The organism is Methylosinus sp. KRF6 (assembly GCF_018887255.1).
Taxonomy (GTDB): Bacteria; Pseudomonadota; Alphaproteobacteria; order Rhizobiales; family Beijerinckiaceae; genus Methylosinus; species Methylosinus sporium.
The window spans coordinates 771,389-882,740 of the sequence record NZ_JAHLJF010000001.1 but is presented as its reverse complement, the minus strand read 5'-3'; the positions used below and the strand labels follow the sequence as shown (position 1 = coordinate 882,740).

The 111,352-nt window shown below is 65.9% G+C and carries 111 protein-coding genes and 2 pseudogenes (2 of these 113 cut by a window edge); 64 read left to right on the top strand and 49 right to left on the bottom strand.

All coding sequences use genetic code 11. The annotated features are described in order from the left end of the window. On the top strand, nt 1-1,705 hold the 3' portion of the coding sequence (locus KP010_RS04240; protein ID WP_142863552.1) for a transporter substrate-binding protein. 611 nt of this gene lie to the left of the window's left edge; the window shows 1,705 of its 2,316 coding nt (coding positions 612-2,316); the start codon falls outside the window, past its left edge; it ends in the stop codon at nt 1,703-1,705. Nucleotides 1,706-1,804: 99 nt separating this feature from the next. On the opposite strand, the gene KP010_RS04235 is transcribed toward KP010_RS04240, so the two are convergent. After that, nucleotides 1,805-2,194, bottom strand: a complete 390-nt coding sequence (locus KP010_RS04235; RefSeq protein ID WP_018264162.1) for an HU family DNA-binding protein — start codon at nt 2,192-2,194, stop codon at nt 1,805-1,807. Nucleotides 2,195-2,329: 135 nt separating this feature from the next. Then, a complete protein-coding gene (fae, locus tag KP010_RS04230; protein ID WP_108916208.1) occupies nt 2,330-2,869 on the bottom strand; it encodes a formaldehyde-activating enzyme in 540 nt (179 codons plus the stop codon). Nucleotides 2,870-3,037: 168 nt separating this feature from the next. Here fae and KP010_RS04225 point away from each other — a divergent pair, with 168 nt between their 5' ends. The 3 genes from KP010_RS04225 (at nt 3,038) to KP010_RS04215 (ending at nt 6,212) form a co-directional block, all read left to right on the top strand. Then, entirely contained in the window at nt 3,038-4,414 is a 1,377-nt protein-coding gene (locus KP010_RS04225) for a sorbosone dehydrogenase family protein (protein WP_142863551.1), read from the top strand. A 138-nt stretch (nt 4,415-4,552) separates the two neighbouring features. Beyond that, the gene (locus KP010_RS04220; RefSeq protein WP_216280456.1) at nt 4,553-6,019 is read left to right on the top strand and encodes a carbon starvation protein A; all 1,467 of its coding nucleotides are present in this window, start codon (nt 4,553-4,555) and stop codon (nt 6,017-6,019) included. Further along, nucleotides 5,985-6,212 carry a YbdD/YjiX family protein gene (locus KP010_RS04215; RefSeq protein WP_142863549.1) on the top strand — a complete coding sequence of 76 codons (228 nt, stop codon included), beginning with the start codon at nt 5,985-5,987 and terminating at the stop codon, nt 6,210-6,212. Before KP010_RS04220 ends, KP010_RS04215 begins: the two co-directional genes overlap by 35 nt. Here KP010_RS04215 and KP010_RS04210 read toward each other — a convergent pair. Next, nucleotides 6,198-6,503 (bottom strand): hypothetical protein, encoded by a 306-nt coding sequence (locus KP010_RS04210; protein WP_142863548.1) that lies wholly within the window; start codon nt 6,501-6,503, stop codon nt 6,198-6,200. The two genes, KP010_RS04215 and KP010_RS04210, sit on opposite strands and share 15 nt — an antisense overlap. 318 nt (nt 6,504-6,821) lie before the next feature. Between KP010_RS04210 and KP010_RS04205 the strand changes: the two genes are divergently transcribed. Continuing rightward, nucleotides 6,822-7,649: a uracil-DNA glycosylase family protein gene (locus tag KP010_RS04205; protein ID WP_142863547.1), complete on the top strand. Its 828-nt coding sequence runs from the start codon at nt 6,822-6,824 to the stop codon at nt 7,647-7,649. On the opposite strand, the gene ispG is transcribed toward KP010_RS04205, so the two are convergent. The 6 genes from ispG to KP010_RS04175 form a co-directional block, all read right to left on the bottom strand. Continuing rightward, nucleotides 7,650-8,942: a flavodoxin-dependent (E)-4-hydroxy-3-methylbut-2-enyl-diphosphate synthase gene (gene ispG / locus KP010_RS04200; RefSeq protein ID WP_142863546.1), complete on the bottom strand. Its 1,293-nt coding sequence runs from the start codon at nt 8,940-8,942 to the stop codon at nt 7,650-7,652. A gap of 233 nt (nt 8,943-9,175) precedes the next feature. Next, nucleotides 9,176-10,045: an SDR family oxidoreductase gene (locus KP010_RS04195; RefSeq protein ID WP_216280455.1), complete on the bottom strand. Its 870-nt coding sequence runs from the start codon at nt 10,043-10,045 to the stop codon at nt 9,176-9,178. After that, the gene (locus tag KP010_RS04190; protein ID WP_142863544.1) at nt 10,042-10,782 is read right to left on the bottom strand and encodes an N-acetylmuramoyl-L-alanine amidase; all 741 of its coding nucleotides are present in this window, start codon (nt 10,780-10,782) and stop codon (nt 10,042-10,044) included. Before KP010_RS04190 ends, KP010_RS04195 begins: the two co-directional genes overlap by 4 nt. A 93-nt stretch (nt 10,783-10,875) precedes the next feature. Beyond that, the gene (locus KP010_RS04185) at nt 10,876-12,258 is read right to left on the bottom strand and encodes a M20/M25/M40 family metallo-hydrolase (RefSeq protein ID WP_216280454.1); all 1,383 of its coding nucleotides are present in this window, start codon (nt 12,256-12,258) and stop codon (nt 10,876-10,878) included. Nucleotides 12,259-12,378: 120 nt separating this feature from the next. Continuing rightward, nucleotides 12,379-12,816: a hypothetical protein gene (locus KP010_RS04180; protein ID WP_216280453.1), complete on the bottom strand. Its 438-nt coding sequence runs from the start codon at nt 12,814-12,816 to the stop codon at nt 12,379-12,381. Nucleotides 12,817-12,821: 5 nt separating this feature from the next. Further along, a complete protein-coding gene (locus KP010_RS04175) occupies nt 12,822-13,082 on the bottom strand; it encodes a type II toxin-antitoxin system Phd/YefM family antitoxin (protein ID WP_166141562.1) in 261 nt (86 codons plus the stop codon). Between the two features lie 159 nt (nt 13,083-13,241). Here KP010_RS04175 and KP010_RS04170 point away from each other — a divergent pair, with 159 nt between their 5' ends. The 4 genes from KP010_RS04170 to KP010_RS04155 all read left to right on the top strand — a co-directional run bounded on the left by KP010_RS04170 (nt 13,242) and on the right by KP010_RS04155 (nt 17,503). Then, nucleotides 13,242-13,838, top strand: coding sequence for a LemA family protein (locus tag KP010_RS04170; RefSeq protein WP_108916219.1), 597 nt, complete (start codon nt 13,242-13,244; stop codon nt 13,836-13,838). Nucleotides 13,839-13,918: 80 nt separating this feature from the next. Beyond that, on the top strand, nt 13,919-14,704 hold the full coding sequence (locus tag KP010_RS04165) for a YgcG family protein (RefSeq protein WP_216280452.1): 786 nt from the start codon (nt 13,919-13,921) through the stop codon (nt 14,702-14,704). After that, a complete protein-coding gene (locus tag KP010_RS04160) occupies nt 14,704-15,309 on the top strand; it encodes a TPM domain-containing protein (RefSeq protein WP_216280451.1) in 606 nt (201 codons plus the stop codon). Before KP010_RS04165 ends, KP010_RS04160 begins: the two co-directional genes overlap by 1 nt. 580 nt (nt 15,310-15,889) lie before the next feature. Beyond that, nucleotides 15,890-17,503: a murein L,D-transpeptidase gene (locus KP010_RS04155; RefSeq protein ID WP_216280450.1), complete on the top strand. Its 1,614-nt coding sequence runs from the start codon at nt 15,890-15,892 to the stop codon at nt 17,501-17,503. Between the two features lie 150 nt (nt 17,504-17,653). Here KP010_RS04155 and KP010_RS04150 read toward each other — a convergent pair whose 3' ends face one another. From KP010_RS04150 to KP010_RS04140, 3 genes are read right to left on the bottom strand one after another with little or no spacing between them, the layout of a single operon-like run. Then, nucleotides 17,654-18,976 carry a TolC family protein gene (locus KP010_RS04150; RefSeq protein WP_246659963.1) on the bottom strand — a complete coding sequence of 441 codons (1,323 nt, stop codon included), beginning with the start codon at nt 18,974-18,976 and terminating at the stop codon, nt 17,654-17,656. Continuing rightward, entirely contained in the window at nt 18,973-22,113 is a 3,141-nt protein-coding gene (locus KP010_RS04145) for an efflux RND transporter permease subunit (RefSeq protein ID WP_142864088.1), read from the bottom strand. Before KP010_RS04145 ends, KP010_RS04150 begins: the two co-directional genes overlap by 4 nt. A 12-nt stretch (nt 22,114-22,125) precedes the next feature. After that, nucleotides 22,126-23,250: an efflux RND transporter periplasmic adaptor subunit gene (locus KP010_RS04140; RefSeq protein ID WP_216280449.1), complete on the bottom strand. Its 1,125-nt coding sequence runs from the start codon at nt 23,248-23,250 to the stop codon at nt 22,126-22,128. Between the two features lie 132 nt (nt 23,251-23,382). Between KP010_RS04140 and KP010_RS04135 the strand changes: the two genes are divergently transcribed. Continuing rightward, on the top strand, nt 23,383-24,045 hold the full coding sequence (locus KP010_RS04135; protein WP_142864090.1) for a response regulator transcription factor: 663 nt from the start codon (nt 23,383-23,385) through the stop codon (nt 24,043-24,045). After that, complete coding sequence (locus KP010_RS04130) at nt 24,042-25,394, top strand: ATP-binding protein (RefSeq protein ID WP_142864091.1); 1,353 nt, start codon at nt 24,042-24,044, stop codon at nt 25,392-25,394. Before KP010_RS04135 ends, KP010_RS04130 begins: the two co-directional genes overlap by 4 nt. Before the next feature lie 7 nt (nt 25,395-25,401). Here the strand turns inward: KP010_RS04130 and KP010_RS04125 are convergent, their stop codons facing one another. Then, the gene (locus tag KP010_RS04125; protein ID WP_142864092.1) at nt 25,402-26,658 is read right to left on the bottom strand and encodes an Hsp70 family protein; all 1,257 of its coding nucleotides are present in this window, start codon (nt 26,656-26,658) and stop codon (nt 25,402-25,404) included. A gap of 280 nt (nt 26,659-26,938) precedes the next feature. Here KP010_RS04125 and ribB point away from each other — a divergent pair, with 280 nt between their 5' ends. Then, a complete protein-coding gene (ribB, locus tag KP010_RS04120; RefSeq protein ID WP_142864093.1) occupies nt 26,939-28,021 on the top strand; it encodes a 3,4-dihydroxy-2-butanone-4-phosphate synthase in 1,083 nt (360 codons plus the stop codon). Between the two features lie 63 nt (nt 28,022-28,084). Here the strand turns inward: ribB and KP010_RS04115 are convergent, their stop codons facing one another. Next, nucleotides 28,085-28,450, bottom strand: coding sequence for an endonuclease domain-containing protein (locus KP010_RS04115; protein WP_216280448.1), 366 nt, complete (start codon nt 28,448-28,450; stop codon nt 28,085-28,087). A 76-nt stretch (nt 28,451-28,526) separates the two neighbouring features. Beyond that, nucleotides 28,527-29,141 (bottom strand): L,D-transpeptidase, encoded by a 615-nt coding sequence (locus KP010_RS04110; RefSeq protein ID WP_142864095.1) that lies wholly within the window; start codon nt 29,139-29,141, stop codon nt 28,527-28,529. A gap of 241 nt (nt 29,142-29,382) precedes the next feature. Between KP010_RS04110 and KP010_RS04105 the strand changes: the two genes are divergently transcribed. Continuing rightward, nucleotides 29,383-30,315: a histone deacetylase family protein gene (locus KP010_RS04105; protein ID WP_142864096.1), complete on the top strand. Its 933-nt coding sequence runs from the start codon at nt 29,383-29,385 to the stop codon at nt 30,313-30,315. A 72-nt stretch (nt 30,316-30,387) separates the two neighbouring features. Here KP010_RS04105 and ykgO read toward each other — a convergent pair whose 3' ends face one another. Beyond that, complete coding sequence (gene ykgO, locus KP010_RS04100) at nt 30,388-30,513, bottom strand: type B 50S ribosomal protein L36 (RefSeq protein WP_018264215.1); 126 nt, start codon at nt 30,511-30,513, stop codon at nt 30,388-30,390. 214 nt (nt 30,514-30,727) lie between these two features. On the opposite strand from ykgO, the gene KP010_RS04095 reads away from it, so the two are divergent. From KP010_RS04095 to KP010_RS04080, 4 genes are all read left to right on the top strand, one after another. Further along, nucleotides 30,728-32,929, top strand: a complete 2,202-nt coding sequence (locus KP010_RS04095; protein ID WP_216280447.1) for a TonB-dependent receptor — start codon at nt 30,728-30,730, stop codon at nt 32,927-32,929. A 489-nt stretch (nt 32,930-33,418) separates the two neighbouring features. Next, entirely contained in the window at nt 33,419-35,218 is a 1,800-nt protein-coding gene (locus KP010_RS04090) for a hypothetical protein (RefSeq protein ID WP_142864481.1), read from the top strand. Beyond that, the gene (locus tag KP010_RS04085) at nt 35,215-36,183 is read left to right on the top strand and encodes a glycosyltransferase family 2 protein (RefSeq protein ID WP_142864480.1); all 969 of its coding nucleotides are present in this window, start codon (nt 35,215-35,217) and stop codon (nt 36,181-36,183) included. Before KP010_RS04090 ends, KP010_RS04085 begins: the two co-directional genes overlap by 4 nt. Further along, entirely contained in the window at nt 36,180-37,469 is a 1,290-nt protein-coding gene (locus KP010_RS04080) for an O-antigen ligase (protein WP_142864479.1), read from the top strand. The genes KP010_RS04085 and KP010_RS04080 overlap by 4 nt, the downstream gene beginning before the upstream one ends. 18 nt (nt 37,470-37,487) lie before the next feature. On the opposite strand, the gene KP010_RS04075 is transcribed toward KP010_RS04080, so the two are convergent. After that, nucleotides 37,488-38,801, bottom strand: a complete 1,314-nt coding sequence (locus tag KP010_RS04075; protein ID WP_210244348.1) for an MFS transporter — start codon at nt 38,799-38,801, stop codon at nt 37,488-37,490. 323 nt (nt 38,802-39,124) lie between these two features. On the opposite strand from KP010_RS04075, the gene KP010_RS04070 reads away from it, so the two are divergent. The 7 genes from KP010_RS04070 to KP010_RS04040 all read left to right on the top strand — a co-directional run bounded on the left by KP010_RS04070 (nt 39,125) and on the right by KP010_RS04040 (nt 43,494). Next, nucleotides 39,125-39,844: a response regulator gene (locus tag KP010_RS04070; RefSeq protein ID WP_108916238.1), complete on the top strand. Its 720-nt coding sequence runs from the start codon at nt 39,125-39,127 to the stop codon at nt 39,842-39,844. Continuing rightward, nucleotides 39,841-41,274 (top strand): ATP-binding protein, encoded by a 1,434-nt coding sequence (locus KP010_RS04065; RefSeq protein WP_142864478.1) that lies wholly within the window; start codon nt 39,841-39,843, stop codon nt 41,272-41,274. Before KP010_RS04070 ends, KP010_RS04065 begins: the two co-directional genes overlap by 4 nt. Nucleotides 41,275-41,413: 139 nt before the next feature. Then, entirely contained in the window at nt 41,414-41,779 is a 366-nt protein-coding gene (locus KP010_RS04060) for a cytochrome c (RefSeq protein ID WP_142864477.1), read from the top strand. Between the two features lie 61 nt (nt 41,780-41,840). Continuing rightward, entirely contained in the window at nt 41,841-42,074 is a 234-nt protein-coding gene (locus KP010_RS04055) for a hypothetical protein (RefSeq protein ID WP_142864476.1), read from the top strand. A 1-nt stretch (nt 42,075) separates the two neighbouring features. Then, nucleotides 42,076-42,414, top strand: coding sequence for a type II toxin-antitoxin system RelE/ParE family toxin (locus KP010_RS04050; RefSeq protein WP_142864475.1), 339 nt, complete (start codon nt 42,076-42,078; stop codon nt 42,412-42,414). A gap of 73 nt (nt 42,415-42,487) precedes the next feature. Then, complete coding sequence (queE, locus tag KP010_RS04045; protein ID WP_166141547.1) at nt 42,488-43,120, top strand: 7-carboxy-7-deazaguanine synthase; 633 nt, start codon at nt 42,488-42,490, stop codon at nt 43,118-43,120. Next, the gene (locus tag KP010_RS04040; protein ID WP_216280446.1) at nt 43,117-43,494 is read left to right on the top strand and encodes a 6-carboxytetrahydropterin synthase; all 378 of its coding nucleotides are present in this window, start codon (nt 43,117-43,119) and stop codon (nt 43,492-43,494) included. The genes queE and KP010_RS04040 overlap by 4 nt, the downstream gene beginning before the upstream one ends. Before the next feature lie 87 nt (nt 43,495-43,581). Here KP010_RS04040 and mmoC read toward each other — a convergent pair whose 3' ends face one another. From mmoC to KP010_RS23030, 12 genes are all read right to left on the bottom strand, one after another. Continuing rightward, a complete protein-coding gene (gene mmoC, locus KP010_RS04035) occupies nt 43,582-44,613 on the bottom strand; it encodes an aromatic/alkene monooxygenase hydroxylase FAD-binding subunit MmoC (RefSeq protein WP_216280445.1) in 1,032 nt (343 codons plus the stop codon). Between the two features lie 18 nt (nt 44,614-44,631). After that, nucleotides 44,632-44,967 (bottom strand): soluble methane monooxygenase-binding protein MmoD, encoded by a 336-nt coding sequence (gene mmoD, locus KP010_RS04030; protein ID WP_166141545.1) that lies wholly within the window; start codon nt 44,965-44,967, stop codon nt 44,632-44,634. Between the two features lie 83 nt (nt 44,968-45,050). Next, nucleotides 45,051-45,560, bottom strand: coding sequence for an aromatic/alkene monooxygenase hydroxylase subunit gamma (gene mmoZ / locus KP010_RS04025; protein WP_108916245.1), 510 nt, complete (start codon nt 45,558-45,560; stop codon nt 45,051-45,053). Nucleotides 45,561-45,585: 25 nt separating this feature from the next. Beyond that, on the bottom strand, nt 45,586-46,002 hold the full coding sequence (gene mmoB, locus KP010_RS04020; protein ID WP_108916246.1) for a methane monooxygenase regulator MmoB: 417 nt from the start codon (nt 46,000-46,002) through the stop codon (nt 45,586-45,588). Nucleotides 46,003-46,017: 15 nt separating this feature from the next. Further along, nucleotides 46,018-47,205, bottom strand: coding sequence for an aromatic/alkene monooxygenase hydroxylase subunit beta (gene mmoY, locus KP010_RS04015; RefSeq protein ID WP_166141544.1), 1,188 nt, complete (start codon nt 47,203-47,205; stop codon nt 46,018-46,020). 132 nt (nt 47,206-47,337) lie between these two features. Then, on the bottom strand, nt 47,338-48,918 hold the full coding sequence (mmoX, locus tag KP010_RS04010; RefSeq protein WP_161912854.1) for an aromatic/alkene monooxygenase hydroxylase subunit alpha: 1,581 nt from the start codon (nt 48,916-48,918) through the stop codon (nt 47,338-47,340). Between the two features lie 360 nt (nt 48,919-49,278). After that, a complete protein-coding gene (locus tag KP010_RS04005) occupies nt 49,279-50,961 on the bottom strand; it encodes a molecular chaperone GroEL (protein ID WP_216280444.1) in 1,683 nt (560 codons plus the stop codon). Between the two features lie 71 nt (nt 50,962-51,032). Further along, entirely contained in the window at nt 51,033-51,368 is a 336-nt protein-coding gene (locus KP010_RS04000; protein ID WP_142864469.1) for a hypothetical protein, read from the bottom strand. A gap of 4 nt (nt 51,369-51,372) precedes the next feature. Further along, entirely contained in the window at nt 51,373-53,445 is a 2,073-nt protein-coding gene (locus tag KP010_RS03995; protein WP_246659999.1) for a sigma-54-dependent Fis family transcriptional regulator, read from the bottom strand. A 137-nt stretch (nt 53,446-53,582) separates the two neighbouring features. Beyond that, the gene (locus tag KP010_RS03990) at nt 53,583-54,125 is read right to left on the bottom strand and encodes a DUF1097 domain-containing protein (RefSeq protein WP_166141541.1); all 543 of its coding nucleotides are present in this window, start codon (nt 54,123-54,125) and stop codon (nt 53,583-53,585) included. A 106-nt stretch (nt 54,126-54,231) separates the two neighbouring features. Continuing rightward, complete coding sequence (locus tag KP010_RS03985; protein WP_142864486.1) at nt 54,232-54,600, bottom strand: hypothetical protein; 369 nt, start codon at nt 54,598-54,600, stop codon at nt 54,232-54,234. Nucleotides 54,601-54,653: 53 nt separating this feature from the next. Then, nucleotides 54,654-56,030, bottom strand: coding sequence for an SCO family protein (locus KP010_RS23030; RefSeq protein WP_216280443.1), 1,377 nt, complete (start codon nt 56,028-56,030; stop codon nt 54,654-54,656). A gap of 322 nt (nt 56,031-56,352) precedes the next feature. Here KP010_RS23030 and KP010_RS03975 point away from each other — a divergent pair, with 322 nt between their 5' ends. From KP010_RS03975 to KP010_RS03965, 3 genes are all read left to right on the top strand, one after another. Beyond that, nucleotides 56,353-56,850, top strand: coding sequence for a copper chaperone PCu(A)C (locus tag KP010_RS03975; protein WP_216280442.1), 498 nt, complete (start codon nt 56,353-56,355; stop codon nt 56,848-56,850). A 162-nt stretch (nt 56,851-57,012) separates the two neighbouring features. Further along, complete coding sequence (locus tag KP010_RS03970; protein ID WP_371824223.1) at nt 57,013-57,351, top strand: hypothetical protein; 339 nt, start codon at nt 57,013-57,015, stop codon at nt 57,349-57,351. 159 nt (nt 57,352-57,510) lie between these two features. After that, a complete protein-coding gene (locus tag KP010_RS03965) occupies nt 57,511-61,611 on the top strand; it encodes a Pls/PosA family non-ribosomal peptide synthetase (RefSeq protein ID WP_216280441.1) in 4,101 nt (1,366 codons plus the stop codon). A gap of 23 nt (nt 61,612-61,634) precedes the next feature. Here the strand turns inward: KP010_RS03965 and KP010_RS03960 are convergent, their stop codons facing one another. From KP010_RS03960 to KP010_RS03950, 3 genes are read right to left on the bottom strand one after another with little or no spacing between them, the layout of a single operon-like run. Then, complete coding sequence (locus KP010_RS03960) at nt 61,635-61,988, bottom strand: cupin domain-containing protein (RefSeq protein WP_210244350.1); 354 nt, start codon at nt 61,986-61,988, stop codon at nt 61,635-61,637. Further along, complete coding sequence (locus tag KP010_RS03955; protein ID WP_142864490.1) at nt 61,979-62,500, bottom strand: DinB family protein; 522 nt, start codon at nt 62,498-62,500, stop codon at nt 61,979-61,981. Before KP010_RS03955 ends, KP010_RS03960 begins: the two co-directional genes overlap by 10 nt. 11 nt (nt 62,501-62,511) lie before the next feature. Further along, complete coding sequence (locus KP010_RS03950; protein ID WP_142864491.1) at nt 62,512-63,204, bottom strand: RraA family protein; 693 nt, start codon at nt 63,202-63,204, stop codon at nt 62,512-62,514. A gap of 164 nt (nt 63,205-63,368) precedes the next feature. Here KP010_RS03950 and aroC point away from each other — a divergent pair, with 164 nt between their 5' ends. The 5 genes from aroC (at nt 63,369) to KP010_RS03925 (ending at nt 66,646) form a co-directional block, all read left to right on the top strand. Further along, complete coding sequence (gene aroC / locus KP010_RS03945) at nt 63,369-64,457, top strand: chorismate synthase (RefSeq protein WP_216280440.1); 1,089 nt, start codon at nt 63,369-63,371, stop codon at nt 64,455-64,457. A gap of 39 nt (nt 64,458-64,496) precedes the next feature. Next, complete coding sequence (locus KP010_RS03940) at nt 64,497-64,742, top strand: type II toxin-antitoxin system MqsR family toxin (RefSeq protein ID WP_246659899.1); 246 nt, start codon at nt 64,497-64,499, stop codon at nt 64,740-64,742. Nucleotides 64,743-64,799: 57 nt separating this feature from the next. Then, nucleotides 64,800-65,222: a type II toxin-antitoxin system MqsA family antitoxin gene (locus KP010_RS03935; RefSeq protein ID WP_142863474.1), complete on the top strand. Its 423-nt coding sequence runs from the start codon at nt 64,800-64,802 to the stop codon at nt 65,220-65,222. Between the two features lie 41 nt (nt 65,223-65,263). Beyond that, nucleotides 65,264-66,226, top strand: coding sequence for a histone deacetylase family protein (locus tag KP010_RS03930; protein ID WP_142863479.1), 963 nt, complete (start codon nt 65,264-65,266; stop codon nt 66,224-66,226). 108 nt (nt 66,227-66,334) lie between these two features. Next, entirely contained in the window at nt 66,335-66,646 is a 312-nt protein-coding gene (locus KP010_RS03925) for a hypothetical protein (RefSeq protein ID WP_026597843.1), read from the top strand. Between the two features lie 41 nt (nt 66,647-66,687). Here the strand turns inward: KP010_RS03925 and KP010_RS03920 are convergent, their stop codons facing one another. The 4 genes from KP010_RS03920 to KP010_RS03905 all read right to left on the bottom strand — a co-directional run bounded on the left by KP010_RS03920 (nt 66,688) and on the right by KP010_RS03905 (nt 70,834). Further along, nucleotides 66,688-67,002 (bottom strand): hypothetical protein, encoded by a 315-nt coding sequence (locus KP010_RS03920; protein WP_142863475.1) that lies wholly within the window; start codon nt 67,000-67,002, stop codon nt 66,688-66,690. A gap of 117 nt (nt 67,003-67,119) precedes the next feature. Then, nucleotides 67,120-67,872 (bottom strand): phosphodiester glycosidase family protein, encoded by a 753-nt coding sequence (locus tag KP010_RS03915; RefSeq protein ID WP_142863476.1) that lies wholly within the window; start codon nt 67,870-67,872, stop codon nt 67,120-67,122. A 38-nt stretch (nt 67,873-67,910) separates the two neighbouring features. Continuing rightward, on the bottom strand, nt 67,911-68,480 hold the full coding sequence (locus tag KP010_RS03910; RefSeq protein WP_142863477.1) for a GNAT family N-acetyltransferase: 570 nt from the start codon (nt 68,478-68,480) through the stop codon (nt 67,911-67,913). Beyond that, nucleotides 68,477-70,834 (bottom strand): Orn/Lys/Arg decarboxylase N-terminal domain-containing protein, encoded by a 2,358-nt coding sequence (locus KP010_RS03905; RefSeq protein ID WP_216280439.1) that lies wholly within the window; start codon nt 70,832-70,834, stop codon nt 68,477-68,479. Before KP010_RS03905 ends, KP010_RS03910 begins: the two co-directional genes overlap by 4 nt. Nucleotides 70,835-71,019: 185 nt before the next feature. Here KP010_RS03905 and KP010_RS03900 point away from each other — a divergent pair, with 185 nt between their 5' ends. Continuing rightward, nucleotides 71,020-72,000, top strand: coding sequence for an LLM class flavin-dependent oxidoreductase (locus KP010_RS03900; protein ID WP_142863511.1), 981 nt, complete (start codon nt 71,020-71,022; stop codon nt 71,998-72,000). Nucleotides 72,001-72,006: 6 nt separating this feature from the next. Here KP010_RS03900 and KP010_RS03895 read toward each other — a convergent pair whose 3' ends face one another. The 3 genes from KP010_RS03895 to KP010_RS03885 are packed head-to-tail and all read right to left on the bottom strand — an operon-like array spanning nt 72,007 to nt 77,830. Then, nucleotides 72,007-73,593 (bottom strand): response regulator, encoded by a 1,587-nt coding sequence (locus KP010_RS03895; RefSeq protein WP_142863510.1) that lies wholly within the window; start codon nt 73,591-73,593, stop codon nt 72,007-72,009. Next, nucleotides 73,590-74,420, bottom strand: a complete 831-nt coding sequence (locus tag KP010_RS03890; RefSeq protein WP_142863509.1) for a protein-glutamate O-methyltransferase CheR — start codon at nt 74,418-74,420, stop codon at nt 73,590-73,592. The genes KP010_RS03895 and KP010_RS03890 overlap by 4 nt, the downstream gene beginning before the upstream one ends. Further along, nucleotides 74,417-77,830 carry a response regulator gene (locus tag KP010_RS03885; protein ID WP_216280438.1) on the bottom strand — a complete coding sequence of 1,138 codons (3,414 nt, stop codon included), beginning with the start codon at nt 77,828-77,830 and terminating at the stop codon, nt 74,417-74,419. The genes KP010_RS03890 and KP010_RS03885 overlap by 4 nt, the downstream gene beginning before the upstream one ends. Nucleotides 77,831-78,206: 376 nt before the next feature. On the opposite strand from KP010_RS03885, the gene KP010_RS03880 reads away from it, so the two are divergent. The 7 genes from KP010_RS03880 to KP010_RS03850 are packed head-to-tail and all read left to right on the top strand — an operon-like array spanning nt 78,207 to nt 84,526. After that, nucleotides 78,207-79,199 carry a MoxR family ATPase gene (locus KP010_RS03880; RefSeq protein WP_216281454.1) on the top strand — a complete coding sequence of 331 codons (993 nt, stop codon included), beginning with the start codon at nt 78,207-78,209 and terminating at the stop codon, nt 79,197-79,199. Beyond that, a complete protein-coding gene (locus KP010_RS03875) occupies nt 79,196-80,113 on the top strand; it encodes a DUF58 domain-containing protein (RefSeq protein WP_216280437.1) in 918 nt (305 codons plus the stop codon). Before KP010_RS03880 ends, KP010_RS03875 begins: the two co-directional genes overlap by 4 nt. Next, on the top strand, nt 80,097-80,546 hold the full coding sequence (locus tag KP010_RS03870) for a DUF4381 domain-containing protein (protein WP_166141529.1): 450 nt from the start codon (nt 80,097-80,099) through the stop codon (nt 80,544-80,546). The genes KP010_RS03875 and KP010_RS03870 overlap by 17 nt, the downstream gene beginning before the upstream one ends. Next, nucleotides 80,543-81,508: a VWA domain-containing protein gene (locus tag KP010_RS03865; protein ID WP_166141528.1), complete on the top strand. Its 966-nt coding sequence runs from the start codon at nt 80,543-80,545 to the stop codon at nt 81,506-81,508. Before KP010_RS03870 ends, KP010_RS03865 begins: the two co-directional genes overlap by 4 nt. Continuing rightward, nucleotides 81,505-82,416 carry a VWA domain-containing protein gene (locus tag KP010_RS03860; protein ID WP_166141527.1) on the top strand — a complete coding sequence of 304 codons (912 nt, stop codon included), beginning with the start codon at nt 81,505-81,507 and terminating at the stop codon, nt 82,414-82,416. Before KP010_RS03865 ends, KP010_RS03860 begins: the two co-directional genes overlap by 4 nt. Continuing rightward, nucleotides 82,413-83,267 (top strand): tetratricopeptide repeat protein, encoded by an 855-nt coding sequence (locus tag KP010_RS03855; RefSeq protein ID WP_253203531.1) that lies wholly within the window; start codon nt 82,413-82,415, stop codon nt 83,265-83,267. Before KP010_RS03860 ends, KP010_RS03855 begins: the two co-directional genes overlap by 4 nt. Beyond that, nucleotides 83,267-84,526 carry a BatD family protein gene (locus KP010_RS03850; protein WP_216280436.1) on the top strand — a complete coding sequence of 420 codons (1,260 nt, stop codon included), beginning with the start codon at nt 83,267-83,269 and terminating at the stop codon, nt 84,524-84,526. Before KP010_RS03855 ends, KP010_RS03850 begins: the two co-directional genes overlap by 1 nt. Here the strand turns inward: KP010_RS03850 and KP010_RS03845 are convergent. The 3 genes from KP010_RS03845 to KP010_RS03835 form a co-directional block, all read right to left on the bottom strand. Further along, on the bottom strand, nt 84,521-85,003 hold the full coding sequence (locus KP010_RS03845) for a GNAT family N-acetyltransferase (protein ID WP_142863501.1): 483 nt from the start codon (nt 85,001-85,003) through the stop codon (nt 84,521-84,523). The genes KP010_RS03850 and KP010_RS03845 overlap by 6 nt on opposite strands. Nucleotides 85,004-85,382: 379 nt before the next feature. Beyond that, the gene (locus tag KP010_RS03840) at nt 85,383-85,820 is read right to left on the bottom strand and encodes a hypothetical protein (RefSeq protein WP_142863500.1); all 438 of its coding nucleotides are present in this window, start codon (nt 85,818-85,820) and stop codon (nt 85,383-85,385) included. After that, nucleotides 85,817-86,080, bottom strand: a complete 264-nt coding sequence (locus KP010_RS03835; protein ID WP_142863499.1) for a type II toxin-antitoxin system prevent-host-death family antitoxin — start codon at nt 86,078-86,080, stop codon at nt 85,817-85,819. The genes KP010_RS03840 and KP010_RS03835 overlap by 4 nt, the downstream gene beginning before the upstream one ends. 303 nt (nt 86,081-86,383) lie before the next feature. Between KP010_RS03835 and KP010_RS03830 the strand changes: the two genes are divergently transcribed. The 6 genes from KP010_RS03830 (at nt 86,384) to KP010_RS03805 (ending at nt 93,378) form a co-directional block, all read left to right on the top strand. After that, a complete protein-coding gene (locus KP010_RS03830) occupies nt 86,384-86,773 on the top strand; it encodes a hypothetical protein (RefSeq protein ID WP_142863498.1) in 390 nt (129 codons plus the stop codon). 119 nt (nt 86,774-86,892) lie between these two features. Continuing rightward, nucleotides 86,893-87,393, top strand: coding sequence for an RNA polymerase sigma factor (locus KP010_RS03825; RefSeq protein WP_142863497.1), 501 nt, complete (start codon nt 86,893-86,895; stop codon nt 87,391-87,393). Between the two features lie 107 nt (nt 87,394-87,500). Continuing rightward, nucleotides 87,501-88,418: a FecR domain-containing protein gene (locus KP010_RS03820; RefSeq protein WP_142863496.1), complete on the top strand. Its 918-nt coding sequence runs from the start codon at nt 87,501-87,503 to the stop codon at nt 88,416-88,418. Nucleotides 88,419-88,528: 110 nt separating this feature from the next. Further along, nucleotides 88,529-91,057, top strand: a complete 2,529-nt coding sequence (locus KP010_RS03815) for a TonB-dependent receptor (RefSeq protein WP_246659902.1) — start codon at nt 88,529-88,531, stop codon at nt 91,055-91,057. Nucleotides 91,058-91,216: 159 nt separating this feature from the next. Then, complete coding sequence (locus KP010_RS03810) at nt 91,217-92,194, top strand: MbnP family copper-binding protein (RefSeq protein WP_166141519.1); 978 nt, start codon at nt 91,217-91,219, stop codon at nt 92,192-92,194. Then, nucleotides 92,191-93,378: a methanobactin export MATE transporter MbnM gene (locus KP010_RS03805; RefSeq protein ID WP_246659901.1), complete on the top strand. Its 1,188-nt coding sequence runs from the start codon at nt 92,191-92,193 to the stop codon at nt 93,376-93,378. Before KP010_RS03810 ends, KP010_RS03805 begins: the two co-directional genes overlap by 4 nt. A 64-nt stretch (nt 93,379-93,442) precedes the next feature. On the opposite strand, the gene KP010_RS22600 is transcribed toward KP010_RS03805, so the two are convergent. From KP010_RS22600 to KP010_RS03790, 3 genes are read right to left on the bottom strand one after another with little or no spacing between them, the layout of a single operon-like run. After that, nucleotides 93,443-93,757 carry a plastocyanin/azurin family copper-binding protein gene (locus KP010_RS22600; RefSeq protein ID WP_185966529.1) on the bottom strand — a complete coding sequence of 105 codons (315 nt, stop codon included), beginning with the start codon at nt 93,755-93,757 and terminating at the stop codon, nt 93,443-93,445. Then, the gene (locus tag KP010_RS03795; protein ID WP_108916284.1) at nt 93,754-94,476 is read right to left on the bottom strand and encodes a DUF1345 domain-containing protein; all 723 of its coding nucleotides are present in this window, start codon (nt 94,474-94,476) and stop codon (nt 93,754-93,756) included. Before KP010_RS03795 ends, KP010_RS22600 begins: the two co-directional genes overlap by 4 nt. Continuing rightward, nucleotides 94,473-95,396 (bottom strand): polyprenyl synthetase family protein, encoded by a 924-nt coding sequence (locus tag KP010_RS03790; RefSeq protein WP_244594598.1) that lies wholly within the window; start codon nt 95,394-95,396, stop codon nt 94,473-94,475. Before KP010_RS03790 ends, KP010_RS03795 begins: the two co-directional genes overlap by 4 nt. Before the next feature lie 157 nt (nt 95,397-95,553). Between KP010_RS03790 and KP010_RS03785 the strand changes: the two genes are divergently transcribed. Beyond that, nucleotides 95,554-96,636, top strand: coding sequence for an alkene reductase (locus tag KP010_RS03785; protein WP_142863492.1), 1,083 nt, complete (start codon nt 95,554-95,556; stop codon nt 96,634-96,636). A gap of 45 nt (nt 96,637-96,681) precedes the next feature. Here the strand turns inward: KP010_RS03785 and KP010_RS03780 are convergent, their stop codons facing one another. The 4 genes from KP010_RS03780 to KP010_RS03765 all read right to left on the bottom strand — a co-directional run bounded on the left by KP010_RS03780 (nt 96,682) and on the right by KP010_RS03765 (nt 100,494). Further along, nucleotides 96,682-96,996, bottom strand: a complete 315-nt coding sequence (locus KP010_RS03780) for a hypothetical protein (protein WP_142863491.1) — start codon at nt 96,994-96,996, stop codon at nt 96,682-96,684. Nucleotides 96,997-97,128: 132 nt separating this feature from the next. Continuing rightward, on the bottom strand, nt 97,129-97,722 hold the full coding sequence (locus KP010_RS03775; protein ID WP_142863490.1) for a hypothetical protein: 594 nt from the start codon (nt 97,720-97,722) through the stop codon (nt 97,129-97,131). Then, a complete protein-coding gene (locus tag KP010_RS03770) occupies nt 97,719-98,291 on the bottom strand; it encodes a DUF1214 domain-containing protein (RefSeq protein ID WP_142863489.1) in 573 nt (190 codons plus the stop codon). Before KP010_RS03770 ends, KP010_RS03775 begins: the two co-directional genes overlap by 4 nt. Nucleotides 98,292-98,301: 10 nt before the next feature. Beyond that, nucleotides 98,302-100,494 carry a transglycosylase domain-containing protein gene (locus tag KP010_RS03765; protein WP_142863488.1) on the bottom strand — a complete coding sequence of 731 codons (2,193 nt, stop codon included), beginning with the start codon at nt 100,492-100,494 and terminating at the stop codon, nt 98,302-98,304. A gap of 140 nt (nt 100,495-100,634) precedes the next feature. Between KP010_RS03765 and KP010_RS03760 the strand changes: the two genes are divergently transcribed. The 17 genes and pseudogenes from KP010_RS03760 to KP010_RS03685 form a co-directional block, all read left to right on the top strand. Continuing rightward, the gene (locus KP010_RS03760; protein WP_142863487.1) at nt 100,635-101,132 is read left to right on the top strand and encodes a YcgN family cysteine cluster protein; all 498 of its coding nucleotides are present in this window, start codon (nt 100,635-100,637) and stop codon (nt 101,130-101,132) included. Nucleotides 101,133-101,190: 58 nt separating this feature from the next. Then, nucleotides 101,191-101,445 carry an addiction module antitoxin gene (locus tag KP010_RS03755; RefSeq protein ID WP_142863486.1) on the top strand — a complete coding sequence of 85 codons (255 nt, stop codon included), beginning with the start codon at nt 101,191-101,193 and terminating at the stop codon, nt 101,443-101,445. A gap of 56 nt (nt 101,446-101,501) precedes the next feature. Continuing rightward, entirely contained in the window at nt 101,502-101,669 is a 168-nt protein-coding gene (locus tag KP010_RS03750; protein ID WP_216280435.1) for a hypothetical protein, read from the top strand. Between the two features lie 230 nt (nt 101,670-101,899). Continuing rightward, nucleotides 101,900-102,445: a hypothetical protein gene (locus KP010_RS03745; protein ID WP_142863485.1), complete on the top strand. Its 546-nt coding sequence runs from the start codon at nt 101,900-101,902 to the stop codon at nt 102,443-102,445. Nucleotide 102,446: 1 nt separating this feature from the next. Continuing rightward, nucleotides 102,447-103,727, top strand: coding sequence for a DNA-packaging protein (locus KP010_RS03740; RefSeq protein WP_246659904.1), 1,281 nt, complete (start codon nt 102,447-102,449; stop codon nt 103,725-103,727). A gap of 172 nt (nt 103,728-103,899) precedes the next feature. After that, on the top strand, nt 103,900-104,127 hold the full coding sequence (locus tag KP010_RS03735; RefSeq protein ID WP_142863483.1) for a hypothetical protein: 228 nt from the start codon (nt 103,900-103,902) through the stop codon (nt 104,125-104,127). A 4-nt stretch (nt 104,128-104,131) separates the two neighbouring features. Next, nucleotides 104,132-105,343, top strand: coding sequence for a hypothetical protein (locus KP010_RS03730; protein ID WP_142863482.1), 1,212 nt, complete (start codon nt 104,132-104,134; stop codon nt 105,341-105,343). Nucleotides 105,344-105,517: 174 nt separating this feature from the next. Next, nucleotides 105,518-106,690, top strand: a pseudogene (locus KP010_RS03725) (phage portal protein); the annotation flags it as partial. Next, nucleotides 106,682-107,275 carry an RNase A-like domain-containing protein gene (locus tag KP010_RS22595; RefSeq protein WP_246659903.1) on the top strand — a complete coding sequence of 198 codons (594 nt, stop codon included), beginning with the start codon at nt 106,682-106,684 and terminating at the stop codon, nt 107,273-107,275. The pseudogene KP010_RS03725 and the gene KP010_RS22595, both read left to right, overlap by 9 nt. A gap of 9 nt (nt 107,276-107,284) precedes the next feature. Next, nucleotides 107,285-107,593, top strand: coding sequence for a hypothetical protein (locus KP010_RS03720; protein WP_142863481.1), 309 nt, complete (start codon nt 107,285-107,287; stop codon nt 107,591-107,593). Nucleotides 107,594-107,660: 67 nt separating this feature from the next. After that, nucleotides 107,661-108,146: an RNase A-like domain-containing protein gene (locus tag KP010_RS03715; protein ID WP_246659900.1), complete on the top strand. Its 486-nt coding sequence runs from the start codon at nt 107,661-107,663 to the stop codon at nt 108,144-108,146. A gap of 18 nt (nt 108,147-108,164) precedes the next feature. Beyond that, the gene (locus KP010_RS03710; protein WP_142863480.1) at nt 108,165-108,449 is read left to right on the top strand and encodes a hypothetical protein; all 285 of its coding nucleotides are present in this window, start codon (nt 108,165-108,167) and stop codon (nt 108,447-108,449) included. 202 nt (nt 108,450-108,651) lie between these two features. Next, nucleotides 108,652-109,101: pseudogene (locus tag KP010_RS03705) on the top strand (phage portal protein); the annotation flags it as partial. A 50-nt stretch (nt 109,102-109,151) separates the two neighbouring features. Further along, nucleotides 109,152-109,337 carry a hypothetical protein gene (locus KP010_RS03700; RefSeq protein ID WP_108916298.1) on the top strand — a complete coding sequence of 62 codons (186 nt, stop codon included), beginning with the start codon at nt 109,152-109,154 and terminating at the stop codon, nt 109,335-109,337. After that, entirely contained in the window at nt 109,338-109,511 is a 174-nt protein-coding gene (locus tag KP010_RS03695; protein ID WP_158271766.1) for a hypothetical protein, read from the top strand. It abuts the gene before it with no gap. Then, the gene (locus KP010_RS03690; protein ID WP_216280434.1) at nt 109,511-110,197 is read left to right on the top strand and encodes an HK97 family phage prohead protease; all 687 of its coding nucleotides are present in this window, start codon (nt 109,511-109,513) and stop codon (nt 110,195-110,197) included. Before KP010_RS03695 ends, KP010_RS03690 begins: the two co-directional genes overlap by 1 nt. 112 nt (nt 110,198-110,309) lie before the next feature. After that, nucleotides 110,310-111,352, top strand: partial view of a phage major capsid protein gene (locus KP010_RS03685; RefSeq protein WP_216280433.1) — the 5' portion only. 187 nt of this gene lie beyond the right edge of the window; 1,043 of the gene's 1,230 nt are visible here — the first part of the coding sequence; its start codon is at nt 110,310-110,312; its stop codon lies off the right edge, out of view.

Here is a 111,352-nt window from a genome sequence, read left to right as displayed (position 1 = left end):
GCGCGCGGCGGCCGATCGCAGCGCCGCCGATCTCGCCCGCGCGGAGGAGATCGTGCGCGGTCTCGCTGCGGCCGCCGGGCGCATCGACGCGGTGAGCAAGCTCATCCAGTCCATCGCCGGCCAGACCTCTCTGCTCGCGCTCAACGCCACGATAGAGGCGGCGCGGGCCGGCGAGAGCGGACGTGGCTTCGCCGTGGTGGCGAGCGAGGTGAAGACGCTCGCCAATCAGACCTCGCGCGCCGCCGCGGATATCGAGGCGCAGATCGACTCCATCCGTTTCGCGGTGGAGGGAACCGTCGGCGCCATCGCCGACGTCTCGGCCAGCGTCGATGCGGTCGCCTGCGTCAATCGCGATCTCGCCGACACGCTGAACCGGGAAGCGGCCGAGCTCGACGGCCTGGGGGCGCGCGCCGCGCTCGTCGCCCGCGGCGTCGGCGAGGCGCTGCCGGACGTCGGCGATGTGGTCGCGCAGGCGGAAGCGGCCGGCCGCGCGGCGCTCGCCACGGCGCAGACGCTGCTCGGCGGCTCGCAGAGCCTCGTCGGCGCCGTCGAGCGCTATTTCCTCGATCTCGACAATGGCGCGATCCGCATCGGCATATTGCATTCGCTCTCCGGCACGATGACCAGCAGCGAGCGTCCCTTGCAGGAGCTGCTGACCATGCTCATCGCGCGCTGCAACGAGCAGGGGGGCCTCCTCGGGCGCCCGCTGGAGGCAATGATCATGGACCCGCGCTCCGATCCCGCCCTCTACGCCGCGCAGGCGCGCATTCTGTTGGAGGAGCGCGGCGTCGCGGCCATTTTCGGCTGCTGGACCTCCGCCTCGCGCAAGGCGGCGCTTCCGGTGATCGAAAAAGCCAATGGGCTGCTCTTCTATCCGAGCCAATATGAGGGCGAGGAGCGGTCTCCCAATATCGTCTACACGGGCGGCACGCCGAGCCAGACGGCGATTCCGGCCGTCGACTTTCTGAAAAACCTCGGCGCGCGGCGCTTCTTGCTCATCGGCAATGACGATGTCTATCCGCGCGTCACCAACGCCATTTTGCGCGCCTATCTCGCCGCGCAGGGGGTCGGCGGCGACGATGTCGTCGAAATCTATGCGCCGCCCGCCCTCGAGGATTGGAGCGCCGTCGCCAGAGAAATTCGCCGCTTCGCCGCGCGTCCCGGCGCGGCCATCGTCTCGACCGTGAGCGGCGACGCCAATCTGCGCTTCTTCCGCGCCCTCGGGGCCCTCGCCGCGCCGACCCTGTCCTTGTCGATCGGCGAGGCCGAGCTGCCGGCGCTCGCCCATTGCGCGATCGACGGGCTCTATGTCGCCTGGAACTATCTGCACGCAATCGATTGCGCCGAGAATCGCGGCTTCGTGGCGCAATGGCGCCGCTACAAAAATGCGCCCGACGCCATGACCAATGACGCCATGGAGGCGAGCTATCTCGGCTTCGAGCTGTGGCGCGCGGCGGTGGTCGCGGCAGGCTCCGTCGATGTCGCGGCGGTGCGCCGCGCGCTGCCGCTGCAAAAGCTGCGCGCGCCGAGCGGCTTCTCCCTGCCGCTGGACGCCGAGACGCAGCATTTGCACAAGCCGGCCTTCATCGGCCGCGTCGCCCGCGGGCGCATAACGCCGGTCTTCGTCGGCGAAGGCTTGATCGCCCCGCAGCCCTGGAGCCCGTGGCTCACCAAGAACCACGCCAGAGCGACGCGCGCCGCCTGAGGACCGCAAAAACGAAACGAGCCCGAAAGCGCGCGGTTCGTAGGGCGAGGCCCCGGACCGCGAGCCTTCGGGCTCGCTCGGAAAGACACCCTGATGAAATCAGGGCGTGGCGGCCGTCTTCAGCTTGGAGAGGGCGCGGATTTTCACACGCACGCTCGCCGGCTTGGCGGCGGCCTTGACCATCTCGCCCGTGGCGGGATTGCGCACCAGAGTGCCGGCCTTACGCGCCGGAACCTTGCGCAGAGACACTTTCAGCAGGCCGGGCAGGGTGAACTCGCCGACGCCGCGCGGATGCACGGAGCCGAGGAACACCTCCTCGAGCGTGGCGTAGACCGCCGCGGCGGTCTTGCGCGGCAGCTCGTTCTGCTCGGCGAGCAGATTGATCAGGGCCGACTTGGTCAAGCTCTCCTTCACCGGACGAATCGCGGCGGCTTCGGGTTTCTTGGCCTTCTTGACCGCCGCAGGCTTCTCGCTCTTCGCCTTGGCCATCGCAAATCTCCCTCGAATTCTCATGAAAAGACGCGTCATATCGAACGCGCCATGTGAGGATTCGTTTGCTAACGCTTCGAGACGTGATTCGCAATCGGCGCGATGCTCGATTTTTGCAATGCCGGCTGCGCAAAATCACTCGTCGAACACGCCTTCCAGCGCATAATGCGTCACCGTCTTGCGATTGGCGATGAGCTCGTCGATCGTCGGCTCGCCCTTCAAAGCGCGGGAAATCGCCAGCTTCGTCGCCTCGTAATTGGTGCGATAGAGGTCGCGCCTGTCGAGGTTCGGATCAGTGGCGCAACGCGGATCGAGCCAGACCATGATGATCATGACCAGATCATTCACCTGATCTTTCGGAATGATTCCTTCGGAAACCGCATCGACGATGGCGTCGCCGGTCGCCGCCTGCACGACGCCGCCGAGCAGTTCGACGTAATCATTGGAGCGCACCGTCATCTTGGTCGTCATCATCGTGGCGGGGCGCACCTGCTGATTGAGATCGCGAATGACGAACATGCGCGGATGGCCCGCGACCTGTCCCGTCATGGAGGCGAAAGCCGTTCCCACCGGGCCCTTCACACTGCCGATCAGCACTTCCGGCATAGCGTCGGTATATTGCCCGTCCGCCGCCAGAACCGTCGCTTCGCCCGTCGCCAGCCAGATATCGGTCATCGTCATTTTCCTTTTCATTCGTCGGAGGCGGTCGAATAGCACCGGCCGTCCGCTGCAGGAAGAGGCGCGCCACGCGGGAGCGACAGGCGTCGAATGATGCGATAATTCTATCTTTTAAATATGATTCAGCCGAGCTAGAGTGCGGTCCTGTTTCGAAAGAGGCCGCCAATGAAGACATTCGCTCCGACACTTCTCCTCGTCGGCGCTTGCGCCGGTCTCGCCTTCGCGCAATCGGAGCCGGCGCGCCGGATCGGCGCCGCCGCCTTCGGCGATTGGCGTCTGGACGCGCCCGGAAGCTGGCGCAAGATATCGCCGGCGGATCTGCCGGCCCCGCTCGCCAGCGCGCCTGTCGCCTCGCGTTCGCAAGTGGTCGCGCGTCCAGACGGCGCCGCGCCGCGAACGCTTCCCGGCTTCTCGGCGGAGGTTTTCGCCTCCGGCCTCGAGGGGCCGCGCGTCATTCGCCACGCGCCCAATGGCGATATTTTCGTCAGCGAGAGCATCGGCGGCCGCATCCGCGTCTTCCATTCGCAGGAGGGGAGGATCACGCCGGCATCCTCCCATATCTTCGCCTCTGAACTCGAGCGACCTTATGGGATAGCTTTTTACCCGCCGGGGCCGGAGCCGCGTTTCGTCTATGTCGGCACGCCGACGGCGGTGCTGCGTTTTCGCTATCGAAACGGCGATTTGACAGCCTCCGGCCCCGCCGAGACGATCGCCGCGCTGCCCTGGGACGGCGGCCATTGGACGCGCGATCTCGTCTTTTCGCGCGACGGCGCGACGCTCTATGTCGCCATAGGCTCCAAGACCAATGTCGCTGAAGGCCATCCGCGCCCTTCCGCGCAGGAAATCGCGCAGCTCGAGAAGGCGCATGGCGTCGGCGCGGGAGCAGGCGCGGAATTCGAGCGCGCCACGGTGATCGCCATAGACCCGGACGGAAAGAGCCGCCGCAATGTCGCCAATGGGCTGCGCAATTGCTCCGGCCTGCAATTGCAGCCGGAGACCGACGCGCTCTGGTGCGTGGTGAACGAGCGCGACATGCTCGGCGACGATCTGCCGCCCGATTACGCCACGCGCGTGAAGGAGGGCGGTTTCTATGGCTGGCCCTGGCATTACATCGGCGCGCATGAGGACCCCCGCCACGCCGGCGAGCGGCCCGACCTCGCGAGCAAGATCACTGTTCCCGATGTGCTGTTCCAGCCGCATTCGGCGCCGCTGGGCATCGCCTTCTACGACGGCGGCCAGTTCCCGGCGGAATATAAGGGCGACGCTTTCGTCGCTCTGCACGGCTCGTGGAACCGCGCCGAGCGCACCGGCTACAAGATCGTGCGCCTTTCTTTCAAGGACGGCGTCCCGACCGGCGAGTATCAGGATTTTCTCACCGGCTTCGTCGTCGACGACACGAGGGTCTGGGGCCGCCCCGTCGATGTCGTCGTGGCGCGCGACGGCTCGCTGCTGGTGAGCGAGGACGGCAATGGGACGATCTGGCGCGTCTCCTACAGCGGCGCCGAGCGGACGCAGAGCTCGGGGCTGACGCCGGGCAAGTGAAGGGCGAGTGAGGGGCGACGAGGCGAGCGTATGGCCACGCGGCTGGACGCGGCGGGCGCCTTTGGCCTATTTCTTGGGAAAAATGCCGGGATACGATGACGTCCTCCCGGCGCTCCCGGAAACGCCGAGGCTAGCGCTATGTCCCTCCCACTCGCCACGCCGGGCCGCAAGCTCGGCTCGATCGCCCTTTGGACCGGAATCGTCGCCATCGGCGTCTTCTCGCTCTTCACTCTGGCGGTGGCGCGGGGCGAGACCGTCAACGCAATGTGGCTGGCAGCGGCGGCGATCTGCGTCTATCTCACCGCCTATCGCTTCTATTCGCTGTTCATCGCGGAACGCGCGCTCGGCCTCGATCCGCAGCGCAAGACGCCGGCGCATCGCCGCAATGACGGGCTCGATTATGTGCCGACCGACAAATATGTGCTGTTCGGCCATCATTTTGCGGCCATAGCGGGGGCGGGGCCGCTGGTCGGCCCGGTGCTGGCGGCGCAAATGGGTTATCTGCCCGGCACGCTCTGGCTGCTCACCGGCGTCGTTTTCGCTGGCGCGGTGCAAGATTTCGTCGTGCTGTTCATCTCGACGCGGCGCGATGGGCGCTCGCTCGGCGATCTCATCAAGACGGAGCTCGGCCCGGCCGCCGGAATCGTCGCAATGGTCGGCATTCTCACCATAATGCTCATATTGCTCGCCGTGCTGGCGCTCATCGTGGTCAAGGCGCTGGCCGACAGCCCCTGGGGCTTCTTCACCGTCTTCGCCACTCTGCCCATCGCCGTGCTGATGGGCGTCTATGGCCGCTATTTGCGTCCCGGCCGCATTTTCGAAATGTCGGCCATCGGCTTCGTGCTGCTCATCGGCTCCATCGCGCTCGGCCGCACGGTCGCCGAGACGCCGGCGCTCGCCGCGCTTTTCTCTTTCAAGGGCGAGGCGCTCGCCTTCATGCTGATCTTCTATGGCTTCGTCGCGTCCGTGCTGCCGGTGTGGCTCTTGCTCGCGCCGCGCGATTATCTCTCCACTTTTCTCAAGATCGGAACCATCTGGCCGCGCTTCAAGCATACGCGCGCCTGGATTCCCAATTTCGGCGCCACGGGGCTCGCCGTCGCCGGCTGGGGCTGGTTCCTCTATCAGGGCGTGGTCGATCCTCTGGGCGGCATCAACACGCTCTGGCCCATGTTCGGCATCGCCAATCAAATGCTGGCGGCCATAGCGCTCACCCTCTGCACTGTGGTGCTGTTCCGCATGAAGCGGGAGCGCTACGCGGTCATCGTCGCGGCGCCTGCGGCCTGGCTCTATATCTGCACGCTGACGGCGGGCGCCGAGAAAATCTTCCATCCCGATCCCAAGATCGGCTTCCTCGCCCATGCCGCACGCTATTCCGCCGCCGCGGCGGAGGGCAGGCTGCTCGCGCCGGCCAAGACCGCCGCCGAGATGAGCCGCATCGTCTTCAACGATTATGTGAACACGACGCTCTGCGCCGTCTTCATCGCGCTGGTCCTTTCCATGCTGTTCTTCGGCCTGCGGGCGATCGGCGAGGCGCGGCGCGCGACCAGCGTCACCACCAGGGAGACGAGCGATGAGCTGCACGATCTGCGGATTGCCCGCGCTTGATCTTTCCAAGCTCGGGCAAAAGCTGCGCAATGGCGCGCGGCTGATGATCGGGCAGGGGGATTACGAGGCCTATGCCGCGCATCGGCGCGAGAACCATCCCGACGAGCCGGCGATGACGCGCGAGGAGTTTTTCCTCGAACGTCAGGCGAGCCGTTTCGGCGAGGGCGGACGGCGCGCGCTACGCTGCTGCTGAGCGGCGGAACTGACCGCGCAGCGCCTGAAAGGCCAGCAGCGCGGCCGCCTCGGCGGTGTTCAGCGAATAGGTCATGTAGAGGAAGCCGAGGAAGGTCGGCCGCGTCTCGCGGATTTTCCGGACGAGCGACGTCGGCTCGAAGGGCGCGCGGGCCGCGAGCTCGCGCAATATATTTTCCGCGGCAAGGCGATAGCGGTCGCGCTCGGCGAGGGGAGCTTCGTCCCAAGGCTCCGATCGGGAGCCGAGACTGACGAACAGCGACTGTGCGAGGTTTTCGACCACGTCGATCATGTGAATTCTCTTATGAAGATTTTGAAATCGAGAACGCCTGTCGACGAATGAGACGCCGGATCGCCGCTCTGTCTTCGCGGCGGAACTGGACGGCGTCGCCGCTCGGCCGGAGGGCGGAACGCCCTCTTCTCACCTTCGCCCGATCGCCGTCTTTTACGCTTCGTTAAGCTATCGACGCGCCCCGTCTGCGTGTAGATCGATAATCTACGCAACCACATCGTCCGCGCCCGTCGAGCGATCGGCGGCGCTGCGCGCGAGCCGTCGCCTTCCGCCGTCTCGCCCTTCACCTTTTCGCGACGCTGATCTAATCTCGCCGCCATGTCCGCTGACGCCGATCTCTCCACGCAGACGGGCCTCGCCGCGCTCGTCGATTGGTATGTGACGATCGGCGTCGACATAGCGATCGACGAGGCGCCGCACGACCGTTTCGCCGAGAGCGCCGCGCCGCCGTCGGGCCGCGCCGCCGCGCCTCCGCCCGTCGCCGCGCCCGCGCGTCGCGCCGAGCCGCCGGCGCGGGAGACCCGCTCGCCGCGCCCAGCCGCTCCGGTCTTCACCGAGGAGGCCGCGCGCGCCGCGCGCGAGGCCGCGAGCGAAGCACGAACGATCGACGAATTGCAGGAGCGGCTCGCGGGTTTCGACGGCTGCGCGCTGAAGTCGACCGCCGGGCATTTTCTCTTCTCGGCGGGGGCGCGCGGCGCGGCTCTGATGGTTCTGGACTTCGCGCCCGGCGAGGAGGAGGAGCGCGGCGGCGAGGCTTTCGTCGGGCCGGAGGCGCGGCTGCTCGACAATATGCTGCGCGCGATTGGCCGCGATCGCTCCGGCGCCTATCTCGCCTATGCGACGCCCTGGCGCCCGCCCGGCGCGCGCGAGCTCAACCCTGCGGAAGTCGCGGCGCTCAATCCCTTCCTGCGCCGCCATGTACTGCTGGCCGCGCCGCGCGCGCTTCTCATTCTCGGCGATTTCGCCGCCCGCGCCGCGCTCGGCTCGCCGGATGTCGCGCGATATCGCAACGGCTGGTTCGATTATGATCACGGCGGCGGAACGACGCGCGCGCTGCTCGCCCCGCCGCTCGCCAGCCTGCTGCGAACGCCCATATTGAAGCGCCGCGCCTGGCGCGATCTGCGCGCGGCGGCGGCGCTCGGCTGATCACTCCGCCGCTTCGCCCTCGGCGCCGCCGAAGCGACGGGCGACATAATCCTCGACGATGCGGGTGAATTCCTCGGCTATGCCCTCGCCGCGCAAGGTCATCGCCTTCTTGCCGTCGATGAAGACCGGGGCGGTCGGCGCCTCGCCCGTGCCGGGAAGCGAAATGCCGATATCGGCGTGCTTGGACTCGCCCGGCCCGTTGACGATGCAGCCCATCACCGCGACATTCAGCGTCTCGACGCCCGGATAATCCTGCCGCCACGCCGGCATACGCTCGCGAATATGGGATTGAATGTCGCGCGCCAGCTCCTGGAAGACGGTGGAGGTGGTGCGGCCGCAGCCGGGGCAGGCGGCGACCAGCGGCACGAAGGTGCGAAAGCCCATCGTCTGCAAAATCTCCTGCGCGACGCGCACCTCATTGGCGCGATCGCCGCCGGGCTCTGGCGTCAGCGACACGCGGATCGTGTCGCCTATGCCGTCCTGCAGCAGCACGCCCAGCGCCGCCGCCGAGGCGACGACGCCCTTGGAGCCCATGCCGGCCTCCGTGAGACCGAGATGCAGCGCATAATCACTGCGCAGCGCCAACATGCGATAGACGGCGATGAGGTCCTGCACGGCGGAGACCTTGGCCGAGATGACGATGCGGTCGCGCGAGAGGCCGATCTCCTCGGCGCGCTCGGCCGAGATCAGCGCCGAGCGGGCCAGCGCCTCGCGCGTCACCGCGCGCGTGTCCAGCGGCGCCGCGGAATTGGCGTTGATGTCCATCAGATGCGTCAGCATCTCCTGGTCGAGCGAGCCCCAATTGGCGCCGATGCGCACCGCCTTGCCATGCTTTATGGCGAGCTCGACGATCGCGCCGAACTGGCGGTCTTTCTTCTCCTTGAAGCCGACATTGCCGGGATTGATGCGATATTTTTCGAGCGCCTCGCCGCAGGCCGGATGATCGGCGAGCAGCTTGTGGCCGATGTAGTGAAAATCGCCGATCAGCGGGACGTCGATATTCTTCTGCGCGAGACGATCGCGAATATGCGGCACGGCTGCGGCGGCCTCGTCGCGATCGACGGTGATGCGCACCAGCTCCGATCCGGCGCGGACCAGCGATTCGATCTGCGCGACGGTGGAGTCGACATCGGCCGTGTCGGTATTGGTCATGGACTGGACGACGATGGGGGCGCCGCCGCCGATCGTCACCGCGCGCGGCCCCCGGCCGATCGTCACCGCCGCCGTCCTATGGCGCGGCGCCGGCTCGGCGGAGATGGGGTCGGGAAGGCGGGTCTCGATTTCGTCGGTCATCGTCGGTCTTGTCCCCTCGATGGGATTTGGATCGTCTCGCGTGAGGTCTGCCGCCTTCCTTCTCCCCGCTTGCGGGGAGAAGGTGAGGATGAGGGGCTTGGGCGTTTTCCGCTGGGGTTCGAGCCCCGAGCCCCTCACCCCGACCCTCTCCCCGCTCGCGGGGAGAGGGGGAAATACGGCGAACCCATCACCTGGAATCTGTCGAGCCTTGGTGGGCCGGAACGCGCCCCGCGTCAAGCCGGCGGCAGCAGCCCCATGCGCTTGGCGAGGATGCGGTCCAGCAGCCGCGCCGGCAGCAGGCGCGGCAGCAGCCAATCCAATAGATAGCTCGGCACGACGCGAATGCGCGCCGGAGGCCGCTTCTCGGTCAGCGCGCGCAGCACGGCGGCGGCGACGCGCTCCGGCGGCGGGCCGAGCCGGCCCTTCTCCACCGCCCATTTCTGCAGCCTGCGGGCCGAGGGGCCGTAGACGGTGGAATCATAGCGGCCGAAATCGGCGCTCTCGGCCTTGTCCCATATTGGCGTGGCGATCACGCCCGGCTCTATGACCACCACATCGACGCCGAAAATCATCAGCTCCCGCCGCAGCGAGTCGGACAAGCCCTCGAGCGCATGTTTGGAGGCGGCATAGGCCCCCAGGAAGGGCGAGGCGAGGCTGCCCGCCACCGAACTCATATTCACGATGCGGCTGGGCGGCCCGTTGCGCTTTGCCGTGCTCGCGCCGAGCAGAGGCGCGAAAGCCTGGGTGACGGCGATCTGGCCGATCACATTGATCTCGAGCTGAAGGCGGACCTCCTCGATCGGCTGATAGAGCAGCGGCGCCGGAAACGCCGCGCCGGCGTTGTTGACGAGGCCGGTGAGGCGCGCGCCGTCGAGGCGCCGCTCAGTCTCCCGCGCGGCCTCGGCGACGGCGGCGGCGTCGGTCACATCGAAGAGGAGCGGAGTGAAGCTCGCCGCGCCGAAGCGCGCTTGCAGCCGCGCGCTGTCGGCCGGCGTGCGGACGCTGCCGAAAACGTGGTAGCCTCGCGTCGTCAGCGCCTCGACCAGCGCATAGCCTATGCCGGTGGAGACGCCGGTGACGACGACGAATTTCTTCTCGCTCATGCGCCCGCTCCCGCCAGCGCGCGCAAGGTGGCAATGGTTGAGGAATCTGCGCGGCCGTCGACGAGGGCGGGACGGAAATGCCGCTGAAAGGCGGCGACTGCGCCGGCGCAGGCTTGGTCGTAATCGCCGGTGACGTCGATCTTATAGCCGTAATCGGCGAGCGCCTGCTGCAATCGCCTCACCTCGTCGCCGCGCGCGCCGGTCTCCAGCGTCGCGCCGCCTGTGATGGCGGCGGGCTCCACATAATGGCCGACGCCGAGCTCCGCGAGCGCCTTCCAGGGGAAGAACTCGCCGGGATCGATCTTGCGGCCGATGGCGATGTCCGAATGGGCGAGCACGCGCCGCGGCGCTATGCCCTGCCGCGCGCAAATATCGCGGCAGAGCGCCGCTGTCGCCTCGATCTGGCGGTCCGGGAAGGGGCGCGGATCGTCATGGCCGGGATGGACGATCTCTATGCCGATGGAGGCGGAATTCAGATCGGTCTCGCCGGCCCAGAAGCTGCGGCCGGCGTGCCAGGCGCGGCGCGCCTCCGGCACGAGCTGGAGGATGGTCCCGTCCTCATCGACGAAATAATGCGATGAGACCTGCCCCTCGGAGCTGGTGAGCAGCGCCAGCGCCGAGGCCGCCGTCGGCATCCCCGTATAATGCAGGATCAGCGCGGAGACGGGCGTCAGCCGCTCATTGTGATTGGGCGAGGGACGGAAATCGGCGGCGTGCGGCGTGTCGGGTGCGGGCATTTCGATTCCGATGAGGCCTATGGCCTTCTATACCCCCGACCTGCCGCTCGCGGCCAGCGCCCTCATGCGCGGGACTGCTTCGTCTCGCGCCGCTCACGCCGCTAGAGCGGCGAGCACGCGCGCCCAGGAGCGAGAGCCTTTCTTGAACGAGCTATAGGCGTATTTTTCGTTGGGCGAATGAATGCGGTCGTCCTCGAGCGCGAAGCCGATCATCAGCGTGTCCATGCCGAGATCGCGCTTGAAGGCGCCGACGATCGGAATGGAGCCGCCGCAGCCGACCAGCGCCGCCTCCTTGTCCCACTCGTCTTGCAAGGCCCGCCGCGCGCGCGTGAGCGCCTCTGAGCCGAAGGGCAGCTGCAGAGCGCGCGAGGCGCCATGGGGAACGAATTTTGCGCGCACGTCCACGGGTAGGCGATCGCGCACGAAGGCGCGGAACGACTCCAACACTTTCTCCGGGTCCTGCGTCCCGACGAGGCGGAAGGAGATTTTGGCGCTCGCTTGCGCCGGCAGCACGGTCTTGGCGCCCGGCCCGGTATAGCCGCCGATGATTCCGTTCACGTCGCAAGTCGGGCGCGACCATACTTGCTCGATGAGGCTGCGCCCGCGCTCGCCAGCCGGGCGCGCGACGCCGACGCTCTTCAAAAACGCCGTCTCGTCGAACTCTAGCCCGCGCCATTGCGCGGCGATCTCCTCGGGCAGCTCGGCGACGCCGTCATAGAAACCGGGCAGCGTCACGCGGCCTTCGGCGTCATGGAGATCGCCGATGATCTTCGCCAGCACATGGATCGGATTGACGACCGGCCCGCCGAATATGCCCGAATGCAGATCGCGATCGGCGGCGGTGAGGATCACCTCCTCTTGCGCCAGGCCGCGCAGCATCGTGGTGATGGCGGGCGTCTTGGCGTTCCACATTCCGGTGTCGCAGACGAGCGCCAGCGCCGGCTCGGACAATTCCTCGCGATTGGCGGCGAAAAAATCCGGCAGGGACGGTGAGCCGGTCTCCTCCTCGCCCTCGAAGAGGAAAGTAATATGGCAGGGCAGGCCGCCATTGCGCTGAAAGGCGCGGCAGGCCTCGAGGAAGGTCATCAGCTGGCCTTTGTCGTCCGAGGCGCCGCGGGCGACGATCTCCTCGCCCTTCTCGCCTTGGACGAGGCGCGGATCGAAAGGATCGCTGATCCAGAGCTCGAGCGGGTCCGGCGGCTGCACGTCATAATGACCGTAGAACAGCACATGCGGCGCGTCCGGCCGCTTGGCCTTGGCGTGGCCGACGACGATCGGATGGCCGGGCGTGTCGCGCACGCTGGCCTCATAGCCGAGCTCGCGCAGCTGGCCGGCGAGCCAATCGGCGGCGCGTCGGCATTCGGAAGCGAAAGCGGGATCGGTGGAGATGGATTTGATGCGCAGAAAATCGAAGAGGCGATCCGTGGCCGCGGGCAGATCGGCGTCCAAGGATTGGAGAACGGTTTCCGTCGACATGAAAGGGGCTCCGCTGCGGGTCGCGCGCATTTTCGGGACGGGCGAGTCGCGATGAAAACTGCAAGCTGGTCTCGAAGCTAGTGCGAATGGAGCGTCATGAAAAGAGCGGCGGCCGTGAGATCAGCTGCGCGGCACGGAACGTGCGGCGCGAGCCGCTACAATAGAGAGAAAACGATCTCGAACGATGGCGAATAATTTGGGTGGAAGCATTCCATAGGCGACCGATAGATCATCGGCTCCGGGGAGCCGACGCAGGTCTGGTCCGGGCCAAACGAATTCATTCCATTCGGATAGAACGACCCAAGAGCGCGCTTCGTCCAGACCGAGACGTGATTTGACTTTCGCCGGGATTTCGACCGCCACGGCCGCGTCGCTCGGCTCCCGATGGGTGATCGGCAATACCAGCACGCGCGTGACGCCGACCTTGTCGGCGCGAATCGCCGCGATAATCGCGCAGGGCCGGTCCTTTTGGCCTTCTTCGCGACCGTCCAGAAACTCGCTCCGCCAAAGGTAGCTGTAACGGACGACGAGTCCGGGAACGGGTGCGGGAAGCGCCACCGTCTTTAATTCAATTCATCGTCGAGATGAGCGAATTCTTCTGGAACCTGCGCTCGGCGGACTGCTTCCGCCCATTCCTCTGGCAATTCGCTGGTCGGGCCGACGTTTCGACTACACTGCTTCAGCCGCTCCCACTGCTCTGCGGAGATGACGACGAGCGAGTCGCGGCCCTCGCGAGTTATGACCACGGGCTCATGGCGCGCTTTATCGCTCAGGGCTCCGAAGTCCTGCTGAAACTCGGCGGCGGTCACGCGTGTGGTCGACATGAAATTCTCCAAAGCAATAGTAGGTCCAAACCCGCCCCCGTTCAATCCGAAGTTCTGTCCCCTTCCGGCGTCGCCCGCACTTCCCAAGCCCTCATGTGCAGCCTAAGTAATGGGCGCGCTCCGTTCGGTGGGGCGGTGACGTCATGAGGAGACTTTCGGATGAATTTTTCCTTCCGCTGGCCGTCTCTGCTGGCCGCTCTCTTCCTCGCTCTCTCGCTCTCGGGTTGCGGCTACAACACGATTCCGACGCAGGAGGAGGAAGCCAAGGCCAAATGGGCCGAGGTGGAGGCGCAATATCAGCGCCGCGCCGATCTCATCCCCAATCTCGTCGCCACCGTGCAGGGCTACGCCAAGCATGAGAAGGACGTGCTCACCGCGGTGACGGAGGCGCGCGCCCACGCCTCGCAGGCCAAGGTCGATGTCTCGCAGCTCACCGATCCTGAAAAATTGAAGCAGTTTCAGGAGGCGCAGGCGCAGCTCTCCGGCGCGCTGGGGCGGCTGCTCGCCGTCAGCGAGGCCTATCCCGATCTGAAATCCAACACCAACTTCCTGGCCTTGCAATCGCAGCTCGAGGGCACGGAGAACCGCATCAATGTGGCGCGGCGCGATTACATTCAGGCGGCGCGGGAGTTCAACACCTCGCTGCGCACCTTCCCGACGCTGCTCTGGGCCAAGACCGTCTTCGCCGGAACCAAGCCGCTCGCCGAATTCACCGCCAACGCCGGCGCGGAGCAGGCGCCCACGGTGAAGTTCTAGAATCTTTTTGCAATGGGAGATCGCCGCTGATGCCGTCGCTTCCTTCGTGGCCTTCGCGTCGCCGCGGCTCTTTCGCCACGATGCGCGGGACGCGAAGCCTCGCTCTGCTGGTCTTTCTTCTGCTGCCGGCGCTCGCTTTCGCGGCGCTCGATTTTCCCGCGCTCACCGGCCGCGTCGTCGACGACGCCCATATTATTCCGCCGGCGGCGCGGCAGGCGGTCGAGACGAAATCGAAAGAGCTGGAGGAGAAGTCGGGCATTCAGCTCGTCGTCGCCACCGTGCCGTCGCTGCAGGACACGGATATAGAAACTTTCGCCAATGGCCTGTTCCGCTTCTGGAAGCTCGGCGAGGCGAAGGTCAATAATGGCGTGCTGTTCCTCATCGCGCCCAATGAGCGCAAGATGCGCATAGAGGTCGGCTATGGGCTCGAGGGGACGCTCACCGACGCGCTCTCCAAGGTCATCATCGCGACGGCGGTGACGCCGAAGTTCAAGACCGGCGATTTCGGCGCCGGAATCGAGCGCGGCGTCGATGGCATCATCGAAGTGCTGAGCGGCGATTCCGCCGAATGGGAAAAGCGCGTGAAAGTGCGCGCCGAGCATTCCGAGCCCGGTTTCGACGAGATCGTGCCCTTCATCATCTTCCTGCTCTTCATGTTCGTCTTCTTCTCCATGCTGGCCAACGCCCGCGGCGGCGGGCGGCGCATCTATCGCGGCGGGCGCGGGCCGATCGTCTATTTTCCGCCGTCGAACGACAGCTGGTCCGGCGGCTCCTCCTGGGGCGGCGGCTCCTCTTGGGGCGATGGCGGCGGATTTTCAGGCGGCGGCGGCTCGTCGGGCGGCGGCGGCGCCTCGGGGGATTGGTGATGCCGATTTCAGATGCGGATAAAGAGCGCATAGCGGCGGCGATCGCCGCCGCCGAGCGGCGCACGGCGGGGGAGATCGTCTGCGTCTTGGCGCGCCGCTCCTCCGATTACGCCTATGTGCCGCCGCTACTGGCGGCGCTCATCGCGCTCATCGCGCCCTGGCCGCTGGTCTTCTTCACCGAGTTCGGCGTGCGGCTCATTCTGGCCATTCAGATTCTCGTCTTCATCGGCGCGGCGCTGCTGTTCTCGCTGCCGCCCTTGCGGCTCGCGCTGACGCCGCGCTTCGTCAAGCGCGAGCGCGCCCATCGCGCGGCGATCGAACAGTTTTTCACGCGCGGCGTTTCGGCGACCAGGGACCGCACCGGCGTGCTGATCTTCGTCTCGCTCGGCGAGCGCTATGCGCGCATCATCGCGGACGAGGGGATAGCGGCGAAAATTCCGCAGGAGGATTGGCGCGCGGCGCTCGATCTTCTGCTCGCGCGCGTGCGCGAGGGGCGCATCGCCGATGGCTTCGTCGATGCGATCGGCGAATGCGCGCGGCTCTTGTCGAAACATGTGCCGCCCGGCGGCCATGAGGAGCTGCCGGACAGAATCTATGTGATTTGAAAAATCCCGGAGACGCCGGGGGGCGCTCCGGGAAGTCGCGCGAGGAGAAGGCTCTCAGCCGAGCAGGCGGGTGAGCTGGTGAATGACGACGATGAAGAAGGCGAGCGCGCCGATGATGCCGGCCAGCGCTTTGAAGACCTCCGCATTGCTGTGCATGACGTATTCTCCCTCAGTGCTTTTTTTCGAAGACGATGACGCAACCGCATCGCCCGTGCGCATCGTCGTGAATGAAACTGCGCCGCCGCAGCGGCGCCGACAATTGCGCGGAGCTGCGGCAGAATGGCGCGAATAGCGCAACCGAATTGTATTTTCGGCGGAAAGCGCGGCGGCTACAAAAAGTCGCGCCCAGCTAATTGCGAGACGGGCCCGCGATAGCCGCAACTCGACTCCGTCACCGTCGCGTCGTTAATGGAAAAGCAATCTCTATGGCGACACGGGGCGCGGAAGCTTATTCCAAGCATTAACCCGTTTACGTTAATATCCGTAGGGCGCGAGTCGCGAGCGGCGCGCGCCGGCATCGTTCGAGAGCGGATGGCGCGCGAAAAGCGCGCCCGCCGCCGGTGGCGTGAGGCAGGAGAGCATGGTGTTCCGCGGCAGTTTCGCGCGTGCGTCCATTCTGGCGTTCGCAGTCGGGCTCGGTTCGTCCTTCGTCGTTGCGCATGGCGCAGACGCCGCGCCGCGCGCGCCCTTTCGCGGGCCGCTGGCCGTCGCGCCGCCGCCACTGGTTCGGCAGCTCGAGGTTTCTCGGCCGCCCATCGGCGAGCCGCCGGCCGAGCTCTTCCCGCCGCCGCGAACCTCGGCGCTGCTTCCCATCGTCAATTCCGTTTCGATCGTTCTCCCGCCCGCAGCCGGCGGCTTCGATGTCGCCGAGGCGCTGATCGGCGAGGCGCAGCGCGCTTTCGCCGACGCGCTCGACGCCTGGGCGAGCGCGGCGCGCGGCTCGGAGCAGCGCGCGCGGCGCAAAGCGATCGTCGCCTTTTATGCGCAGCGCGCCTATGCGCCGCTGTGGCGCGAGGGCGACTCCTGGCGCGCGTCCGCGCCGGCGGCCATAGAGCGGCTGAGCCGCGCGCGCGACGATGGTCTCGATCTGCGCGGCCTCGCCTATCCTTCGGAGACGAAGCTCGGCGGCGACGCCGATGAATTCGCTTTGTCGGAGGCGGTCGTCGCTTATGCGATTCAGGCGTCCGGCGGGCGCGTCGATCCGCGGCGCTTGTCGCGGCTCATCAGCGCGCATCCCGCTCTGCCGGAGCCGGGCGCCGCGCTCGCGACCATCGCCGCCGCGGGATCGCGCGCCGGCGATCGTCTACAAGACTATAATCCGCCGCATGAGGGCTATCGCGCGCTGCGCGCCAAGCTGGTCGAGCTGCGCAGCGCTGGTCTGCCGGAGCTGGACAGGCGTTTCGCCGCGGCGTCGCATTCGCTCGCGCGTGACGCCGATCCGCGCGCGCAGGCGCCGAGCGCGCCGCCGCGCCGCTCCAATGCGCAGGTGGAGGCCGAGATCATCGCCAATATGGAGCGCTGGCGTTGGCTGCCGCGCGAGCTCGGCGAGAGCCGCATAGAGGTGAATATTCCGGATTTCGAGCTCGCCGTGGTGCGCGACGGGCAGGTGGCGCATCGCGCCCGCGTCATCGTGGGCAAGGAGGGCACGCCGACGCCGGTGTTCTCGGACAAGATGCAATTCATCATCGTCAATCCCTATTGGAATGTGCCGCCCTCGATTCTGACGAAGGAGATGCTGCCCAAATTCGGCGGCGATCTCAGCGCCATCGCCGCGCGCGGCTATGAGGTGATCACCCGCAAGGGACAGACTTTCGTGCGGCAGAGGCCGGGCGAAGCCAATGCGCTCGGGCGCATCAAATTCATGTTCCCGAACGACTTCTCGGTCTATCTGCACGACACGCCCAATCATGGGCTGTTCACTTCGGCGCATCGCGCCTTGAGCCATGGCTGCGTGCGCGTCGATCAGCCCTTCCGCCTCGCCGAGGCGGTGCTGGGGCCGGGCAGCGGCTGGCCGGAGGAGCGCGTCCGCAAGCTCGTCGGCTCCAGCGAGCGCTACATAAATCTCGCGCGGCCGCTGCCGATCCACATCGAATATTTCACCGCTTTCGTCGATGAGAACGGCCGCCTGCAATTGCGCGGCGATCTCTACGGCTATTCCGCCAAGGTGCGGCAGGCGCTGGGGCTCGAGGGGTAATTTCGGCTTCGCGCGGCGCCGGCCGCCTCCTTCTCCCCGCTTGCGGGGAGAAGGTGAGGATGAGGGGCTCGGGGCCTTTTCCGCTGCGGATAAAAAGCCCAGGCCCCTCACCCTGACCCTCTCCCCGCGCGCGGGGAGAGGGAAAGAGCGTCACAGAGTCGGCGCGTAGCCGAAGGCTTGATTCAATCGCGACAATGCGACGCCGAGGTCGATCGCGGCGCTCGCTCGCGCGCGCTGCGCGTCGAGCTGCAATTGGCGCACGCGGTAGAGATCGAAAGCGTTGATCTCGCCGAGCCGGAAGGAGCGCCGCGCGAGATCGAACTGTTCGGTCGCGACCGAAAGGCGCTTGGCGGCGAGGCTATCGGCGCGTCGCGCCGCGGCGACGGCGGCGCGGGCGGCGTTGATCTCCGCGGCGACGAGCCTCTGCGCGCGGCCGAATTCGGCGTTGGCGCGGTCGAATTCCGCCTGCGCCTCGGCGATGCGCGGAATGTTGCGGCCGGGCGTCGGCAGCGGAATGCGAAAGCGCACGCCGACCGTATTATTGTTGGAGCGGATCGGATCTTCGGTGGCGGGCTCTGTGCCTTGCTCATTGCGGCCGAAGATGGCGATCTCCGGATTGTCGATGAAGCCCGTCTCGATGAGCCGCATCTGCGCCTGCGCCTTGGCGAGCGCGGCGATCGGCGCGCGCAGCGCGGGATGATCCTCCGGCGGGCGCGCCGGCAATGGCGCCTCCAGCGTTCCATCCGGCGTGGCGCCGTCGGTCAGCACCTCATAGGCGGCGCGCGCGGCCTTGGCGGCGGCGTCGGTCTGCGCCACTTCCGTCTCGGCGGCGAGCGTCTCATTGCGCGCGAGCAATTCGTCCTGCGCGGCGTTTTCGCCGAGCTCGACGCGCCGCTTCATGTCATGGCCGATATCGCGCGCCGTCGCCAGACGATCGCGCGCGATGGCCGCGTCTTTCGCCGTGCGTTGCGCCGTCCACCAGGCGTCGCGCACCAGCGCCGCGACATCGAGCCGGCGCAGCGCCAGACGCTCGACGATCTCGGCGACGCCGGCGGTGACATTGAGCTCATACGCCTCGCGTTCGCCTGGCAGCCAGATCGGCATTCCGATCTCGAGCTCGGATTCGCGATAGCCCTGCACATTGCCCTTGACGCGCTCCTGCCGCGAGCCGCCGAAGTAGGGCGAGCCGGGCGTGAAGGAATTGGCCTGGGCATAGCGCGAGGCCACGGCGCGGCGTTGCGCTTCCAGCGCGGCGCTCTGCGCATCTATGCCGATCGCCTGATCGAGATGGCGCGTGAGCACGAGGCCGAAGGGCTTGCCCGGCGGCTTCTGCTTTGGCTTGGGTTTCGCCTCTATTCCCGGCGGCAGCGGCGAGACGGCGAGCTTGGGCTTCGTCTGCGCGGCCGCGCTCGCGGCGAGGACAAGGACGAGCGTGGTCGTAAGAAGCGGAGGAATGCAGCGCATAGTTTTCATCGGCGCTGAATCCGCCAGCGGGAATCCGGCGCCGTGGTCGTGGCGGGCTGCGTCGCGGCGCGCTTGCGCAGCAGGCGCTTGAAGTCGAAGCGTTCGTAGAGAATGGGCAAGAGCAGCAGCGTGAGCGCGGTGGCGGTGACGAGGCCGCCGATGACGACGATGGCGAGCGGCCGTTGGATTTCTGCGCCCGGGCCCTTGGCGAAGAGGAAGGGCGCGAGGCCGAGCGCGGCGATGGTCGCGGTGAGCAGCACCGGGCGCATACGGCGGCGCGCGCCTTCGCGCACGGCCTCCGGTATGGCGCGGCCTTCGGCGACGAGCTTGTTGATATAGGAGATCAGCACCACGCCATTGAGCACGGCGATGCCGATGAGCGCGATGAAGCCGACGGACGCCGGCACGGAGAGGAATTCGCCGGAGAGCCACAGGCCGATGACGCCGCCGATCGCCGCGAAAGGCACGTTGCAGAAGACGAGCGCCGCCTGCGACAGGGAATTGAAGGTGAGATAGAGCAGAAGGAAGATGAGCCCCAGCGCCAGCGGCACGACGATGGCGAGCCGCGCCGAGGCGCGCTGCTGATTCTCGAACTGCCCGCCCCAGACCAGCTCATAGCCCGGCGGCGTATGCACCTCCTTGGCGACGGCGGCCTTGGCCTCGTCGACGAAGCCGACGAGATCGCGTCCCGTGACATTGGAGAGCACGGTGGCGTAGCGCCGCGCCTCTTCGCGGATCACCTGGATCGGGCCGTTCTCGGCGCGAATGTCGGCGAGCTGCGACAATTCCACCACCTTGCCGTCGGCGGAGACGACCGGCACGCGGGCGAAATCCACCGGCGAGCGGCGCGACACCGGATCGCCGCGAATGACCAGCGGCGTGCGCACCGGGCCCTCGAGCACGAGGCCGACCTGCGTTCCGTCCACCCATATGCGCAGGCCGTCCTGTATCTCGCTGGCGTTGAGGCCGAAGCGGCCGGCGGCCAGACGATCGATGCGCGTGGTGAGATAGCGCATTCCATCGTTCTGCAGCGCGAAGACGTCGCGCGAGCCGTTGATCTTGCGCAAGGTCCCGGCGATCTCGCGCGCGAGGCGGTTCAATTCGTCGATGTCGTCGCCGAACACTTTCACCACGACGTCGCCGCGCGCGCCGATGATCATCTCCTGCACGCGCATGTCGATCGGCTGCGAGAAAGCGTAGGAAATGCCGGGGAAAGTGTCGAGCACCTGGCGCATCTCGCCGAGCAGCCAGGCCATGTTCGGCTCGCGCCATTTGTCCATCGGCGCGAGCGTCAAAAACATATCCGTCTCGTTGAGGCCGACGGGATCGATGCCGAGCTCGTCGGCGCCGGCGCGCGCCATCACGCCCTTGATCTCCGGCACGCGCGCCATCAGCGCGCGCTCTATGCGCATGTCGGTCTCGGCGGTCATGTCGACGCTGATGGTCGGATGCTTGCGCACGGTGATGACCGGCGTGCCTTCGTCCATCACCGGCATGAAGGTCTGGCCGATGTGATTGGAGGCCAGCAGCGCCAGAGCGAGGCCGACAGTCACGGCGGCGCCGACGACCATCGGGCGCTGCAATGCGCGCTCGAGCAGCGGGTCGTAGAAGGCGGAGATTTTGCGCACGAGCCAGGGCTCGTCGCTGCCGCCGGCGCGCAGCAGGGAGGCGGCCAGCGCCGGCACCACTGTGAGCGAGAGAATGAGCGCCGAGCCCATGGCGAAGGCGATGGTCAGCGCGACCGGCGCGAACAGCCGCCCCTCGAGCCCCTCGAGCGAGAGCAGCGGCAAAAAGACGGTGATGATGATGACGGCGCCGGAGACGAGCGGGCCGGCGACCTCGCGCGTCGATTCGTAAGTGATGCGAATGCGGTCTTGCAGGTCGGCCTTTTCCATGCCGGCGAGGCGATGCTCGACATTCTCGACGACGACGACGGCGCAATCGACCAATATGCCGATGGCGATGGCGAGGCCGCCGAGCGACATGATGTTGGCCGAGAGCCCGTAGAGCCGCATGATGGCGAAGGTGGAGAGCGCGGCGAGCGGCAGGATCAGTGAGACGACGAGCGCCGCGCGCAGATTGCCGAGGAAGAGGAACAGCAGAATGACGACGAGGACGATGGCCTCGATCAGCACTTTCTGCACGGTCCACACCGCTTTGGAGATGAGCTCGCTGCGATCGTAGAAGATCTCGACCTTTACGCCCTCCGGCAGGCGCGGTTTCAGCTCCTCGAGCTTGGCCTTGACGCCGGAGACGACGGTGCTGGCGTCGGCGCCGCGCAGGCCCAGCACCAGCGCCCAGACGGCCTCGTCCTCGCCATTGCGCGTTGTGACGCCATTGCGGGCGAGCGCGCCATTGCGCACCTCGGCGACATCGCCGACGCGCACGATTCCGGTCGGCCGCGCGGCGACGACGACGGAGCGTATGTCCTCGAGCGTGCGCAGCCGTCCCTCGGCGCGCACCAGCAGCGCCTCCTCGCCGTCGCGCACGCGGCCGGCGCCGTCATTGCGGTTGTTCTCCTCGAGCGCGTCCTTCAGCATCTTGACCGTGATGCCGCGCGCCGCCATGGCCGGCGGCGAGGGCGCGACCTCGAAAGTGCGCACATAGCCGCCGAGCACATTGACGTCGGCGACGCCGGGCAGGCCGCGCAGCGCGGGACGAATGGTCCAATCGACGAGGCTGCGCTGCTCGGCGGGCGTGAGGCCGCCGCCGACGAGGGTGAACATCAGCATTTCGGCGAGCGGCGTGACGATGGGCGCGAGGCCCCCCGAGGCGCCCGCCGGCAATTGGTCGGCGACCGAGGCGAGGCGCTCGTTCACTTGCGTGCGCGCCCAGAAGATGTCCGTGCCTTCGCTGAATTCGAAAGTGAGCAGCGCCACCGAATAGCGCGTCGTCGAGCGCATACGCACGAGATTTGGAATGCCGCGCGCGGCGATCTCGATCGGCGCGGTGACGCGATTCTCCAGCTCTTCCGGCGTCAGGCCGGGCGCGCGCATGGAGACGAGCACCTGCACCGGCGCGACATCGGGAAAAGCGTCGATCGGCAGCTTGGAATAGGCGTTCGCGCCCCAGACCGCGAGAGCGATCGCAGCGAGAAAGACGAGAAGCCTCTGGCCGAGCGCCGCTTTGATGAGTTTATCGAGCATGTCGCCTTTCGCTCACTTAGCGCTCGGATCCTTGGCCGCCAGCTCGGCGAGCAGGGTCAGCATTCCGCGCGTCGCCACTTGATCTGCGGCCGAGAGCGGCCCTTGAATCGACGCGGATTGCGGCGTCTCCGAGACGAGGGCGACCGGCACGGCGCGAAAACCATCCGCAGAGCGCAGAAACACCCAGTCCTTGTCGCGATAATGGACCACGGCGTCGGCCGGCACGCGCCAGAGCGTCCCGCCCGTTCCTTTGATGCGCAGAATGGCCTGCACCGCCTGTCCCGGTCGAATCGGGGATTTGCCGGGCGAGAATTCCGCGACCGCAGTGACCGATTGCGTCGCCGGATCGACGGTGCGGCCGATGCGGATGAGCTTGCCTTCGACGCCATGGCTCGGCAGCACGACCTTATCCGTGCGGTCCAGGGCGGCGGCGCGGCCGGTGGGAATTTGCAGATTGACCCAGATCGGCTTGAGCCGCGCTATTGTGACGAGCGGAGCGGCGGCCATCACGCGGTCGCCTACAGTGGCGTGGCGGGCGAGGATGACGCCGGACACGGGCGCGCGCACGGTGAGGGCCGCGCCGAGCTTGCGCTCCTTGCGCAAGGTCTCGATCGCCTGCTCGCTCATGCCGTCGAGCGCCAGCAGCTGGCCGCGCTCGTCGAGCAGCGAGCGCGCCTGCGCCGCCTCGGCCCGCGTCACCAGCAGGCGGCGCTCGGCGATGATTCGTTCCTTATATAGCTGTTCGTCGCGGCGCAGCTTTTCGGTGGCGAGCGCCGCATCGGCGGCGGCCTGCAGAAAGGACCGCTGCGCCTCGATCAGCTCGGAGGATTTCAAGGTGGCGATGGGGTCGCCCTCCTTCACCTCCTCGTCCGGCGAGACCAGAATAGTCTCGACGAGGCCGGCGGCGGGAGCGGCCACCATGCGCAATTGCTGCGGCGGAACCGCCACGACTCCCGGCGCGACCAGCTCGTCCGAGCCGGAGCTCTTTTCCACCGGCTTGGTCTCTATGCCCGCGGCCTGGACATCCTGGTCGCGCAGCGGAATGGCGATCTCGTCCGCGGCGACGGCCGCGCTCGCGAAAAGCGCGCCGGCGAGGCCGACAGCGAGAACAAGATGCTGAAACTTTTGTCTTTTCATTCCGCCTGGAACCGGTCTTTGCGTCGGGGCGCAATTTCGCTTATCGAAGCTGACGAAAAGCTGACGAGCTCGAACTCGACGCTGGCGCGACGACCCATGTTCGAGCGGATCATAGCATCGCAGCGCCGACACATGCGAATTTTGCTGGTGGAAGACGACGAGCGCATTTCCCGCGATGTGGCGAAGGCGCTGCAAGCGGCGGGCTATGTCGTCGACGCCGTCGCCAATGGCGAAGAGGCTTGGTTTCTCGGCGACACCGAGAATTTCGCGGCCGTCATTCTCGATCTCGGCCTGCCCGGCCTCGACGGGCTCGCCGTGCTCGAGCGCTGGCGCGAGCAGGGCCGCCGCACCCCCGTCCTGGCCCTGAGCGCGCGCGGCTCCTGGAGCGAGCGCGTCGCCGGCATAGACGCGGGCGCCGATGATTATCTACCCAAGCCTTTCCAGCCAGAGGAATTGCTGGCGCGGCTGCGCTCCATCATTCGCCGCTCGGCCGGCCACGCCTCCTCGGTGACGCGCAATGGCGCGCTCTCGCTCGACGAGCGCAGCATGACGATCAAGGTCGATGACGCGACCGTCGAGCTCACGGCGATCGAATATCGCCTCGTCGCCTATCTTCTGCATCGGCGCGGGCAGGTGGTTCCGCAATCGGATCTCGCCGAGCATGTCTATGGCCATGACCAGCAGAGCTCCAACGCCGTGGAAGTGCTGATCGGCCGCGTGCGCAAGAAGCTTGGCGCGCAGGCGATCGAGACCAAGCGCGGCTTCGGCTATTCGATGCCCGATCTCGACGCATGAGAACGCGCTCGCTGCGCCTGCGGCTGTTCCTCTTCGGAGCGGCCGCCATCGCCGGCGCGCTGGCGCTGGCCGGCTTCGTGCTGGTGCTCTTGTTCGAGCATCACGTCGAACGCACGATGGACGACGATATAGAAACCTACGTCCGCCAGCTCGTCTCCGATCTCGCCGTCGATGCGGACGGGCGTCTGCGCGTCATCACGGCGACGCCGGACCCGCGATTCGCGCGTTTTCGCTCCGGCTTCTATTGGCAGGTGGCGAGCGACGACGGCCGCGACGTCGAGCGTTCCGCCTCGCTCGGCGAAGAGGCGCTCGAGTTTCCGGCCGGCTGCGCCGCCACGGATCGGATTTATTATCACCGCCTGCGCGGGCCCTGGGGCAATGCGCTGCTCGGCGGGCAGCGCTGCATTGCGCTCGGCGGCGTGTCGGCGCTCCGCATTCGCGTTCTGGTGGCGCTCGATCTGGCCGGCGTCGTCCGCGCCCGCGACGCTTTCGCGACGGAGCTCGTGGCGGCGCTGTTTCTCATCGCGGTCGGGCTGACTTTCGCCACCTGGATTCAGGTCGGGCTCGGCCTCGCGCCGCTGGCCGGGCTCGGCGCGGCGGTGGGCGAGATCGCCAAGGGCCGCCGCCGCCGGCTCGATGCGCTGGCCCTGCCGGAGGTGCAGCCGCTCATCGACGAGGTGAACGGCCTGCTGGACGAGCGCGACAAGGAGATAGAGCGCGCGCGCAATCGCGCCGCCGACCTCGCCCATGGGCTGAAGACGCCGCTCACCGCGCTCGCCGCCGACGCTCGCCTGCTGCGCGAGAAGGGCGAGACGGAGATCGCCCGCTCGCTCGACCGCATCGGCGACGCCATGCATCGCCATGTCGCGCGCGAGCTGGCGCGGGCGAGGAGCCGCGGCCTCGCGCGGGGCGGCGCGCCGACGCCGGTCGCGGAAGTGGTGGACGCGCTGGCGCGCACTTTGGCCTCGGCGGGGACGGAGGCGCGTTTCGACATGCGCATCGCGCCGGATCTGCGCGTCGCCGTCGATCGCGTCGATCTGATGGAAATCCTCGGCAATCTCATGGAGAATGCGGCGCGCCATGCGCGCGCGCGCATTCGCGTTTCGGCCTCGGCGGGTCGCTTCGTCGTCGAGGATGACGGGCCGGGCCTGCCGGAGGGCAGCGAGGCGCTGATCCGCCGTCGTGGCGGCCGTCTCGACGAGACCGGCGGCGCCGGCCTCGGCCTCGCCATCGTGCAGGACGTTCTCGACGCCTATGGCGCCGATATGCGCTTCTCGCGCTCGGCGCTCGGCGGACTGCGCGTGGAGGTGGATTTATCCGGCGCCGCCGAATCTCCTGCGGCGGGCTGAGCGCGGCTCAGCCGAATTTCAATCCCGAATCGATCGTCAGCCCGACGCCGACGCTGGCGAACTTGTCGCCGCGCACGATCTTGGCCTGCGGCGTGTGCACGAGGCAGGCGCGCTCGATCGCCGGAATGAAAGTGCTGCCGCCGGTGAAAAACACCGTATCGACTTGCGCCGCCTTCACTCCCGCCGCCTTCAGGCAGCGCGCGACGCAATCGGTGAGCTTGCGGCATTCATTGGCGATCGTCTCCTCGAACAGCGCGCGCGACGTCTCGATCAGCAGCGCCTCGTCCAGATAGGCGAGGTCGATCATCGCCGTCGCGGATTCGGAGAGGATGATTTTCGCCCCTTCCACATCGCCGGCGACGCGATGGCCGGCGCGATCGTCTATGGCCTTGATGAATCGCTCGACCTTCTCCGGCTCGCCGGCGATGGCGCGCAGCTGCTTCAATTCCTCTAGGCTCTTGTTGTTGTAGAGGAAGGCGATGCGATGCCATTGCGCGAGATCGTGGAAATAGCCATTGGGCAGATCGAGCTCGGGGCGCTTCTTCTGCCGCGTCTGATAGCCGAACAAGGGCATGACCTGCTTGAGGCTCAGCCGATAGTCGAGATCGGTTCCGCCGACATGGACGCCGGCATTGGCGAGAATGTCGTCCTTGCGGTCGATCTTGCGCCTGTTCTTCGGCGAGACCTTCACAATGGAGAAATCGGAGGTGCCGCCGCCTATGTCGGCGATCAGCGCAATCTCCTCCCGCTCGATGCGCCGCTCGTAATCGAGCGCGGCGGCGATCGGCTCATATTGGAAGAGCACCTCCGCGAATCCCTGCGCGCGGGCGGCGGCGGCGAGCTGCTCCTGCGCCATGCGATCGGCGGCCTCGTCGTCATCGACGAAGAAGACCGGGCGGCCGAGCACGGCGTTGTCTACGGCGGCGCCGGCGCTCAGCTCGGTCTTCTCCTTCAAATGGCGCAGGAAGCTGCCCAAAATCGCGGTGAAGGCGACGCGCCTGCCGCCGGCGGCGGTGGTCTCGTGGATCAGCGAGCCGCCCAAAATGCTCTTGATGGCGCGAAACAGCCGGCCGTTCTCGCGATCGATATAGAGCGAGATGGCGGCGCGGCCGAAGCCGAGCTTGCCGCCATAGGCGGGGTAGAAGATCGCGCTCGGCAGCGAGACGCTGTCGCCCTCGAGCGGAACGAGCCTCGGCTCGCCGCCGGCCATATAGCCGACGGAGGAGTTGGAGGTGCCGAAATCGATTCCGCAAGCGAGGCGCACGCGATTGTCCTTATGTCATTCGTCGGCCGGCCTCGGCGCGGACGGAAAAATCCGCGCCGCGCATCGCGCATCGGCCATTTTCGTAGAGGCGGCAGGGCGTCCGGCGGGCCGCGTCGCCGCGCGGCCGTTCGAATCGGCGGCAAACTGCATTTTTTTGCCGGATTTCGCAAATGCCGGCCGCGGCCTCGCGCCGCCCGCGGGACGGTTTGAATCCCTTCGCGCAGGGGAGTAGAAACGGGCGCCGGGCCGCCTTTGCGCCGGCCATAGCGGAGCCTCCCCCTTGTCCCATTCCGTCACCGAGGCCATAGAGGCGATCGGGCGCGGCGAGATCGTCGTCGTCACCGATGACGACGACCGCGAGAACGAAGGCGACCTCATCGTCGCCGCCTCGCTCTGCACGCCCGAAAAAATGGCCTTCATCATCCGCCATTGCTGCGGCATCGTCTGCGCGCCGCTGACGCTGGAAGAAGCGCGCCGCCTGCATCTCGCCCCCATGGTCGCCGCCAATGACGCGCCGCTCGGCACCGCTTTCACCGTCAGCGTGGACGCGCGCGAGGGATTGACCACCGGCATTTCGGCCGAGCAGCGCTGCAATACGGTGCGCGCGCTCGCCAATGGCAATCGCGGCCCGCATGATTTCGTGCGTCCGGGCCATGTCTTCCCGCTCATCGCCAAGGAGGGCGGCGTGCTGATGCGCTCCGGTCATACCGAGGCCGCCGTCGATCTCTGCCGCCTCGCCGGCCTGCCGCCGGTCGGCGTCATTTGCGAGCTCGCCAATGACGACGGGACGGTGATGTCCGGCAAGCAGATCGTCGATTTCGCCGCCACACATGGGCTGAAGCTCGTCTCCACCGCCGATCTCATCGCCTACCGCCAGGCGCGCGAGAAGCTGGTGGAACGCGTCGCCTCCTTTCCGGTCAAGACCTTCGCCGGCGAGGCGACCTGCCACGCCTATGTCAGCGCCTTCGATCCGGTGCAGCATTTCGCCTTCGTCGTCGGGCAGATCGGCGACGGCAAGGGCGTGCCGGCGCGGCTGCATCGCGCCGACATCATCGCCGACGTCTTCGGCGGCGCGGACGCTATCCGCCGCACGATGGAGCGTTTCGCGGCGGAGGGGCGCGGCGTGCTGGTGTATCTGCGCGACGGCGCGGCCGGGGTGCCGGTCAATCCGGTCGTCTCGGGCGGCAGCAATTCGGAGGAGGCGCGCACGGCGCAATGGCTCGACGTCGGCCTCGGCGCGCAGATTTTGAAGGATTTGGGCGTCACCTCGATCCGCCTGCGCACCTCCAAGGCCAAGCCGCGCACCTATGTGGGCCTCTCGGGCTTCGGGATCGAGATCGTGGCGGTGGAGCCGCTTGATTAGCGAATCCAGACTCCCTCGCACCGCTGGCCGGGAGAGGGTCGGGGTGAGGGGCCAGGGCGGAGGCTACAATGTCTCTCGCCGCTCCAGCGCCGTGAGAATCGTCTCTTTCACGCCGTCGAGATTGTGAAATACTTCGTCATTGGCGACGCGAAGAACTCGGAACCCCGCCTCGCGCAAAAAACGGTCTCGATGCGCGTCACGAGCGATTTCCGCGTCAGTGGAATGCGTCGCGCCGTCGACCTCGACGACGAGCGCTTCGTCTCGACAAGCGAAATCGGCGAAGTAAGGCCCGATCGGCAATTGGCGGACGAATTTATAGCCGGCGAGGCGGCGCGCTCTGAGCGCGCCCCACAAGCGCTCTTCCGCCGGCGTCTGCGCCGCCCGTAATTCGCGGCTCCGCGCTGTCTCGTGAAGCCGAAGGCCGCGCATCGAAAGGCTCCGCGAAACGCCCCCGCCCCTCACCCCGACCCTCTCCCCGCTCGCGGGGAGAGGGAGAAATCATCCCTCAGATCACCACGACATTGGCGCCGATCTTGACGCGGCCGTAGAGGTCGATCGCGTCTATGTCGCGCATTCGGATGCAGCCGGAGGAAACGCTCTGGCCGATCTTCTCCGGCTCATTGGTGCCGTGAATGCGGTAGAGCGTGTCCTTGCCGTTCTCGAACAGATAGAGAGCGCGGGCGCCGAGCGGATTGTCCGGGCCGCCGGGCAGGCCGCCGGCGTCGGCCGTCGGCTGCAGATGCGGCCAGCGCTCCAGCATGTCCTTGGGGGGAATCCAGCGCGGCCATTCCTGCATTCCGCCGACGACGGCGCGGCCGGTCCAGCCATAGGCCTCCTGGCCGGTGGCGACGCCATAGCGGATCGCCTTGCCGTTCGGCTCCACGAGATAGAGGAACTTGTTCTTCGTATCCACGACGATGGAGCCCGGCGGCTCGCTCGTTTTGAAATCGACCAGATAACGCTCATAGGCCGCGCCGACGTCCGCCGTCGGCACCAGAGCCATGAATTGTGCGTCGCGCCCGCTGAGCTGCGGATCGGGCAGCCGGGGCGCTCCGACGGCATTGCAGCCGGCGAGCGCCAGAGCGAGACCCACTGCGACGAAACCGTGCCTCGAATCCATGAACGCGCCCTTTCTCAACGCCCAAAACAGCTATTTAGGAATTTGCTTACCATAATCTTACCGAACGAAAACGTCGGCGATGAATAATTCCCGAGCTGTTGCCGCGGCGCAACGGCGGCGGAGGAGGCAAGGCGCTTCTCGAGAATTTTTCCGGCGCCCGCCCGGGGCGGCGACGTGCTAAAAGGGCGCCGGCTTTTTTTGCAGGGCAACTTCCTTTAGCGAGAGTCGAGAGCGGCTGGCCATGACGAGGACCCTGTTCGTCGCACATGAGAGCGGCCTCGCCCATAATATGGGCGCTGGTCATCCCGAGCAGCCGGACCGGCTGCGCGCCATAGAACGCGCGCTCGAGGACGAGCGTTTCCAGCATCTCATTCGTCTCGCCGCGCCCGCGGCGCCGCGCGAGGCGCTGCTGCGCATTCACCCCGAAAGCCATTTGCGGGCGATCGAGAAGGCCGCGCCGCGCGAGGGCCTCGTCGCGCTCGACCCCGACACTCTGATGTGTCCCGATTCGCTCGTGGCGGCTTTTCATGCGGCCGGCGGGGCTGTGGCGGCCGTGGACGAGGTGATGACAGGGGTGGCGGACACGGCCTTCGTCTGCGTGCGACCGCCCGGCCATCACGCCGGGCCGACGACGCCCATGGGCTTCTGCATCTTCAACAATGTCGCCATCGCCGCGCGCCATGCGATCGCCGTCCGCGCGGCGGAGCGCGTCGCCATCGTCGATTTCGACGTGCATCACGGCAATGGCACGCAGGAAGCGTTCTGGGCGGATCGGCAGGTCCTGTTCTGCTCCACCCATCAGGCGCCCTATTATCCCGGCACGGGGGCGACGAGCGAGACCGGCGAGTTCGATCAGATCGTCAACGCCCCGCTCTTCGCGGGCGCGACGGGCGATGATTTCGTCGAGGCGCTGACGACGCGCATCCTGCCGCGGCTGAAAAATTTCGCGCCCGATCTGGTGCTGATCTCGGCCGGTTTCGACGGCCATAGGGACGATCCGCTCGGCGGGCTGCGCTTCACCGAGCGCGATTATAGCGAGGCGACCAAGCGCATCATCGACGCCTCGCTGCGCAGCGCCGACGGGCGCGTCGTCTCATTGCTCGAGGGCGGTTATGATCTCGCCGCGCTCGGCCGCTCGGCGGCGGCGCATGTGCTGGCGCTGATGGGCGCCTGACAGACCAGAACCTCACAGACAAAAAAACGCGCCGCTGCGAGGCGGCGCGCCGTCAGGACAGGAGGCGAAGGCTCAGCCCTGGCGGGCTTTGAAGCGCTTCTGCACCTTATTGATCACATAGACGCGGCCCTTGCGGCGCACGAGCTGGTTGGCGCGATGGCGCGCACGCAGCGATTTCAGCGAATTGCGGACTTTCATCGGTCGATCCCCGGGCAAAATTACACATAGCCGGGATCACCGCCCAGCGCCTCGTGGGCGCAGCCTATGCCCGATTTCGGCTCCGCGATCAAGTCCTGCGCACGACTCCCTTCGCCAATTCGATCCCGCGCTGCGCCTCGGCAGATTGACAGCAGCGGAGCCTCGGGCGCATATCTACGTAATGTTATAACATCGAGTCTCGGGGGCGAGATCCATGGAAAAATCATCTGTCCGCTTCGCGCTTTCGGCCGGCGTTCTCTCGGCCGCCGTTCTTTCGGCGGCGCTCGGCCCCGAGGCGGCGCGGGCCCAGGAGGCTCTGCCCGACATAGAAATCGCCGCGTCGAGCCCGATCCAGCGGCGCGCCCCCTCGACGGAGCGGCCGGCCGCGGCCGAGACGCGCGGCGCGCTCCCCATCGTCGCGGATCAGTTCGCCACGGTGACTCTCGTCGACTCCGACGAGATTCGCCGCTCCGGCGGCGCGACGCTCGGCGATCTTCTGTTCGACAAGCCCGGCGTCACTGGCTCGAGCTTCGCGCCCGGCGCCGCCAGCCGGCCGATCGTGCGCGGCCTCGACGCGCATCGCGTCCGCATTCAGGAGAACGGCCTCGCCTCCAGCGGCGTCTCCGAGCTCGGCGAGGATCATGGCGTCCCGCTCGATCCGCTCGCCGCCGATCGCATCGAAGTGGTGCGCGGCCCGGCCACGCTGCGCTGGGGCTCGCAGGCGATCGGCGGCGTCGTCGACGCCGCCAATAATCGCATTCCCGAGGCTCTGCCCTGCCGCGGCGACGAGCGGCTCCCCGGCCCCTGCACGCGGCTGGAGACGCGCAGCGCCGTCTCCACTGTGGATGCGGGATTGGAGCAGGCGGCGCTCGTCGATGTCGGGCAGGGCAATTTCGCTCTGCACGCCGACGCCCATGGCCGCCGCGCCAGCGATTACGCAATCCCTGCTTACCCTTATCTCTCGCCGACCGATCCGGCGCCGCTCGTCTTCGGACGTCAGCCAAATTCCTATATGCGCTCCGGCGGGTGGTCCGCCGGCGGCTCCTATGTTTTCGACCGCGGCTTTTTCGGCGCCTCGGTCACGCAATTCGAGAGCACCTATCGCATTCCCGGCATGGATGCGACGGAGAGCCGCACGCGCATCCAGCTACGGCAGACGAAAGTGGCGGTGAAAGGCGAATATCGCCCGCCAGCCTCCTTCATCGAGGCCATTCGCCTCTGGGCCGGCGCGACGGATTACAAGCATAACGAAGTCGCCTTCGAGGGCGGCTTCGAGGGCATACAGCAAACCTTCACCAATCAGGAGCAGGAGGCGCGGCTCGAGGCGCAACTCGCGCCATTCGATCTGCGCTTCGCCAAGCTCACCACCGCGCTCGGCGTGCAGGGCGCGCATCGGCGGCTGACTTCGCCGGGCGTCGAATCGGCTCTGTTCGACCCCACGGACTCGCGCAGCATCGCCTTTTATCTCTTCAACGAGCTCCAGCTCACCAATTCGCTGCGTCTGCAACTCGCCGGCCGCATCGAGAATGTCGAGACGACCGGGCAGACGCCCGATCTCTTCGTCGATCCGACGACCTCTTTCAAATACGATCGCCATTTCACGCCGAAGAGCCTAGCGATCGGCCTGCTGCAGGATTTGCCTTTCGACACGGTCGGGAGCGTGACGGCGCAGCATGTCGAGCGCGCGCCGCGCGGGCCGGAACTGTTCTCGCACGGCGTCCATGAGGCGACGGGAACTTTCGACATCGGCAATCCGCTGCTCGGCATAGAGGCCGCCGATTCGGTCGAGGTCGGCCTGCGCCGCGCCAAAGGGCCATTCCGCTTCGAGGCGACATTTTTCTACACGCATTTCGACGGCTTCATCTATCGCCGCCTCTCTGGTGAGACCTGCGCCGAGGATTTCGACAGCTGCTCGCCGGCCGGCGGCGGCGGCGCGCTCAATCAGGCGCTCTATTCGCAGCGCGACGCCACTTTCCGCGGCGGCGAGTTCCAGAGCCAATGGGACGCGCTTTCCGTCGCCGGTGGAATCCTGGGCGTCGAAAATAAATTCGACGTGGTGCGCGCGACATTCGCGGACGGAACCAATGTGCCGCGGATTCCGCCCGTGCGCCTCGGCGGCGGATTATTCTGGCGCGACTCCAATTGGCTGGCGCGCGTCAGCTATCTGCACGCCTTTCCGCAGAACAACATTGCGACGATCGCCGAGACGCCGACCAAGGGCTATAATCTGCTGAAAGCCGAGATCAGCTATAAGGTCGCTCTGCCCAAGGGCGAATTCCCGGCGCGCGAGATGACCGTCGGAATCGTCGGCGACAATCTGCTGAACGCCGACATACGCAACAGCGTGTCTTACAAGAAGGACGAGGTTCCGATGCCGGGCGCTAATGTGCGGCTGTTCGCCAATTTCGTGTTTTAGACCATAGGGCTCTGGCGGGCGCGCGCGCCGAGGCTCCGCGCTTCCGCGAGAGCGACGGGAGCATAGGGGCGACGTCCGTGGGCGTGAAGGCGAAGACGCGCGTGAAGACGATCGCGTCGAGCAGGCCGAAGATCGCCGCGAAATAGACGACAGTCCGCCAGGCGAGCATGAGCGCTGCTGTCCTCGTCGATCGGAGGGAGCCGCTGCGCCATTCTGGGACGCGCGAGCGGCGGCCGCAGAAAAAGCTCGAAGAATCGCGCCGGCCGCCGCGGGGCGCATTCTGGCATGGTTTCTTCTTCATTCGCGCAGAGGGCGCTTTTTTGCGCCGATTTGAACCGAATGGAAAGCCTGAGCCGAGGAATAGATCGCCGCGTGCGGACGAAAGCCTTAAACCGAGCAGGTGTGATTATGCGTGAAGGTGTGATTATGCGTGAAGGTGTGATTATGCGTGCAGGTGTGATTATGCGTGAAAGTGAGCGAGTCGACGAAATGAATTTTACCCCCGTCGCCATTGGCGAGAGCTTCGGCTGGCTTCATCATGCGGACGGCGACCGCGGCGTCGTGATGTGCGCCTCCATCGGCTATGAGGGGCTCTGCGCGCATCAGTCCTGGCGCGTGCTGGCGGATCGTCTGGCCGCCGCCGGCCTTCCCACTCTGCGCTTCGATTATCCGGGTGAGGGCGATTCGCTCGGCGATCCCGCCGATCCGGCGATCGTCGACGCCTGGCGCGAGCAAATCCGCGCCGCCGTGCGCTGGATGCGCGAGGCGATCGGCGTGCGCGAGGTCGCGCTCGTCGGCCTGCGTCTCGGCGCGGCGCTCGCGGCCGAGGTCGGCGGCGTCGAACGTCTGGTGCAGATCGCGCCCGTGACGAAGGGCTCGTCCTATCTGCGTGAGCTCAAAATGATGGCGCGCGTGCTGGCGGCCAGCGGGCCGACGCCGGAGGCGAGCATCGCCGCCGCCACCGCCAGCGACGATATTCACCTCGAAGGATTCACGATCACGCAGCCCATGGCCGCGGCGATCAAGCGCATCGATCTTTCGCGGCTCGAGGCCGCGCCGGCCGAGCGTGTGCTCGTGCTGCACGATCCGGCGGCCAGGCCGGCGCCGGAATTCCTCGAGCGTCTCCGATCGCTCGGCGCGCATGTCGAGACGCGGGAGCTCGCCGACTATCGCGCGCTGACTCCGGCGCCCATGCCGCCGCCGCCGCCGCTGGCCGATCTCGACGCCGTCGTCGCCTTCGCCAGCGAGGGCGCCGGCCGGGCGCTGATCTCGCAGCCGCCGCAAGGCGCGCTCGCCACGGAGCATTTCGTCGAGCGGGGCGTCGTGTTCGGCGAGCGTCGACAGCTCGCGGGCGTGCTGTGCCTGCCGCGCGGCAAACCGAAGCTGACCGTGCTGTTGCTCGACACCGGCGCCAATCACCATATCGGCTGCGGCCGCTCCACGGTCGATTTCGCCCGCGCGCTGACGCGTCTCGGCTTCGCCTCGCTGCGCATGGACACGCTCGGCATAGGCGATTCCGCCGTCGTCGAAAACGGGCCGCGCTCCGCTCTCTATGACGCGGCGCGCGCGGAAGACGTCTCGGCCGCGCTGGACTTCCTCGAGATGCGGGGCCTCGAGAATGTGACGCTCTATGGCGTGTGCAGCGGCGCGGCGCTGGCGCTCTACGCCGCCCTCGCAGATACGCGCGTGACGGCTCTGGCGCTCGCCAATCTCCAGGTCTTCGGCAGGATCGAGGGCGAAGATCGCGAGAAGCTGCTCGAAATGGGCTTTGCGGCGACGCATACTTATGTCGCCAAGGCGATGAGCGCCAAAGCCTGGGCGCGCGTCGTCAATGGCGAGGTCGCTTTCGCCAAGCTCCTCGACATCGCATCGGCGCTGCTGCGTCGCAAGGGTTCGGCCTTCGCCGTCGCGCTCGCGCAACGCCTCGGCCTCGCGCATGGCAAAACGCACGAGGCGCGGGCGAACTTCGCGCGATTATCGGCGCGCGGCGTGCGTATCCTCATGCTGCATGGCGACCATGACGTCGGCAGAGAAGAGATGAACGTCTGCTTCGGGCCGGACGCGCGCTTCTTGCGAAATCTTCCCAATGTCGCGGTCGACGTCCTCGACGGCGCCGATCACGCCCTCTCTTCGGCGCTCTCGCGAGAGGCGCTGCTGGAGAAGATGAGTTTTTTTCTCCTGGCGGCCGACCGCGATGCGGATCCCGGCCGCGACGATCGCAGAGCGATGGCGGGCGCTCTGACCATGGCGACATTCGGCGCCTTCACTCTGACGACGAATCTGGAATGACACGAGCCTCTCGACTTCCCCTCGAATCCATCGCCGACGCCGCTCGTTTCGAGGCGGTCGTCTGCATTCCGACCTTCCGCCGTCCCGAAATGCTCCGGACGACGCTGGAGTCGATCGAAGCGCAGGCGACGAATGTCGCCTTCGCCGTCGTCGTCGTGGACAATGACGCGGCCGCGCCGGTCGGCCTCGATGTGGCGCAATCCTTCTTTCGCGAGGGGCGCCTCTCCGGCGTCGCCGCGGTGGAGCCGCGCCAAGGCAATGTCCATGCGATCAACGCGGCCTTTCGCCTCGCGCGGGAGCGCTATCCCGCGGCCGAATATTTCCTGATGATCGACGACGACGAGCGCGCCGAGCCGCAATGGCTGGAGGAGATGGTCGCCAGCGCCCGCCAGGGCGCCGACATCGTCGGCGGCCCGGTGACGCCCATCTTCCCGGAGGAGGCCAAGGCCGCCTTCCGCGATCATCCGGTGTTCTGGCCCGCCTTCGGCGCGACCGGCCCGGTGCCGATCATCTATGGCACCGGCAATTGCCTGCTGCGGCGCGAGGTGTTCGACGGCCTCGCAGAGCCCGCGCTCGATCCGAGATTCAATTTTCTCGGCGGCGGCGACACGGAATTCTTCACCCGCTGCCGCCGCGCCGGCTTCACTTTCTTCTGGCGCCAGGAGGCGCAGATCTATGAGCAGGTGACGCCGGGCCGGCTCGCGCTCGGCTGGGTGCTGCGCCGCAGCCTCGCCACGGGCGCGATCAATTACAGCATCGATCGCCTCGCCGCGCGCAGCCTGCGTCAGCGCCTATTGCTCATCGCCAAGAATCTCGCTCTCGGCCCGGTCTCGCTGCAACGCGCGCTGCGCATGTTGCGGGACTCCAAGCATCCGCTCGCCGCCACCCATCCGATCGGCATAGCGATCGGCCGGCTGCTGGCCTCGGTGGGGGCGACGCCGCAACCCTATCGCTATTCCTCATGACGGATATGAGCGCCTCCTCCATGGGGGGACTGGACGAGATCGACGGCCGCGGAATCCTGTTCTGCGTGATTCTGCTCGTCGGCTGGATCACTTTCTCGCCTTTCGCCGATCTCGCTTCACCGGAGACGCTGGAACTGGCGGAAGGCCGCGATTTTCAGATCTACGCCGCTTTCGGCCTGATGGCGGCGGGGTCCTTCTTCTACATCTGGCGGACCGATCGGCAGGCGCTCGCCGCGCTCGCCACGCCCGCCAATATCGCGCTGGCCGGCTGGATCGGCGTGACGCTCGTCACCTCGCACGAAATCTCCAACTCGCTGAAGCGCGTCGCGATGCTCGGCTGCGTCGGGACCTGCTGCCTCTCGCTGTTTCTGCTGCCGCGCGGCCGCGACGATCTCGCCAAGCTGCTCAGCATCGTCGCGCTCATCATCGTCGGCCTCTCCTATTTCGGCCTCGTCTTCCTGCCGCATTACACGATCCATCAGGCGACCGACATAGGCGAGCCGCAGCTCGCCGGCGATTGGCGCGGCGTCTTCAGCCATAAGAACGGCGCCAGCGCGATCTTCTCCATGCTGACCTTCATCGGCATTTTCGTGCTGCGCGCCGGCCGCAAGATCGAAGGATGGACGATTTTCCTGCTCTCGCTCGTCTTCGTGCTCTGCTCGGGCGGCAAGAGCTCCACCGCAATTTGTCTCACGACGATCGCCCTCTCCCTGCTCGCCGAGCGCACGCGCAATGTCGTCCTGTGGTCGATCATCGTCTTCTCGCCGCTGGCGCTGCTGAATTTTCTCGGCATAGGCTCGATCCTCTTCCCTCAGCTCGGCGCCATCGCCTCGGCGCTGCCGCTCGACGCCACCTTCACCGGCCGCACCGACATTTGGACCTTCGCCATTCCGAAAGCCGCCGAGACGCCGATCTTCGGACATGGGCTCGGCGCGTTCTGGGCGACGGCGGCGCTGCGCTTCGGCGGCGACGACACGACGATCTGGGCCGGCAACGCCGCCCATGCGCATAACGGCTATCTCGACACTGTGCTGGCCATGGGCCTGCCGGGACTGGCCTTCACCTTGGCGGCGCTGATCGTGCAGCCCGCGCGCGACCTTCGGCGCGTCTGCGCGCGCGGCGACGAACCGGCGATGTCTCTGCTGTTCCTGCAGATCTGGATGTTCGGCCTCTATCTCAACTCGCTCGAGAGCTTTTTGTTCGAGCGCGCCAATCCGAGCTGGATCGCCATGCTCTTCGCCTTTTTCGGCGTTCGCTTTCTCGCCGAGTTCCGGATTCGCGCCTGAGCCGCCGCGGCTCGACGCTCAGCGCGCGCGCTCGGCGTCGATCCGCGAGGCCGAGCGCGTCTCCAGCATACGCGCATAGACGATCAGCGAGCAGAAGATCGCCGCGCTGACATAATAATAGAACCAGCTCTCGCGCCCCTCGCTCTTGAACCAGAGCGCGACATATTCGGCCGTGCCGCCGAACAGCGAGACCGCGATCGCGTAGGGCGCGGCGACGCCCGTCACGCGCACCGAGGCCGGAAACAGCTCCGCCTTCACCAGCGCATTGATCGACGTATAGGCGCCGACGATGAGCCAGCCCGCCAGCACCAGCGCGAAGGCCGTCCAGGGACCGCGCGCGGTCTGGATCGCCGTCATCAGCGGCACGGTGAAGAGCGTCCCCAGCACGCCGAAGGCGATGAGCAGCGGACGCCGTCCGATGCGATCGGACAAAGCGCCATAGGCCGGCTGCAGCGCCATGGCGAAGACGAGCGCGCCGGCGCTGATCCATGTCGTCTGCGCATCGCTCAGCCCGGCGGAGAGCTTCAGGAACTTCTGAATGTAGGTGGTGTAGACATAGAAGGCGAGCGTGCCGCCCATGGTCAGCCCGACCACGGTCGCCGCCTCGCGCGGATAGGATAAGAGCGCGCGCAAGGAACTGCGCCGCCGCGGCGCGGCCTCGGAAGCGAAAGCCTCCGTCTCCTCGAGATCGCGCCGCATGATCAGCGCGAACAGCGCCAGTCCCGCGCCGATGGCGAAAGGAACGCGCCAGCCATAGGCGCGCAACTCCTCCGGCGTGAAGACGAGATTTTGCAGCACGAGCAGCACGATGAGCGCCGTCAGCTGTCCGCCGATGAGCGTGACATATTGAAAGCTGGAATAGAATCCGCGCCGGCGCGAGGCCGCCATCTCGCAGAGATAGGCGGCGGAGGAGCCATATTCGCCGCCGAGGCTGAGCCCTTGCAGCAGCCGCGCGAAGAGGAGCAACGCCGGCGCCGCCTCGCCTATGCTCGCATAGTCGGGCGTGGCGGCGACGATGAGCGAGCCGAGGCACATCAAAAGAACGGACAGCGTCAGCGCGCGCCGGCGCCCGAACCGATCGCCGATCTCGCCGAACAGCGCGCCGCCGATCGGCCGCATGAAGAAGCCGAGCGCGAAGACGCCGGCGCCGGACAGCATTTGCGCGACCGGATCGTCGCCCGGAAAGAAGGAATTGGCGAAATAGAGCGAGAAGGCCGAATAGACGTAGAAATCATACCATTCGACGAGATTGCCGAGCGAGCCGATGACGATCGCCTTCAGCCGGCGCGCGGCCTCGGCGAGGCTCTCCTCCTCGAGCGTTTCCTCGCGCACGTCGGCCAATCCGTCCTCGCCTCTCGCGCCATGTCGCGAGAGGCGAGGCGCGAGAGACTTATGGGCCGGCCCCCTCTCGGACGCAAATCCGCGCGTCGAACCCGCGCGAAGCGCCGCAAAGGCGATCCCGCGTTTCCGCCGTTTTTCCGCTCCGCCGCGCGCCGTTTCACGAGCGAGGACGGCTCGTCCCAAAAATGGCGGAAAAACGCCTTGCTCGCGCCCTCCCTGGATTCGACCTGGAAACGATCGAGACATATTCGCGGGATAGGTCTCGATCCGACGCGACGGACACGCCGCCGCGCGACCCCGCAGGTGCGCTCGACGTGACCAAGACAGACGCAATTCTCCTGGTCGAGGACGATTCCGAAATCGGCGATTTGATTTCTCGCTATTTGCAGACCCATCAGATCGACGTCGCCCTCGTCGCCGATGGCGCGGCGATGGACGCCGCGCTCGCGCGGCGCGAGTTCGATCTCGTGATCCTCGATCTCAATCTGCCGGGCGAGAACGGCCTCTCCATCTGCCGCAGGCTGCGCGCCGACCGCAATCTGCCGATCGTCATCGTCACCGCGCAGGGCGAGGATGTCGATCGCATTCTCGGGCTGGAGATGGGCGCCGACGATTATCTGGTGAAGCCCTTCAATCCGCGCGAATTGCTCGCCCGCATCCGCTCCGTGCTGCGCCGCGCGCGCGCCGCCTTCGCCGGCCGCGACGAGACGAGCTCGCGCTATTATCTCTTCGAAGGCTGGCGCGTGGACATAATGGCGCATCAGGTGACGACTCCCGCCGGCACCAAAGTGGCGCTGACAAGCGCCGAATTCGATCTTCTCTATGCGCTGTGCGAGCGGCCCAATCGCGTGCTGACGCGCGATCAGCTGATCGATCTGACGCATGGACCGACCGCCGGCCCTTTCCAGCGCAGCATAGACGTGCTCATCAGCCGGCTGCGCCAGAAGATGGAGAGCGATCCCAAAAATCCGCGCTATATTCAGACCATTCGCTCGGAGGGCTATTTGTTCACGCCGCAGGTGGTGCGCGCGTGAGACGATTCTGGCGCACGCTGCGGCCCGATCATCTCGCCGGACAGATCGCCATTCTGGTGCTCGCCTCCATCGTGCTGTTCCACCTCTGCGTGATGATCGCGGTGCAATTCGTCCACGCCGAGCGACATGTGCGCCAGGAGCGATCGGATGTCGCTTCTGTCGAGACCGCTTCCGCTCTCGCCTGGGCCCTCGATCTCGCATCCGTCGCCGATCGCGAGCGGCTCATCGCCGCGTTCGACGATCTCGCCCATGGACTGCGGCCGAGCCTCGCCGCCGAGCATCCGCCCGCGGCTCGGGCCGCCCGCGCCGAGCCTTCGCCGACCGCGTTGCGCGGGCGCCTGTGGCCCGGCGCGGAGGTCTTCGGTATCGCGCCCGACGGCCGTCGTCTCGCCATAGCGCTGCACAAAGGCGGCTATCTGACGCTCACGCCGGTTGCGCGCGAAGGGCGACGCGAGGGTTTCGGCGACGGCGGCCCGCGCGCGCCGCCGCCGGAGGAACTGCCGCCGCCGCCGCTGGGTGGTCCGGGGCGGCCTCTCGCGCCGCCGATGATAGGCGTCTGGCTCGCCTCCGCGTTCTTCTTCCTCATCTGCGCCGCCATATTGACGTTCTGGACCTCGAGCGCGGTCGTCGCGCCGCTGGTCGAACTCGCCCACAGGGCGGAGAAATTTCCGAGCGACTCGGGCGAGAGCGAGCCGCTGGTGGAAAAAGGCCCGCAGGAGGTGCGCGATCTCACGCGCTCGCTCAACCGAATGCAGGCGCGCATCTATTCGATGATCGCGGCGCGCTCGCGCGTCCTGGCGGCGATCAGCCATGATCTGCGCACGATCATCACGCGAATGCGGCTGCGCGCCGAATTCATCGACGACGAGGCCTTGCGCGCCAAAATGCTGCATGACGTCGATCTCATGGATTCGATGCTCTACAAGAACCTCCTCTTCCTGCGCGAGGAGCGCTACCGCCACACGCATGAGATCGTCGATCTCGACAGCGTGCTGCAGACGGTCGCCGATCAATTCGCCGATCTCGGCCATGACGTCGCCTATGAGGGCGACGGGCGGCGCATGGTGATCGGCTCGCTCACCGATCTGCAGCGCGTCTTCGCCAATCTCATCGAGAACGCCGTCGCCCATGGGCGCCACGTCGTCATATCGGTGGCGCGCGGCGCCGCTGAGGGCGTCCAGATCGACGTCTCCGACGATGGTCCGGGCATTCCCGACGCGGAGAAGGACGAGGTCGTCGAGCCCTTCGTGCGCGGCCGGCCGGGGCGCAATCTCAATGAGCACGCCGGCTTCGGCCTAGGCCTCTCCATCGTGCGCGCGCTGGTCGAGGAGGCCGGCGGCTCCCTCCGCCTGCTGGACCGCGAGCCGCATGGGCTGGTCGCCAGGGTGACGCTGCGGCCGGCCGAAAAAGCCGAGGCCGGGGCGGCCTGATCGGCGCCCGCGCCTGCGCTGTCTGGTCGCGGCCCCTCGGCGCGCCCCGCGATTCTCGGCGGCGCGGATTCGTGGTCTCATGGTTCTTCTGCGAGTCGGGCGCGCCGCCCGGCGCGCCGAAACCGAGGAGGAGCCCCGCATGAAACTCTCGCGTCGCCTCTTTGCGCCGCTGGCCCTGGCCGCGGGCTTTTGCGCGCCGGCCGCCGCCGGCGACGCCGCCCATGGCAAGCGCATCGCCGAGCGCTGGTGCTCCGCCTGCCATGTGGTGACGAGCGCCCAGAAGACGGCCAACGCCGACGCCCCCTCCTTCGCCGACGTCGCTCAGCGCCGCACGGACGCCAAAGCTCTGGCCAATTTCCTCGTCGATCCGCATCCCAAAATGCCGAACATGCATCTGTCGCGGCGGGAGATCGACGATATCGTCTCCTATATCCGCAGCCTCGACCCGCGCCCGCGCGAGCCGGAGCAGGGCATTGACCGCTATGAACGGCCGAAGAACGGGTGAAGCGACAGAGGGCGCCTTCCATGATAGGCTCATGCCCCATGATCCTCGGCCGGAGCCGCTCATGAAGGTCGAACTGACCCCCGACGCCGCCCAATGGGTGGAAGCCGCGCTGGCGGCCGGCCGCTTCGCGAGCGCGGAAGAGGCGATCCGCTACGCCGTCGATCGCATCAAGCTATCCGAGCTGCGCGCCGAATTGGCCGCGGCCGAGGCGGAAGGCGGAGCGTTCGGCGGCGACGAGGTGAAGCGCTTCGCGCGCGATCGTCTCGCCGCCGAGGAGCGGACGTCAGACCACTGACGTGACCCGGCTCGTCTATCGTGCTGCGGCTCGCCGCGCCCTGGCGGAAATCGCCGCCCATATCGCCCGCGAGAGCGGCAGTCGCTCCGTGGCGGAAAACTTCGTCGATAGGCTCGTCGCTTATTGTGAGAAGCTCGCATCCCTGCCGGGCCTACTCGGCCGGCCGAGGCCGGAGCTCGGCCGAGACTATCGCAGCATTCCCTTCGGAAATTATGTGATACTGCTGCGTTATGCGGATCAGGACGGCCCGCGCAGCCACCTATATGTCGTCCATATTATTCACGGCGCTCGCGACATCGAAGCTCTCCCTGAGCCATTCGACCGATATCCCGAGGCTTGAAAAATTTCGCCCGGCTGGACCCCCGCCGCGCGAGGCACTAATCAGTCCCGATCGCTCCACGGGACCTGAAACCATGGCCTATGCGGTCAAGGAAGCCTTCAAGACGCTGCAGGGGGAGGGCCGCCATTCCGGGCGGGCCGCCGTCTTCTGCCGTTTCGCCGGCTGCAATCTGTGGAGCGGCCGCGAGGCCGACCGGGACGCCGCCGACTGCCGCTTCTGCGACACGGATTTCGTCGGCGTCGACGGCGAAAGCGGCGGCAAATTCGCCGAGGCTCCCGCTCTCGCCGCGCATTTGGCGCGTCTCTGGGGCGAAAACCGCGAGCGGCGTTTCGTCGTCTTGACCGGCGGGGAGCCCCTGTTGCAAATCGACGCCGCGCTGCTCGATGCGCTCCATGCCGAGGGTTTCGAGATCGCGGTCGAGACCAATGGGACGATTCCCGTCCCGCCTGCGGTAGACTGGATCTGCGTCAGCCCCAAGGCGGGCGCGCCGCTGGTCCAGACCAGGGGCGACGAGCTCAAGCTCGTCTATCCGCAAAAAGGCGCGGAGCCGGAACTGTTCGAGGGGCTCGCCTTCGACCATTTCCTGCTCCAGCCCATGGACGGGCCGGACATATTGCGCAATACGAAAGCGGCGATCGACTATTGCCTCGCGCATCCGCGCTGGCGGTTCTCGCATCAGACGCATAAGGCCATCGGGGTGAGATGACGGTTCTGTTCGAAGTCTATCGGGAGTTCTGCTTCGAGGCGGCGCACGCCCTCTACGACCCGGATCACCCGACCGGCGGGAAATACCGCAATCTGCACGGGCATTCCTTCCGCGTGCGGGTGACTTTGCGCGGCCCGCGCCAGGACGGCGACGAATGGGTCATGGATCTCGGCAAGCTCGGCGCGCGGCTGCAGCAGCTGCGCGAGCGGCTGGACCATTCCTTCCTCAACGAGCTGGAAGGCCTCGGCAAGCCGACGCTCGAAAATCTCTGCGTCTATATATGGAAGGACCTCAAGCCCTCGCTGCCGGCGATCCACGAGGTCGGCATTTTCCGCGACACCTGCAACGAAGGCTGCGTGCTGAAAAAGCCATGAAAAAAGCCTGCCCGAGTCGCCTCGGGCAGGAAGTCGGGAGCCCCCGCTCGGGAGCGCGACCGAGCGAAGAAGGAAAAGGGCTCGGGCTCAGCCGCTCGCCAGGAATTTCTCGAGATAGACCTGTTCCTTGGGAACGCCGGCCGTCGCTGCGGCGTCGAAGGCGGCCTCGATCATGCCGGGCGGACCGCAAAGGTAGATGTCCGGCGCGCCGCGCAGCTTCTCGAGCTCGGCGCGCATGAGATCGATGACCGTTCCCTTGGCGACGCCATTCGCTTCCGTCGCATTGACGACCGCCACCTGCACATCGAGGCTCGGCATGGCCTTCTGCAGCGCCTTCAGCTCCTCGACATAGAAGAGCTCCTCATAATTGGTGACGCCGAAGAACAAGGTCGCCGGTTGCGGATCGGCTTCCTTTTTCAATTGCCGGATCATCGACAGAACGGGCGAGAGGCCGGTGCCGCCGGCGACGAAGAAGCGCGGCCGCTCGCTCTTGTGCAGAAAGAAGGAGCCGGCCGGCCCGCGCAGCGCGACGCGCTGGCCGACGCTCGCCTGCGTGCGCAGATAATTGGAGAAAGCGCCGTCCGGCAGCAGGCGGATGAAGAATTCGAGCCGACCATCCTCCGCGACCGAGGCCATGGAATAGGAGCGGCGCGTATGCGTGCCGGGAATTTCGATATCGACGAATTGCCCGGGAGCGAAGTTCAACGAGATGGGCGCTGCGCCATCCGCGGTGAGGGGCTGCAGCACGAGCCGCACGACATTGGACGACACGCGATCGCATTCGACGATCTCGGCGAGCCAATTGGTCTGGATCGCCTCGAAGGAGATGCGATCATAGGTGTAGGGCACGATGAGATGAAGGTCGCTGCGCGGAAAGGTGCGGCACAGCAGAACCTTTCCGTCCTCCTCCTCGTCCGGCGGAAGAGCCTGAACCTTGACGTCGATGAGCTCGTATTCGCCATCCGTGCAATCGGCCTTGCAGGTCGCGCAGCCGCCGGCGCGGCAGGAGGCGAGCAGGATGACGCTCTGACGAAGCCCTGCGGAAATGACGTCCTCGCTCGGTCCGCATTCGAACGAACAGGTTTCTCCGTCCTCAGTTTCGATGACGATCTGGTACATACGTCTTTCGCCCTGTCTCTACTCTGGCTGCGCCAGCTCGTTCTTCGTCGAATCGTTCTGCTCATTGACGGGGATCGGCGTGCCGAGCGATTGCAGGAGCCGCTTGATCTCCGCGCTATTGTCGCCGGGCCGCTGCGCGGCCTCGTCCTGCCGCTTGAAGTGGCTCAGCACATGAGCGACCGCCTCGCGCGACGAATCGAAAGACAGCGAGCAACCTTCCTGGACGAATTCGCCGTCACGCAGGATTTCCCAACGCCACATATAGTCGAGGTCGACCGTAAAGGCCTCGTAGCGCGCATCCGAATGAATCAGAATGCGCGACTCTTCGGTCGCCGGTTCCGCAGAATGCGCCATCGCATCCTCTCCTTTCGAGGAAATGACCTTCGGGCGGCGCACACGCCGCCCGAACGCATGGATCATTGTCGAAAGCGAAGCGATCAGGCCTGCAGATGCAGGACCTTGACGCCGCGCTCCTTGCGCAGACCCTCGAGAGGCGTGGCGTAATAATCGGTGTTGCGCAGCTCCATCAGAATGGTGCCCAGCGCCGCATCGGTGCGCAGGAACACATTCACCGGCAGGACCGGCGGCTTGTAGAGCTGACGGAACTCGATATGGATGCGCTCCGCCGCATATTTGCTCTCGGCGGCCTTCATCTTGGCGATCCAGGCGGCTTCCACCGCGGCGGCGTCCTCGCCGGTCGTCGCCTTGGTGACGAGATCCGCGACGGAGAGCTTCTCGGTCTTGAGCACCGAGAGACGCTCTTCGATCTTGCGCTCGATATATTGATAATCGACGTCGAGGTCGTAGCTCTTGCGGAAGGGCGAGGAATAGGCGACGCGGAAGTCCTGAATGAACTTGGTCGCCTGGTCCACACTGTTCAGCTTGGCGATCTTTCCTTCCCACTCGGTGCGAGTGGAGTTCTCGTGGATCGGTTCTCTCTTCGCCATTGTGGCAATCCTTATCGTCGACCGATCAAATATCGGTCAGGGCGCGATCGAGGCCCATGAGTTCCGAGGTGATGGTGAATTTCGTGCCGAGCGTGTAGGCGCGGCCGACGGTCGACGACACATTCACGAGAAGGTCGTAGACCGAGAACGGCTTGCCGAGCAGATCGGAGGCTTCGGCGGCGTCGATCTCGATCGCGCCATCGGCCTTGATCCACCAGAAGCCCGCCTTGTCCTCGACGACGATCGACGGATTCTTCGCCTTGCCGCCCTTGAGCACCATGTCCTCGATGATCGCGTCGATCTCGTCGCTCTTCATCAGGACCAGAACCACGGCGTTGGATTCGTGGACGACCTGATTCTCCTCGGCGAAGAACTCGTCCGCGAAAGCCTTGCCGGTCTTCTGCATGATTCCGGCGTTGTAAGCGTTATGCGCGCTAGACATAGGAGCGTTTCCTTTTCAGTTCTTGTAGCCGGCGAGAACGGCGTCGACCTTCTGGTCCACGTCGATCTTGAAGCCGATCTTGTCGGCGTAATCGACCTTCCAATCGCCGAAGACGCGCTGCAGCGCCTCGGAGACGCCAGCGCGATCGGTCGCGCCCGCGACCTTCTCGACCTTGGCGTAGATGCCGACGAAATCCTTCAGCGCCGTCACCGAACGCGCGAGATAATGCTCGGTCCAGGCGTTGAGGAAGGTGCGGTTGTGCGCGCCGAATTCCGGATCATTGGCGAGGCAATAGACGAAGAGATCGTCGATCGCGCCGCGCGTGGTCTGGAAATAGGTCTGCGACTGCGCCGTGAAGAAGGGCGTCAGCGTGTCGCCATAGACGGTGGCGAGGCGCTGGAAGAACTCGCGACGGGCGAACTGGCCGAAGGTCGCGTCATAGACGGCGTGACCCGCCCAGAGGATCTCGTTCCAATCCTGAATGCCCTGCCAGATTTCTTCCACCGCGCCGCGCGCGCCGGCGTAGATCGGATCGGTGGTCCAGATTTTCTTCGGCACGTCGGTCGAAGCGTCGAAGCCTGGCACGAGCTTGGCGATGAACAGACGCTCCATCTGGATCATCTGCGCATTGTCGACCTTGTCGAGACCAGCGAAGGTCGCCGACTGACGGATCGTGTCCGACAGGCAGTCGCGGCCGACCGACGAATGGGCGTTGAACAGGCCATATTCGTTGTACAGCAGCGCGCCGTAATATTTGTTGAGGATCTCGTCGCGCCAATAGGCGTCGATGGTGCGGATCGAGCCCTCGGAAGAATAGGCGGCGAGGAAGCGCTGCGTGTAGCGCGCCTCTTCCGACTTGTCCTTCACATAAGGCGCGTGCCAGCGACGGGCCGGATCGCGATGGCGATACCAGTCGGTCGTGCGCAGCTCGGTGCTCTCATTGCCCCAGGACGGACGGCCGCCGTGGAACTTCTGAGTCCAATCGCCCCAATCGAGGCCGCCGGCGATCCAGTCGGGATTGGGCTGGGCATAGCAGGACAGCTGCTCATATTCCGACAGGCGCTTCCAGCGCGGCTGGATGAAATAATGATATTTGCGCTGCGTGTCGAGCGCGTGATCCGGAACCGCGGCGGCGATGATCGCGGCGCGTTCCGGATCGGTGAGACCTCGCTTCGTAACCTGAGAGCTCTGAGGCTGTGACATTTCAGACGTCCTCCACTAGGGATTTTTCGTGCTTCGTGCTTGTCGACGGACGCACGTCGCCCGCCGAGGACCCGGCGCGCGCGAAACGCGCCGGGAACCCATTGCAATTCGACGCGAAGCGCCGAATGAAGATCAGAATTTGGCGAGCGGATCGGGGAAGACGCAGCCCGCGCGCTTGATGTCCTCGAGCGTCCAGAGATTATCGCCGCGCACGTGAGGCTGGGCGATCAGCGTCTTGCCGTCGGAGCGAACGCCATGGCCCTCGGCGATCACTTCGGACAGTTCGCGTCCCTCATACTGCTCGAAGAGATTGTGGCACTCGTAGCGCTCCGGCTCCGACAGCCACATACGCTCACCCCAATCATCCGTGAGCGAATGCTTCTTGCCGTTGAACTCGTGCACGCGCAGCGAGCCGGAGCCCTTGGCGAGAGACGGGATGAACGGCACTTGCGAGACGCGGTCGATATAGACGTCGTGACCGTTCTGCAGCAGCCAGGCGTAGGGGATGAACCCGCTCTTGGGATCCTCATAGCCGAGCTTCTTCCACTCATTGTAGATCTTGCCGTAGTGATCGGCCCAGCCCGGGTAGTTCGCCTCGAACCACTCCTGATCCTCCTCGTCCGGCAGCGCGAGACGCGCGAAGCCGAGCGGCCACAGCGCGTAAGCGGCGAGGGCGAGATCGTGATGGGCCCAATAGGCGTCCGTCTTGGCGTCGCGCAGCGAGCGGGGGCTCTCCACGCCATACTTTCCGAGGCGACCGATCCAGATTCCACCCCAATCCTCGTAGACCCAGCGGTTCCAGGTCTTCACCCAGGGCTCGACCTTGAACTTGGAGCCATACTCGAAGAGATAGCCGAGGGCAGGCGTGAAATACTTCTGCTGCGTCCAGAAGGCGTTGTTCAGATCGGTGTTGAGGAACTTCGCCGCCGCCGGATCATTGGCGATGGACACCACCGTCTGATAGCCGTTCGCCATATGCCGCAGCTCGTCGGTCTCCACCGACAGGAACACCGTTGGCGTGATCTCGTCGCCATTGGCCGAAGCCCATTCGGTGACGGCGACGATCAGCGGATTGGTGAAGCAGGCTTCGCCGACCAGCTGCAGATTGACCGAGCATTCCACGGCGTCGCCGGAGATGAAGCCGTCGGCGAAGACGCGCTTCATGCCCTTCCACAGCGGGCCGATCGCGCGGGTGCGACGGGCGTCATTGTGGCCGGCCGGATCGTGATAATGCTTGGAGTAATAGTGGTTGATGAAAGCGCATTGATGCGTGTGACGAATTTCGTCGAGCACCTGAGCGAGATAGCCGTTCTTCTGCTCGGCCGCGGTGGCGCTGTCCCACAGCATGGCCGAAGCGGCGATGGCGTTATACTCGCCGACCTCGAGGAAGTTCGAGATCACTTTCATGGTCTCGCCCCAGCGGGGATGCACCTTGTTGCCGGCGCCGAGACGGGTCAGACCATCGAGCAGAGTGCCGAACTGGCGCTCGTCCTTGGCCGCCTCCATGCGGGCGTATTCCTTGGCGATGACCTTGAACTGCTCCTTGGTCTGGTTCGCCATGTGATATTTGGTGGCGTATTTGGTGCGATTTTCCTTGAAGTCCCAGTTGAAGCTCTGCAGCCACTTGTGGACCTCCTGCGGCTCGACGCCGACCGGAGCGCGGTTGACCTTCAGAGCATCGGTCGCCGCTTTTGTCGCGAGACTGATTGCCATGCTTCTTCCTCCTCACAGACTTTTTGTTTCTCGGATCGACGACTTCGTCTGCAGTCGCAGATCCGAACGTGAGCGCCGCTTTCCAAACTTTCGAAATGGAAACTTCGATGTCGTCTGCAATTCATCTATTGCGGAAGCGACGACGCTTATTGTTATGGCAAGCCCCGTGCCACTGATGGTGATTTTGCGGAATCATAGAGTTTGCAAGGGATTCGCAACGATCGTGAAAGAGATACGACGTGAGCGCGGGAATATTCGAAGGCGGCGCTCGATACAGTTGTCAAATAAGCATACGCACGAATTTCATCGGCTGTTTCGATCGCCGCGATCCATGCATGATCGCGGCGATCGAGGGCCTGATCAGGCGCGTGGATCTTCGCGCGTTTCGGCGGCGCGGCGCGCATCGAATCCGAATGTCGGATCGCTCGGCGGAATATGCGTCACCGCGCATTCCACCGTCATCAGCGAGGAGGCCGTGGCGACCGCATTACGCAATGCGAGACGCGTGACGCGCACGGGATCGATGACGCCGGCGGCGAAGAGATCGCCGCAAGCGCCGCTGCGCATATCCATTCCCCAGAAATCGTCATTCGATCGCCGCAGCTCGAACAAGAATTCATCGGCGTCGACGCCGGCGTTGGCGGCGATGCGGCGTATCGGCTCGTCGAGCGCGGCGCGCACGATGGCGACGCCATGGTCCTGATCGAGATTGTCGCCGCGCAGCTCTGCGAGAGCGGCGCGCGCGCGATAGAGTCCGACGCCGCCGCCGGCGATGACGCCGTCATTCTGCGCTGAGCGGGCGGAGTTGAGCGCATTCTCGATTCTCTGCATACGCTCCTTGATGACGATGTCCGACAAGCCGCCGGCGCGGATCGTCGCCATTCTGCCGGACAGGGCTTTTATGCGCGTCTGCAGATTTTGGAGCTCGTGGCGCTTGCCGCTCGGCGAGCCTTTGGAGCCGTCGCCTTCGACGATCCAATCGGCCTGACGTTTCGCCGAAGCGAGGCGATCGGCGATGACGGCGGCGTCGCCTTCGCCGCCGATGACCAGCGTATCGTCCTCGCGCACGACGACGCGTCGCGCGCGGCCGAGATGCTCGATCGTGACATTGGAAATATCTTCGCCGAACGCTTCCATGATCGCGCGGCCGCCGGTGAGCGCGGCGAGATCGAGAAGATATTCGTAGCGACTGTCGCCATAGCCCGGCCCCTTCACGGCGATGGAGCAGAGATTCTTGCGAATGTGATTGAGCAAGAGTCCGGGAAGCGCTTCCTCCGCTATGTTTTCCGCGACGACGAGCAGGCTGCCGCCGCGGCGCCGCACGAGCTCGAGCGCCGGCACCAGCTCGGAAAATTCATTGATGACGCGATCGTAGATGAGAATATGGGGATTCTCGAGCTCGGCGATTTTGCGCGCGCTGTCGGTCATGAAATAGGGCGAGCGATAGCCCTGTTCCCAATGCATTCCTTCGACGGATTCGATCTCGTCGGTCACGCCATTGCCGAGCTCGACATCGACGACGCCGCCTTCGCCGGCGATCTCCAGCGCTTCCGCGACGATCTCGCCTATGCCGTCATCGCCGCCGGCCGCGAGAGTCGCGACATGAGCGAGCGAGCGCCGATCGTCGCAACGACGCGAACGGCGCAAAAGGTCGGCCTCGACCGCGCGCGCGGCGCGCTCCATGCCGAGCGAGACGTCGCGCGGATTCATGCCGGCGGCGAGCGCTTTTCGCGTTTCCGCGGCGACGCGGCGCGTCAGCACGACAGAGGTCGTCGAGCCGTCGCCCGCTTCTTTGGCGACCGTCGTCGCCATTTGGCGCACCAGCGTTATGCCGACGCTCTCCATGCGTCCGGCGGCTTCGACCGCCTGCGCCACTGTGGCGCCATCCTTCGTCGCGACCGGCGGCAAGCCGGAGGCGCGATGCTCGATGACGACATTGCGCCCGCAAGGCCCGAGCGTCACGCCGACGGCGTTTGCGAGAACGTCGACTCCATCGAGCAGCTTTTTGCGAACGGGGTCGCCGAAGCGAATATTCCTGGCCACGACACTAATCCTCCACTGATGCGCGGCGCCGCCGCGGCGTCGCGCGCGTTTCCTTCGTTTTTTCGTTTCGCTTATTTTTTCTTGGGCTTGTCGAAAGCCGTAATGTCGATGTCCTCACGTCCGGCGTTGAGCGTCATCGCGCTGCGGCCCGCCGCCACACGGCGCGCGCGGTTGCGCTCGACGCGTATCCAGACGGAGATCAATCGGCGATCGTCGAAATCGAGCGTGCGACGTATTTCCTCTATGTCGACAGGCTCGAATTCCCGGCGCAGATAGGCCGCGAGTTCTCGCACGCGCTCCTCGCCGATGACTTCTTTCAGACGCTCTTCCTCTTCCTCGAGCTCGCGCAGAGAGGCGTCGAGCGCGCGGGCGGCTTCTTCGATAAAATCGCGGTCTTCCGGTCCCATCGCGTCACCTCTTGGAGACGATGCGCCGATCGCTTCGCAAGCCGTAGCGCGCCATTTTATGGTAGAGCGTCGCTCTGGTGATGCCGAGGCTGCGCGCCGCTTTGGCGATATTGCCTTTGCTCGAGGCGAGCGCATGTCGAACGGCGCGCGCCTCCCAATCGGAGAGGTCGAATCCGGCTTCGAGCTCGACTGTTTCGTCGACATTGGCGTCTTGTGACTCGGCGTCGGTCACGCGCTGATCGAAGTCGAGCTCCTGTAGAAAATCGATCGGAAGATCGTCGATCTCGATGACCGGGCCCTTGGCGACGGCGATGCTGGAGCGCAGCACATTGCGCGCCTCGCGAATATTGCCGGGCCAGGGATGCTTGAAGAATATGCGCCAGACTTCATCGGAAAAGCGCAGATCTTCCGCCGATCCCAGCGCGTCTCGCTCGAGGCGGAACAATTGCGACAGCAGCCCGAGGCGATCGGGCCGCTCGCGCAGCGGCGGCAGCCATAGCTGCACGCCGTTGAGGCGATAGTAGAGATCGCGGCGAAACGCGCCTTTTTGCACCATCTCCTGCAGGCTGCGATTGGTGGCGGCGACGACGCGCACATCGACGCGGATCGGCTTGCTGGAGCCGATCGGCACGACCTCGCTGGAGTCGAGCACGCGCAGCAGCGTCGCTTGCAGATCGGCGGCCATGTCGCCGATTTCGTCGAGGAACAATATGCCTTTGTCGGCCTCGACGAATTTGCCGGATTTGCCCTTTGCGCGCGCGCCGGTGAAGCTGCCGCCCTCATAGCCGAACAATTCGCTCTCGATCAGCTCGCGCGGAATGGCGGCGCAATTGATGGCGACGAGCGGACGCTCCTTGCGCGGCCCGCCGGCGTGCAGGCGGCGCACCAGATAATCCTTGCCGACTCCGGACTCGCCGGTGATGAGGATCGGAATATTGCGCTCCTGCAAGCCGGCCGCCTTGCGTAGCGCCGTCTCCAGCACGCTGTCGCTCCAATCGCGCTCGGCGTCGGGCCCGCAGGGCGCGGCGTCGGCGCGGTCGGGCGCGCGGCGAGCCGATGAGGCGGCGCCGTCGCGCCTCGGACAGCGATGCGCTTCCGCATAGAGCGGACGGCCGTTGCGATCGGGGAGCGATAGGATGCGGCCGCCTTCATGCGCGGCGATCAGCGCCGGCAGATCGACGCCGAGCGCGGTCGCCGCGCGCGCGCCGACGAGCGCGGAATAGCCGCCGCCGAGCGCCTCGACGGCGACGCGGTCGACGCCGCGAACATATCCGTCGGCGCCGACGAACACGCGGCCTTCGTCGGCGAAACGCGCATCCGCTTCGCCGATCGCGCGCAGGCGCAGCAGATAGCCGTCGGCGGCGAGGCGGTCGAACAGGCTCGCCTCCAGCATATGCCGCGCGATCTTCAGAAATCCGAGGGCGAGCTTGGCGGCGTCGCGCCGATCGGAGATCATGCCGAGGATCGCGCAGAGCCCGCCGTCGGGCGCGACGATGGGACAGCCGGCGGTCGCGAAGCGATGCAGCGCGCCGTTGAAATGCTCCTTGCCGTCGAAGGCGACGGGCTCGCGCAACAGGCTCGCCGTGCCGACGCCATTATTGCCGAGGCTGGCCTCGCTCCAATCGGCGCCGATGCGGCCGATCTGCGCGCCGCCGGCCGTTATGCGCGAGCCGGAGTCGAGCAGATGCACGACGGCGCCCGCCGGATCGGCGAGCAGCAGCGCGACATTGGTCTCGTCGAGCAGCGTGCGCAGATCATAGACCAGCGCCGAAAGATGCCCGGCGACGCCGCCGAGCGAATTGCGGCGCCAGCCGTCGAGCTCCGAGGCGCCGCTCTCGAGGCGGCGCTGGCGCGGCGCGAATTCCGCGCCGGGGGGCAGAGCATGGTCGTCGACGCAGCGCGCCCAGGCTTCCGCGACCTGCGGGCGCACCCAATCGGCGCCGGCGGGCGCCTGGCCGGTCTGCTTCATCCAGTCCCAGGCGACGCCCGGCCGATCGACGCCGTAGAAGCCGGTCTCCTCGGCGCCGCGCAGAGCGGCGACGGAGGCGGCCGCGCGATCGAGCAAGGGGGATCTCATTGCCATATCGCTCAAAAGCGATCCTCCCGAATTGTGACGTGTTGCGCCGGGCGTCCGCGCCGGGGCGCTCATGCGATGGCCGGCGCCCGCCGTCGCTTCGACGGCGGGCGCGCTTTCGACGTCGTAGCGGTCGGCGCTCAGCTGCGCGCGGCCGAGGGGGCTTTCTGGCCGGGCAGGGGCAGCTTCTGCAGCGCTTCGGCGAGCTGTTCGGCCGCATAGCCGAAGACGGCGCCCACGATCAGCGACAAGGCCGCCAGCAGCGCCGGATTATTCGGCGCGAGCGCGAGCAGGTCGTCGGCGTGCGTCGTCGCGAGCAGCGTCGCATAGGCGGCGAGGGAGACGGGCCATTCGGCGAGCGCCGGCAGCTTGGAGGCGAGCACGAGCAGGACGAGCGTCACCGCCACGGCGATGGCCGTCCAGGCGGCGACGCCGATCGTCTCGCCATAGGGCAGGCGCGTGGCGGCGACGAGCGCCACAGCGGCGAGCAGGACGCCGAACAGATGATGGGGGATCGACTTCTTGAGCCCCTCGAGCTTGCCGCCGAATTGCATATAGCCGGCCCAGCCGATGAGCGCGGCGAAGAGCTGCGCGCCATAGGATGCGGCGGGACCGAGCGCCAGAAATGCGGCGAGACCGCCGAGAGCGCCGACGCTCACGGCCCTAAAGGATGTGATGCTCATGACAATAGCCTCCAGCTGCGCGCGCGATCGAGGATCGGCGCAGATCGCATGAATCCCTCGACGGCGCAGTGGTCCGTCGATCTTCGAAAAGGAGAGTGGGGGGAGTTCAGGCGAGGCGCGCTGGGGGCGCGCGTGGGAACAGCGGCCGCAGCTCGGGCGCGGCGACGACGGCGTCGACGACATAGAGCGGCGTCGGCGCGCCGGAGAACATTTCGAGCGGAAGGATCGCGATGAGGACGCGTTCTTCCTCGCCGTCTATCGCCGAGCTGCAATGGAGAATGCAGCAGGGGCCGACATGATGGCTCTCGATCGGGGAAGAGTCGTTTTGCGAAGCGCGGGCGGAGTCGGCCTTGAAAGTCGCGCAGACGACGCCGGAGAATTGCGCGCTGTCGGCGGTGGCTCCGGCGGCGAAGCCGACGCCGACCGTCTGCAGCAGGAACAGCAGCGCCGCGACCAAGCTCAGGGCCGTTCGCATGACGCTCGAATGTGTCCGGCCGAGGATTCGCAAGGTCATATGCTCTGAAGCGTTCAGGCTTCGACGGTACGAGCGGCGCCCGCGAGCGTCAAGCGACGCTCCCTCGCGCACATGCGGCATGTTGTCGCGAACGTGCGCCCACGCCTGCGTCTGCGCTCCGCTCTGCTCCGCGCCCCGTTCCGCCTTTGCGGCGCGTGTGCGCGGCGGATGAAATCCTTCAGCGTTTTCGCAGCGTCGCCGCCACGATCCATGAAGGAGGCGACGCCGGACATGACGCCTTCGTGATCGACGAGATAGACGAGCGTGGTGTGGTCGATCGTATAGTCGCCGCCGTCGAGAGGAACCTTGCGATGATAGACGCGAAAGGCGCGCGCGGCGCGGTCGATCTCCTCCGGCGCGCCGCGCAGGGCGATGATGCGTCGTCCGAAGGAGGAGACGAAATCGGCGAGGCTTTCGGCGGTGTCGCGCTCGGGATCGAGAGTGACGAAGAGAATGTCGAAGCCGGCGCCGGAGGGATCCGCCTCATTGGCCGCGCGCGCGACCTCGAGCATCGTGCTGGGGCAGACTTCCGGACAATGCGCGAAGCCGAAGAAGATGGCGTAGGGCCGGCCGAGCATGGTCGTTTCGTCGACGACGGCGCCATTGGTCGCGGTCAGCCGGAAGGCGGGCGAAAAGCCGCGCGCGGCCGCTTGCGTGTGCGGCGCGAGGCGCGGCGCGGCGGCGCTCGCCAGAACGATGGCGGCGGCGATGGCGATCCACCATCGGCGCGCGCCGAGCGCGGCGGGAATGCGGCGTTCGCCGCCCGGCGCGGCGCGGGCGCCCGCCGGGCGGCTGGAGCGAGCGGAGCTCTCGGGCGGGATGGAGACCGATGCTCCGCTCGAACGACGAAGGCCGCGGCGGCGAATGAGGCGGCGAAAGCGCGCTGCGAGCCGCGCGCCGGTTCTCGGCGCGCGGCGCAGCGCTTCGACGAATGTGGTGCGTATGCGCGGCTCCACCTCTATGCCGCGCAGGCCGTCGGCGAGGCGCTCGACGGCGCTCTCCTTTTCCGCCGGCGTCGAATGACGTCCGATCTCGAGCCGGCGTCCGGCGGTTCTGATCTCGACCTGCAGATAGCGACGCGCGCGATCGAGACGGCGCTCGATGACGAGATCGGCGGCCTTGACGCGCCTTTGGTCGATGAGCCGGCCGCGCACATAATGCGCGACGCAGACGACGCCATTCTCCACCGTCACGCGCTCGACGATTTCGCCGCGCTGCGCGGGCGCGTCGCCGGCGAGGCGGCCGCAGAAGGATGCGAGGCCGTTGGCGGCGCTCGTCGCCGCGCGCATCAAGAGCGAAGCGAATGTGCGCGGCGCGGCCGGCGCGGCGTCGGCCGCGGGATGGGCGGATCGCGGTTTCGTCGGCGCGGGCTGCGCGCAGGGCTCCGTCACGCAGGTCTCCATTTCGCGGCGTCGTGTCGCGGCTCTCAATGTCGCAAGGTCTTATCGAAAACAGCAATTGCGCATATAGGTCAACGCGAAGGCGAATGATGTGGATGCGACCGGACGTCGCGTGCAGAAAGTGAACGACCATGCGTTCGATCGTGATCGTCGCAATGCGCGCGAAAGCGATACGTCTGTGCAGATTTCGATCCGAAATTCGCCGTTCGGCGCCTTTTCGCGCTATGTTTGTCGCTTCATGTGTCTCTCTGTGCGCTGGCGCCGAAGTTGCGGACCTCGCGCCGAGGGGCATGTTCAACAATCGGCTCGAGACATGATCACAGGCTCGCCGCGGCGGCGCGACCTTCTATCCTCGATAGGATATGGAAAATTTTGCCTATTGCGGGCGCTCACGCCCCCGCTGCTCCTTTTTGCGACAGTGGCGCTCTCCGCGCCCGCCGCGATAGAGGTGGAGCGCGCCTGGTGCGCGACTCCCCCCAAAGGGGTGAGGATCGGCGCCTGCTATCTCGCCCTGCGCAACGACGGCAAGATCGAGGATCGGCTGCTCGGCGTGGAGGCGGAGGCGGCCGGTCGGGTCGAATTGCATGTGACCAAGGTGGCCGACGGCGTCGGACGGATGCGGCCGCTCGCCGATGGGGTGGACCTCCCGCCCGAGTCGGTCGTCGATTTCCGCGAAAAGGGCTATCATCTCATGCTCGTCGATCTGCGCGGGCCCCTCGCCGAGGGCGAGACCATGCGCGGGACGCTGCGCTTCGAGCGCGCAGGGCCGCGGCCGGTGCTGTTCCACATCGAGCGGCCGGGCGCGCATTGAACCCGGCCGCGGCGTCGGCGTAGGATTGCGACGCCACGGCGCGGCGCGAAAATGATCCAAGGGCGGAGCTTTGCCGCCGGCGGGCGACCGGCCAATTAGGGATGCCGTAAAGGGGCGGATGGCGGAGTCGACGGATACCTCTATTTCAAGCCGGACGGAAAGATCGCGGAAAAGGCCGTGGTCTCGGTCAAAGGCGGCGGCAATGTCGGCGTGGCGATGATCCGCGACCTCATCGCCACGATCGAGCGCGAAGGCGCCAAAATCGGCGTGATCCTCACCCTCGAGGACTCTACGACGACCATGCGCCGGGACGTGACGGCAGCCGGCCTCACGAGAGTCCGATGCATGGCAAGTTTCAACGAATTCAAATTCTCACGATCGAGGATCCGTTCGGGGCCAAAAGCCGCATCTGCCCTGGATCGACCCGAGCGTCTTCCGCAAGGCCGAACGCGAGACCTCGAGCAAACAAGGCGATCTCTTATTGTAACCACTTCGTCATGAATATGACGCAAAAACGGGCGGAGCCTTTTGCGCCCGTCTTTGCGGCGACAAAATCCCTCCCATAGTGGGGTTCATCCCGCATTCAGCCGGAGTGCGGGATAGGATCGGCCTTCGCTCTCATGCTAGATGGGCGCGGATTTCCCGCGGATATGTCACGCAATGAATGAGTTGAACCCCAGTTTCGCGCAGAGCTCGCGTCTCGACGAGAATGCGGAGATCGCCGAGGACGAGGCGCGCAACGCGACGGCGAGGGCCGTGATGCGCGGCGCGGTCATGCCGCATCTGCTGCGCGACGAATTGCTTTGCGAGATTTTCGCGGCCCGCGTCGCGGCGACGCCCAATGGGCTCGCCATGGCGACCTTGGAGCGGCGCTTCACCTATCGCGAGGTGGACGCGCAGGCCTCGGCCATCGCCTGCGGCCTTTCGGAGCGGGACATCGGGCCCGGCGACGTCGTCGGCCTTTGGGGCGCGCGCGGGCCGGAGCTGCTGATCGCCCAGATCGCCATCGCCAAGACCGGCGCCGCCTGGCTGCCCTTCGACGCCGACGCGCCGGTCGACCGCATCGCGGTCTGCCTCGCCGATGCGGGCGCCAAGGCGCTGCTGACTTCGGCCGCTTTCGCCGCCAAGGCCGCCCCGTCGGTCTCGGTCGAGACGCTGGTCGACGAAGAGATCGCGGTCGCCGGCGGCCTCTGCCCCGATCCGCGCGGGCTCGGCGCGACGGGCGACCATGCGGCCTATCTCATCTACACCTCCGGGTCGACGGGGACGCCCAAGGGCATTGTCGTAACCGCGCGCAACATTTGTCATTATCTGCGCTCGGCCAATGAGATCTATCGGATTTCCACCTCCGATGTGGTGTTCCAGGGCGCCTCCGTCGCCTTCGACCTCTCCATGGAGGAGATCTGGATTCCCTATCTCGCCGGCGCGTCGCTCTTCGTCGCCACGCCGCAGATCATCGGCGAGACCGAGGCGCTGCCCGATATTCTGGAGGAAGCCGGCGTCACCGTGCTCGACACTGTGCCGACGCTGCTCGCCGCCATGCCGCGCGACGTCGCGACGCTGAAGAAGATCGTGCTCGGCGGCGAGGCCTGCCCGCCTTCGGTGGCGGAACGCTGGACGCGCATCGGCCGCACCATCTTCAACAGCTATGGCCCCACGGAGGCGACCGTGGTCGCCACCGTCTCCGAGGTCTGGCCCAATGAGACGGTGACGATCGGCAAGCCGATTCCCAATTACAGCTGCTATGTCGTCGATGAAAATCTGGCGCTGCTGCCGTCGGGCGCAGAGGGCGAGCTGCTGATCGGCGGGCCGGGCGTCGCCAGGGGCTATTTGCGCCGCGACGAGCTGACGGCCGAGAAGTTCATCGCCAATCCTTTCCCCTCGGACGGCTCCGATCCTATCCTCTATCGCTCCGGCGACGCCGTGATTCTGGACGAGAACGGCGACCTCCATTTCCGCGGGCGCATCGACGATCAGGTGAAGATCAGGGGCTTCCGCGTCGAGCTGGGCGAGATCGAGTCCGCGCTCTCGCGCCTCGACCATATACGTCAGGCGGCCGTCGTTCTGCGCAATGAGAATGGGCTGGACGAGCTCGTCGCCTTTCTCGTCGGCGCCACGGCCGTGTCGCCGGACCCGCGCGACCTGCGCGCCAAGCTGCGCGAGTTTCTGCCCTCCTATATGCTTCCGGGCCGGTTCGAGGTCGTGACCTCGCTGCCGCGGCTCTCCTCCGGCAAGGTGGACCGCAAGGCGCTGAAGCGGGCGCCGCTGACCGCCCCGCTGATCGACACAGAGGCGCAGGAGGAGCCGCGTACCCAGACGGAGGCCGCGCTGCTCGACGCCGCCAAGCGCGTGTTGCCGCCAGGCGCCATCCCCTTCGACGCCGATTTCTTCACTGATCTCGGCGGCCATTCGCTGCTCGCCGCGCGCTTTGTGTCGGTGGTGCGCGAGACGGCGCATCTCGCCTCGATCACGCTGCAGGACCTCTATTCCGAGCGCAATCTGCGCGCCCTCGCCGCCCATCTCGACGGCAAGGCGTCGCTCGCCGGGCCGCCGCGTGATCTCTCCTTCACGCCGCCGCCGCTGCTCCGGCGCTTCCTCTGCGGCCTCGCCCAGGCCGCCGCGCTGCCCTTCATCCTCGCTTTCGTCACCTCGCAGTGGCTCGGCGTCTTCGTCTCCTATCAGCTGCTCACTTCGCCGGACGCGAACATCCTCGAGGAAGTGGCGGCGCTGCTCGGCGTCTATATGTGCGTCAACATCGCCACTGTGGCGGTGTCGATCCTCGGCAAATGGCTGGTCATCGGCCGCACCAAGCCGGGGCGTTACCCGCTCTGGGGCGTCTATTACTACCGCTGGTGGCTGGCGCAGCGCCTCATCGGCCTCACCCACGCCAAATGGTTCCAGTGCTCGCCCTTGATGCGCCTCTATCTTTCCGCGCTCGGCGCGAAGATCGGCGCAGACGCCATCATCGGCGAATTGGACGTCGGCGCGATCGATCTCGTCAGCATCGGCGATGGCGCGAGCCTCGGCTCCAAGCTGAAGCTCGCCAACGCCCGCGTCGTCGGCAATGAGCTGATCATCGGGACGATCGACATTGGCGCGGACGCCTATGTCGGCACCTCCTGTGTGATCGAGGAGAATGTCGTCATCGGCGAAGGCGCGGCGCTCGAGGATCTGACCTCGGTTCCCGCCGGCTCGCATATCGGCGCCTATGAGATTTGGGACGGCTCGCCGGCGCGCTACAAGGGCGATGTCGACGCCCGCTCGCTCGATCCGCAATCGACGGCCTCCACGCCGCAACGGCTCGCCATGGGCTTTATGTTCACCGTGCTGGTGCTGGCGCTGCCGCCGCTCGGCCTGCTGCCGATCTTCCCGGCCTTTTGGGTGTTCGACCGTTTCGACAATTGGCTCGGCATAACGGATGTCGATCACGCCCTCTATCTCGCCGCCATCCCCGCGTTCGCCTGGCCGACGGCTTTCGTGCTGGTGCTCGTCACCGTGGCCTTCATTGTGGCCTTCCGCTGGATCGTGCTGCCGCGGGTCTCGGAGGGGACCTATTCGGTGTGGTCGGGCTTCTATCTGCGCAAATGGGCGGTGGCGCTGGCGACAGAAGTGACGCTGGAGACGCTCTCCTCGCTGTTCGCCACGCTCTACATGCGGACCTGGTACCGGCTGATGGGCGCCAAGATCGGCAAGGATTCGGAGATTTCGACCAATCTCTCCGGCCGCTACGATCTCGTCGAGATCGGCGAGAAATGCTTCATCGCCGATGAGGTGGTGCTCGGCGACGAGGATATGCGCCGCGGCTGGATGTATCTGAAGAAGGTGAAGACCGGCGCGCGCGTCTTCGTCGGCAATGACGCCGTGGTGCCGCCGGGCTCCGAGATTCCCAATGGCGCGCTGATCGGCATCAAATCCAAGCCGCCGGCCAATAGCGAACTCTCCGAGGGCGACACCTGGTTCGGCTCGCCGCCGATGAAGCTGCCGGTGCGCCAGACCTTTGACGGCGGCGGCGCCGCCTGGACCTATCAGCCGCCCTTCTGGAAAAAAGCGGCGCGCGCCGTCTATGAGGCGATCAACGTCTCGTTGCCGACCATGCTGTTCATCACTTTCGGCACATGGGCGGTGGAGAGCTTCGGCCAGAAGCTCATCGACGGCGATTATTGGTCGGTGTTCTGGCTGTTCGTGCTGTCATCGACGCTGATCTCGCTCGGCATGACGCTGGTCGTGGTGGCGGTGAAATGGCTGACCATGGGGCGCTATGAGCCGCAGGTGAAGCCCATGTGGTCCTTCTGGGCCATGCGCACCGAGGCCTGCGCCGTGCTCTATTGGGGCCTCGCCGGCAAAATATTGCTCGAGCATTTGCGCGGCACGCCCTTCCTGCCCTGGATGCTGCGCCTGTTCGGCTCGAAATTCGGCAAGGGCGTGTTCATGGACATGACCGACATCACCGAATTCGACTGCGTGAGCGTCGGCGACTATGCCGCCCTCAATCAGGTGGCGGCGCTACAGACGCATCTCTACGAGGATCGCGTCATGAAGGTCGGCCGTGTCGAGATCGGCCGCGGCGTCACCGTCGGCGCCGGCTCCACCGTGCTCTACGACACCCATGTCGGCGATTTCGCGCGGCTCGGCCCGCTTACCGTGGTGATGAAGGGCGAGAAGATTCCGGCGCATTCCGAATGGATCGGCGCGCCAGCCGAGCCGGCCGCGACGGCGCAAGTCGCGGTCGCGCCCGAGCGCGCGGCCAGCAAAGCGGCGTGAAGGTGGGGCGCGGCTCTCGCGCTTCAATCCTCGGCTTCGATCCTGTCGCCGCGCGTCGAGGGATGCGAGATCACCAGAAATTCCGCATCCTCGTCGCCGTCGTTGCGGACCCGATGCGCCGTTCCCGGCGCGATCTCGACGCCTTGTCCTGACGTTACGACGCAGCAGACGCCGGCGATCTCGAAACCGAGGGCGCCGCGCAGAACAAAGAAGAATTGCCGCGCCTTCTCATGTACGTGGCGCGTCTCGGCCCGGCCCGCCGGGATAAGCTCGAGAATGACGCCGAGATCGCGCCGATCGACGAAGCGCCAGCCTTCGCAATCGCCGCCCCACAGATAATGCTCGACGTCCTCCTTGCCGACGACGCTCATTTGCATTCGCCCTCCGCGCCTCTCGACATGAAGATCAGATCGGTGTCCTGCGGGCGCGTGCCGGCCGCGGTCAGCATCGCATGGACCTGTCCGCGATGATGGGTCTGATGGTTGAAGAGATGAACGATGACGAGCTTGCGCGGCTTGACGATATCCATCTGCTTGGCGCCCGAATACCAGGAGAAATCGCCCTCGAGCGCCGCTTCGTCGAAGGCGTCCGCAAAGGCGATCAGCCGCGCGTCCATCGCCGCGCGCTCCGACTTCATGACCGCCCAATCGGCGCGAAAGGAGGCGGAGTCGGCGATCGATACATTCGGGTTCGGGTCGCCGGCGAGGCGGCTCATCCACATGGCGTCCGCCCAGAGCAGATGATTCAGCGTGCCGTGGATCGATTTGAAAAAGGCCCCGCGATCGGCGCGCCGCGCCGCATCCGAGAGCGTATCGGCCGCCGCAAAGAGGCTCTCGTTCTGCCAGGCGTTGTAGCGCGCCATTTTCGGCGCGAAGGTGGAGGTGATCATTTTTCGGGCTCCTATTCCTCGACAGCGCCGCCGACGGCGCGCAAATGCGCCCTGAAGCTGAAATCCGGCTCGGCCGCGCGACGGGCGAGATAACCCCGGAAGCCGACCTGCGCGCGAAAACTCTCGCCCTCCCGCATTCGAGCGGCCTGCCCACGCTCACGATCTCTCACTTTTTCAGCGAGGAGGATAATATCCGTCTTGCGATCGAGCGGGAAAAAGATGGCTCCGTCTTCGTCCGCGACGACGAGATCCATCGTCGTCGCCACGACGGAACCGATGCGCGCCGTGGTCATTGCATCGGCCGGGCGCGGGTCGAGGCGCCGCGGCCCTGCGGGGATCGCGCCGAGGGAGAAGAGCGGCAAGCCGATTTGCTCGAGATCGGCCGTGTCTCGATGCAGGCCCCAGATCAGCACGCCCGCGAAACCGGCCTGCTGCAGCTCCAATGCGACAATATCGCCGACGCAGGATTCATCGAGCCGGCCGCCATTGTCCACGACGAGCACATCGCCCGCGCAATTTTCCGAGATCGCTTCGAGAAATACATCGACGCTGCCGACATGGCGCACAGGCCGCGCGCGACCGGCGACGCGCATTCCCGAAACGAGCGGCCGCAATCCGCTCGGCGCGCAACGAACCTCGACGCCGAGGCGGATGCAGGCGTCGGCGAGATGCGCAGTGGTCAGGGTCGAAAGTCGCTCGAACATTCGGGTCGCTCTCTTTTCGAATGCAGACGGAGAGATGATAGGCGATCACGAGAGCGGCGTCATTTGACCCGGCCTGGAGAGGCGCCTACAAACTCGCTTCCGACCGGATGGAGCTGCGCGTCAGCGCCGCTTGCGCCGCCATACCCCGATCCTCGGCTGTCCCAATGTCCCACAACAGTTTCGGCCATCTCTTCCGCATCACCACTTTCGGCGAGAGCCATGGGCCGGCGCTCGGCGTCGTCGTCGACGGCTGCCCGCCGGGGCTGGAACTGACCGAGGCCGAGATTCAGTCCTTTCTCGACAAGCGCAAGCCCGGCCAGTCGCGCTTCACCACGCAGCGGCAGGAGGCCGATGCGGTGAAGATTCTCTCCGGCGTCTTCGCCGATTCCGCCGGCCGCCAAGTGACGACCGGGACGCCGATCGCGCTTCTGATCGAGAACACCGACCAGCGCTCCAAGGATTATGGCGATATCGCCGAGAAATACCGCCCCGGCCACGCCGATTACGCCTATGACGCGAAATATGGCGTTCGCGACTATCGCGGCGGCGGCCGCTCCTCGGCGCGCGAGACGGCCGCCCGCGTCGCCGCCGGCGCCGTGGCGCGCAAAGTGCTCGCCGGCGTCACCATACGCGGCGCTCTGGTGCAGATCGGCCCGCATAAAATCGACCGTGTCCGCTTCGATTGGGCGGAGGTGGAGAAGAACCAGCTGTTTTGCCCCGATGCGGAGACGGCGAAGTTCTGGGCCGATTATCTCGACGGCGTGCGCAAATCCGGCTCGTCCATCGGCGCGGTGATCGAGGTGGTGGCGGAGGGCGTTCCCGCCGGTTGGGGCGCGCCCATCTATGGCAAGCTCGACTCCGATCTCGCTAGCGCCTTCATGTCGATCAACGCCGTGAAGGGCGTCGAGATCGGCGCGGGCTTCGCCGCGGCCGAGCTTTCCGGCGAGGCCAATGCCGATGAGATGCGCGCCGGGCCGGACGGCGAGCCCGTGTTTCTGTCCAATCAAGCCGGCGGCGTTCTCGGCGGCATATCGACCGGCCAGCCCATCGTCGCGCGTTTCGCGGTCAAGCCCACCTCCTCGATCCTGACGCCGCGCCACACGATCGACCGCAACGGCCAGGAGACCGAGATCGTCACCAAGGGCCGCCACGACCCTTGCGTCGGCATACGCGCCGTGCCGGTGGGCGAGGCGATGATGGCGATTGTGCTGGCCGACCATTTCCTGCGGCACAGGGGGCAGGTGGGCGGGTAGGGGCCGATTGCGCTAGAAACACCATTATGGTAGTTTTCTATGTCCGAAAAGCGGAAGCCGTCGCATGACCTCGCGCGCTTCAAGCAAATTTGTGGCGACCCGGATCGGCTGACGATCACCCGCGCGGCGCTGACCTCTGCGGCGCGCCTCGGCTTCGGACGCATCGAGATCGCTGCGACTATTCGGAGCATGGAGCGGCGGCATTTTTACAAGTCGATGACGTCCTTCGCCGATCATCGTCAATGGCAGGACGTTTATCGCACCCCGTCATCCGCGGGCATGTAAAATTTACCGACGATGTCGTGACCGAATTCATTCTGTTGTCGTTCAAGGAGAAAGACGATGGATGAGCGTGTATCGCCATTGACGGGCCGGACTCTGAAGCGAGACGTCCGGCCTTTGGAGCTGCGCTACAAAGAGTTCTCCGTCCGCATCGATATGCCCGGCTGGTATGGCGAGGATGATGAGGACGCGCTGCATTCCGGCGAGGATATGAAGGTCTCCGATCGCGCCTTGTGCCGCTTGAAGGCGCGCGCCGAAGGATTGCTGCAAGCCGACGAAATCCGCCGCATCCGCAAGAAGCTCGGGCTCACGCAAAAGCGCGCCAGCGAGATCATCGGCGGCGGCGCCAATGCTTTTCAAAGGTACGAGGCCGGCGACATTCTCGTCAGCCGGGCGATGAGCAATCTGCTTCTTTTGCTGGATCGCCAGCCGGATTTGCTGAAAGTGATCGAGGAGACAGGCGGGGAAGCGAGCGCGGCGTGACAGCTTCGCTCACACGTCGAGCGCTCTGCTTCGGCGCGCCCATGGTCGCGATCGGGCGCGCCGTCGCCTCGGATTCACCGACCCTCTTCGTCACCCATGCATCCAGCCTCGCGCATGAGGTCGGCGCAGGTCGTCCCGACCAGCCCGAGCGGCTGCGCGTCATCGCCGCCGCTCTCGAGGGCGACGCCTTCGCCGCGCTGCGCCGCGCCGAGGCCCCGGCCGCCTCGCGCGAGGCGATCCTCTCCGTTCACGCGCCCTCTCTGCTCGAGCGTCTCGAGAAAGCCGCGCCGCAAAGCGGGCTCGCGACGCTCGGTCCCGATATCGTCATGAGCGCGGGCTCGCTCAAGGCCGCGCTGCGCGCCGCCGGCGGCGCGACCTTTGCCGTCGACGCGGTGATGCGCAAGGTCGCCCGCAACGCTTTCGTCGCCATGCGCCCGCCCGGCCATCATGCGACGCGCGAGAGCGCCATAGGCTTCTGCTTCTTCAACAATGCCGCAATCGCGGCGCGTCACGCGATCGCCGCCCATGGCGCCGAGCGCGTCGCCATCGTCGATTTCGACGTGCATCATGGCAATGGATTGCAGGATATCTTCTGGTCGGACCGAAAGGTCCTCTATTGCTCCTCGCATCAATCGCCGCATTATCCCTTCACCGGCGCCGCGAGCGAGCGCGGCGCGCATGACAACATCGTCAACGTCCCGCTCGCCAAAGGCTCCGCTGGCGCGGAATTCGCGCAGGCTTGGACGCAGGCGATTCTCCCGCGCCTCGACGATTTTGCGCCGGACATCCTCCTCATTTGCGCCGGTTTCGACGGGCATTTGCACGATCCTCTCGGCGGCTTGCGCCTGCAAAGACAGGACTTCGCCGAGCTTACGCTGCGCCTTGCAGAGATCGCCGCGCGCCGCTGTGACGGGCGCGTCGTCTCAATGCTCGAGGGCGGCTATCGGCCGGACGATCTCGCCGCCTGCGTCGCCGCTCATGTCGGCGCGCTGATGGGGGCGTGAGAATTCCGTCCTCGCCCGGCGCGTGCGTGGGCGCACATCAATGACGATCTCGATCATGGCATCTCTGCATCAGAGACGTCGTGCAACAATTGGTGATGGGAGAGAACAATGGAATTCGGCAGGAGCGAATGGATCCAGGCCCGCGCGCAAATGATCGGCAAGCGCGCGCTCATCGGCCTCACCCGCGTGACGCCGCATGGCAAGGTGCTGCGCCAGATGTTCGGCACGATCGCCGCGATCGACGGAACTGGCGTCGATATCGAGCTCGAAGGCAAGGACGCCGGCCGCAAGGTCCGCCTGCCGCCGGACCTCGGCCGCTTCCGCATCGCCGGCCCCGGCGATTATCTGCTGTGGGAGACGGGAGAGATTCTCGCGGACCCCGATTTCGTCGGCGCCTTCACGGTGAACGAGGCGGCGTAAGCCGTTGGCGTCGTCTTATTCGATTGGCCCGACTGCTGCGGTCACGGGCGCAAGCGGATCAAGCGATGTGCGAAGAGGCCCGGAATGTCCAGAGTGATCGTATCGTGGTCATGCGGCAGGACGATGAATCCCGGGCCCGGCCCGAGATCGATTCCGATCGTGTCGCCGAGGAGACGATAGGTCACCGACGTGGGCTGAGGCGGAGCGAGCGGCTTGCGGTCCGGTCCGACCGGATAGAAGGACATCGACGTCGGGGTGAACTCGACGATCATGTCTGATTTGGCTCCCTTATGGATCCATTTGCCGAGGAGCTCCGTCGTGTCGAAGGCGAAGGATGGCGTCGCGGCCGACAGCATGATCAAGGCGGAGATGACGATTTGAAATGCATCGTTATTACCTTCGAATACAGTTCCTTTAATGACTAGAAACTAATTCGACGATGCCGTCGAGTCCTTTTCATGAGAGCAGCTCCCTCACCGCGCCCGCTCGACGACCCCCACGATCGGCCCCATCGGGCGGAAACGATCGTGCCGAGACAGCGTCGGCGCATAGAGCGCCGAGATCGAGCCGTCGAGGAAGAGCGCATCGGGACATTTCAGCCGCTCGCGAAACAGGCTCGCGAAAGCGTGAAAGGTCACCGGCTGGTTGGAGATGGCGAAGGCGACGATATGGCCGTCGCGCACGCCGACTCCATTGCGAATCTTCATCGACGTGCCAGTGTCGTGGATGCGCGGATTGATGCGTCCGCCGAGGACGAGCATCGGGCCCGATTGCGTCGCATAGGCGGGATGCTGCCGCTCTTTGAGAAAACGCGTCGTCTCGGTGACGCCGGCGCGCGCGCCCTCCACCCAGAAAATCCCATTGGGCTTCATGTGGAAATTGCCGGCGCCCGAATGGGTGTTGGCGCTCTTCTCCATATGGCCGCCTTCGACATAGAGTCCGATCGGCAGGCGCCGCTCGTCATACATTCCTGCGTTCATCGCGAAGAGGAGCTTTTCGCCCTTTTGCACGAGCGCGGCGTCGAGCGCGGAGAAGGAGCCATAGACCTCGTCTTTCGCATCGGCGAGGAAGAGGCGAATGGAATCGCCGCGCGTGTCGAAGACGCAGATGGTGTAGCTCGCGCCCGCATCCTCCACATCCTGGCAAGGATTGCGCGTCGCCGCGGCCGCGGGCGAGGCGAAGAAGAGCAAGAGGGCAAAGGGCAGGAGGCGGCGAAGCGGAATCATGCGCCGATCATAGCATGACCGCCGCGCCGTCCGCAGCGTCAGCTGCGCGCATCGGGAGGCGTCGCCGCGCCGGGGCCGAGCGAGCGCTGCAAGATCACCGAATCTGTCCAACGGCCGAATTTAAATCCGACGCCGGAAAGATATCCGGCTTGCCGAAAGCCGATCGCCTCATGCAGCTTCAGCGACGCCTCATTGGAGGCGTCGACATAGCCGATCATTTGCCGAAATCCCGCCGCCGCGCAGGAATCCACCAGCGCTTGCAGCAGCAGCCGGCCGACGCCGCGATGCAGATGGCGCGGATCGACATAGATCGAATGCTTGACGACGTAGCGATAGGCCGGACGCTTGCGAAACGGCACGACATAGGCGTAGCCGAGCACGGCGCGCTCATGCTCGGCGACGAGATGCGGCAGGCGATGATTGCCCATATTCTTGCGTCGGCGCTTCAAATCCTCCTTCTGCGGCGGCTCGTAGAGCGGCGCCTCGGATGGATCGAGCCCTTTGCGCACATGCTGCAGATAGATCGCCAGCATGGCGTCGACATCCTCGTCGCGCGAGGCGCGGACGAGGATCGTCGCGCGTTCGGCGCTCGCTTCGATCATGCTCATTCCTGCACCACATAAGTGTAGAGCCGCATTTTCGCCTCGCCGTTCCACTGCTTGTAGAGGCCTTGTATCTCATAATCGAAGCCGGGGAAGAGATTGGCGCTGCGTTCGAACATGCGCAAATAGTCGAGCATGGGCCGCGCCTGCGCGCCCAGCCGCTCGCCCGGAACGATCGTCGCAATGCCCGGCGGATAGATGACGAAGAGCGTCGTCGCTATGCGGCCTTCGATCTCGTCGATCGGCAGGAAATCCACATCATTGCGCACGAGGCGCAGATATGCCTCACGCGGCGTCATCGCCATTTCGGGGAGATGCTCCTGCCGGAATTGCGCCTGCTGCAGAGCGCTGGCGTTCGCCTCCTTGAAGAAGCGATGCATATCGGCGCAGAGATCGCGCAGCCGCACGCCCCTGTAGCGCGCGGCGCGGCGTGCGACGAATTCGGGAATGACGTCCTGCAGCAGCGCATTGTCGTCATGCAGGCGCTTGAAGGCGACGAGCGAGGAGACCAGAGTTCCCGCCTTGCTGGATTCGACGCCCGGCGTCAGCAGGAAGAGCAGAGAATTGAGATCGTTCTTCTCCGGCACGATGCGGTTCTCGCGCAAATATTGCGCGACGATCGGCGCCGGTATTCCATGATCGGCATAGGCGCCGGTCTCGCGATCGAAGCCCGGCGTCAGCAGAGTGAGCTTGGCCGGATCGGTGATCGCGAAGCCCGGCGCCATATTGGCGAATCCATGCCAGCGCGCGTCCGGCGCCAGCGCCCAGAGATCGGGATTGCGCGCGAGCTGATCGGTGGAGACGCTCTCCCAGGGAACGCGATGCGCGCCGGATTCGCGCGCGGCGTCGGGAATGGAGACCCAATCGGGCGCGAAAGGATCGAAGAACCAGCGCCGCGCCGGGTCCTGCTCCTTGGCCTCGAATTCGCGCCGCACGGCGCGCAGCTTCTTGCGCAGCTCTATGCCGAGCCGAATGGTGTCGTCCCACAAAAGCTCGCCGGAGCGGCCCTTCATCATCTGCGCGCCGACATCCAATGAGGCGAACAGCGGATAGAAGGGCGAGGTGGAGGCGTGCTGCATGAAGCCTTCGTTGAAGCGGCGATGTTCCACGCGCCGCCGCTGGCCCTTTATATGGCGATCGCGCACATGGATTTGCGAAGCCTGCGAGAAGCTGGCGAGCTGCTTATGCGTCGATTGCGTCGCGACGATGCCGGGCGAGGCCTCGGTGAGGTTCTTCAGCCCCATGGCGTAGCGCCGCTCATAGAGCGGATGAAATTTCATGAAGCCGGCCCAGGCTTCGTCGAAGAGAATATAATCGCACAAATGGCCGATCTTGCCGACGATCCATTCGGCGTTATGGATCGTGCCGTCATAAGTGCATTGCTCGATGACCGCGGCGCGAAACGGCCTCTCCTTACGCCAGGCGTCCTTGTCCTTCACCAGCGGATTGGCGCGAATGCGCTCGCGCAATTTCTCCTCGTCGAAGGCTTCATGATCGATCGGCCCGATGAGGCCGTGGGCGTTGCGCGTCGTCGGCAGAAAGATCGGCACGCCGCCGCCGAGCAGCAAGGCGCCATGATGCGCGGCCTTGTGATTATTGCGATCGAACAGCACGAGATCGCCCTCGGCGACGAGATTGGTGAGCACGACCTTATTGGAGGAGGATGTGCCGTTGAGCACAAAGTAAGTCTTCTCGGCGCCGAAGATTTCCGCCGCCGCTTTTTGCGCGGCGAGCGCCGGCCCTTCATGCGTCAAGAGATCGCCGAGCTCGACGACGGAATTGTCGAGATCGTCGCGGAACACGGCCTCGCCCAAATGCTCCATGAAGATGCGGCCGATCGGGCTGCGGCTGTAGAAAATGCCGCCATTATGGCCCGGGCAGGTCCAGAGCTGATTGCCTTCCTCTGCGTAATCGACCAGCGCGCCGAAGAAGGGCGTCTTCAGCGTCTCGGCGTATTGCTTGAGGCGCGAGACGAGATTTTTGGCGATGAATTCCGGCGTCTCCTCGGCGAGGAAGACATAGCCGTCGATGAAGTCCAGCACCTCGACGGGAATATCCTCGAAGCGCTTGCGGCGAATGAGCAGCACGATCGGCATGTCGAGGCCGCGCTTGCGCATGAGATCGATGAGCGAGGCGGTCTTGCCCTCGAGGCCTTTCTTGCCCCAATCGACGACGAGACAGCCGATGGCGGCGTCGGTCTGCACGACGATCTCGGCGTCTTCCACCCGTCGCGCGCGCACGACCTGAAAGCCCATGCTCTCGATCGCGGCAATGATCTGATTGACGCGCAGCCCCTCGAGGTCATCGGCCTCGAAATTGGGAGCGGAGAAGAGGAATGTGAAGCGACGGGAGAAGTCCATTCGAATCGGCCTGTGGCGCTGGCGGAGGAGAGGAGGCGTCGCGCACACACAGCCTTGTTAGATGACACAATCGTGACAGCGCTTCCTCGCTCGAAATTTGCGCAATCGGCCGCTTGCCGAAGGCGAGACCGCGGCCTAAGCTATGTAGCTACCCTATATAGCGTGGCGAGGAGGTCCCGATCGCCATGCGCATCGGCGTGTTCTGCACCTATGAGAACCCTGTCCGCGACTATAAGGCCTGCTTCGACGCGCAGACGCGTCTCGTGCGCCGCGCGGAGGAGGTTGGCTTCGAGGACGCGTGGGTCGCCGAGCATCATTTCGACGATGACGCCGTCAGCCCATCGATCTTGACGCTGCTCTCTTATCTCGCAGGCGTCACCTCGCGCGTGCGGCTCGGCTCGGCGGCGGTGCTGCTCGCCTTCCGCAATCCGATCCATGTGGCGGAGGATGTCGCGACCATCGACGTTCTCTCCAATGGTCGTTTCGATTTCGGCGTCGCCAGGGGCGGGCCCTTTCCGGCGCAGAACAAGCATTTTCACGCCGCCAAGGACGAGACGCGCGACATAACGCTGGAAGCGCTCGAGCTGATCGAGCGTCTGCTCTATGAGGATCGCGTCAATTTCTCCGGCGCGCATTTTCAGGTCGACGATCTCGCGCTCTGCCCCAAGCCGCTGCAAAAGCCGATTCCGACCTGGATCGCCACATCGACGCCGGCGGCGATCGAATATGCGGCGCGCAAAGGCTTTGGCATTATGGCGGCCTCGCCCGCGCCGATCGCCAAGATCGAGCAGGCGGTCGCCGCCTATCGCGCGACGGGGCCGGGCGCCGATCCGCGTCTCGCTCTGGCGCGCTTCTATTACGCCGCGGAGACGCGCGAGCGCGCGCTCGACGAGGCTTTGCCTTTCATCGTCCGCTTCGCGGATCGTATGCGCGGCATCTTTCTCGCGCAGAATGCTCCGGCCTCATTCGATCCGGCGGAGATCGTCGAGCGTTCGCTGATCGGCGGATATGAGGAGATCGCCGAGAAGATCGTCGACATTCATCGGCGCCTCGGCGTTCGCTCGCTGCTGCTGAAGCCGGCGACCGCGAATGAGCCGCGCGCGCTGGCGAGTCTCGACGATTTCGCCGCGAAGATTCGCCCGCGGCTCGTCGCCGCCGGCGTTTGACGGCGCTCATGATCGCTCGGCGGCCTGCGCGAGAAATTTCTGTATGGTCTCGATCAGCCGCTCGACGTCCGCGGGCTTGCCGAGATGCGCACTGTTCTGCAGCGGGATGCGGTCGGCGTCCGCAGGCCCGCCGCTCAGCACCAGCGCGGGCAGATCGTGATTGAGCAATTCGCGCAGACGGCGCACCACATGGGGGCCGTGAACGCCGTCGGGCAGATGATAATCGATGATCACCATGTCCGGCCGCGCGCGTCCATCGACGATGATCCGCGTCGCCGCATCGCCGTCGGCCGCGGCCAGAACGTCATGGCCCTCTGTCGTCAGCAGCAGCTCGAGCGAATCGCGCACATCGGGATCATCATCGACGATGAGGATGATTCCATTGCGGCGCTGCGGCGGGCGCGCCACTGCGCGGGCGTCGTCGTGGATGTCGATGGGGGGGCGGTGCTCGCTCGTGCAGTGGCGCGGCAACAGAATGTGAAAGCGCGTGCCTTGCGCATCGTCCGATTCGAATTCGATCGCTCCGCCATGCGCCAGCACGATCTGCCGGCAGATATACAGTCCGAGCCCGAGCCCGCGCAGGCGGTCGCCGCTGGCGAATGGCTCGAACAGCGCGTCGCGAAGCGCGCTCGGCACGCCGCGTCCTTCATTGCAGACGTCGATCGCCAGCCAGCCGGCCGAGACGCCGTCGATTCGCAGCGACACCGCCGCGCCCGCAGGGCTGTGCTCGACGGCGTTGCCGACGAGATTGGACAGGAGCTGAAGAATGCGGTCTATGTCCCAGGCTCCCTGCATGTCGCCGTCGAAATCCAGGCGAAGCCGGCTCTCGCGTCCGGCGAATTCATCGGCGATCTGCTCGACGATGCGCCGAAAATCGGCCGGAGCGGGGCGTATGGCGAGGCCGCCGCCCATTCTGATGCGCGTGAGGTCGAGAATCTGCTCGATCATCCGCGCCATGCGGCCGCCGCTCTGGCGAATGATGTGCAGCGCCTTGCGGTGGTCGTCGTCTTCGGCCTTGGTCAGCGAACGCTCGGCGGAGGTCAGAATGCTCTGCAGCGGATTGCGCAGATCATGCCCCAGAATGCCGACGAACATTTCGCGCATCCGCTCGATTTGCAACAGCTGCTGACGCTGGCGTTCCAGCGTGACGAAGACGTCGACCTTGCTGCGCAACACCTGCTCGTCGATCGGCTTGAACAGATAATCGACGGCGCCGACCTCATAGCCTTTGAACATGCGCGAGACGTCGGGCGAATGCGCCGTCACGAAGACGATCGGCACATAGCGCGTCTTCTCGACGCCGCGCATCAGAGTCGCCAGCTCGAATCCGTCCATCTCCGGCATATGCACGTCGATGATGGCGAGCGCGACGCTTCTGTCGAGCAGAATGTCGAGCGCGGCGCGGCCCGATTGCGCGGTGACGATCTCGAATTCGTCGCAGCGCAGCATCGCCGCCATAGCGATCAGATTCTCGGGGAAATCATCGACGATGAGCACGACTGGAAGCTTGCCTGCGCCGCCGGCGTCGAAATCGGCGGCCGCTGGGCGCCTGCGGCCGGACGGGTTCGAGGAGTTTTCGATCGCTCTCATCATTTCACCCGATAGATTTGCTCGTCGGTCGAAAGGTGTTCGAAAAAAGCCGCATGACGTGAAAAGGCGAGCGACTCGTTCGACCCGAGGCCGATGAAGCCGCGCGGGCAGAGCGATTCGCGAAACAATCCGATCGCGCGATCCTGCAACGTCCTATCGAAATAGATGAGCACGTTTCTGCAGGAGATGAGGTGCATTTCCGCAAAGGCGGCGTCGGTCGCGAGGCTGTGGTCGCAAAACAAAATGCGCTGCTCTAGGAAGGGGGCGACGCTCGCGCAGGCGCCGCGGGCGATGAAATAATCGGAGAGCGACGCGCGTCCGCCGGACCGGCGATAATTTTCGGCGAAGCCGCTCATGCGGAAGAGCTCATAGGCGCCGGCCTGCGCGATCGCCATGCTCTCTTTGTCTATGTCGGTCGCATAGATCAGCGCGCGCTCGAGCAGCCCCTCCTCATGCAGGAGAATGGCGATGGAATAGGCCTCCTCGCCGGTTCCGCAACCCGCCACCCAAATGCGCAGCGACGGATAGGTCGCGAGATGCGGCGCGACGGTCTCGCGCATATGCCGATAGTGGCCGGGATCGCGAAAGAGATCGCTCACCTGAATCGTCAGATAGCGGAGCGCCTCCGCGAAAGCGCCGGGATCGTGGACGATGCGGTCCAGAAGATCGGTGATGGTGGCGCAGCGCAGCGCGATCTGCGCCCGCGCCACGCTCCGGCGCAGCGAGGAGCGCGCATAGCCGCGAAAATCATGCTGATAGAGCCGGTAGATGGCCTCCAGCAGGAGGTCGAGCTCGATCTCGGCTTTCTCGTCGGAATCGAGTGCGATCATTTCGGTATCCAGACGCGGATCAGCGACAAGAGCTTTTCGATATCGATCGGCTTCGAGATATAATCATTGGCGCCGGCCGAGAGACATTGCGCTCTGTCGTCGGGCATGGCCTTGGCGGTCAGAGCGATGATCGGCAGCGCGGCCTTGTCCTCGCGTTCGCGGATCGCGCGCATCGCCGCCAGCCCGTCCATCTCCGGCATCATCAGATCCATCAGCACGAGGTCGATGGCCGGATCGCGATCGATGCGCTCCAGCGCTTCTCTGCCGTTGCGGGCGATCTGCACCGCCACGCCTTCGCGCTCGAGCACGGCCGTCAGCGAGAATATATTGCGGACGTCGTCCTCGACCAGCAGAAGGCGGCGGCCGTCGAGCACGCTGTCGCGGCGGCGCGCGATCTCGAGCATATGCTGCTGTGCGGGAGACAGCTCGGATTCCGCCTGATGCAGGAACAGCGTCGTCTCTTCGATGAGCCGTTCCGGCGAGCGCGCGCCTTTGACGATGACGGATTTCGACAGTCGCCGCAGTTTCTGCTCCTCGTCGATGCTGAGCGAGCGCGCCGTATAGACGATCACCGGCGGCGCCGAGAGCGTCTCGTCGCGGCTCATGCGCTCCAGAAATTCGAAGCCGCTGACGCCCGGCAGCATCAGATCCAGAACGACGCAGTCGAAGGCGCGCGCCGCGACCTCGCGTAGAGCCTCCTCCGCCGTCGCGACGGCGACGAGCTCCACATCGGCAGAGGACAGAAGATCGATCAGCGCGGCGCGCTGAACGCCTTCGTCCTCGACGATCAAGATCGATCTCTTCTCGCGCTGCATCCGGTCTTCCAACAGGCGAAAAGCCGAGACGAGCTGTTCGCGCTTGGCCGGCTTCAATATGTAGCCGACAGCGCCCATCTCCAGCGCAACCTTCTGATAATCATGCACCGAAACCACATGGATGGGCGTATGGCGGATCGCCGAGTCGCGCTTCAAAAGCTCGAGCACGGCGAGGCCGGATTGATCTGGAAGCCCGATGTCGAGCACCACCGCCTCCGGCCGGAATTGCCGAGCCAGCAGCAGCGCATCGCAGGCCGCGCTCGCGACGATGCATTTGAAGCCGAGCTCGCGCGCGAGATCGCGGAGGATTTCCGCAAAGGCGGGATCGTCCTCGACGATCAGCGCGATGCGGCGCGAATCGGCGATGGCGTCGCGGTCGTCGGCGATCGGCGCCGGCGCGCGTTCCGCGGCGGGCGGCGGCGCCTCTTCGCGCCGCGCGACGGGCCGGATCGGCCCGCCATCGGCGTGCAGCGGCAGCAGCAGAGTGAATGTGCTGCCGCGTCCCGGCGCGCTGCGCACAGCGAGCCAGCCGCCCAGCAGCTCGGTGAATTCGCGCGAGATGGAGAGGCCGAGGCCGGCGCCGCCGAATTGGCGGTTGATCGCGCCATTGGCCTGGCGAAAGACCTGGAAGATCGCCTCTTGCTGATCCTCGGCTATGCCGATGCCGGTGTCTTCCACGATGAAGGCGAGGCGCTGCGAATCCTCTCGCCGCACGGTGAGGCGCACGCCGCCGCGCTCGGTGAACTTCACGGCGTTGGCGAGCAGATTGGAGAGAATCTGCTGCAGGCGTTGGCGATCGGTGTCGAATGTCTCGGGCGCGCCGGGCTCTATCACGACGGAGAATTGCAGCCGTCGCTCCGCCGCCAGCGGCTCGAAACGGCGTTCGAGATCGGCGAGCAGCGGCGCGATCGCCGTCGGCTCTATATCGAGCTCGATCTTGCCGGCCTCGATCTTGGAGAGATCGAGAATGTCGTTGATGAGCACGAGAAGATCATTGCCGGCCGAATAGATGCTCTGCGCATATTTGATCTGCTCGGGCGCGAGATTGCCGTCGCGATTGTCGACGAGCAGCTTGGCCAGAATGAGCGAGCTGTTGAGCGGCGTGCGCAGCTCATGCGACATATTGGCGAGAAATTCCGATTTGTAGCGGCTCGTGCGCTCGAGCTCCTCGGCCTTTTGCCGTAGCGCCGCTTCGGTCGCCAGCAGATTTTCCTTCTGCAGTTCGAGCGCCCGCGTATGCTCCTCCAGCGTGTCGTTGACTTGGCGCAGCTCCTCCTGCTGCGCCGTGAGCTCTTCGCCTTGCGCGCGCGATTCCTCCAGCAATTGCCCTATGCGCGCCCGCGCCTCGGCGGAGCCGATCGCCTGTCCGACGCTGGTCGTGACGCAATCGAGAAACCCGAGGCGCTTCTCGCAAAAGGGCGTGATCGCGCCGAGCTCGATGACGCCGCGCGTCTCGCCCTCGTGCAGCAGCGGAAAGATCACGAGATGGCGAGGCGGCGTTTCGCCGAGGCCCCAATGGATGGCGAAGCCGTCCTCGGGAATGTCGTTCACCATCAGGCGCCGTTTCTCCAGCGCGACCTGGCCCACCAGCCCCTCGCCGAGCCGCCATCGCTCGCGCATTCCAGAGGCGGCGGCGTAGGTTCCGGCGAGCCGCAGCGTCGCGCCGCCGTCCTCGACCACATATTGCGCGCCGACCTGCGCATTCAGCGCCCGGCACAGCAGCGAGAGCACGCGATGCGCCAGCTCGCGCATCGTCGGATTGCCGCTCATCGCCTGGCCGAGCGCGGTCTCGTTCTCGGCGAGCCACATCTGGCGCTCGTTGCGCTCCGCGGCCTCGCGCAGCGCCCGAGTCATCGCCTGCAGCGATTTCCCGAGCTGATCCTTCTCGCTGCGCGGCGCCGGCTGCGCGGAATAATCGCCGCCGGCGATGGCCTCCATCTCCCGAGCGACGCCGCGCAGGCTGTCGACGAGCTCATTGAGCGAAAGCCCCAGAATATCGCCGGGGCCGGCGAGCTCTATATGGCGTTCGAGATCGCCTTCCGTCACCGCCCGCATCACGCTGGCGACATGGTGCAGGCGCTCGCGGTGATCCTCGAGGTTCTGCGCCGTCAGCGCGCCGTAAGTGTCGACGACGACCGCCGAGTCGAAGGCGATCAGCTTGCGCACCGACAGAGCGGCGGTCTGGTTCTCGCGCAATCGCTCGTCCGTCTCGATCGCGCGGCGCAGCCAGGCCGAGACATATTCCATGGCGAGCAGATAGATGAGCAGGCCGAGCTCGATGCGGGCGTGGGTCCGTCCGATGACGCGGCGACGCTCGACATAGGCGTCGTCGACCTCCGCAGCGAGAAAATCCGTCCAATAGCTCTGCTGCTGCGCCTTCACGCGCCGCAGGACGTGCGGGTCCACGAAAAAGCGCGCGAAATCGGAGAAGCCGTGCAGCCAGGCGTAGAAGTCCTCGATCATTTCCGGCACGCGCGGAGACAGCGCCGCGCCGACGACGCGCACATCGGCGAAGGTCGCTTCGTCGAGCCCGTGCGACGCGCGGAGCGAAGTATGGTCCACCAGAAAGGCGGCGCTCGTCTCGCCAGGGGACATTATGTTTCTCCGCGCGAGAAGGCGCCGTTTCGGGCGCGTCCGAAAGGTCCGGAATCTTCGCGCGCCATTGGGGGCGGGACGCGTTGACAAAGCATTACGGCCACGAAAACAGTCCGAACGGACATTGAACCGACCGTTCGTCTCGCATGGTATAAATATTGGAATCGTCGCGTCAATAGGCCGCGCTCTCGCCGCCGCGCCGATGGCGCGCCGGGACGGCGGGACCGCCAGAGGCTCAGGCCTGGACGGAATTCTACGAATAAGCAGGAAAAATGCCCATCTAATTTAGATGATTGTCCCTCGACAGCGCGCGCCGCAGAGGCGAAAGTCTTTTGCCGCCGCGTCACAGAGTCCGATGGACAAACGCATGAATCCGATGGAACCGCTTCGCTTTTCCTCTCGAGGCCGGGTCGGCGAGCCCTGCGCCCGGCTCGCGGAGATCAGGACATATCTGCAATCTCGCCTCATCGGCGCGGATGCGCTGGTCGAGCGCCTGCTGATCGGCCTCGTCGCCGACGGCCATGTGCTGCTCGAGGGCGCGCCGGGATTGGCCAAGACGCGCGCCGTCAAGCTGCTCGCGCGCGCTTGCGATCTGACTTTCGCGCGCATTCAATGCACGCCTGACCTCATGCCCGCCGACATCACCGGCACGTCGATCTGGCGACAGGACAGAAGCGTCTTCGAATTTTCGGCGGGGCCGATCTTTCATTCGCTGCTGCTCGTCGACGAGATCAATCGCGCGCCGCCCAAAGTGCAATCGGCGCTGCTCGAGGCCATGGCCGAGCGTCAGGCGACCATCGCCGGCGCGACCCATATGCTGCCCGATCCTTTCATGACCGTCGCGACGCAAAATCCGATAGAGCACGAGGGCACGTTTCCGCTGCCGGAGGCGCAGCTCGATCGCTTCATGCTTCATGTCGAGCTCGCTCTGCCCGATGTCGCGACGGAGCGCCGCATTCTCGATCTCGTCGAGCGCGAGGATCAGGGCGAGGCCGTCGCGCCGCCTGCGGCGTTGGAGGCGGAGGAGATCGCCGCCGCGCGCCATGCGGCGCGATCGGTTCATCTCTCCCCGGCGGTGAAGGATTATATCGTGCGCCTCGTCGCCGCGCCGCGCGATGCGGGCGTCGCGCCGGAGCTCGCGGCGAAGATCGCGCATCCGTCCTCGCCGCGCGGCACTCTGGCGCTCGCCGCCGCCGCCAAGGCGCGCGCCTTTCTGGATGGGCGCGATTATGTCGCGCCGCAGGATGTGAGCGCGCTCGCCGTCGACGTTCTCTCGCACCGCACCATTCTCGGCTGGCGCGCGCTGGCCGAGGGCGAGACGCCGCGCGACGTCATTCGCGCCTATCTCGAAATGGTTTCGCCTGCATGAGCGCGGCGGAGGAGCGCGTCGTCGGCGTCGATCTCGACGTCGAAGCCTTGATGCGTCTGCGGCTGCTCTTTGCGCGCAGCGGCGCGCGCCGCGCGGCCGCGGCGGCGCCTTTCGGCGGTCTGGCGCAGCGTCGGCGCGGTCGCGGCGCGGAGACCTATGATGTTCGGCCCTGGTCGGACGGCGACGATATTCGAAACCTCGATCGCAACGTCACCGCCCGCACCGGCGCGCCGCATGTGCGCAGCTTTCACGACGAGCGCGAGCGCTCCGTGCTTTTTCTCGTCGATTTTCGGGCGCCCATGTTGTTCGGCACGCGCCGCGCCTTTCGCTCCGTCGCGGCGGCGGAAGCCGCCGTCGCCGCGGCCTGGCGCGTGATCGAGCAGCGCGGCCGTGTCGGCCTCGGCGCGATCGGCGCCGAGGGCGCGCGCTGTTTCGGTTGGGCGGCCGGCGCGCGCGGCCTTCCGCCGCTCATCGTCGCGCTCGTCGAGGCGCATCGCGCGGCGCTCTCGGACAATGGCGAAGCGGTCGGGCCGTCGCTGGCCGCGGCGCTCGAGCAAATGGAGAGCGTCGGCGGATCATCGGCCGTCAGTCTCGCCAGCGCGCTGGATTTTCCGGGCGAGGCTTTCGACGCCATAGCCGCGCGCCTCGCACGGCGGCGCGATCTCTCCGTGCTGCTGATCGCCGATCGTTTCGAGCTGGCGCCGGCGCCCGGCCTCTATCCGTTTCGCACGGGCGAGGAAGAGGGAACGCTGCGCATTGCGCAGGGCGCGGCGCCGGCGCCCGACCAGCGGCCGGCGCGTCTGCGCCGGCTCGGCGCACGCGCGCTCGAGGTCGACGCCGGCCTCGAGGCCGAGGCGGTCGCCCGTCTTCTCGAGCGTTTCGATATGGAGCGTTTCGATGGCCGATCCGTCTGATCTGCTCCAGCAATTGCGGCCCCTGCGCGCGCCGCCGCCGGATGGAGCGGCGGAGATTCTGCTCATGGCGCTCGTCGGCTCCCTCGCCGGCGCCATGCTGGCGCTCGCCTTGCGATTCTGGCGCGCGCATCGCCGGCCTCTGCGTCGCGCGGCGCTCGCTTCTCTCGCCGATACGCGCGCGCTGCCGGCCCCGGAGCGACTCGCGGCGCAAGCGAAAATGCTGCGCGATCTCGTCGGCGCGCTCGATGGCGGCGCCGCGCGTCTCCATGGCGACGCTTGGCTCGCGCGGCTCGATAGGTTCTTCGCGACGACCCTGTTCAGCGAAGGGGAGGGCCGCGCCTTCGGCGATGCGCTCTATCGTCCGCGCGCCGACGATCCGAGCGAGACGCTGGATCGCGCCTTGCAAAAACTCTTGTCGAGGCTCGATCGATGAGCGGGCTCGAGCTGGCGACGCCTCTCGCTCTCATTCTCTTGCCGGCGCCCTGGCTGCTGCGCCTTCTGCTCGGCGGCGACGCGGCGCCGGGCGGCGGATTGCCATTGCCGGCGACGATGCGCGAGCGGCTCGGCGCCGGCGCTTCGACGAGCCGATCGCGTCTCTCTCGGCGCGCGATCATCCGAGCGCTCGCCTGGATCGGACTCGTGCTCGCGCTGTCGGGACCACGGATCGCGGGCGCCGTCGCCGCTCTGCCGGCCGCTGGTCGCGACATCATGCTCGCGCTCGATCTCTCCGGCAGCATGACGAAAACCGATTTCGAATTGAACGGCGCCGCCGCGAGCCGACTCGCCGTGCTGAAACATTTCGGCGCGGAGCTGATACGCCGTCGCGCCGGCGATCGCATCGGCCTCGTCGTTTTCGCCGAGACCGCTTTCGCTGCGGCGCCGCTGAGCTTCGATCTTCGCGCGGTGAGCGCCGCGCTCGAGGAAATGGAGATCGGCCTCGTCGGCCGCTCCACAGCGATCGGCGAAGGGCTCGGTCTCGCGCTGAAGCGTCTTTCCGATTCGACGGCGCCGTCGCGCATCGTGATTCTCCTATCGGACGGCGCCAATAACGCCGGCTCCAGCGAGCCCGTCGCCGTTGCCGAACTGGCGCGCTCGATGGGCGTAGACATTTTCACCATCGGCCTCGGCGTGAACGACACAGCCGCCGATCCGGGCGATACGGACGCGGTCGATTTCGTCGCTCTGCAACATATCGCCGAGATCGGCGGCGGCGCCGCCTTTCGTGCGCGCACAGGCGCGGAGCTCGACGCCGCGACGCGCGCCATAGAGGCGCTGCTCGCCGGTCCCGCGCCGGCGCCGCCGACGATCATCTACCGCGAGCTGTGGATCTATCCGGGCGCGCTCGCTTTCCTCGCGGCGACGGCGCTCGCGCTCGCGACGAGGGAGCGGCGATGATCGATTTCGGCGATTACGCTCTGCTGCGCCCGCTCTGGCTGCTCGCTCTGCCGGCGCTGGCTCTGCTTCTCGTCGCGACGCGACGTCGCGATGCGCTCGGCGATTGGCGCCGCGTCATCGATCCGGCGCTCCTCGCCGTCATTTCGCGTCGTCACAAAATCGCCGGCGCGACGCGGCGCGACGGCCCGCTTTTTGTCGGCGTCGCGCTCATCGCGCTCGCGCTCTGCGGGCCCGCGATGAAAACTCCGGGCGCCGAACAATTTCGCAATCTCGACGCCACTTTGATCCTGCTCGACGTGTCGCGCGCCGAGCGCTTGCCGCAGGGCGTGGCGGCGGCGCAATATCTCATCGAGCGTTCCGGCGCGCGCCGGCTCGGCCTCGTGCTCTATGCCGGCGACGCCTATCTCGCGAGCCCGCTCACCGACGATGCGAAATCGCTCCAATCCCTGCTCTTCGCAATAGACGATCGGACCGTTCCAGACGGCGGAGCAGAGCCCGACCGCGCGCTCGCCTTCGCCCGCCATCTGCTGCGCGAGACGCAGATTTTGACGGCCGATGTCGCGCTGATCTGCGACGGCGAGGGGTTAGATGCGCGCGCCGAACGTCTCGCGGCCGCGCTCGCGCGCGAAGGACACAGAGTGCACAGCCTCTTTGTTTCCGCCCGCTCCGGCGCCGATGCGCGCGATTCCTCGCGCCGCGCCGCGATGACATCGCTCGCTGCGGCCGGAGGCGGGCGCGCCGATGACGCGGCGCATCCGCAGGAGATCGCGCGCGCGATAGAGGCGCGCGGCGTCGCCCATATCGGCAGCGGCGAATTGCGCGCGCTCGCGTGGCGGGACTATGGGCGCTTCGTCCTTCTGCTCGCGGCGGCGCCGCTGCTGCTCGCTCTGCGCGGGAGGGGCGATTGAGCGCGCATCGTCGCAGGAGTGAGGCGCCGCGCCTCGGACCGCGAGCCTTCGGGCTCGCCCTGTTTTTCCTTATTTTATCGCTTCTCGTCGCTGGCTGCAGCTTCGGTCGACAGCTCGGCGGCCGCGCGCTTCTCGCCTCGGGGCTCGCCTCCGCCGCGGCGAATGTCTTCGCCGATCCGGCCTGGAAAGGCGCGGCGTTCTATTCCGCCGGGCGCTTCGAGGAGGCGGCCGCCGCTTTCGCGCGCGATGCCGACAGCGCCTATGATCTCGGCAATGCGCTGGCGCTCTCTGGACATTACAAGGAGGCCGTCGCCGCCTATGATCGCGCGCTGCGCGCCGATCCCGACGATGACGACGCCTCCTACAACAAATCGCTGCTGCTCGGCCTGATCGAGCGCGAGAGCGGCGGCGGCGACGCCAGGGCCAATTCGCCGGCCATGGGCCGGCAGCGCGCGCTCGGCAGTCTCGACGACGACAAGGGTGGAGGCGGGGAGGGCGCCGCGGGCGAGCGCGAGACGAGTTCGCGGCCGGGCGATCGCGGCGGCGCCAAAGCCTCGAAGCTCGGCAAGGGCCAGGAGGAGTCGGCGGAGAGCGGCGCCGGCGCGATGGGCGCTGTCGGAGCCTCGGAGGGCGCCGGCCGCACCGGCGGGCAGAGGATCGACGTCGCCGCTCTGCTGCACGAGCGCGACCGCCGCGTGCGCCGCCGGCTGGAGGCGCGCTCGGTGCGGCCGAGCGCCGACTGGCTGCAAAATCTCGACGACGATCCCGGCCGCTTTCTGAAGCTGCGCATCGCCGCCGAAAAGGCGCGGCGGCTGCGCGCCGGCGGCGGCCCGCTGGAGGAGGACGATTGATGGCGACGCGTCTCGTCCTGCTTTTTTGCCTGCTGCTTCTCCCCTTCTCGCGCGCCGCCGCGCAGGAGGAGCCGCCCTTCGGCCGCATCGAGCTGCGCGTCGAGACGCAAGCCGAAATCTCTGCCGAGACGCCCTATGTCGGCGAGCCGCTGCGGCTGGTGATCCGCTCGGCCATACGCGGCCATGTGCTGCTGGATCATATCATCCAGCCCTCGCTCGTCGATTTCGATTGGCAGCAATTCGGCGTCGACGCCTCCAGCGAGGAGATGATCGACGGTTTCTGGACGCCGGTGGTCGAGCGCGTGCTGATGATCTATCCGCTGCGCGCCGGGCGGCTGACCATCCCGCCCTTCAAGCGCCGCATCGCCTATCGCATAGAGGAGAGCGGCAAGGTCGAGGCCGAATATGTCTCCGCGCCTCTCCAAATCGAGGTGCGCGCGCGCGACGCTCTCGTTCCGCCGGGCGAGAGCTTTTTGCCGGCGAAGAGCCTGCGCATGACCGACGCCTGGGAGCCGGCGCCCGATAAAATCCCCTTCGGCGAGACGGCGCGGCGCACGCTGACTGTGGAGGCCGAGGGCGTCACCGCCGACCGGTTGCCGGCGCTGCCCAATTTCCGCGCGCCGGGCATCATCACTTTCGCCGCGCCGGTGGAGCGGCGGACCATCGTGACCGACAAAGGGCCGATCGCCCATGCCGTCTATCGCTGGAGCGTGCGCCCGGTGTCGGCGGTCCCGGCTTTCGCGCCGGCGATCCGCATCGCCTGGTTCGACGTTGCGACGCGGCGGATGCGCGAGGCGCTGGCGCCGGAGCGGCGCGTCGCCTTCGCCGAGGCGGGGCGCGAGCGGGTCGCCGCGCGGCTGCGCGAGAGCCCCGGCCTCACCGCGCCGCAGCCGCTCATCGCCGCTCTGGCGAGCTTCGTCGGCGCGGTGGCTCTCGTCCTGCTGCTCGGCTCTCTCCCGGCGCGACTTCTCGCACGCCGTCCCAGGGAGCTCGGAGCCTTGCGCCGCGCCGCCCGCGCGAAAGACGCCGCCGCCTTCCGCCATGCGGCCGCCCGCTTGGCGCAGGCCGATCCCGAACGCTGGCGCAAGATCGCCGCGCGCGCGGACATAGGTCCGGCGCTCGCGGCGCTCGATTGCGCGCTCTACGGGCGCGAGCCTCCCGAACCGCCGCCGCTCGCCCCGCTCGCGCGGGCGATCGCGGGCGCCTGGGCGGGAAAGGGCGGCGGCTTCGAGGTTTCGAAGGCTGCGCCTCGGCTATAGCTGCTGATACATCACGAACGCGTCGACGTAACCGCGGGTAGGATGGTGAAAAGCGAGCGGCAGCCGACCGACGATCTGAAAGCCCAGCGATCGCCACAGGCGCACGGCGCGTTCGTTCGCGCTGACGACGAAGTTGAATTGCATGGCCCTATAGCCTCGGCTTCGCGCGTGCTCCAGAGAGTGTTCGCACATTCTGCGCGCGACGCCTCGGCCGGCTGCCGAGCCGCGCGTCATAAATCCGCAATTGCAGACGTGGCGCCCAGCGCCCGCTTGGTTGGGGCGCATGTAATAGGTTCCGAGGATCGCGCCGTTCTCCTCGGCCACAAAGGTTTCTTTGTCCGCGCCGAGCCAGTAGGCGAGCGCGTCATCCTCGCTCATTTCTCGGTCGAGCGTATAGGTTTCGCCGGCCCGGATCACCGGCTCGACGATCGACCAGATCTCTGCGCGATCTTCTGCGGAGGCAGGACGGATGAGCATCGAGCATCTATAGGCGTTCTCGTGGATCTTCTGAAGCGGTCGACTTGCGCGCGGACGGCGCCGGCGGGCCGAACATCATCGATGCGATCCCTCGAGCGAGAATCGGGACGCCGGCGCAATGTGATCGTTTCCGCAGCCGAGAAATAGGGCGAATGCGCTTCGGCGGCTCGAGCGGCGCACGATAGGAAAATCGAAAGCAGCATGAACGATCGCGGCATGAGGCCGATCTTTCGCGAGCGCAGGTCTTTCGCGAGCGCAGGTCGAAGCGGAATATTCGGCGCAGAATGTTCCGCGATTGTGTCCGCTATAGGGTCCCGCTTTCCGGCTATCCGCTCCGGCCGCTGGGACAATTCGGGCCGAATTGCGCCGGGCGCGGCCGTCATTCCGTCCGCCCGACGAGCCGAACGGGTCCTGCCCGCCACCGCGCGATCAGCCGCGCGCGCAGCGCCGTCATGAATCCGGGCGGCAACATGCCGTAGGCGACGCTGGACGGATCGCCGCTGACGGCCGGGCGCAGGTCCGGCCCCGGCCAGATGAAATCATTGGCCTCCGTCAACACCACCCAAGAGCGGTCCGAATCCAGCCCGAGGCGTCGCTTGGTGGCGAGCGGAATTTCGAATCCGTCGGCCGGATCGGCCGGCGCGGCGTGGGTGATCGGTAGGACGCGCACGATCGGCGCGTCATTCTCGCGAAGCAGCGCGAGGATGATCGCGCAGGGGCGATCCTTCACCCCTTCTTCCCGACCCTCGCGGGCCTCTCTCTCCCACAGATATGAATAGCGGATCACCAGACCCGGCTGCGGAGCTGGCCAATTCACGGCCGCCAGTCTTTCAGCTCCTCATCGAGGCGCTCATGACCGGGCGGGACCTCCGCCTGGGCGATGAGGGCGATCTCTTCCGCCGTGAACTCTTCCAGCTTGACCACGCGCCGATCGCGGCGTTTGAGCCGCGAATATTCCTCGGCGGAAATCATCACCAGCCTGTCGCGGCCGTTCTTGGTGATGGTGACCGGCTCCGAGAGGGCCTTGTCCGCCAGCGTGCCGTAGTTCTTGATGAATTCGGCGGTCGAGACTTTCATTTGATGCATGACTCGAATGTTGCGTATCAGTCGTATTATGGGAGTGATCACGGAGAAGGCAAGTTTTTCCTGGCAGCGTTTCTTCGGGGCGCGACCGATCGAACCCGCCGATGAAATTGCTCCGGCCTCGCCTGGCGCAGCAGGCCGACAGACGGGTTAAACGCCTCTCCGGGCGTCGCTTCTCGCTCACCCGACCCGAACCCTCGCCCGTTGACTTGCCGTAACGCCGCGTTCTAGGAATCCCTCGCACGCGGTTTTTCGTCGGCCCTCGCCGATCGATCGCGCGGCGCCGGATCGTTCCCTATGGCGGGTTTGCGCGGCAGAGATTTTTCGTGGCGAGCGACGATCGTTCCGATCGCCGTTCTCGCGGCCTTGCTGCAAGCGCTTCTGCTCTTCGCCGCGATCGGCCCCGCCCATGCGCATCACGCCCCGCCGGGCCTCGCGCTCGCCTCCGCCGATTGCGGCGGCGCTGCGCATCCGGGCGAGGCGCCGGGGCCGCATTGCCCGCTGCATCCGCAATGCTGCGCGCTCGGAACGGCGAGCCTCGCGCCGCTGATCGGCGCCGTCCTCTCCATGCTGCTTCCCGTCTCTCCCGGCGAGACGATGACGCTCGGCGTCGCGGCCGAGCGCGGCGCGCATGGTCCCGCGCCGGCTCGTCCCTGGTCGTCGCGAGCGCCGCCCTTTCTCGGCTGATCCGGCGCAAGGCGCCGCCCGTCTCGCCATCATCCGCGCCTTCGCCCGCGCGGCCTCGCCAATTTCTCGCCGATGCGCGACCGTTCCCGGGGCGCGTCGGCCCTCGCCGGACATAGTCGATGTCGGATGAGAAATCGCGATTCTTCGATCGTTTGTTTCTGCGCAGCCGGCGCGAGCTCATCGGCTATTTCGCGCGCCGCGTCGGGCGCGAGGACGCCTCCGATCTGCTGCAGGAGACTTTTGTGCGCGCATTGCGGAGCGAGCGTTTCGAGCTGGCGGCCGATCCGCCCTCGCTGCTGCAGCGCATCGCCGTCAATCTGGCGCGCGATCACGCCCGCCGCCGCCGCACCGAGGCCAGATATGTCGCTTTCGACGCCGACGCCGAAATGGCCGTCGCGACCGGCGCCATGCCCGACGCCCGCCTCGAGGCCGAGGAGAAATGGCGCTTGCTGCGCGAGGCCGTCGACGCCCTGCCGCCGCGCTGCCGCGACGTTTTTCTCCTCTATATGCGCGAGGGGCTCGGCCTCGGCGAGATCGCCGAGCGGCTGGGCGTTTCGCGCAATATGGCGCAAAAGCACATGCGGCTCGCCATGGCGCGCTGCTGGGCGGCGCTGGAGTAGATTTTTGCGCGAGCGACCTCCTTTTTCCTCGGCTCGCGCGTGGTGTTCGGGGCAGGCCGCCGCTCGCTCGCCTCGGGCGTCGGCGCGGCTCTGCGACGGGTGAGGTGATGTCGAAGACGAAATCCGCCATTCGCGAGGCGGCGATCGACTGGTGGCTGCGGCGAAACGAGACGACGCTCTCGCGCAAGGAGCAGGCCGCCTTCGAGGCCTGGCTCGCCGCGGACGACGCCCATCGCGCCGCCTATGAGACGCTCGCCGCGCTCGGCGATTTCATGGCTCCGCGCTGGCCGGGCGCAGGGCCCCAGCGCAAGACGAAGCGCCGGCGGCGCAAGGCGGGCGCGGCGGCGGGCCTCGCTCTTCTGGCGCTGTTCTTCGCCGATGAGATCGCGCTGCGGCTCACGGCGGATGTCCTCACCGGCGCGGGCGAGACGCGGCAGGCGACGCTCGCCGACGGCTCCCGCATGGAACTCGATTCGCTCAGCGCCGTGGCTCTTCACTTTACCCAGAGCGAGCGGCGGGTGACGCTGATCGCGGGCGAGGCCTGGTTCGATGTCGCGCCCGATCCGGCGCGGCCTTTCGTCGTCGAGGCGGCGGGCGGAACCGCGACCGCGTTGGGCACGGCTTTCGACGTCGCCATAGAGAACGGCCGCGCGCGCGTGACTGTGACCAGCCATAGCGTGCGCGTCGCCGGCGGCGGCGGCGCGGTCACGGTCGAAGAGGGGCGGCAGAGCGCCTATGGGCCGGGCGAGGCGGCCGAGGCGCCCGAGCCCGTCGATCTCGCGCGCGCCACCGCCTGGCGGCGCGGCAAGCTCATGTTCGAAAATCGGCCGCTCGGCGAGGTGGTGCGCGCGCTCGGCCGCTATCATCGCGGCTTCGTCTTTTTTGCCGATCCCGCCTTGAAGGCGCGGCGCGTGACCGGTGTGTTCAACGCCCAGGACCCGATCGCCGCGCTCGACGAGATCGAGACGTCGCTCGGCCTCCATGCGACCCATGTCACCAAATATCTGACGATCGTGCGCGAATAGCCGCGGCGCGAGAAATATTTTTTCGCGCCGACCTCCTTTTTCGCCGTCTGCCGCGTGGAGGCCCGACACAGGGGGACGAAAACCGTCCCCGGCACGGAAGAGGCGGCGAGATGGCGGGTCGGGAAAAGCGCGAGGGTTTCGGAGCGGGCGAAGCAAAGATGGGTTCGACGCTGGCGATCGCCGCAATCGGCGCTCTGACGCTGGGTTCGGGAGTTTCGGACTCGCCGGCGCAGGCGGCTATTTCGCCGCAGGAGCGCTCCGGCCTCGTGCAGAACTATCGCATCCCTTCCGGCCCGCTGCCGGGCGCGTTGAACGCCTTCGCCGATCTCAACGGCTTGCAGATTCTCTATGACGCCGACGTCACCGGGCGATTGAAGACGGTGGGGCTCGACGGCGATTTCGCGGTGGACGAAGGGCTCGACCGTCTGCTGTCGGGAACGGGATTGTCGTGGCGCTTCGCCGCCAAGGGCAAGACCGTGTCGATCATACTGGCGCAGAACGATCGCGGCGTGACGAATGACGCGATCGGTGCGGAGTCGCTGCCGGCGATCGACATCGGCGCCGACAGGGGGAAGGTGAAGCCCGCGGCGGCGGGCGCGCAGGGGCCGGGAGACAGATCGACCGGATACAGGCCCAGCGCGACCGCGCCGACGACCTTGAAGACCGATGCTCCGCTGATGCAGACGCCAATGTCCATTCAGGCCGTGACGCGTCAGACGATGGATGACCAGCAAGCGATCACTTTCAGAGACGCTCTCGTCTCCAATGTCAGCGGCGTCACTCTCACGCCGAATTTTTTCGACAATGTGGTCAAGGTTCGCGGCTTCCAGGCCAACACCTTCAAGAACGGATTGCTGGAGTTTCGCTTTCGGCATTTCGATACGACCAATCTGCAGTCGCTCGACGTCGTGAAAGGCCCGGCGGCCATGCTCTTCGGCCGTATGGAGCCGGGCGGTCTCGTCAATATGGTGGTCAAGCGCCCGCTGGAGACGCCCTATTATTCGGTGGAGCAGCAGATCGGCTCCTACGGGCTGACGCGCACGATCGTCGACGCGACCGGGCCCGTCACGGACGACAAATCCATACTCTATCGTTTCAACGGCGAATTCTTCCGCTCCGGCTCCTATCGTGACGTCATCAACGATCGCAACGTCTTTCTGGCGCCGACGATCACGCTGCATCCGATCGAACAGTTCCGGATGAACATCGATTTCGAATACGACAATAGAACCTGGGTCGACGATTATCCGATCTATCCGGCCGTCGCCGGAGGCCCGGCCAATATTCCGCGCAGCCGCTATCTCTCGCCGGCCTTCATCACCGCGCGATTTCCCGACAATATGGACAAGAAGCGCATCGCCTTTGACTGGACTTATGATTTCCTGCCGGGATGGAGCCTGACGAACCGTCTCAGCTACTCCAATGCGGGATATCAGACCAATAATGGATTCCCGTTCGGATTCAATCAGGCGACTGGCGTTCTCTCTCGCTTTCTGACGTATCTCCCGGGCTACACCGATAAGAATTTCGCGACGAATCTCGATCTGAAGGGAAAGTTCACGACTGGCCCGCTCGAGCATTCGATCCTGGCCGGCTTCGATTATTTCAACTATTTCACGCCGATGTATGCGGGCCTGTCCGTTCTCGGCAGTTCGGTCAACATCTACGCGCCCAACTATTGGCAGTTCGAGAATCTCGCCCAGGCGCAGACATACACCGTCCTCGGGCAGAAATGGACCGGCGTCTATGCGCAGGACACGATCTCCTTCCTCGACGACACGGTTCATGTGCTGCTCGGCGGGCGATACGACTGGGCGGAGACATGGCAGAGCCGCTACCGCACCTCCGCCGCACTCGCGAACGCGACCTATTGGGCGAGCTACGACAAAGGCTTCAGCCCGCGAGTCGCGGTCCTCTATCAGCCTTGGCCCTGGTTGTCGGTCTATGGCAATTTCACGCAGTCGCTGGGCGCGAACCAGGTCACGACGCAAGGTCTGACCTTGCAGCCGCAGAGAGGCGAGCAATTCGAAGGCGGCCTCAAGGCCGAATTCTTCGACAAGCGGCTGCTGCTCACAATGGCCTATTTCGACATCACCAAGACCAACGTCCCGGTGACGGACCCGAGCAATGCGGCCAACACGCTCACCATCGGCAAGGCGCGCAGCCAGGGCTTCGAGCTCGATCTGACCGGGCGCATCGACGACAATTGGAGCGTCATCGCCAATTACACCCATAATGATGTGCGAACCATCATCGGCACCGCCACCGATCCCGTCACCGCTTATAATCGCCAGATCGCGGTTGCCGGCAGCATTCTGCCGGGCAGCCCGCGCAACTATGGCAATCTGTGGGTCAAATATGACGCCGACGGCGATTTGCGCGGATTGAGCGTCGCGGGAGGAGTCAATGTGAGCTCGGACCAGCTCGGCGACCCGGCGAATTCCTTCGTCCTGCCGAGCTATGCGCTGCTCAACGGCATGATCGCCTACACGACGAAGATCGCAGGTTTCAACGTCACCGCGCAATTGAACGTCAAGAACATCACCGACACGGTCTATTACCCTTCGGCGGGCAGCCGCACGACGATCATGACCGGGGCGCCGCGCACCTTCCTCGGTTCGCTGCGCGTGGAGTTCTGATCGGAGGGCGCCGGGGACGGGAGATTCATGCTCGCTGCAAAAAAAATCTTTCGTCCCGAGGTTCCTTTTCGCCTTTTCGCGCGTCTTATAAGATAGGCGGCGCCCTCGAAAATTTTTGCGGACGGCGGAACGCCCGGCCGAAGAGCGGAGGAAGTCGAGATGCGGAAATTGCGATATATCGGATTTGCGGCCGCGGCGGCCGGCTATTTTTGCGTTGTTTCCGGGTCGGCTCTCGCCGCCTCCGGCGAGGCGAAGCCGGTTTCCATCTCTTTCGCGCTGGTGAACGACGGCAAGGAGGTCGGCTGCGGCGCTCCGCTCGCCAATCTGGGAACCGGCCATCTTTCCGCCAAGCTCCACGAAGCGCGCCTTTATGTCTACGGCTTCAAGCTGATCGACGCCAAGGGCAAGCGCACGCCGGTGGCTCTGGATCAGAGCGAATGGCAATATGGCGATGTCGCTCTGCTCGACTTCAAGGATGCGCGCGGCGGCAATAGTCCCTGCACGCAGGGCAATCCGGCCAAGAATACGACCATCGTCGGCAAAGCGCCGGCGGGCTCTTATGTCGGCCTCGAATTCTCGGTCGGCGCGCCGGTGGAGACGATCGTCGACGGCAAGCCGGTCTCGATCAATCATTCCAATGTCGAGACTGCGGCGCCGCCGCTCGATGTGGTCGGCATGGCGTGGAACTGGCAGGCCGGCCGCCGCTTCGTCACTTTCGAGGTCGATCCGGCGACGCCGGTCATCAAGGCGGACGGCTCCAAGACGCGCAGCTGGATGGTGCATATCGGCTCGACCGCCTGCAAGGGCAATCCGGCGACCGGCGAGATCGTCGCTTGCGCGCATGAGAACCGCTTCACCGTCGCGCTCGATCGTTTCGACCCCAAGACGCAGCGCGTCGAATTCGATCTCTCCAAGCTCCTCGAGAATTCCGACATCGTCGCCGACAAGGGCGGCGCGGTCGGCTGCATGAGCGCGCTCGACGATCCCGAATGTCCGGCTGTTTTCTCTGCGCTCGGCCTCAATCTCGGCGACAGCGCCGCGGGCGCCGGCGACGCCGGCAAGCAGACCAAGCCCGGCGTCTCGCCGATTTTCAAAGTCGGCGCGACGGCGGCGAAAGTCGTGGGCGCGAAGCAATGAGGGGGGCGCCGTTCTTCGGACTGATGCTCGCCGTCGCGGCGGCCTTCGCCGCCTCGGCCGAGCCGGCCAAACAGGCGGCCGACAAGCGGACAGCGGCCGAGCAGACGGAATGGAAATGGGAGCTTCCCAAATATATTCCGCCGCCGCGCGTCCCCGCCGACAATCCCATGTCGGAGGAGAAGTTTCAGCTCGGACGGCGCTTGTTCTTCGACAAGCGCGTCTCCGGCAATGCGACGATCTCCTGCTCCTCCTGCCATTTGCAGGAGCGCGCCTTCACCGACGGGCGCGTCGTCAGCGTCGGCTCCACCGGCGACAAGACGCCGCGCAATGCGCCGTCCATCGTCAATTCCGGCTGGCGCGCGACGCTCACCTGGGCCAATCCGGCGCTGGTGACGCTGGAGCGCCAGATGGAGAATCCGCTCTATGGCGAGCGGCCGATCGAGATGGGCGTCAATGACGCCAATAAGGCGGAAATCGTCGCGCGCTTCCGCAATGATGCGGATTATGTGAAATGGTTCGCCGCCGCTTTTCCGGAAAAGAAGCCGGCCGAGCAAATCTCTTTCGAAACGATCATCAAGGCGATCTCGGCGTTTCAGCGCGGCGTCGTCTCCTTCGACAGCCGCTACGACCAATATCTGCAAGGCAAGATCAAGCTCACGGAGGCGGAGCAGCGCGGGCACGATCTTTATTTCGGCGAGAAGGCGGAGTGTCATCACTGCCATGGCAGCGTCGATCTCGACGATCAATTCGTGCACGCCAAGACGCGCGAGGCGGAAACGCCTTTCCACAATACGGGCCTCTACGACATAGACGGCAAAGGCGCCTATCCAGAGCCCAATCGCGGCCTCTATGACGTGACGCAGGACCCGGACGATATGGGCAAGTTCCGCGCGCCGAGCCTGCGCAACATAGCGATGACCGCGCCCTATATGCATGACGGGACGGTGGCGACGCTCGAAGAGGTCATCGATATCTACGCGCGCGGCGGACGCAAGATCGAGACGGGGCCGGCCAAGGGCGACGGCGCGCTCAATCCGCTGAAGAGCCCGCTGATCGTCAAGATCGATCTTTCGCCGCAGGAGAAGGCCGATCTGCTCGCCTTTTTGAAGGCGCTGACCGACGAGAGCCTGCTGACCTCTCCGCGTTTCTCCGATCCGTGGAAGGCGCAGGCGGCGAAGAAATAATTTCCGCGAGTCGCCAATCGGCGACTCGCGTTTTCGTTTCGATGGCGCGCGCAGGGAACGGGTCTCAGGGAATGACGGAGATCGTTCCGCTCATATGAGAATGCAGCCCGCAGCGAAAGGATACTTCGCCGGGGCGCGGCAGCGTGACGCGGAAGCTCTCGTCCTCGTCCATTTGCTCGGGCGAATGGAAGATTTCTTCCTTGCCCATTGCGCCGATGATCGAATGGGGCGCTTGATCGCGATTGACGAAGACGATCGTATCGCCGGCTTTGACGGTGAGATGCGCGGGCGTGAATGCGAAATTTTCGATCCGCACCTCGGCCGCGACGGAAGGGCCGAACGAGAGAGCCGAAGCGGCGAGAAGAGCGCGCGTTCTCACACGAAGCCCGCAGCGATATTGACGGTGAGCGCCAGAACGGCCGTATTGAAGAAAAAGGCCAATACGCCGTGAACGAGCGCCACGGCGCGCATCGTCGCGGAAGAGATCGAGACGTCCGCCGTCTGCGAGGCGACGCCGATCACATAAGCGAAATAGAGAAAATCCATATAGCCTGGCTGCTGCGCGCCCGGAAAGATCAGCCCGCCGCGCAGCTCGGACGGTCGGTCCGGCGCGCTGGCGCGCTCGAAATAATATTCATGCGCATAATGGAGCGCGAAGGTCAGATGCACGAACAGCCAGGAGAGCACGACGGTCAGCACGGCGAGGGAAATATGCGCGTGCTTTGAAAATCCCTCGAGATTTTTGACCGGGCCGAGCTCGGCGACGATCGCGCCTATGGAGGCGCAGGCGGTGGCGATGGTCATCACCAGAATGACCAGCCGGCCCTCGTCCTGCAATTGCGCGCGGCGACGCATGGAGATCGGCGTCGAGCGAGCCATCAGCTCGGCCGAGAGCAGCAAATAGAGAGTGACGAATACGTCCCAGCCGACGAGCGCGCGGGTGACTTCCCGCCAGCTCCCCGGCAATAGGAGACCGACGGCGGTTCCCGCGAGAACGCAGAAAAAAAGCCGGGCGCGCGCTTTGGCGACGCGCCACAGCAGCGGGCGGCGGCGGCGAGGACCGTTCGTCTCGCCGGAGAGGTTCAGCGCGCCGCTCAATTGCTGCGCAACGCGACGAAGCGGGCGGCCTCTGCGAGCACGCCGGTCGCTGCGCCGAGCCCGGTCTCGCCGAGCGCTTCTATGGCGGCTTCCACCAGAGCGTCGCGCCGCTCGCGCGCCTTGTCGAGGCCGAGCAGGCCGATCAGCGTCGCCTTGTTGCGCTCGGCGTCCTTGCCGGCGCGCTTGCCGAGAGCGGCCTCGTCGCCCTCGGCGTCCAAAATATCGTCGGCGATCTGGAAGGCGGCGCCGAGCGCGTCGCCATAGCGGCCGAGCGCCGCGGCCACGGGCGCCGAGGCGCCGCCCAGAATGGCGCCGAAATCCACCGAGATCCGCAAGAGCGCGCCGGTCTTCATCGCTTGCAGGCGGAGCGTCTCCTCCTGCGAGAGCGGGCTCGAGGCTTTTTCGGCTTCGAGGTCCAGCGCCTGGCCGCCGACCATGCCGCCGAGCCCGGAGGCGCGCGCCAGCGCCAGGACGAGGCGGGCGCGGATTTGCGCATCGGCGTGGGTCGCCGGATCGGCGAGGACGTCGAAGGCGTAAGTCAGCAGGCCGTCGCCGGCGAGAATGGCGGTCGCCTCGTCGAAGGCCTTGTGCGCGGTCGGGCGGCCGCGGCGCAGATCGTCGTCGTCCATGGCGGGGAGATCGTCATGGGCGAGCGAATAGCAATGGATCATCTCGATCGCCGCCGCCGCGCGGCGCGCGCTCTCGCCCTCGACGCCGAAGAGCCGGGCGGATTCGAGCGCCAAAAAGGGCCGCAGCCGCTTGCCGCCGCCGAGCGCGACATAGCGCATCGCCTCGAGCAGCCGCGCCGGTCGGGCGATTTCGCCGGGAAGCGGCTCTGCGCCGAGCAGCGTGGCGAGCGTGGACTCGGTCGCGCCGGCGGCCTCGTCGAGGCGGCGGCGGAAGTCTGCGTCTTCGGTCATAGCTGCGTCGCCGATCATGGGGCCCTTTCCCGAGAAAATCATTCCATCTGGTCCCGACCTAACAAATTTGCGATCAATCCCCAAGTGGGGGAGCGCTAGGGGGAGCGGTCGGGGAACGGCCCGCGCAGGGGCGAGAGACCACGAGGATACGGCAGATATGAGCGTTTCTTTATTCGAACCTTTTCGTCTCGGTGATCTTTCGCTGGCCAATCGCATCGTCATGGCGCCGCTGACGCGCCGTCGCGCCACACATGGGACCAACGCCGCCAATGCGCTGATGGCCGAGCATTACCGCCAGCGCGCCTCGGCCGGCCTCATCATCGCCGAGGCCTCGCAGATTTCCCGGCAGGGGCAGGGCTACGCCTTCACCCCGGGAATCTATTCGCCCGAGCAGATCGCCGGCTGGCGCGAGGTGACGGACGCCGTTCATGGGGCCGGCGGCCATATCGTGCTGCAATTGTGGCATGTCGGGCGCGTGTCGCATGTCTCGTTGCAGCCCGGCGGCGGCGCGCCGGTCGCGCCCTCCGCCATCGCTACGACGAAGCAGGTGGCGATCGAGACGGGCTTTGTCGATTGCTCCGCGCCGCGGGCGCTGGGGCTGGACGAAATCCCAGGGATCGTCGACGATTATCGCAAAGCCGCGCGCAATGCGAAGGAGGCGGGTTTCGACGGCGTCGAGATTCATTGCGCCAATGGCTATCTGATCGACGAATTCTTGCGCGACGGCTCCAATGAGCGGACCGACGCCTATGGCGGATCGCCGCAAAATCGCGCCCGCTTCGGCCTCGAGGTCGCGGACGCCGTGCTGGAGATTTGGGAGCCTTCGCGCGTCGGCGTTCGCATCTCGCCGGTGAGCCCGGCGCACGACATGGCGGACAGCGATCCGCAGACGGTCTTCGGCTATTTCGTGGAGAAGCTGGCGGAGAAGAAGCTCGGCTTCCTTCACGTTATCGAAGGCGCGACGCAAGGGCCGCGCGATGTCGCGCCTTTCGATTATCTCGCTCTGCGCAAGAGCTTTCCCGGCGCCTATATCGCCAATAACGCCTATACGCTGGAGCTCGCCGAGGAGACGCTCGCGAGCGGGCGCGCCGATCTCATCGCTTTCGGCCGGCCGTTCATCGCCAATCCCGATCTCGTCGAGCGCCTGCGCCGCCGCGCGCCGCTCGCGGAGGTCGATCGCGAGACGATCTATGCGGCGGGCGCAAAGGGATATACGGATTATCCGACGCTGACCGCGTGAGCGGCAGGGCTCGTTTCTCCTCATGGGGAAACGAGCCCGATGGCGCTATTGGGCCTTCTCCTGGCCGCCGCCATGATCCGGGCCATGATCGGCGCCATGACCGTCTGCGCCATGACCGCCGTCGCCATGATCCGCGCCATTTCCCTGATGCATCCGATGCATGGATTTCATGTGGTCCATCATCATCTGCTCATGCATCTGACGCATCTCATGCATCATCTTGCAGCAGCCCTCATGGCCTCCGCCGCCCTGCTGCTCGGGAGCGACGGGCTTGGTCTCCACTGTGGTTTCGGCGAGCGCCGGCGCGATCGTCGTCGCGGTCAGCAGCGCCGCCGCCAATAGGGGAATGATCTTTCGCATGGCGTCGCCCTCGCTATCGTCGGCCTCCCTTTACGAAGTGGTCGTTCCCGCGAGAATCTCAATGCGGCGCTTCGTCCTATTCCCCTACGAACTTTCCGCAGGCCCGCGAGCAAATCGGCTCTCACGAGCGAGTCAGCTCTCCGGCGCGGCGACGGTTTCACAGGAAACGGAACGCAGACGCTGCTCGGCGCGATCACGATCGCTCGCGCGCTTGGCCAGCGAGCGCATGAGCACGAAGCCGCGCATCGAAGGCGCCGTCACATGCACTTGGCTCGGCGGCGCTTCCTCGTCTTCTCCTTCCACCGCTTCGATCTGGCGCGCGTCGCCGACCAGCACGTCGATCTTGCCTTTGATCGCGGAGCGATCGGTCGCGGAATGAAAAACGCGGCCGGTGCGCGCATGAAAGGAGAGAGCGATCAATTCCTCGGGATCGGCGTCGGCGCGCACGCGCATCATCCCTTTGGAGAGATCGAAGAGACAGACGCCGTCGACGAAAGCGGAATCTTCGAAAGGCATGACTTCCGCGCCAGGCGCGGCGCGCGGCAGCAGAGCGACGCCATTGGGCGTCGTCTCGGCGCTCTGCGCCGCCGCGGCGAGGCGCGCATAGGCGTTGCGCGGCGCGAGCTCCGGCATCAGCAGCACGGAGACGATGTGAACGGAGCCCGCGACGCAGACGGTCGCGAGCGCCCAGGGCAGCCAGTCGAGATAGGTGCGAGATGTTTTCATGCGCAATGCAGCTTCACGATCTTCGGAAATGTCGCAGGGTCGGGCGCCGCTTCGATGTCGAGCGGCGTGTCATAGAGGCGCAGCACCAGCGTGAAAGGTTCTTTCGCTACGGGCAGCCAATTGCCCGGACGCGCCTGCGGGCCGATCTCGATCGCGAAGGCGCCGCCCTCGCGACGCAAAATTTCGCTCGAGGTGAAGGCGTGGCGACCGGCGGGATTGTCGATGAGCCGCCCCGCGGCGCTGGTCGCGCCGAGCGTCCAGAAGCGCGCCGTCGGCGTCGAGTCGGAGAGGCGGTAATCGCAGCGTCCATCGAGCGGCGCGCCGTTCGAATCCGTATCAGCGAAAAAGGCGAGGCCTTGACCATGGCCGAGCGGCGCCTCGCCCGAGCGCGCCAGCACGGCGCGCGCATAAGGATCGATATCGGAGCCGCCGTGGCGTGGCCAAGCGGTCCAGGGCCCGACATGCACCGCGCCGAAGCCGCGGCCGAGCCCGAGCGAAACGGCGGTGATCGCAAAGCCGAGCAGAAGACCCGCGATCATCACGGCGAAGGCCCGCACATAATTGATCATGCGAAATCCGTCAGCGCCGATCGGCGCGCTTGTCGGTGGGGGACGTCTGCGACGACGAGCCGGGGACGGAACGCTTCGGATCGTCGAGTTTCATCTTGGACTCGATCTGGCCGAGCGCCTCCAGCGCGCCGCGCGACAGCGCCGCGGGACGCGCCGGCGCGCCGAGCTCCAACGTCTTGGGCTGAGCGGCCGCCGCCGCCGCGAGCGTCGCCGGCGAAGCGAGGCCGCGGATCGGCTTGATGGCTATGCCTTGATGCGCATAGGCCATGATGTCGCGCCATGTCTTCGCCGGCAATGTGCCGCCGGTCATATTCGCCATACCCTCATTGTCGTCGTTTCCATACCACACGCAGCCGCCCAAATTGCCGGTAAAGCCGCAGAACCAGGCGTCTTTATAGCCGTTGGTGGTGCCGGTCTTGCCGATCACGTCGACGCCCGGGCCGAGATTGGCGCGCCCGCCCGTGCCTTCGTCGATCACGCGCTTCATCATCGTGTCGAGCTCGGCGACTTTCTCGAAAGGCACGACCTGCTCCTGCGGCGGCGCGTCGCGATCATGCTGATAGAGAATCTCGCCGCGACTGTTGCGCGCCTCCACGGTGGCGTAGGGCGTCGTCTTCTTGCCGCCATTGGCGAAAGCGGCGTAGCCGGCGGCATGTTCGAGCAGGATCACATCGCTCTGCCCGACGGGCAGAGAGGGCGTATCCTCGAGCGGCGTGGTGATGCCGAGCTTGCGGCATGTGTCGATGATCTTGGCGCGGCCGGCGCGCGAATCGCCATTGCCGATCGCGATCGACAATTGAATGGCGATGGTGTTGAGCGATTTGGCGAGCGCCAATGACAGCGGCAGCGAGCCGGCGTAACCGCCGCTGTAATTGTGGACGCAATAATTGCCGATGCAGGTCGGGCGGTCGGTGACGACCGTCGTCGGCTTGAATTTATTGCTCATCAGCGCGGTGAGATAGACATAGGGCTTGAAGGAGGAGCCGGGCTGGCGCGCCGCCTCCGTCGCGCGATTGAACTGGCTCGCGCCATAGTCGCGCCCGCCGACGATGGCGCGCACGGCGCCGTCGAGCTCCATGAAGGCGGAGGCGCTCTGCTTGGCGCGATAGGCGCGGCCGCTCTCGCGCAGATTCTCCTCCACCACTTCGTCGGCGCGTTTCTGCACATTGGGATCGAGCGCGGTGCGGATCGTCAGCACGCGGTCATCGCCGAACTTGCCGGCCTCGGCGAGGCGCTGCGCCTCCTTGAAGGCGAAGTCGAGATACCAATCCGGGCTCTGGTCGCGCTTGCGCTCGATGGGCGTCGCCGGATTGCGCTGCGCGGCGACGATCTGGCTCTGCGTCATGAAGCCGGCGTCGACGAGATTGTCGAGCACGTCATTGGCGCGGGCGCGCGCCGCGGGAAGATTGACATGCGGGGCGTATTTGGTCGGCGCCTTGAAGAGGCCCGCGAGCATGGCGGCCTCCGACAGCGACACGTCGCGCACCGATTTGCCGAAATAGAATTCCGCCGCCGCCTGAATGCCGAAGGCGCCGCCGCCCATATAGACGCGGTCGAGATAGAGCTTCAAAATCTCCTGCTTGGCGAGGCGCTGCTCGAGCCAGAGCGCGAGAAAGGCCTCGTTGATCTTGCGGGTGATGGTGCGCTCATTGGAGAGGAAGACGTTTTTTGCGAGCTGCTGCGTGATGGAGGAGCCGCCCTGCACCACTCCCGAAGAGCGCGCATTCACGGTGAGCGCGCGTCCCGTGCCGATGATGTCTATGCCGAAATGCTCGTAGAAGCGGCGATCTTCGGTCGCCAGCACCGCCTTGATCACATAGTCGGGATATTGATCGAGCGGCACGGCGTCGTCATGCTTGATGCCGCGCTGTCCGGCGACCGCGCCATAGCGATCGAGAAAAGTGATCGAGAGGTCCTGCTTCTTGAGCCAGTCGTCGCTGGTCATGCGCATGGCGGAGACAGACAGCGCCAGCGCGACAATGCCGCCGCCGAGCGCGAGCGTCAGCGACTCGCAGCCCAATTCCACCGCCGCCCGGCGCAGGCCGCGCATCTGGAATCGGTTCATGAAGGCGGAGAAATTCTCATAGGCCTCGCGCGCGCCGCGGCTCGAATCGAAGAGGCTCGAGTCGATATAGGCGTCGAGCGCCAGCAGCAGCCTTGCGGCCCGCTTGTATAAGCGCGAGGATCGAATAGTCTCGAGCAATTGCGCCGCTCCCTTGGGCCCTCCGGGCGTCATGCGAACCGGGGGCGGATGATAGCACTCCTCGAGCCGCCTTGACGATGGCCGGCCGGCAGGATGAATAGAGCGCGCGCTGCGCCGCAGACGAGGGTCGAAGACAGAGTATGGCGACGAAGACCGAAAAAGAGGCGGGCGAACCGTTCTGGATGAGGCCCTTGGACGAATTGACGCGGCCGCAATGGGAGAAGCTCTGCGACGGGTGCGGGCGCTGCTGCCTGGTCAAGCTCGAGGATGAAGATAGTGGGGAAATCTATCATACGAGCGTCGGCTGCGACCTGTTGGACGGCGACACCGGACGTTGCCGCGACTACGCCGGCCGCCAGACCAAAGTGCCCGATTGCGTGCGCCTCACCCTGAAGGCGCTCGCCGGGATCGCCTGGCTGCCGCCGACCTGCGCCTATCGCCTGCGCGCCGAAGGCAAGCCGCTCCCCGAATGGCACCCGCTCTTGACCGGCGATCCGGCCAGCGTCCACGCTGCCGGCGTCTCCGTGCGCGGCCGCGTGGCGGCCCGCGAGCAGGAGGTGGAGACCGACGATCTTCCCAATTTCATCGTGCTGTGGCCCAAGCGCTGGCCGCGGCGCAAGAAGGGGCGGGCGGCGTGAGGCCTGCTTGCGACGTCTTCGATTTGATTATATTGCGGAAATTCGAGAGGGCGGCCACATGTCCAAACCCACGACGATGACCGTTCGCGTGAGCGGCGCGTTGAGCGATTTCATCGCCGCGAATGTGGGCGAGAACGGCGCCTATGAGAATGTCAGCGAATATATTCGCGATCTGATCCGCCGCGACAAGGAGCGCGCGGAGACAGCGGCCTTCGAGCGCTTGAAAGCCGAGCTCGCCCATGCCTTCGCCGCGCCGGAGGCGACCTACGCGCCGCTGACCGCGGCCGATGTGATCGCACGAAACCGGAGCTGACCGATTGGTCGCGCGGTCTGTTCGAGGCCTTCGACCGGATCGAGACGCATCGAGAGATGTCGCGGCCGGTTCCGGCGGAGTTCGGCGTGGACGGGTTTTTCTTTCGATATGAGCGGCATGTCGTCTATTGGCGAAGGCTGTCGAACGGTGACGTCGGCATTGTGACGATCCTGCACGAACGTATGCACCAGATCGACCGTTTTCGCGACGACTTCCGCGCCTGAGACGGTGTTATGAATTTATTCCTTGACAGCGGGACGATGGTCCTATAGACAAATCCCATGCTCCAGAATTGCGCTCGGGGCGAGGGGCTTCGCCCGAGACTGGACCGCGCGCCTTCAGGATCGCTCTTTCCGAGACATAGCGCGCGGCTTCCCCCGATCTCTTACGTAAACAGCCGAAAGCGAGCCTGAAGGCTCGCGGTCCGGGGCTTTCGTCCAATGGAGGCCGATGCATGGCGCAAAAGTCGGACGCGCGCTCGTGTGACATCGTCACACAGGCGAAGCTGCTCTATGACGCGGGCGTTACGCCGATCACGGAGGTGTGCGCGATGCTCGGCATGAGCGAGAGCGCGTTCCGCAGCTTTCGTGAAAGAGAGGGATGGCCGCTGCGGCCGTCGCCGATCAAGCGCAAGAGCGCCGCAGCGCCCCCCGCGCCGGAGCGACGGAGCGTCGCGCCGCCGCCGAGAGAGTCGCGCAGCCTCATCGCGCGGCTGGAGGAGGCGGTGGAGCGCGAGTTTCTGCGCGCCGAAACGGCGCTCGCGACATGCGGCGCCAAAGCGGCGCCCAAGACCATGGAGACGAGCGCGCGCGTGCTCGCCAGCCTGGTGCGCAGCTTGGCGGAATTGAAGCGGATGAATCGCGACGCCGGCGCGGCGCGAGCGGAGGACGGGCGTGATCGAGACGCTTTCGACGACGAGCCTCCCCGCCGATTGGCCGAACTCCGCGAGGAGCTTGCTCGCCGGCTCGAGCGCATGTGCGGCGAAGGGCCGGCTCGATGAGCTGATCGACGGATTTTCCGCGCGCGAGCTCGAAACGCTGCTCGCCGATTGGGAGTTTTGCGCGCGCGAGGATCAATGGCCGCCCTTGCTGGCGCCGGGGGGCGAGCCTTGGCGGGTCTGGCTGATATTGGGCGGACGCGGCGCCGGCAAGACGCGCGCCGGCGCCGAATGGGTGCGCGCCATCGCGCGCGGCCGGCCCCAATTTGCGACGCGGCCCTTGTCGCCGATCGCGCTCGTCGGCGAGAGCGCCGCGCATGTGCGCGATGTGATGATCGAAGGCGTCTCTGGAATTCTCGCGGCGCATCCGCGTAGCGAGCGGCCCTTGTGGGAGCCATCGCGCAAGCGGCTCACTTTCGACAATGGCGTCGTCGCGCAGGCTTTCTCGGCCGAAGATCCCGAGAGTTTGCGCGGCCCGCAATTTTCCGCCGCCTGGTGCGACGAGCTGGCGAAATGGCGCTATGCCGAGGAGAGCTGGGACATGCTGCAATTCGGGCTGAGATTGGGCGAATGGCCGCGCCAGCTCGTCACCACCACGCCGCGCCCCATTCCTTTGCTGAAGCGCCTGCTGAGCGAAGGCCGTGTCGTGACCACGCGCGCGACGACGCGGCAGAACGCCGCCAATCTCGCGCCATCCTTTCTCGAGAGCGTCGTCGCGCAATATGCCGGCACGCGATTGGGACGTCAGGAGCTCGACGGCGACATTGTCGAAGAGCGCGCCGACGCTCTGTGGTCGCGCGATATGCTGGAGGCGGCGCGCATTGTCGAGGCGCCGCCGATGGAGCGCATCGTCGTCGCCGTCGATCCGCCCGCTTCATCTGGCAAGCGCGCCGATCGCTGCGGCATCGTCGCGGCGGGCGTAGCGCGCGGCGTCGTGCATGTGCTCGAGGATGCTTCGCTCGAAGCCGCGAGGCCGGCGCAATGGGCGCGCGTCGCGGCGGCGCTCTATCATCGGCTCGAGGCCGATGTGTTGATCGCGGAAGTCAATCAAGGCGGCGAAATGGTGCGGGCCGTCATTCACGAGGCCGATCCTTCCGTCGCGATCAAGGATGTGCGCGCGACGCGCGGCAAATATTTGCGCGCGGCGCCGGTCGCACAGCTCTATGAGCAGGGCCGCGTGCGCCATGTCGGCGCCTTTGCGGCGCTGGAAGACGAAATGTGCGATTTCGGAACGAACGGACTATCGTCGGGACGCAGTCCCGATCGTCTGGATGCGCTGGTGTGGGCGGTGACCGCGCTGGCCTTGACGCCGCGCGCGGCCGCGCCGCGTATGCGGCGAGTATAAGTCTGAATTCACTTTATCGAACGCGTAAGTCGCCGCATTCCTTCCCCCGCTCGCCGAGCGGAGGGGGCCTCTTCCTCGAATGTCGAAGCCCTTTCGCTTTGCGTCGCGGCGAGGCGGCATCGCCCGCTTCGCTCGACCATTGATTTCGCCCTCTCGTTCATGGAGAAAAATCATGACTGACGCTGTCAAGAAACTCAAAGATCTGGGAGACGGGAGCTATGCCGATGTCGTCTCCACCGTCGATTGGCCCGGCCAATGGGATTATCTGGAAAACACCTACTCTGGAACGAATCTGACGCAGGCGGTCTATAAGATCGGCGGCTCGGGCGGAACGATCATCGGCACGCTGACGATGACCTATGACGCTTCCGGCAATCTCCTCACCGTGACGCGGAGCTGACGACATGGCTTGGCGACTGAATCCCTTTTCGGGAAAGATCGATTTCGCCGCGGAGGACCGCATCGTCGTGGCGGCGAACAACCCCCAGAAGCTGATGGACATCGGCTTGGACAATGTCGAAGCTGGCGCGCCTCCTTATCGCCTGCACTATTACGCCGCGCAGGTGGACGACGGCCCCGGCTCCGTCGACCCGCGCACATATTGGATTCACGATCTGATCTGGGGTTGGAACACCAATCCCGGCGGAGCGCGAATTCTTTCGGGCGAGCCTGCGTGGTATCTGCATCTCGAGTCGAAGTTCCGGCTCGGCCCTGGGCAAAATCCGTTCCAGAGCGAATTTCATCTCGCGATGACGACGCTCGGCGATCAGGTCCTCCGGCCGATCACGGTCGGCTGCGCGCATGACGGGTCGTATATCGCCCATGGCTTTCTGACCGACAGGATGCGATGGAGCCGGCACGACGACAGCATGATCATGCTGCTCGATGCGGGGCCGGGCGGAAAGGCGAACTGGCACTGGACCGATGTGTTCGTGACGGTCGGCTACAATGATGCGCCGTTCATGTATCAGATCAAGAACGGCGGCGGCGTCCGCGCTCTTCCCTATTACGACGGCGACAACGTCTATCAGATCGAAGGCCCGATCAAAATATCGGCGCTGTCGTCGCCTGCGACGGGCGCTGTCCTGTACAGCTTCGTCGCGCAGCAGCCGATGACCGCCGCATGGCTGCTGAACGGCTACCCTATCACCGGCAAAGTGTGGGGATTGAAGCATCAGTTCAACTCGACGCTCGAGGCCTGCGAGCTGCTCGAGCAACAGAATGCGACCGCGACCGCTCATGCGGTGAAGCAGTTGCAGACGGCAGGAGCCGGCTCCGGCGACCCGTTCACGCGCTATACGGTCGCCGGCGTCGTCGACTGGTCGACGGGAATCGACAATTCTGACGGCGATAAATTCAAAATCTCGCGCTCCAGCACGCTCGGCTCCGCCGACGTCGTCCAGAGCGATGGGACGACATTCGACTTCCTCGCGCCGCCGAAGCTGCCGAGCTTTGCAGTCGCGGCGTTGCCGTCCGCGGCGACGATCGGCGCCGGCGCCTGCGCATTCGCGACCGATCTCGACGGCGCGGCCTTCGCCTATGGCGCGGCGGCGGTCGGCGGCGGCTCGCGCGGCGGCAAGGTGTTCTCCGACGGCTCGATCTGGCGCGAGGGCTGACGCGAGGAGCGCGACGCCCCTCTCGCATCTCGATCGCGACGTCCAGACCCGTTTTTTCGCCAGGGCGGGTGCGAGCGCGTCGCGAGGGGGTTCGCCTCGCGACGCGCTCGAATTGCGCCGCCGGCGCGCTCTCGTCGCGTCGAAATTTCCCGAGCCGATCGATCGGACATCGTCATGGCCAATTTCCTCTCACGCCTGTTCGGCGCGAGCGCCTCCGCTCGCGCGCGCGAAGAAAAGGCCTCGCGCGCCGCCGCTACGCTCACACTGCATTCCATCGGCGCGCCGCAATGGACCGCACGCAATAATGTCGCGCTCACTCGCGCGGGCTATGAGCGCAACGCCGTTTGCTATCGCGCCGTGCGCATGGTGGCGGAAGGCTGCGCCTCCATTCCCTGGCTCGCCTATGAAGGGCGCGTCGAAAGTCCCGAGCATCCGCTGCTGCGACTGATCGAGCGGCCGAACCCGAGCGACACGAGCGTCTCCTTCATCGAGGCGCTCGTCTCCAATCTTCTGCTCTATGGAAACGCCTATGTGGAAGGCGCTTTCGTCGACGGTCTGCTGCGCGAGGCCTATTGCCTGCGCCCGGACCGCATGAGCGTCGTCGCCGGACGCAATGGCTGGCCCGCGGCCTATGTCTATTCCGCCGGCGGCGAGGGCGTGCGCTATGAGACGCAGGGGCGCGGCATAGAGCCGATCCTGCATATTCGTCTGTTCAATCCGCTCGACGACATTTATGGCTTCGCGCCGCTCGCCGCCGCGCAGACGGCGCTCGACACGCACAACGCCGCGAGCTTCTGGAACAAGGCGCTGCTCGACAATAGCGCGCGGCCTTCCGGCGCGCTGGTCTATGCGGGACCGGACGGCGCGCATTTGACCGACGAGCAATTCGAGCGCTTGAAGCAGGAACTCGAGGAGAATTTCTCCGGCGCCGTCAACGCCGGCCGCCCGCTGCTGCTGGAAGGCGGGCTCGATTGGAAGGCGCTGTCGCTCTCGCCCAAAGACATGGATTTTTCCGAGACGAAAGCCTCCGCCGCGCGGGAGATCGCGCTCGCCTTCGGCGTGCCGCCGCTGCTGATCGGCCTGCCGGGCGACAATACATTCCGCAATTACGAGGAAGCCAATCGCGCCTTCTGGCGCCAGACGATCATTCCGCTCGTGCGGCGCCTGCAGAAGGCGTTCCACGCCTGGGCGCAGCCGGGCTTTGCGCCCTTCCGCCTCGATTACGACGCCGACCGCATCGATGCGCTAGCGAAAGAGCGCGCGCTGGAGTGGAGCCGCATCGGCGGCGCCGCCTTCCTCACAGTCGACGAGCAGCGCGAGGCGGCGGGCTACGGCCCGATGGGCGGCCACGCGAAATATTCGCGGGATCAGCCGCGCGTTTCCGCAGGCTCGCCCGAGGGCGGGCAATGGACGAGCGGCGACGGGAGCGGCGGCGACCTCGCGCAGGTCGCGCTGAACACGATCGCCGGCGTCGTGAGTGATGCGGGTGGTCTCGTTACGCAGATCGCCGATTCCATCGATCTGCGGGACGAGGAGGCGAATGGCGGACACGCCATCAGCGAACATGTCGGCAAGAGCGATGAGTATTTGATACGGCGTCTCCAAAGCATGCGCTTTCAATTGGGTTTGATCGACCTCGCGCCGCGTGTCGGTTCGTTCCCTTCGCTCGACGCAGCGCAAAAACTCGTTAATTCGACGATCGCGCAAAATCAGGAAATTGTCGACCTCGTTGCGAGCGGCGAACTCGGCGTGACCGAAGCCAAACGGATCAATGGCTGGTTCAATTCGCCCACAGGTAAGGAAGCCTATGTCCCAAGCGTTCGGGGGCGGCCCGAAATTCGCGACACATGGGGCGTTGCCGTGGCCTTGAGGCACGATGTAACATCGCCGCGCGGATATAGAGTGCAATCCGCTTTCCCTGCCAACCGATAGAGCGCGCACATGACGGTCCCCGACGCCTTCAACGCTATCGCCAACTCCTTTCACCAAGACACATTTCTGTTTCATAACTCGTTGGACAGCGCGATACGTGGGAGCATCTCCGAGTTGACGCCCGAGCAGATGCGGATCGCGAAGGATTATCTCGACGAATTGTTGAGCGGAAAATATAGCCGCGAGCAGCTCATCGACATTTGGTCGAAGAGCCCCGCCGGATCCGGCGGCTTCGGCATGCCGAGCCCGGCAGATGGCTTTTTGAACCGGATACGCGCCGCACTCGAAGCGAAGCTTGAGGCGCTCGAGTCGGAATAGCTTTCGGCGAACGCTGGCTGATGAGTGCAAAGGGAGAGCTTCGCTGATCATTCCGCGCGCCGGCGTCGTGAGCGATGTGGGCGCCCTCTTGGTTGGGGACAGCAATGACGCTCGGTACTCCGTCGACCTGCTGGCGGAAGAAGGCTATGGTCACGCTATACGCAACCATGCCGGAAAAGAAGATGTAGACCTGATCGCTGCTTTGGAGAGCAAGCGAATTAGAATTGGTCTACCATTCATAGGCGTGATCGCCTATGAGCCGGCGGTGGGCTCGTTCGACTCTCGGGAAACCGCAAATGACCTCGTGAACCGAGTGATAGAGACGAACAAGGATCGCGTCGATTCTGTCGCCGAAGGACGACGCGATGAGTTGACGCTGCAGAGAATATTCGGATTTCGAACCGGAAAAGAGGCATTCTTGGAGAGCGGAACGTCGAAGCCGGTCGTTCGATGGACGTTCGGTGTCCGAGTCGTTCTTCATGCCGATCCGACCAGCGATCGAGGTTATCGGGTGCGGACCGCCTTTCCTGTCGACAGCAGATCAGGCCGATGAGCGCGAAAGGGGACGTGGATGAACATTCCTGAAGCATTCTCGGACCTGGCTGAGCGGTTCATGTTCGAAGTCGAAGAAGATATCCCGGAAGGACAGGACTATGTGGCCTATGCCATCGGTCATCTCGACGATCGCCAGAAGAAGGACGCCGAGCGATTTATCGACGGGCTGCTATGTCAGGAGCTTTCCGATCGAGAGTTGATCGACATTTGGTTTCGTGCGGGCGCCAGAATGGGCTTCGCCAAAGACGCCGATTACCGCGTTGTGTTGATAGAAGTCCGGCGCCGACTGCGGGGTGATTGAACGGCCCGGTGTGGAGCGCTCGGACGGCGCGCCGCGCGGCGCCCTCACCGGGGACGAGCGGCGCGAGGCCGCGGGCTATGGCCCGATGGGCAAGCGCGCGAAATATTCGCCGGATCAGCCGCGCGTTTCCGCCGGTTCGCCCGAGGGCGGGCAGTGGACGAGCGGCGACGGGAGCGGCGGCGGCGGCCTCGTGCAGGTCAGACATCTCACCGACGAGAAATTCGAGCGCTTGCGCCAGGAACTCGAGGAGAATTTCTCCGGCGCCGTCAACGCCGGGCGTCCGCTGCTGCTGGAAGGCGGGCTCGATTGGAAGGCGCTGTCGCTCTCGCCCAAGGACATGGATGTTTCCGAGACGAAAGCCTCCGCCGCGCGGGAGATCGCGCTCGCCTTCGGCGTGCCGCCGCTGCTGATCGGCCTGCCGGGCGACAATACATTCCGCAATTACGAGGAAGCCAATCGCGCCTTCTGGCGCCAGACGATCATTCCGCTCGTGCAGCGCTTGTAAAAGGCGTTTCACGCCTGGGCGCAGCCGGGCTTTTTGCCCTTCCGTCTCGATTACGACGCTGAACGCGATGCGCTCGCGAAGGAGCGCATCGCGTTCAGCGTCGCCGCATCGACAAAAAGTTCGAGCTTTGAACGAATCCCGGCGTAACGATCGCTCGCGCGAGTGGCCGGCGCGTCTTCCCGTCTGAAAGGCGCCCCATGTCCGAGATCGTCACCTCGATCATCGAGCGCGGCGATCTCGCCCATCTCGCGCTCTTCCTCTGGGCGAGCGCCGCCACTCTGTTCGCGCTGCGCGCCTTGCGCGAGCTCGGACGATCCACGCGGCGGCTCGACGCCTTCGTGCGCGAGCTCGCGCGCTTCAACCGCCGTTATGGGAGCGACTGAATGAGTGTGTCCGTCTTGCCTCTCCGCTTCGCGAAACGTCGCGCGCCGCGCAAGCCGCCGCGCCTCGAGCCCGAAATCGTGTTCAAGACTTTCGTGCGCGCATTGCAGCGCCTGCGTGAGCCGCCTCATGGCGGCGGCCCTGCCGCAATCGGCGCGGCGCGGGAGAAAGCCTGATGGACCGAGCACTGAAGCGCGACATTCACATAGCGCGCCCTCGGCTCGAGACGAAGCGCGCGCCGCTTCCCGCAGCGATCCGCGCCGATGGCGCATTCGAAGGCTACGCGAGTCTTTTCGGCCTGCGCGACACTTGCGGCGATATCGTCGAGCGCGGCGCCTTCGCCGCGAGCTTGCAGCGAAGCGGCGCGGAAGGGGTGAAGCTGCTCTGGCAGCACCGCGCCGAGGAGCCGATCGGCGTTTGGACGGAGATCGTCGAAGACGCGCGCGGCCTCAAAGTGCGCGGTCGACTCGATCTTTCCGTTGCGCGGGCGCGCGAGGCGCTATCGCTGATCGGCGCCGGCGCGCTCGACGGACTTTCGATCGGCTTTCGCACGCTGCGTGCGGCGAATGACCCCAAGAGCGGCGCACGGCGATTGCTCGAGCTCGATCTCATCGAGATATCGATCGTCACCTTTCCTGCGTTGCCGCAGGCGCGTATCGGCGCCGCGGCCGCGCCTTCCGCCGCAGAGCCACGCGATGCTGCTGCGGCGTTCGCCCAAAAGCTCGCGCGCCTGCGCATGTCGAGCGCCGCGCAGAGCTTCGAGACGACGCTGCGCCGCGCCGCGCTCGCGCTAGAGCGCCGCTCCGTGCGAGCCGGCGCTCATCCCCGAGCGACAGCCGACGCCTCGTCACTGCCCGTCTGAACGCCATCGCCGCGCGCTAATCGCCTCGCTTTGCCACTCGGCGCCGGACTGCCCGCGCATTCTGCGCGGCGCATCCCCGCGTCTTCCTGCCCGAAAGAAGAGGTTCCCTTCAATGTCGTCTCTCGAAACCAAGACGCTCTCCGGCGAGGAGGCGCTCGCCGATCTCCATCGCGCCTTCACCGCTTTCAAGGATACGAATGAAGAGCGCCTCGCGCAGATCGAGACGCGAATGGGCGTCGATGCGCTCACGGAAGAAAAATTGCAGCGAATCGATCGCGCGATCGACGAGACCAAGCGGCGCATCGATCGCGTGGCGCTCGATCTCTCGCGTCCGCGCCTCGCCGCGTCGTCGAGTGACGACGCGCCGGCGCGCGAGCACAAATCCGCATTCGCGCTCTATATGCGCAGCGGCGAAGCGGTCGGCCTGAAGGCGCTCGAATCGAAGGCGCTTTCGGCGGGCTCCGGCCCCGATGGCGGCTATCTCGTGCCGACGCCGGCGGAGCAGGAGATTTTGCGTCGTCTCACGCGCCTCTCGCCCATTCGCGCCATCGCCAGCGTGCGCGAGATTTCGACGCATTCGCTGCGCAAGGCCTATTCGACACAGGGCCCGGCCTCCGGCTGGGTGGCGGAGGCCGATCCGCGACCGCAGACCAGCAGCCAGCAGATCGTCGATCTCACTTTTCCGGCGATGGAGCTCTACGCTATGCCGGCGGCGACGCAGACATTGCTCGACGATTCCGCCATCGATGTGGAGCAATGGATCGCCGAGGAGGTGCAGACCGTTTTCGCCGAGCAGGAAGGCGCGGCTTTCGTGAGCGGCAATGGAACCGATAAGCCGAAAGGCTTTCTCGCCTATACGACGGTGGCGGACGCCAGCTGGACGTCGGGCAATATCGGCTATGTGGCGACGGGCGTCTCCGGCGGCTTCGCGGCGAGCAATCCGTCGGACGCTCTGTTCAATCTCGTCTATGCGCTGCGCGCCGGATATCGGCAGAACGGCAAATTCGTGCTCAATCGTCAGACCCAATCCACGATTCGCAAATTCAAGTCGTCGACCGGCGAATATCTCTGGGCGCCGCCCGCAACGCTCGATCAGCCGGCGTCGCTGCTGAATTTCCCGGTGGTCGAGGCCGAGGATATGCCGAATGTCGGCGC

Bases quoted from the DNA above. Each gene is read 5' to 3' on its own strand.
- KP010_RS04235 (WP_018264162.1), bottom strand. From the start codon at position 2,194: ATGGCCAAGGCGAAGAGCGAGAAGCCTGCGGCGGTCAAGAAGGCCAAG.
- fae (WP_108916208.1), bottom strand. From the start codon at position 2,869: ATGACCGATATCTGGCTGGCGACGGGCGAAGCGACGGTTCTGGCGGCG.
- KP010_RS04225 (WP_142863551.1), top strand. From the start codon at position 3,038: ATGAAGACATTCGCTCCGACACTTCTCCTCGTCGGCGCTTGCGCCGGT.
- KP010_RS04220 (WP_216280456.1), top strand. From the start codon at position 4,553: ATGTCCCTCCCACTCGCCACGCCGGGCCGCAAGCTCGGCTCGATCGCC.
- KP010_RS04215 (WP_142863549.1), top strand. From the start codon at position 5,985: ATGAGCTGCACGATCTGCGGATTGCCCGCGCTTGATCTTTCCAAGCTC.
- KP010_RS04210 (WP_142863548.1), bottom strand. From the start codon at position 6,503: ATGATCGACGTGGTCGAAAACCTCGCACAGTCGCTGTTCGTCAGTCTC.
- KP010_RS04205 (WP_142863547.1), top strand. From the start codon at position 6,822: ATGTCCGCTGACGCCGATCTCTCCACGCAGACGGGCCTCGCCGCGCTC.
- ispG (WP_142863546.1), bottom strand. From the start codon at position 8,942: ATGACCGACGAAATCGAGACCCGCCTTCCCGACCCCATCTCCGCCGAG.
- KP010_RS04195 (WP_216280455.1), bottom strand. From the start codon at position 10,045: ATGAGCGAGAAGAAATTCGTCGTCGTCACCGGCGTCTCCACCGGCATA.
- KP010_RS04190 (WP_142863544.1), bottom strand. From the start codon at position 10,782: ATGCCCGCACCCGACACGCCGCACGCCGCCGATTTCCGTCCCTCGCCC.
- KP010_RS04185 (WP_216280454.1), bottom strand. From the start codon at position 12,258: ATGTCGACGGAAACCGTTCTCCAATCCTTGGACGCCGATCTGCCCGCG.
- KP010_RS04175 (WP_166141562.1), bottom strand. From the start codon at position 13,082: ATGTCGACCACACGCGTGACCGCCGCCGAGTTTCAGCAGGACTTCGGA.
- KP010_RS04170 (WP_108916219.1), top strand. From the start codon at position 13,242: ATGAATTTTTCCTTCCGCTGGCCGTCTCTGCTGGCCGCTCTCTTCCTC.
- KP010_RS04165 (WP_216280452.1), top strand. From the start codon at position 13,919: ATGCGCGGGACGCGAAGCCTCGCTCTGCTGGTCTTTCTTCTGCTGCCG.
- KP010_RS04160 (WP_216280451.1), top strand. From the start codon at position 14,704: ATGCCGATTTCAGATGCGGATAAAGAGCGCATAGCGGCGGCGATCGCC.
- KP010_RS04155 (WP_216280450.1), top strand. From the start codon at position 15,890: ATGGTGTTCCGCGGCAGTTTCGCGCGTGCGTCCATTCTGGCGTTCGCA.
- KP010_RS04150 (WP_246659963.1), bottom strand. From the start codon at position 18,976: ATGAAAACTATGCGCTGCATTCCTCCGCTTCTTACGACCACGCTCGTC.
- KP010_RS04145 (WP_142864088.1), bottom strand. From the start codon at position 22,113: ATGCTCGATAAACTCATCAAAGCGGCGCTCGGCCAGAGGCTTCTCGTC.
- KP010_RS04140 (WP_216280449.1), bottom strand. From the start codon at position 23,250: ATGAAAAGACAAAAGTTTCAGCATCTTGTTCTCGCTGTCGGCCTCGCC.
- KP010_RS04135 (WP_142864090.1), top strand. From the start codon at position 23,383: ATGCGAATTTTGCTGGTGGAAGACGACGAGCGCATTTCCCGCGATGTG.
- KP010_RS04130 (WP_142864091.1), top strand. From the start codon at position 24,042: ATGAGAACGCGCTCGCTGCGCCTGCGGCTGTTCCTCTTCGGAGCGGCC.
- KP010_RS04115 (WP_216280448.1), bottom strand. From the start codon at position 28,450: ATGCGCGGCCTTCGGCTTCACGAGACAGCGCGGAGCCGCGAATTACGG.
- KP010_RS04110 (WP_142864095.1), bottom strand. From the start codon at position 29,141: ATGGATTCGAGGCACGGTTTCGTCGCAGTGGGTCTCGCTCTGGCGCTC.
- KP010_RS04105 (WP_142864096.1), top strand. From the start codon at position 29,383: ATGACGAGGACCCTGTTCGTCGCACATGAGAGCGGCCTCGCCCATAAT.
- ykgO (WP_018264215.1), bottom strand. From the start codon at position 30,513: ATGAAAGTCCGCAATTCGCTGAAATCGCTGCGTGCGCGCCATCGCGCC.
- KP010_RS04095 (WP_216280447.1), top strand. From the start codon at position 30,728: ATGGAAAAATCATCTGTCCGCTTCGCGCTTTCGGCCGGCGTTCTCTCG.
- KP010_RS04090 (WP_142864481.1), top strand. From the start codon at position 33,419: ATGAATTTTACCCCCGTCGCCATTGGCGAGAGCTTCGGCTGGCTTCAT.
- KP010_RS04085 (WP_142864480.1), top strand. From the start codon at position 35,215: ATGACACGAGCCTCTCGACTTCCCCTCGAATCCATCGCCGACGCCGCT.
- KP010_RS04080 (WP_142864479.1), top strand. From the start codon at position 36,180: ATGACGGATATGAGCGCCTCCTCCATGGGGGGACTGGACGAGATCGAC.
- KP010_RS04060 (WP_142864477.1), top strand. From the start codon at position 41,414: ATGAAACTCTCGCGTCGCCTCTTTGCGCCGCTGGCCCTGGCCGCGGGC.
- KP010_RS04055 (WP_142864476.1), top strand. From the start codon at position 41,841: ATGAAGGTCGAACTGACCCCCGACGCCGCCCAATGGGTGGAAGCCGCG.
- queE (WP_166141547.1), top strand. From the start codon at position 42,488: ATGGCCTATGCGGTCAAGGAAGCCTTCAAGACGCTGCAGGGGGAGGGC.
- KP010_RS04040 (WP_216280446.1), top strand. From the start codon at position 43,117: ATGACGGTTCTGTTCGAAGTCTATCGGGAGTTCTGCTTCGAGGCGGCG.
- mmoC (WP_216280445.1), bottom strand. From the start codon at position 44,613: ATGTACCAGATCGTCATCGAAACTGAGGACGGAGAAACCTGTTCGTTC.
- mmoD (WP_166141545.1), bottom strand. From the start codon at position 44,967: ATGGCGCATTCTGCGGAACCGGCGACCGAAGAGTCGCGCATTCTGATT.
- mmoZ (WP_108916245.1), bottom strand. From the start codon at position 45,560: ATGGCGAAGAGAGAACCGATCCACGAGAACTCCACTCGCACCGAGTGG.
- mmoB (WP_108916246.1), bottom strand. From the start codon at position 46,002: ATGTCTAGCGCGCATAACGCTTACAACGCCGGAATCATGCAGAAGACC.
- mmoY (WP_166141544.1), bottom strand. From the start codon at position 47,205: ATGTCACAGCCTCAGAGCTCTCAGGTTACGAAGCGAGGTCTCACCGAT.
- mmoX (WP_161912854.1), bottom strand. From the start codon at position 48,918: ATGGCAATCAGTCTCGCGACAAAAGCGGCGACCGATGCTCTGAAGGTC.
- KP010_RS04000 (WP_142864469.1), bottom strand. From the start codon at position 51,368: ATGGGACCGGAAGACCGCGATTTTATCGAAGAAGCCGCCCGCGCGCTC.
- KP010_RS03995 (WP_246659999.1), bottom strand. From the start codon at position 53,445: ATGAGATCCCCCTTGCTCGATCGCGCGGCCGCCTCCGTCGCCGCTCTG.
- KP010_RS03990 (WP_166141541.1), bottom strand. From the start codon at position 54,125: ATGAGCATCACATCCTTTAGGGCCGTGAGCGTCGGCGCTCTCGGCGGT.
- KP010_RS03985 (WP_142864486.1), bottom strand. From the start codon at position 54,600: ATGCGAACGGCCCTGAGCTTGGTCGCGGCGCTGCTGTTCCTGCTGCAG.
- KP010_RS03975 (WP_216280442.1), top strand. From the start codon at position 56,353: ATGATCACAGGCTCGCCGCGGCGGCGCGACCTTCTATCCTCGATAGGA.
- KP010_RS03965 (WP_216280441.1), top strand. From the start codon at position 57,511: ATGAATGAGTTGAACCCCAGTTTCGCGCAGAGCTCGCGTCTCGACGAG.
- KP010_RS03960 (WP_210244350.1), bottom strand. From the start codon at position 61,988: ATGCAAATGAGCGTCGTCGGCAAGGAGGACGTCGAGCATTATCTGTGG.
- KP010_RS03955 (WP_142864490.1), bottom strand. From the start codon at position 62,500: ATGATCACCTCCACCTTCGCGCCGAAAATGGCGCGCTACAACGCCTGG.
- KP010_RS03950 (WP_142864491.1), bottom strand. From the start codon at position 63,204: ATGTTCGAGCGACTTTCGACCCTGACCACTGCGCATCTCGCCGACGCC.
- aroC (WP_216280440.1), top strand. From the start codon at position 63,369: ATGTCCCACAACAGTTTCGGCCATCTCTTCCGCATCACCACTTTCGGC.
- KP010_RS03940 (WP_246659899.1), top strand. From the start codon at position 64,497: ATGTCCGAAAAGCGGAAGCCGTCGCATGACCTCGCGCGCTTCAAGCAA.
- KP010_RS03935 (WP_142863474.1), top strand. From the start codon at position 64,800: ATGGATGAGCGTGTATCGCCATTGACGGGCCGGACTCTGAAGCGAGAC.
- KP010_RS03930 (WP_142863479.1), top strand. From the start codon at position 65,264: ATGGTCGCGATCGGGCGCGCCGTCGCCTCGGATTCACCGACCCTCTTC.
- KP010_RS03925 (WP_026597843.1), top strand. From the start codon at position 66,335: ATGGAATTCGGCAGGAGCGAATGGATCCAGGCCCGCGCGCAAATGATC.
- KP010_RS03920 (WP_142863475.1), bottom strand. From the start codon at position 67,002: ATGCTGTCGGCCGCGACGCCATCCTTCGCCTTCGACACGACGGAGCTC.
- KP010_RS03915 (WP_142863476.1), bottom strand. From the start codon at position 67,872: ATGATTCCGCTTCGCCGCCTCCTGCCCTTTGCCCTCTTGCTCTTCTTC.
- KP010_RS03910 (WP_142863477.1), bottom strand. From the start codon at position 68,480: ATGAGCATGATCGAAGCGAGCGCCGAACGCGCGACGATCCTCGTCCGC.
- KP010_RS03905 (WP_216280439.1), bottom strand. From the start codon at position 70,834: ATGGACTTCTCCCGTCGCTTCACATTCCTCTTCTCCGCTCCCAATTTC.
- KP010_RS03900 (WP_142863511.1), top strand. From the start codon at position 71,020: ATGCGCATCGGCGTGTTCTGCACCTATGAGAACCCTGTCCGCGACTAT.
- KP010_RS03895 (WP_142863510.1), bottom strand. From the start codon at position 73,593: ATGATGAGAGCGATCGAAAACTCCTCGAACCCGTCCGGCCGCAGGCGC.
- KP010_RS03890 (WP_142863509.1), bottom strand. From the start codon at position 74,420: ATGATCGCACTCGATTCCGACGAGAAAGCCGAGATCGAGCTCGACCTC.
- KP010_RS03885 (WP_216280438.1), bottom strand. From the start codon at position 77,830: ATGTCCCCTGGCGAGACGAGCGCCGCCTTTCTGGTGGACCATACTTCG.
- KP010_RS03880 (WP_216281454.1), top strand. From the start codon at position 78,207: ATGGAACCGCTTCGCTTTTCCTCTCGAGGCCGGGTCGGCGAGCCCTGC.
- KP010_RS03875 (WP_216280437.1), top strand. From the start codon at position 79,196: ATGAGCGCGGCGGAGGAGCGCGTCGTCGGCGTCGATCTCGACGTCGAA.
- KP010_RS03870 (WP_166141529.1), top strand. From the start codon at position 80,097: ATGGCCGATCCGTCTGATCTGCTCCAGCAATTGCGGCCCCTGCGCGCG.
- KP010_RS03865 (WP_166141528.1), top strand. From the start codon at position 80,543: ATGAGCGGGCTCGAGCTGGCGACGCCTCTCGCTCTCATTCTCTTGCCG.
- KP010_RS03860 (WP_166141527.1), top strand. From the start codon at position 81,505: ATGATCGATTTCGGCGATTACGCTCTGCTGCGCCCGCTCTGGCTGCTC.
- KP010_RS03850 (WP_216280436.1), top strand. From the start codon at position 83,267: ATGGCGACGCGTCTCGTCCTGCTTTTTTGCCTGCTGCTTCTCCCCTTC.
- KP010_RS03845 (WP_142863501.1), bottom strand. From the start codon at position 85,003: ATGCTCATCCGTCCTGCCTCCGCAGAAGATCGCGCAGAGATCTGGTCG.
- KP010_RS03835 (WP_142863499.1), bottom strand. From the start codon at position 86,080: ATGAAAGTCTCGACCGCCGAATTCATCAAGAACTACGGCACGCTGGCG.
- KP010_RS03830 (WP_142863498.1), top strand. From the start codon at position 86,384: ATGGCGGGTTTGCGCGGCAGAGATTTTTCGTGGCGAGCGACGATCGTT.
- KP010_RS03825 (WP_142863497.1), top strand. From the start codon at position 86,893: ATGTCGGATGAGAAATCGCGATTCTTCGATCGTTTGTTTCTGCGCAGC.
- KP010_RS03820 (WP_142863496.1), top strand. From the start codon at position 87,501: ATGTCGAAGACGAAATCCGCCATTCGCGAGGCGGCGATCGACTGGTGG.
- KP010_RS03815 (WP_246659902.1), top strand. From the start codon at position 88,529: ATGGCGGGTCGGGAAAAGCGCGAGGGTTTCGGAGCGGGCGAAGCAAAG.
- KP010_RS03810 (WP_166141519.1), top strand. From the start codon at position 91,217: ATGCGGAAATTGCGATATATCGGATTTGCGGCCGCGGCGGCCGGCTAT.
- KP010_RS03805 (WP_246659901.1), top strand. From the start codon at position 92,191: ATGAGGGGGGCGCCGTTCTTCGGACTGATGCTCGCCGTCGCGGCGGCC.
- KP010_RS03790 (WP_244594598.1), bottom strand. From the start codon at position 95,396: ATGACCGAAGACGCAGACTTCCGCCGCCGCCTCGACGAGGCCGCCGGC.
- KP010_RS03785 (WP_142863492.1), top strand. From the start codon at position 95,554: ATGAGCGTTTCTTTATTCGAACCTTTTCGTCTCGGTGATCTTTCGCTG.
- KP010_RS03780 (WP_142863491.1), bottom strand. From the start codon at position 96,996: ATGCGAAAGATCATTCCCCTATTGGCGGCGGCGCTGCTGACCGCGACG.
- KP010_RS03775 (WP_142863490.1), bottom strand. From the start codon at position 97,722: ATGAAAACATCTCGCACCTATCTCGACTGGCTGCCCTGGGCGCTCGCG.
- KP010_RS03770 (WP_142863489.1), bottom strand. From the start codon at position 98,291: ATGATCAATTATGTGCGGGCCTTCGCCGTGATGATCGCGGGTCTTCTG.
- KP010_RS03760 (WP_142863487.1), top strand. From the start codon at position 100,635: ATGGCGACGAAGACCGAAAAAGAGGCGGGCGAACCGTTCTGGATGAGG.
- KP010_RS03755 (WP_142863486.1), top strand. From the start codon at position 101,191: ATGTCCAAACCCACGACGATGACCGTTCGCGTGAGCGGCGCGTTGAGC.
- KP010_RS03750 (WP_216280435.1), top strand. From the start codon at position 101,502: ATGTCGCGGCCGGTTCCGGCGGAGTTCGGCGTGGACGGGTTTTTCTTT.
- KP010_RS03745 (WP_142863485.1), top strand. From the start codon at position 101,900: ATGGCGCAAAAGTCGGACGCGCGCTCGTGTGACATCGTCACACAGGCG.
- KP010_RS03735 (WP_142863483.1), top strand. From the start codon at position 103,900: ATGACTGACGCTGTCAAGAAACTCAAAGATCTGGGAGACGGGAGCTAT.
- KP010_RS03730 (WP_142863482.1), top strand. From the start codon at position 104,132: ATGGCTTGGCGACTGAATCCCTTTTCGGGAAAGATCGATTTCGCCGCG.
- KP010_RS22595 (WP_246659903.1), top strand. From the start codon at position 106,682: ATGGGCGGCCACGCGAAATATTCGCGGGATCAGCCGCGCGTTTCCGCA.
- KP010_RS03720 (WP_142863481.1), top strand. From the start codon at position 107,285: ATGACGGTCCCCGACGCCTTCAACGCTATCGCCAACTCCTTTCACCAA.
- KP010_RS03710 (WP_142863480.1), top strand. From the start codon at position 108,165: ATGAACATTCCTGAAGCATTCTCGGACCTGGCTGAGCGGTTCATGTTC.
- KP010_RS03700 (WP_108916298.1), top strand. From the start codon at position 109,152: ATGTCCGAGATCGTCACCTCGATCATCGAGCGCGGCGATCTCGCCCAT.
- KP010_RS03695 (WP_158271766.1), top strand. From the start codon at position 109,338: ATGAGTGTGTCCGTCTTGCCTCTCCGCTTCGCGAAACGTCGCGCGCCG.
- KP010_RS03690 (WP_216280434.1), top strand. From the start codon at position 109,511: ATGGACCGAGCACTGAAGCGCGACATTCACATAGCGCGCCCTCGGCTC.